98 protein-coding genes, 1 tRNA gene and 1 riboswitch (1 of these 100 cut by a window edge) are annotated in these 115343 nt (G+C 46.4%); of the genes, 55 read left to right on the top strand and 44 right to left on the bottom strand.

All coding sequences use genetic code 11. The features are described from left to right. Window positions 1–18: 18 nt before the first annotated feature. From H8K36_RS09430 to H8K36_RS19320, 3 genes are all read right to left on the bottom strand, one after another. Window positions 19–291: a hypothetical protein gene (locus tag H8K36_RS09430; RefSeq protein WP_186915910.1), complete on the bottom strand. Its 273-nt coding sequence runs from the start codon at window positions 289–291 to the stop codon at window positions 19–21. Between the two features lie 88 nt (window positions 292–379). Continuing rightward, window positions 380–742: a hypothetical protein gene (locus tag H8K36_RS09425; protein WP_186915911.1), complete on the bottom strand. Its 363-nt coding sequence runs from the start codon at window positions 740–742 to the stop codon at window positions 380–382. A gap of 113 nt (window positions 743–855) precedes the next feature. Beyond that, window positions 856–1302, bottom strand: a complete 447-nt coding sequence (locus tag H8K36_RS19320; protein WP_186915912.1) for a DMP19 family protein — start codon at window positions 1300–1302, stop codon at window positions 856–858. Between the two features lie 232 nt (window positions 1303–1534). Here H8K36_RS19320 and H8K36_RS19715 point away from each other — a divergent pair, with 232 nt between their 5' ends. Next, a complete protein-coding gene (locus tag H8K36_RS19715; RefSeq protein WP_408058391.1) occupies window positions 1535–1804 on the top strand; it encodes a phage integrase N-terminal SAM-like domain-containing protein in 270 nt (89 codons plus the stop codon). A 1135-nt stretch (window positions 1805–2939) separates the two neighbouring features. Further along, window positions 2940–3980: a Stealth CR1 domain-containing protein gene (locus tag H8K36_RS09415; RefSeq protein ID WP_230404455.1), complete on the top strand. Its 1041-nt coding sequence runs from the start codon at window positions 2940–2942 to the stop codon at window positions 3978–3980. A 23-nt stretch (window positions 3981–4003) separates the two neighbouring features. Here H8K36_RS09415 and H8K36_RS09410 read toward each other — a convergent pair whose 3' ends face one another. Continuing rightward, entirely contained in the window at window positions 4004–4546 is a 543-nt protein-coding gene (locus H8K36_RS09410) for a sterol desaturase family protein (RefSeq protein ID WP_186915914.1), read from the bottom strand. A 711-nt stretch (window positions 4547–5257) separates the two neighbouring features. Here H8K36_RS09410 and H8K36_RS09405 point away from each other — a divergent pair. Then, a complete protein-coding gene (locus H8K36_RS09405) occupies window positions 5258–6487 on the top strand; it encodes an alkaline phosphatase family protein (protein ID WP_186915915.1) in 1230 nt (409 codons plus the stop codon). A 305-nt stretch (window positions 6488–6792) separates the two neighbouring features. Here H8K36_RS09405 and H8K36_RS09400 read toward each other — a convergent pair whose 3' ends face one another. The 3 genes from H8K36_RS09400 to H8K36_RS09390 all read right to left on the bottom strand — a co-directional run bounded on the left by H8K36_RS09400 (window position 6793) and on the right by H8K36_RS09390 (window position 11130). After that, window positions 6793–7932, bottom strand: coding sequence for a glycerophosphodiester phosphodiesterase (locus H8K36_RS09400; protein ID WP_186915916.1), 1140 nt, complete (start codon window positions 7930–7932; stop codon window positions 6793–6795). Continuing rightward, window positions 7932–10328, bottom strand: coding sequence for a TonB-dependent receptor (locus tag H8K36_RS09395; RefSeq protein ID WP_230404451.1), 2397 nt, complete (start codon window positions 10326–10328; stop codon window positions 7932–7934). Before H8K36_RS09395 ends, H8K36_RS09400 begins: the two co-directional genes overlap by 1 nt. Window positions 10329–10830: 502 nt before the next feature. Next, window positions 10831–11130 (bottom strand): hypothetical protein, encoded by a 300-nt coding sequence (locus H8K36_RS09390; RefSeq protein WP_186915917.1) that lies wholly within the window; start codon window positions 11128–11130, stop codon window positions 10831–10833. A 94-nt stretch (window positions 11131–11224) separates the two neighbouring features. Between H8K36_RS09390 and H8K36_RS09385 the strand changes: the two genes are divergently transcribed. Next, window positions 11225–11470, top strand: coding sequence for a hypothetical protein (locus tag H8K36_RS09385; protein WP_186915918.1), 246 nt, complete (start codon window positions 11225–11227; stop codon window positions 11468–11470). A 429-nt stretch (window positions 11471–11899) separates the two neighbouring features. Here the strand turns inward: H8K36_RS09385 and H8K36_RS09380 are convergent, their stop codons facing one another. Both H8K36_RS09380 and H8K36_RS09375 read right to left on the bottom strand, forming a co-directional pair. Beyond that, a complete protein-coding gene (locus tag H8K36_RS09380; RefSeq protein ID WP_186915919.1) occupies window positions 11900–12193 on the bottom strand; it encodes a hypothetical protein in 294 nt (97 codons plus the stop codon). 29 nt (window positions 12194–12222) lie between these two features. Beyond that, window positions 12223–13242 carry a PRTRC system protein D gene (locus H8K36_RS09375; RefSeq protein ID WP_186915920.1) on the bottom strand — a complete coding sequence of 340 codons (1020 nt, stop codon included), beginning with the start codon at window positions 13240–13242 and terminating at the stop codon, window positions 12223–12225. An 847-nt stretch (window positions 13243–14089) separates the two neighbouring features. Between H8K36_RS09375 and H8K36_RS09370 the strand changes: the two genes are divergently transcribed. Together H8K36_RS09370 and H8K36_RS09365 are read left to right on the top strand one after the other, a co-directional pair. After that, window positions 14090–14233: a hypothetical protein gene (locus H8K36_RS09370; protein WP_186915921.1), complete on the top strand. Its 144-nt coding sequence runs from the start codon at window positions 14090–14092 to the stop codon at window positions 14231–14233. A 24-nt stretch (window positions 14234–14257) separates the two neighbouring features. Next, window positions 14258–15415 carry an integrase domain-containing protein gene (locus H8K36_RS09365; RefSeq protein ID WP_186915922.1) on the top strand — a complete coding sequence of 386 codons (1158 nt, stop codon included), beginning with the start codon at window positions 14258–14260 and terminating at the stop codon, window positions 15413–15415. 223 nt (window positions 15416–15638) lie between these two features. Here H8K36_RS09365 and H8K36_RS09360 read toward each other — a convergent pair whose 3' ends face one another. Both H8K36_RS09360 and H8K36_RS09355 read right to left on the bottom strand, forming a co-directional pair. Beyond that, window positions 15639–16076, bottom strand: coding sequence for a hypothetical protein (locus tag H8K36_RS09360; RefSeq protein WP_186915923.1), 438 nt, complete (start codon window positions 16074–16076; stop codon window positions 15639–15641). A gap of 828 nt (window positions 16077–16904) precedes the next feature. Further along, on the bottom strand, window positions 16905–17228 hold the full coding sequence (locus H8K36_RS09355; protein WP_186915924.1) for a hypothetical protein: 324 nt from the start codon (window positions 17226–17228) through the stop codon (window positions 16905–16907). Window positions 17229–18003: 775 nt separating this feature from the next. Here H8K36_RS09355 and H8K36_RS09350 point away from each other — a divergent pair. Next, a complete protein-coding gene (locus H8K36_RS09350) occupies window positions 18004–19062 on the top strand; it encodes a hypothetical protein (protein ID WP_186915925.1) in 1059 nt (352 codons plus the stop codon). Window positions 19063–19112: 50 nt separating this feature from the next. Here the strand turns inward: H8K36_RS09350 and H8K36_RS09345 are convergent, their stop codons facing one another. Continuing rightward, a complete protein-coding gene (locus tag H8K36_RS09345; RefSeq protein ID WP_186915926.1) occupies window positions 19113–20432 on the bottom strand; it encodes a hypothetical protein in 1320 nt (439 codons plus the stop codon). 594 nt (window positions 20433–21026) lie between these two features. Between H8K36_RS09345 and H8K36_RS09340 the strand changes: the two genes are divergently transcribed. After that, window positions 21027–21365, top strand: a complete 339-nt coding sequence (locus tag H8K36_RS09340; RefSeq protein WP_186915927.1) for a hypothetical protein — start codon at window positions 21027–21029, stop codon at window positions 21363–21365. A 44-nt stretch (window positions 21366–21409) separates the two neighbouring features. Here H8K36_RS09340 and H8K36_RS09335 read toward each other — a convergent pair whose 3' ends face one another. The 6 genes from H8K36_RS09335 to H8K36_RS09310 all read right to left on the bottom strand — a co-directional run bounded on the left by H8K36_RS09335 (window position 21410) and on the right by H8K36_RS09310 (window position 28458). After that, on the bottom strand, window positions 21410–21592 hold the full coding sequence (locus H8K36_RS09335; protein WP_186915928.1) for a hypothetical protein: 183 nt from the start codon (window positions 21590–21592) through the stop codon (window positions 21410–21412). Between the two features lie 393 nt (window positions 21593–21985). Then, on the bottom strand, window positions 21986–25327 hold the full coding sequence (locus tag H8K36_RS09330) for a S8 family serine peptidase (RefSeq protein ID WP_186915929.1): 3342 nt from the start codon (window positions 25325–25327) through the stop codon (window positions 21986–21988). Window positions 25328–25744: 417 nt separating this feature from the next. Next, window positions 25745–26827, bottom strand: a complete 1083-nt coding sequence (locus H8K36_RS09325; RefSeq protein ID WP_186915930.1) for a hypothetical protein — start codon at window positions 26825–26827, stop codon at window positions 25745–25747. A 110-nt stretch (window positions 26828–26937) separates the two neighbouring features. Then, window positions 26938–27369: a hypothetical protein gene (locus H8K36_RS09320; RefSeq protein WP_186915931.1), complete on the bottom strand. Its 432-nt coding sequence runs from the start codon at window positions 27367–27369 to the stop codon at window positions 26938–26940. Window positions 27370–27526: 157 nt separating this feature from the next. Then, entirely contained in the window at window positions 27527–28003 is a 477-nt protein-coding gene (locus H8K36_RS09315; protein ID WP_186915932.1) for a hypothetical protein, read from the bottom strand. A 29-nt stretch (window positions 28004–28032) separates the two neighbouring features. Further along, window positions 28033–28458: a hypothetical protein gene (locus H8K36_RS09310; protein WP_186915933.1), complete on the bottom strand. Its 426-nt coding sequence runs from the start codon at window positions 28456–28458 to the stop codon at window positions 28033–28035. A 392-nt stretch (window positions 28459–28850) separates the two neighbouring features. On the opposite strand from H8K36_RS09310, the gene H8K36_RS09305 reads away from it, so the two are divergent. The 15 genes from H8K36_RS09305 to brxL all read left to right on the top strand — a co-directional run bounded on the left by H8K36_RS09305 (window position 28851) and on the right by brxL (window position 49641). Then, window positions 28851–29849, top strand: a complete 999-nt coding sequence (locus H8K36_RS09305; RefSeq protein WP_186915934.1) for a helix-turn-helix transcriptional regulator — start codon at window positions 28851–28853, stop codon at window positions 29847–29849. Window positions 29850–29954: 105 nt separating this feature from the next. Then, entirely contained in the window at window positions 29955–30677 is a 723-nt protein-coding gene (locus tag H8K36_RS09300; RefSeq protein WP_186915935.1) for a hypothetical protein, read from the top strand. A 170-nt stretch (window positions 30678–30847) separates the two neighbouring features. Continuing rightward, window positions 30848–31288, top strand: a complete 441-nt coding sequence (locus H8K36_RS09295; protein ID WP_186915936.1) for a hypothetical protein — start codon at window positions 30848–30850, stop codon at window positions 31286–31288. A gap of 14 nt (window positions 31289–31302) precedes the next feature. Continuing rightward, window positions 31303–31668 (top strand): helix-turn-helix transcriptional regulator, encoded by a 366-nt coding sequence (locus H8K36_RS09290; RefSeq protein ID WP_186915937.1) that lies wholly within the window; start codon window positions 31303–31305, stop codon window positions 31666–31668. A 130-nt stretch (window positions 31669–31798) separates the two neighbouring features. Next, the gene (locus H8K36_RS09285; RefSeq protein ID WP_186915938.1) at window positions 31799–32557 is read left to right on the top strand and encodes a hypothetical protein; all 759 of its coding nucleotides are present in this window, start codon (window positions 31799–31801) and stop codon (window positions 32555–32557) included. A 388-nt stretch (window positions 32558–32945) separates the two neighbouring features. After that, complete coding sequence (locus H8K36_RS09280) at window positions 32946–33164, top strand: helix-turn-helix domain-containing protein (RefSeq protein ID WP_186915939.1); 219 nt, start codon at window positions 32946–32948, stop codon at window positions 33162–33164. Further along, window positions 33154–33771 carry a DUF1819 family protein gene (locus H8K36_RS09275; protein ID WP_186915940.1) on the top strand — a complete coding sequence of 206 codons (618 nt, stop codon included), beginning with the start codon at window positions 33154–33156 and terminating at the stop codon, window positions 33769–33771. Before H8K36_RS09280 ends, H8K36_RS09275 begins: the two co-directional genes overlap by 11 nt. After that, a complete protein-coding gene (locus H8K36_RS09270; protein ID WP_186915941.1) occupies window positions 33768–34424 on the top strand; it encodes a DUF1788 domain-containing protein in 657 nt (218 codons plus the stop codon). Before H8K36_RS09275 ends, H8K36_RS09270 begins: the two co-directional genes overlap by 4 nt. Before the next feature lie 11 nt (window positions 34425–34435). After that, window positions 34436–37987 (top strand): BREX system P-loop protein BrxC, encoded by a 3552-nt coding sequence (gene brxC / locus H8K36_RS09265; RefSeq protein WP_186915942.1) that lies wholly within the window; start codon window positions 34436–34438, stop codon window positions 37985–37987. Between the two features lie 13 nt (window positions 37988–38000). Next, window positions 38001–39062, top strand: coding sequence for an AAA family ATPase (locus tag H8K36_RS09260; RefSeq protein ID WP_186915943.1), 1062 nt, complete (start codon window positions 38001–38003; stop codon window positions 39060–39062). 131 nt (window positions 39063–39193) lie between these two features. Continuing rightward, window positions 39194–39598 (top strand): hypothetical protein, encoded by a 405-nt coding sequence (locus tag H8K36_RS09255; protein WP_230404447.1) that lies wholly within the window; start codon window positions 39194–39196, stop codon window positions 39596–39598. A gap of 3 nt (window positions 39599–39601) precedes the next feature. Further along, window positions 39602–43132 (top strand): BREX-1 system adenine-specific DNA-methyltransferase PglX, encoded by a 3531-nt coding sequence (gene pglX / locus H8K36_RS09250; protein WP_186915945.1) that lies wholly within the window; start codon window positions 39602–39604, stop codon window positions 43130–43132. Further along, window positions 43125–45002: a GmrSD restriction endonuclease domain-containing protein gene (locus H8K36_RS09245; RefSeq protein WP_222611183.1), complete on the top strand. Its 1878-nt coding sequence runs from the start codon at window positions 43125–43127 to the stop codon at window positions 45000–45002. Before pglX ends, H8K36_RS09245 begins: the two co-directional genes overlap by 8 nt. Beyond that, on the top strand, window positions 44999–47506 hold the full coding sequence (gene pglZ / locus H8K36_RS09240) for a BREX-1 system phosphatase PglZ type A (protein ID WP_186915946.1): 2508 nt from the start codon (window positions 44999–45001) through the stop codon (window positions 47504–47506). The genes H8K36_RS09245 and pglZ overlap by 4 nt, the downstream gene beginning before the upstream one ends. A 20-nt stretch (window positions 47507–47526) precedes the next feature. Further along, entirely contained in the window at window positions 47527–49641 is a 2115-nt protein-coding gene (gene brxL, locus H8K36_RS09235) for a BREX system Lon protease-like protein BrxL (protein ID WP_186915947.1), read from the top strand. Window positions 49642–49684: 43 nt separating this feature from the next. Here brxL and H8K36_RS09230 read toward each other — a convergent pair whose 3' ends face one another. Beyond that, complete coding sequence (locus H8K36_RS09230; protein ID WP_186915948.1) at window positions 49685–50746, bottom strand: metallophosphoesterase; 1062 nt, start codon at window positions 50744–50746, stop codon at window positions 49685–49687. Window positions 50747–50750: 4 nt separating this feature from the next. Continuing rightward, entirely contained in the window at window positions 50751–51020 is a 270-nt protein-coding gene (locus H8K36_RS09225) for a hypothetical protein (RefSeq protein ID WP_186915949.1), read from the bottom strand. 260 nt (window positions 51021–51280) lie between these two features. On the opposite strand from H8K36_RS09225, the gene H8K36_RS09220 reads away from it, so the two are divergent. The 8 genes from H8K36_RS09220 (at window position 51281) to H8K36_RS09185 (ending at window position 59880) form a co-directional block, all read left to right on the top strand. Beyond that, window positions 51281–51916, top strand: coding sequence for a hypothetical protein (locus H8K36_RS09220; RefSeq protein ID WP_186915950.1), 636 nt, complete (start codon window positions 51281–51283; stop codon window positions 51914–51916). 669 nt (window positions 51917–52585) lie between these two features. Continuing rightward, window positions 52586–52912: a hypothetical protein gene (locus H8K36_RS09215; protein WP_186915951.1), complete on the top strand. Its 327-nt coding sequence runs from the start codon at window positions 52586–52588 to the stop codon at window positions 52910–52912. A 210-nt stretch (window positions 52913–53122) separates the two neighbouring features. Next, window positions 53123–53524: a plasmid mobilization relaxosome protein MobC gene (gene mobC, locus H8K36_RS09210; RefSeq protein WP_186915952.1), complete on the top strand. Its 402-nt coding sequence runs from the start codon at window positions 53123–53125 to the stop codon at window positions 53522–53524. Continuing rightward, the gene (locus H8K36_RS09205; protein WP_186915953.1) at window positions 53521–54900 is read left to right on the top strand and encodes a relaxase/mobilization nuclease domain-containing protein; all 1380 of its coding nucleotides are present in this window, start codon (window positions 53521–53523) and stop codon (window positions 54898–54900) included. The genes mobC and H8K36_RS09205 overlap by 4 nt, the downstream gene beginning before the upstream one ends. 410 nt (window positions 54901–55310) lie before the next feature. Continuing rightward, window positions 55311–56108 carry an alpha/beta fold hydrolase gene (locus tag H8K36_RS09200; protein WP_186915954.1) on the top strand — a complete coding sequence of 266 codons (798 nt, stop codon included), beginning with the start codon at window positions 55311–55313 and terminating at the stop codon, window positions 56106–56108. A gap of 20 nt (window positions 56109–56128) precedes the next feature. Next, a complete protein-coding gene (locus H8K36_RS09195; RefSeq protein ID WP_186915955.1) occupies window positions 56129–58567 on the top strand; it encodes a bifunctional diguanylate cyclase/phosphodiesterase in 2439 nt (812 codons plus the stop codon). Then, on the top strand, window positions 58539–58757 hold the full coding sequence (locus H8K36_RS09190; RefSeq protein ID WP_186915956.1) for a hypothetical protein: 219 nt from the start codon (window positions 58539–58541) through the stop codon (window positions 58755–58757). Before H8K36_RS09195 ends, H8K36_RS09190 begins: the two co-directional genes overlap by 29 nt. Window positions 58758–58920: 163 nt before the next feature. Further along, on the top strand, window positions 58921–59880 hold the full coding sequence (locus H8K36_RS09185; protein WP_186915957.1) for a replication initiation protein: 960 nt from the start codon (window positions 58921–58923) through the stop codon (window positions 59878–59880). 274 nt (window positions 59881–60154) lie between these two features. Here H8K36_RS09185 and H8K36_RS09180 read toward each other — a convergent pair whose 3' ends face one another. Further along, entirely contained in the window at window positions 60155–60445 is a 291-nt protein-coding gene (locus tag H8K36_RS09180; RefSeq protein WP_186915958.1) for a hypothetical protein, read from the bottom strand. A 31-nt stretch (window positions 60446–60476) separates the two neighbouring features. Beyond that, complete coding sequence (locus tag H8K36_RS09175; RefSeq protein WP_230404446.1) at window positions 60477–61871, bottom strand: MT-A70 family methyltransferase; 1395 nt, start codon at window positions 61869–61871, stop codon at window positions 60477–60479. 3 nt (window positions 61872–61874) lie between these two features. Here H8K36_RS09175 and H8K36_RS09170 point away from each other — a divergent pair, with 3 nt between their 5' ends. Further along, entirely contained in the window at window positions 61875–62747 is an 873-nt protein-coding gene (locus tag H8K36_RS09170; protein ID WP_186915959.1) for a hypothetical protein, read from the top strand. Here the strand turns inward: H8K36_RS09170 and H8K36_RS09165 are convergent. The 3 genes from H8K36_RS09165 to H8K36_RS09155 form a co-directional block, all read right to left on the bottom strand. Continuing rightward, window positions 62701–63879 (bottom strand): hypothetical protein, encoded by a 1179-nt coding sequence (locus H8K36_RS09165; protein WP_186915960.1) that lies wholly within the window; start codon window positions 63877–63879, stop codon window positions 62701–62703. The two genes, H8K36_RS09170 and H8K36_RS09165, sit on opposite strands and share 47 nt — an antisense overlap. Before the next feature lie 83 nt (window positions 63880–63962). Next, window positions 63963–65576 carry a site-specific integrase gene (locus H8K36_RS09160; protein ID WP_186915961.1) on the bottom strand — a complete coding sequence of 538 codons (1614 nt, stop codon included), beginning with the start codon at window positions 65574–65576 and terminating at the stop codon, window positions 63963–63965. 92 nt (window positions 65577–65668) lie between these two features. Beyond that, window positions 65669–65744, bottom strand: a tRNA-Phe gene (locus H8K36_RS09155). A 217-nt stretch (window positions 65745–65961) separates the two neighbouring features. On the opposite strand from H8K36_RS09155, the gene H8K36_RS09150 reads away from it, so the two are divergent. From H8K36_RS09150 to H8K36_RS09130, 5 genes are all read left to right on the top strand, one after another. Then, entirely contained in the window at window positions 65962–67167 is a 1206-nt protein-coding gene (locus tag H8K36_RS09150) for a UbiH/UbiF family hydroxylase (protein WP_186915962.1), read from the top strand. 61 nt (window positions 67168–67228) lie between these two features. After that, window positions 67229–68140: a DsbC family protein gene (locus tag H8K36_RS09145; RefSeq protein ID WP_329604219.1), complete on the top strand. Its 912-nt coding sequence runs from the start codon at window positions 67229–67231 to the stop codon at window positions 68138–68140. A gap of 29 nt (window positions 68141–68169) precedes the next feature. Then, window positions 68170–68784: a nucleotidyltransferase family protein gene (locus H8K36_RS09140; RefSeq protein ID WP_186915963.1), complete on the top strand. Its 615-nt coding sequence runs from the start codon at window positions 68170–68172 to the stop codon at window positions 68782–68784. A 140-nt stretch (window positions 68785–68924) separates the two neighbouring features. Continuing rightward, entirely contained in the window at window positions 68925–69383 is a 459-nt protein-coding gene (locus H8K36_RS09135; RefSeq protein WP_186915964.1) for a DUF3429 domain-containing protein, read from the top strand. 24 nt (window positions 69384–69407) lie between these two features. Continuing rightward, window positions 69408–71231, top strand: a complete 1824-nt coding sequence (locus H8K36_RS09130) for a M61 family metallopeptidase (protein WP_186915965.1) — start codon at window positions 69408–69410, stop codon at window positions 71229–71231. Between the two features lie 59 nt (window positions 71232–71290). Here H8K36_RS09130 and H8K36_RS09125 read toward each other — a convergent pair whose 3' ends face one another. From H8K36_RS09125 to H8K36_RS09115, 3 genes are all read right to left on the bottom strand, one after another. Next, window positions 71291–72439 (bottom strand): FAD-dependent monooxygenase, encoded by a 1149-nt coding sequence (locus H8K36_RS09125; protein ID WP_186915966.1) that lies wholly within the window; start codon window positions 72437–72439, stop codon window positions 71291–71293. 56 nt (window positions 72440–72495) lie between these two features. Next, window positions 72496–73221, bottom strand: a complete 726-nt coding sequence (gene murU, locus H8K36_RS09120; RefSeq protein WP_186915967.1) for an N-acetylmuramate alpha-1-phosphate uridylyltransferase MurU — start codon at window positions 73219–73221, stop codon at window positions 72496–72498. Between the two features lie 63 nt (window positions 73222–73284). Beyond that, window positions 73285–74316, bottom strand: a complete 1032-nt coding sequence (locus H8K36_RS09115; RefSeq protein WP_186915968.1) for an aminoglycoside phosphotransferase family protein — start codon at window positions 74314–74316, stop codon at window positions 73285–73287. A 324-nt stretch (window positions 74317–74640) separates the two neighbouring features. Here H8K36_RS09115 and H8K36_RS09110 point away from each other — a divergent pair, with 324 nt between their 5' ends. The 5 genes from H8K36_RS09110 (at window position 74641) to pgi (ending at window position 82182) form a co-directional block, all read left to right on the top strand. Beyond that, window positions 74641–76953, top strand: coding sequence for an LPS-assembly protein LptD (locus tag H8K36_RS09110; protein ID WP_230404444.1), 2313 nt, complete (start codon window positions 74641–74643; stop codon window positions 76951–76953). A gap of 201 nt (window positions 76954–77154) precedes the next feature. Further along, a complete protein-coding gene (locus tag H8K36_RS09105) occupies window positions 77155–78561 on the top strand; it encodes a peptidylprolyl isomerase (RefSeq protein WP_186915969.1) in 1407 nt (468 codons plus the stop codon). Then, window positions 78561–79610, top strand: coding sequence for a 4-hydroxythreonine-4-phosphate dehydrogenase PdxA (pdxA, locus tag H8K36_RS09100; RefSeq protein ID WP_186915970.1), 1050 nt, complete (start codon window positions 78561–78563; stop codon window positions 79608–79610). The genes H8K36_RS09105 and pdxA overlap by 1 nt, the downstream gene beginning before the upstream one ends. A gap of 78 nt (window positions 79611–79688) precedes the next feature. After that, window positions 79689–80462 carry a 16S rRNA (adenine(1518)-N(6)/adenine(1519)-N(6))-dimethyltransferase RsmA gene (gene rsmA / locus H8K36_RS09095; protein WP_186915971.1) on the top strand — a complete coding sequence of 258 codons (774 nt, stop codon included), beginning with the start codon at window positions 79689–79691 and terminating at the stop codon, window positions 80460–80462. 73 nt (window positions 80463–80535) lie between these two features. Further along, window positions 80536–82182: a glucose-6-phosphate isomerase gene (gene pgi / locus H8K36_RS09090; RefSeq protein ID WP_186915972.1), complete on the top strand. Its 1647-nt coding sequence runs from the start codon at window positions 80536–80538 to the stop codon at window positions 82180–82182. Between the two features lie 80 nt (window positions 82183–82262). Here the strand turns inward: pgi and H8K36_RS09085 are convergent, their stop codons facing one another. Together H8K36_RS09085 and H8K36_RS09080 are read right to left on the bottom strand one after the other, a co-directional pair. Next, window positions 82263–82736 carry a cupin domain-containing protein gene (locus tag H8K36_RS09085; protein WP_186915973.1) on the bottom strand — a complete coding sequence of 158 codons (474 nt, stop codon included), beginning with the start codon at window positions 82734–82736 and terminating at the stop codon, window positions 82263–82265. Window positions 82737–82762: 26 nt separating this feature from the next. Beyond that, window positions 82763–83692 carry a hypothetical protein gene (locus H8K36_RS09080; RefSeq protein ID WP_186915974.1) on the bottom strand — a complete coding sequence of 310 codons (930 nt, stop codon included), beginning with the start codon at window positions 83690–83692 and terminating at the stop codon, window positions 82763–82765. 137 nt (window positions 83693–83829) lie between these two features. On the opposite strand from H8K36_RS09080, the gene gloA reads away from it, so the two are divergent. Then, window positions 83830–84234, top strand: a complete 405-nt coding sequence (gene gloA, locus H8K36_RS09075; protein ID WP_186915975.1) for a lactoylglutathione lyase — start codon at window positions 83830–83832, stop codon at window positions 84232–84234. A 24-nt stretch (window positions 84235–84258) separates the two neighbouring features. Continuing rightward, entirely contained in the window at window positions 84259–85917 is a 1659-nt protein-coding gene (locus H8K36_RS09070; protein WP_186915976.1) for a glycoside hydrolase family 10-like protein, read from the top strand. 862 nt (window positions 85918–86779) lie between these two features. On the opposite strand, the gene H8K36_RS09065 is transcribed toward H8K36_RS09070, so the two are convergent. From H8K36_RS09065 to H8K36_RS09045, 5 genes are all read right to left on the bottom strand, one after another. Beyond that, a complete protein-coding gene (locus H8K36_RS09065; protein ID WP_222611182.1) occupies window positions 86780–87166 on the bottom strand; it encodes a DUF7668 domain-containing protein in 387 nt (128 codons plus the stop codon). Between the two features lie 53 nt (window positions 87167–87219). Beyond that, window positions 87220–88458 (bottom strand): nucleoside recognition domain-containing protein, encoded by a 1239-nt coding sequence (locus H8K36_RS09060; RefSeq protein ID WP_186915977.1) that lies wholly within the window; start codon window positions 88456–88458, stop codon window positions 87220–87222. 81 nt (window positions 88459–88539) lie between these two features. Then, window positions 88540–89841 carry an MFS transporter gene (locus H8K36_RS09055; RefSeq protein WP_186915978.1) on the bottom strand — a complete coding sequence of 434 codons (1302 nt, stop codon included), beginning with the start codon at window positions 89839–89841 and terminating at the stop codon, window positions 88540–88542. A gap of 16 nt (window positions 89842–89857) precedes the next feature. After that, a complete protein-coding gene (locus tag H8K36_RS09050) occupies window positions 89858–90709 on the bottom strand; it encodes an N-acetylmuramoyl-L-alanine amidase (protein WP_230404440.1) in 852 nt (283 codons plus the stop codon). Further along, window positions 90706–91650, bottom strand: a complete 945-nt coding sequence (locus tag H8K36_RS09045; protein ID WP_230404438.1) for an N-acetylglucosamine kinase — start codon at window positions 91648–91650, stop codon at window positions 90706–90708. The genes H8K36_RS09050 and H8K36_RS09045 overlap by 4 nt, the downstream gene beginning before the upstream one ends. A 194-nt stretch (window positions 91651–91844) precedes the next feature. Between H8K36_RS09045 and H8K36_RS09040 the strand changes: the two genes are divergently transcribed. Further along, the gene (locus H8K36_RS09040) at window positions 91845–92804 is read left to right on the top strand and encodes a succinylglutamate desuccinylase/aspartoacylase family protein (protein ID WP_186915979.1); all 960 of its coding nucleotides are present in this window, start codon (window positions 91845–91847) and stop codon (window positions 92802–92804) included. Window positions 92805–92840: 36 nt separating this feature from the next. After that, window positions 92841–93380, top strand: a complete 540-nt coding sequence (locus tag H8K36_RS09035; protein WP_186915980.1) for a DUF2059 domain-containing protein — start codon at window positions 92841–92843, stop codon at window positions 93378–93380. 87 nt (window positions 93381–93467) lie between these two features. Here H8K36_RS09035 and H8K36_RS09030 read toward each other — a convergent pair whose 3' ends face one another. From H8K36_RS09030 to glyQ, 5 genes are all read right to left on the bottom strand, one after another. Beyond that, on the bottom strand, window positions 93468–94403 hold the full coding sequence (locus H8K36_RS09030) for a M48 family metallopeptidase (protein ID WP_186915981.1): 936 nt from the start codon (window positions 94401–94403) through the stop codon (window positions 93468–93470). A 141-nt stretch (window positions 94404–94544) separates the two neighbouring features. Continuing rightward, window positions 94545–95279, bottom strand: a complete 735-nt coding sequence (locus tag H8K36_RS09025; RefSeq protein WP_186915982.1) for a lysophospholipid acyltransferase family protein — start codon at window positions 95277–95279, stop codon at window positions 94545–94547. A gap of 75 nt (window positions 95280–95354) precedes the next feature. Then, window positions 95355–95918 (bottom strand): D-glycero-beta-D-manno-heptose 1,7-bisphosphate 7-phosphatase, encoded by a 564-nt coding sequence (gmhB, locus tag H8K36_RS09020; protein WP_186915983.1) that lies wholly within the window; start codon window positions 95916–95918, stop codon window positions 95355–95357. A gap of 67 nt (window positions 95919–95985) precedes the next feature. Then, window positions 95986–98073, bottom strand: coding sequence for a glycine--tRNA ligase subunit beta (gene glyS, locus H8K36_RS09015; protein ID WP_186915984.1), 2088 nt, complete (start codon window positions 98071–98073; stop codon window positions 95986–95988). 31 nt (window positions 98074–98104) lie between these two features. Continuing rightward, complete coding sequence (gene glyQ / locus H8K36_RS09010; protein ID WP_186915985.1) at window positions 98105–99064, bottom strand: glycine--tRNA ligase subunit alpha; 960 nt, start codon at window positions 99062–99064, stop codon at window positions 98105–98107. A 282-nt stretch (window positions 99065–99346) separates the two neighbouring features. Here glyQ and H8K36_RS09005 point away from each other — a divergent pair, with 282 nt between their 5' ends. From H8K36_RS09005 to H8K36_RS08965, 9 genes are all read left to right on the top strand, one after another. Further along, window positions 99347–100207 (top strand): c-type cytochrome, encoded by an 861-nt coding sequence (locus H8K36_RS09005; protein ID WP_186915986.1) that lies wholly within the window; start codon window positions 99347–99349, stop codon window positions 100205–100207. 173 nt (window positions 100208–100380) lie between these two features. After that, window positions 100381–100728 (top strand): hypothetical protein, encoded by a 348-nt coding sequence (locus H8K36_RS09000; protein ID WP_186915987.1) that lies wholly within the window; start codon window positions 100381–100383, stop codon window positions 100726–100728. Between the two features lie 81 nt (window positions 100729–100809). Then, a complete protein-coding gene (locus H8K36_RS08995; RefSeq protein ID WP_186915988.1) occupies window positions 100810–101580 on the top strand; it encodes a head GIN domain-containing protein in 771 nt (256 codons plus the stop codon). Between the two features lie 192 nt (window positions 101581–101772). Continuing rightward, window positions 101773–102492, top strand: coding sequence for an ABC transporter permease (locus H8K36_RS08990; protein WP_329604218.1), 720 nt, complete (start codon window positions 101773–101775; stop codon window positions 102490–102492). Then, entirely contained in the window at window positions 102489–103154 is a 666-nt protein-coding gene (locus H8K36_RS08985; protein WP_186915989.1) for an ATP-binding cassette domain-containing protein, read from the top strand. The genes H8K36_RS08990 and H8K36_RS08985 overlap by 4 nt, the downstream gene beginning before the upstream one ends. Before the next feature lie 31 nt (window positions 103155–103185). Then, a complete protein-coding gene (locus H8K36_RS08980) occupies window positions 103186–103983 on the top strand; it encodes an ABC transporter substrate-binding protein (RefSeq protein ID WP_186915990.1) in 798 nt (265 codons plus the stop codon). 69 nt (window positions 103984–104052) lie between these two features. After that, window positions 104053–104658 (top strand): 3'-5' exonuclease, encoded by a 606-nt coding sequence (locus tag H8K36_RS08975; protein ID WP_186915991.1) that lies wholly within the window; start codon window positions 104053–104055, stop codon window positions 104656–104658. Window positions 104659–104735: 77 nt separating this feature from the next. Further along, window positions 104736–105503, top strand: coding sequence for a hypothetical protein (locus H8K36_RS08970; RefSeq protein ID WP_186915992.1), 768 nt, complete (start codon window positions 104736–104738; stop codon window positions 105501–105503). A gap of 51 nt (window positions 105504–105554) precedes the next feature. Beyond that, entirely contained in the window at window positions 105555–108710 is a 3156-nt protein-coding gene (locus tag H8K36_RS08965) for a S9 family peptidase (RefSeq protein ID WP_186915993.1), read from the top strand. Window positions 108711–108791: 81 nt separating this feature from the next. On the opposite strand, the gene H8K36_RS08960 is transcribed toward H8K36_RS08965, so the two are convergent. From H8K36_RS08960 to H8K36_RS08945, 4 genes are all read right to left on the bottom strand, one after another. Continuing rightward, on the bottom strand, window positions 108792–109940 hold the full coding sequence (locus H8K36_RS08960; protein WP_186915994.1) for a site-2 protease family protein: 1149 nt from the start codon (window positions 109938–109940) through the stop codon (window positions 108792–108794). 176 nt (window positions 109941–110116) lie between these two features. After that, window positions 110117–113284: a S53 family peptidase gene (locus H8K36_RS08955; protein ID WP_186915995.1), complete on the bottom strand. Its 3168-nt coding sequence runs from the start codon at window positions 113282–113284 to the stop codon at window positions 110117–110119. Window positions 113285–113361: 77 nt separating this feature from the next. Continuing rightward, window positions 113362–113448, bottom strand: a riboswitch (cyclic di-GMP riboswitch). Between the two features lie 195 nt (window positions 113449–113643). Further along, on the bottom strand, window positions 113644–114054 hold the full coding sequence (locus tag H8K36_RS08950) for a response regulator (RefSeq protein ID WP_186915996.1): 411 nt from the start codon (window positions 114052–114054) through the stop codon (window positions 113644–113646). Window positions 114055–114211: 157 nt separating this feature from the next. Then, window positions 114212–115343, bottom strand: the end of a protein-coding gene (locus H8K36_RS08945; RefSeq protein WP_186915997.1) for a PAS domain S-box protein. It continues 4784 nt past the right edge of the window; only the last 1132 of its 5916 coding nucleotides appear in the window; its start codon lies off the right edge, out of view; the stop codon is at window positions 114212–114214.

Raw genomic sequence — 115343 nt, 5'->3', positions numbered from 1 at the left:
TCCGTGTTGATCGGTAAGTTAAGACGCATCTCCATAATCTCCTCCATCATCAAAACCATCCGTAGAACTTGCGCCCGAGGTATAGTGCCGATCGCCCCAATCACCAGGTACTTCATCCAATGCATCACGCAATTTTCGATCACGAGCTGCATCACAAATGAAATATGCACCAATGGCTAATAGAATACCCGACCCAAAGTACCATTGTAGACCTAGAAGTCGATACCCTATTGTACCGATTGTGGCACCAGCGCCGCAGAAGATCATCCCAATTATGTCTTTTATGTTCATTGAGTCTTAACGCAACGGTGAACGGATGGCCGTCCACAAATTAGAAAAATACTGAGCCGCATGGCGGCCAGTCCGATCGACCACTCTGTTATGCATTACGCTGCCCAATTTCGAATTCCTCTTCGTGACAATAAAACAGAACTGTGCGATTTAAGTTGTGTAGAACAATAGCATCGTCCCTTGCGGCCATAAAAATATCATTCCATTTTTCAATGAAATCCTTAGCTTCGATAACACAAACCTCTTCGTCGCCATAAATAATTTGTACGGTTCCAGATTCTAGCATTCGAGATTTAAGCCACGCTTTCGCAACACTTTGGCTTTCAATGAGATGTCTTTCAATTTCACTCACCGTACTTTCGTTCAAACCATATCGATTTTTATGACCGAATTGAAGCGCAAAGTCATACGCGTGCTTTGCTCTTTCAGCATCAAGCCAACGCGCTTGCACGTTCAATTCCTCATACTCGGTTTTGCGATAATTCATTTGATGCATAACGTTAAGCTACCGGGATCAACGGCTTCATCGTTGATTCCGAGTTGAGCGACAAGTTATACAGAATGTTACGCATGGCTTGCAATCCAACTTTCTACTTTAGGCTGTATTTTGAGAAAGTAGTCTGATGCCTCTTTCATTAAGTCACCTCCTGCGCGGAAATACTCGACAGTCAGCAAATGCAACCTGTCTTTGAGCGCGTTTGGAGAAACGAAGTCACTATTCATAAACTGATCGAAATTCTCTCGGTCGTCCAAACACTCCCTTATCGCCTGCACATAATATTGATGGCTGATCAGCGAGCCGGACGTCAACAACATATCTTCAAACTCTTGCATATACTGACCTTGTGCGTTGAAGATTAGCTGAGCAAAACCTCCATTACTGACGTTGTATCCGAAAAAATGAAGTAACGTGATGTTCCCAACATCGCCCACAGGTCGTTCGTGCTTGGGGTCAGCGATTACAGCCGATCGGATCGCGGCCACATATTGAGCTAAAATTTCTTCAGTCACTTATTAATACCTTTACTCGATCTCAGACCTGTATAACGTTTATTTAATTTGCAAAAGTGAAGCTTAACTCGGAGTGTTCAAAAAGACAACTTGCTTCAAATGCCTTGAGACCCCCATGATTGCTTGCTATATTTGGTTATACTGTACATTTATACAGCATAACGAAATGGACAAAAACATCACTTTGCCGACAGCGCCGAAACCACGTTTATTAGACCAAGTTCGAGAATGATTGCGCTATAAGCACTACAGTCTGTCAACTGAAAAACTGTGTGGGTATTTGATACGTTTCTTCAGCATACGGTCTGGTCGAAGGCATCCTATCGAAATGGGCTTGCGAGAAGTAGAGGAATTCTTGACGATGTTCGCCAATAAACGGCGAGTTTTCCCTTGCTTTGTGTGTTCGGTTTTGTGTGTTCAAAATTGTCTTCAGTGCGACAAAGTCTTTGAAACACCCCGCAAAGCCAATATTCATCAATGTCTTCGTCACCTCAGTGTTTAACTAAGTAAGTCACTGTTTGTAATAAGAATTCCGTTTGCCATTCTTGGGGCGGAATACAGCGACTACGTTTAAGACTAAATGCAATGACTAATTTGGGGCACTACACCCTCTAAACGATGCGAGTTTCCTCACAAAAAAGCAAATTCTTATTACGACTGGCCAAACAATAGCTAGATTACTGCTTCTAGAAAATGTCATATGAGACGAAAATTTGAGTGGCTTTTGCAATCAAAAATCACCGCAGTCCACACACGATTGACGCACCAAAAGTACCCAAAAAAACTGAGCATGAATTTGCAATAGGCTTGTACGAAGTTTATGTAGATAGCAACTTTAAAAATTAATGTTGGCTAAATTTGGCATATTCTTGTGCGAAACTTTATCTAAGGGGTGTAAGTTTCGAGCATATGGCAGGTTAATTGTAATTGAACCGGTGCGCACTGATTGCGGCCTGTTTGTGGAGAAGAGCGTGATCAATACACACGATGATCGTGTTTTTGGAGGGCCTGCCGCCTTTACCATTGCGCGCCTCGGCCGCTACGCGCAAGTCGTTTAATTCAACGTTCTTGGAGCCACACTTTTTTTGCTGAATCAACGCGCTAGGCGATCCTAGAATAATGTATTCCAAGAAAAGCCAAATTTATCCAAGTATTTTTTTCAATCAAAGGCTAAAGCGAAATATTGGGTAGATTCAGGTGGGAAAATTCTTGTGAAACATAACAATCGCTGTTAGCCTTCGTCTACTTGATTTAAATGCTAATTCAAAACTACTTAGTAAATACTAGGTAAGTACTGTGATAGGGGGCAAGGGGTTGCAGCTATTTGCAACCCCTTTCCTTTTGGACTTCATCATCCCGACCACGTTTGTCACGGTCTTCATTGCTAATAAATCTTGATATCGAGATGAATCAGGTTCAAGACGCGTCTTCCGGCACTGGAAATGCGATGTGCCTGTGAACTTCAATCGAATGTTGAACAGAGCTTTGCATGTTTTTAACTGATGAGTTATCGATGGCTTGATCATCTAAGTTTTGGCGAATGATCGATTCGATACAAATAGTCTGAATAGCTCTGTATCAGCCCGTATAGCACATGCACCACACAAAACAATACTGATAGAAGAATGGCTGGCCTAATGAACGACGAACAAAAGGTTGTGGAAAAAATTGATATTGTCTATCTATGGGTAGATGGTACTGATCCGATGTGGCAAATAAAACGTGAGAAAGAATATGCTCAATGGGTAATCGAAAATCCGCATGAGTTGGCTGCGCACGGAAACACAGCTGGCAGATATCGCGACAATGGAGAACTGCTCTTTAACCTAAGAGCACTGGAAAAATTTTTCCCTGACCACGGCCATGTCTATATCGTTAGCGACAATCAGACTCCATCTTGGCTACGCGCGTCGGACGATATCACGATTATTGACCATCGAGATTTGATTCGGAATACACTAGGGCCGGTGTTTGACTCAGGCCATATCGAATCTTACCTGCACCATATCCCCGGCCTGTCGGAAAAATTCATTTATCTCAACGATGATGTTTTTTTCGGTGCAAATGTTGATCCCGATTGGTGGTTTGGTGACTGTCTCAGAATCTTTTCTGAGATTAATTCGATACCAGACTACGAAGCCCTACAGCCCCAGGAGTCTGCATTGGTTAATGCATCGATACTATCGAAGACTTGGCTGTCGCAGCGCTATCCGACCTACCGTCATGATCCACGCGTGTATTCGCATTCCCCCCGTCCTATGCTCAGGAGCGTGATGTTTGAGCTTGAGAAAATTGCACCAGAATTGTTCGCACAGGTGCGTTCCACAACATTCCGTACATGGCGATCGCCAGCGATTGTCCCTGATCTGGTTCCGCGCTGGATGGTAGAGATCGGCGTCGCCCAACAAATAGTGTTAGATCCCTTGCATATTAATACGGGAGGCAACGAGGCCAAACTACAGTTCGATGCGCTGCTTGCGCAATTCGGCGAGCTACCGTTTTTTTGTATCAACGATACCTGTGATGACGCGTCAGAAAACGATTTTCGTTTACTCAGAGTCGCCCAGACGCTAAAAAAATTATTGCCTGAGCCGTCGAAGTTTGAATTGCTATTCCGTCACTCAACGGCTTCATCGTCCATCGGCGTTAGGGAGTCTAAGGCGGTCGGATCACAATAATATATGCTGAACAAAAGGTTCAGTTAGCGACTACGAAAAATCCAGTCCCAAAATTCACTTGTTACACCATAGCGCCTAGGCTCATCTAGATCATGATGCAAGCCATGCCATTCTTGGCGGCGCTTGAGCCAAGTGCTATTCGCATGCCAGTGATGGATTGCATGATGTGTCATTGAGTAGGTGAAGTAACCAGCAAGCAAACCTAAAGTCAAGGCGCAGGCTTGCCACACATTCTCACTAAACAATGATATTGGGAAAAATACTAATAGTAAGATCAAACTCGCACTCAGAATCGTCGGTGTTCGTATCAATGCGGATGGAAACCGATGATGTTCTTGATGCCAGCGTTCGAACGGCAGCACCCCGTGCAAGATAAAACGGTGAATGAGATACTCCAAACCAGTCCATGAAAGCAAACCGCATAAAATCAGAAGAGATAGCCCTAGCGCTTGATTTCGTGGAGCAGCAAATAGTAGAAATACCGAGAGTACCAAAATTGTTATGCCATAAAAGAGAAGATCGGCGATATACATAAGCTTGCTATTTGTCGGAATATAAATTTTCATTTCTTCGGTGCTCTCGATTTTCTTTTTTGTCTCTTCAATGATTAGGTAAGAGCGGTACGCCAATCTGTGCGTTGTCGTACTTTTGATTTTCAAGTTCAATTAAAAATTTTGGTTTCACTCTATTTAGCGTTTTGGGCACTGCATTTTCTCCAGTGTTGTAAATAGCAGTCTCGATTTTGGAACCGATCCAACCGCCTATCGTGGTTCCTACCGCACATTAGGGTAGAGAAACATTTTTTGAACTTGACCGGAACAGGGGGCAGGAAGCCTACTAATCGCAAACTTCAATGCTTTTTCGACCGACGAAGTCTACCCGGGTAGACTTTTGGACGGATCGTGAGCACTTTTTTCATCGCGTCAACCTTTTTAGTTTTGACATGATTAACCGTTCGCTAAATGTGGGGAAGTCCGATGAACCTACTTTTAACGATCAGAAGGGTGTTTTAACGTTCCTAAGACGATTCGTAGTCCACTGAAGCTTAAGATGTCCGTAGCGAAAAGTTACATGAGTACCTTCACTCTCTTTTAATCAGAAAAGTCCACCAGATTTCTCAGGATAAATATCATAAATAAAATAATAAAAGTCATGAAATTTTAATATTCCCATCGGATAATGGTTCAGATCGCCAAGTCGTACTCAAGCAGTATCTGGCACAAGAGTTCGAGGTGTGCGATCACCAATAATCCAACAACATATAAGGAAATGGGAAAATGCTGACGAAATTACATAGACTTCAAGCGCACCTACTGGCCAACCAAACTTTGGGGCTACGAGACTTGCCCACAATGTGCCGCCACTTAGTAAAAACAGTGCTAAGTGCCACGGCCATCGTGGCAACAACATGGGTGACTGCCCAAGCGCAGACCATTCCACGGTATGACCATGTGGTGATCGTCATCATGGAAAATCAAAGTGCCGATCAAGTGATTGGAAATGCGAATGCTCCCTATATCAACTCTTTAGCCAAAGCAGGCGCCTATTTTTCCAATTCGCATGGCATCACTCATCCAAGCCAACCAAACTATATTGGTCTATTTTCTGGTTCGACCCAAGGGGTCACTGATGATAGCTGTCCAAAGAGTTTTTCTAAAGCCAACTTAGCAAGCCAACTCATTGGTGCTGGTTTTACTTTTGCAGGTTACTCAGAAGATATGCCAAGCGTTGGGTATACCGGATGTAGTGTTGCAAAATATGCCCGCAAACATAATCCGTGGGTCAATTTTAGCAATGTACCAGCGGCGAGCAATCAGCCATTCACCGCTTTCCCTAGCGACTTTACGAAGTTACCCACGGTGTCCTTTGTGATTCCTAATCTGTGTAACGACAACCACGATTGCCCAACCAATACGGGTGACACATGGTTAAAGACCAAGCTCGACGCCTATGTGCAGTGGGCAAAAACACATAACAGTCTTCTGATACTGACGTGGGATGAGGATGATTTCCAAGTAGCCAATCACATTTCGACTATTTTCGTTGGCGCGAAAATTAGCCCAGCAGTGTATAGCACCAATATCAACCACTACAGCGTCCTGCGTACCCTAGAAGATATGTATGGTCTCTCACCTATTGGCAACGCTGCTTCTGCTTCTGCGATAGTTGATCCATGGGGGACCGTCAGCCCACCGAGTGCAACACCGTTGACTAACGGTGTGCCAGTGACGGGAGTTGCATTGACAAAAGGCAGCAGCAATCTTTATCAAATTACCGTCCCAGCAGGGCGCAGCAGTTTGACAATCAAAACTACTGGCGGGACAGGTGATGCAGATATCTACGCTCAATTGGGAACGGCGCCGTCGACTACTTCTTATTTGAAAAAGTCGGATGGGTCGACGTCGGTGGAGACCATTTCTATCACTTCGCCAGCGGCAGGCACCTACTATGTTTTAGTGAATGCCTATGCTAGCTTTAGCGGTGTGACCTTGACCGCGAGTTTTTAAGAGTTAATACAGACGAAGTATTCTGTCTATCGATGGACAGTTCCCCCACAAGAGAGCGCTGCTCAGTTGTAGCGAGCGGATGCTCTCTTTCCAATAGACGAGCTTTGTGGCGTCATCAAGATGGGAGAGTTCCGTTGGAACACGCTCCCCAATCAGAGCAGAAGATACCAGTCTGTTTCTATTTAACGTTTGAGAGGTATGAAAACGTCGAAGTTCAGCCCTGTTTCAAGGCTGAACTTTGCTGAGCAGGTGAAAAGGAAAATCGGGTGAGCCGTGAAAGAAGGGGCCACTCGATTCTCATTGGGTTAGGTATCAATGGCAAGGCGTCCTAATGCTGAATCATCGCTGAAAAACCCATCAATACCAGTCTCGATGTAGCGCTTCATCTCTGCAATCGAGCCCGCTTCATTGCGTGCATGCATGCCCGCATCGTTGCGGAAATCTGCTGCAAGAAAAATGTTTTCAGGACGGAAGGTCCATACATGGACAAGTAGTCCCGCTTGATGGGCATCGGTGACTAGCGACGTCGGTGCTGTCAGGCGTTGGTCTTTGCCCAATGGGATCACAGCGCGCGTCGGTGGCGCGATGACGTCGGCATACTGAGCGATCTCGCGCATCCCTGCGGGGGTTATCATGTGGGCAAACGTTGTGCGACCATTGGCTGCAGCAACGTCACTTGGCCTTTCTGGCGTGTTCAACACCAATTGCATTAAGGTCATATTCTTGGGACGACCAAGCTTTTTGCGCAGGTATTTCAAATTCGCCACTTCGAACGATTGGATTTCGATCGGCGCGCGTCGGCTATATTCGTGTGCCAATAGAGTCGATACAAATGCGTCTTCCATCGGCAAACCAACGCTGGCAAAGTAAGTCGAACTTTTTAGTTCTGGAATAATGCCAATGACACGTCCACGTGTAGCGGATTCGGCTGCGACAAAATCAATAATTTCTTCGAGCGAGGGAATCTGAAATTGACCGTTGTAGGCGCAATTGGCGGAGCGAATCGTCGCCAATCGTTCTACAGCGCGCAGCTGTTTGAGTTCGGCGAAGGTGAAGTCGTCGACAAACCACCCATCATGCGTTTCACCATCGATGGTTTTAACGGTGCGCCGATTGGCAAACTCCGGCCGAGTGCCAACGTCGGTGGTTTCAGACAAATAATTCTCATGACGCGCGACTAAAACCCCGTCTTTTGTCATGACTAAGTCTGGTTCGACATAATCGGCACCATCGGCGATGGCCTTGGCATACGCGGCGAGCGTATGTTCTGGACGTACGGCGCTAGCGCCTCGGTGTGCAAGCAAAAGTGGCTTGGTATTGGCGTTTAATCGGTTCACTTTACCTTGCGCAAAACTCGGTGCCGCTGCCATTAAAGCGCCTGCGGCGGTGGCTTTAAGGAAGCGGCGGCGCCCTTGTGAACGCTGCGAGAGCAGAACGGCTGCCATTAGAAGTCTGCCTTCAATGTCAGGAAACCTTGGCGCGGCGGGATTGAATAGCTTGCATAACTACCACTCGCGACATAGCTACCATTGATTTGCAAAATCCCTTTGCGATCTGCCACATTGGTCAGCGCCAAGGTCCAACGTAAATTTTTAACAAAGCTCGCTGGCGCTGGCAATTTTCCAGTCACCGTCAAACCGAGTAAGAAGTAACTCGGAATGGACATGTCGTTCGTGTAAGTTGCATAGCGGCGACCCACATAATCCCCGGACAATTGTACTTCCGTGTCACCAAAATTCGCGGTCGCGACAAACTTGTTCATCCATTCAGGCGAACCTGGAATCGACTTGTCTGCAGTGAGTACCAAGCTCGTACCGGACGTGTAATTGTTTTGATATTTCGAGCTATTGAACGACAAGGCATTGTAGAAAGAAAAATCGCGGCCAAAATGCAGCGTGCTAGCAATATCAATACCATCCGTTTTAACGCTACCAACGTTGGCCAAGAGGGTCGTGCCGCCGACAAAGGATGTAATGATCGGGTTGGAACTAATCGCTAACAAACGATTGCTGAAGTCGACATGATAGAGACTGATTTGGCCTTCAAAACTAGTGAGCGGGCCCATATCTAGTTGGCGATTGTCACGTAATCCCAATTCGTAAATCAGCGAGGTTTCTGGCTTGGCAGTGTCTGCAAAGAGTTTGAACGCTGGCTGGCTGGCCAAACTCCAAGGGGAAAGGCCACCTGCACCATAGGTCACAAATTGGCGCATATTTTTTTGAATGTTCGCGAAAACTTGATCGTTCGAGGAAACATCCCAACGCACACCAATTTGTGGTAAGAACCACTTCTTGGTATCAATTTCGCCTTCTGGCAAACCAGTTGATCCGCTGCCAATCGCTGCGGGCAATTGTTGGATAGGGAAGGTACCTTTCGCAAATTGCAGGCTCGATTTAAAACCGGCTTGGAGGCTTAAGTCTGACCGTAGTTTCCAATCATCTTGCACATGGAATTGGATGACCTCGTTATCAATCTTACTGGCATACTGGGTAATGATAGGCTGAGCCAAATTGCCAGGACGTGTGTACGGTGAACTTGGATTATTCACATCAAACGCATACCAACGACGAAAGGTTCCTGAGCGATTATGCTCATACCACGCGCCCGCTTCGATCGCATGATCGCCTAATTCCAAACGCAGTGTAGAAATGAAACCATCGCGGTTGATGTTGTATTCAGTGGTACGTGTGGCGTAACCGGAATTGCCAAACAACTGTTTCAAATTTTGATTTGGATAATACACAGCGAACAAACCAGGCAATCCTGCTTGATTGATGGGTCCTGCGACGACACCGACACCATCATTGTGATGGTAGTAATATTGATTCGACCATGTCAAATTATCGCCTAGGAACGCTTCGTACTTAATGTAAGCGAGTTTGTCGGTGCGCTGTGCGTCACTATAGTAGTTCTGAAAATTGGGTCCCACGGAGGCTGGTGGCGCGCCAGTCGCACTCAGATATTTTAATGCTGCGGCGAAGTCTGGATACAAAAATGGGCGTGTGTACGGTGACACGAGATCAGCGCGGTGCAAAATACTGTCTTCATTTGGTTCCGTCTTGTCGGACCAATCAGCGAAAGCCGTGAACTTGCCGGATTCGGAATTGTGGATGAACTTGGCGTTCACTTGGTCATTACTTTGACGGCCATCAAAGTCCCAGGCCTTCGCCTTATGATGGAGAACTGAGATATAGGCACTATTTCCATTGCCAAGGTCGCCCGTATCAAAACGCACGAATGTGCGGGAAGCGCTGTGACTCCCCACCGTCTGCTGCACATTGAAGTTGCGTTCTGCCATCGGATCACTTGAATAGGTCTCGATCGCGCCGCCAAGATTGCTGGTGGATGCTGTACCGAGATCACCAGCGCCTGTCGCTAATACTACGCGACGCACGTTTTCACTGGTCACAGCACGATGCGGCGCTAAACCATTGTAGTTGCCATACTGTTGATCGCCGAGCGGTACACCGTCCATGGTGTAGCCTAACTGTTGACCATTAAAGCCGTGTACGAACAACAATAAATTCTGTTCGTTGTTACCCCATGGGTCGGCAGTTTGGAAAGAGACACCAGGCAGGGTTTGCAATGCTTTTAATGGATTGACACCTGGCAGGATTTTTTGAATTTCAGTGGAACCCATGGCGACGATCGAGCGTGTTTTTTTAGAGGAAATTTCCACGGTATTGACCGACGCTTGATCCGCATTAGCGGCGCCCTCTGGCGCGGTGACCGTAGCAGCGACGTCCTGAGCCAATGCGCTATTCGCTTGTATCAAACACAGAGCGGAGGCGGCGAAAACGATCATACTTGATGTTCGTGGTTTGATAAAAAGCTTGCGCATAGAAAATCCCATCAAAGAAAGAGAGTTGGATATCGAAAAGAAGTAATTTCAGTCAACGTCGCGAAGTCTAATTGACGTGTATGACACAACGGTGACGTCACCGATAGGGAAAGGAGGTGTTGTTCTTTGAACCGAGATTGGTGCCACTGAGTTTGTGTTGAGCGGCCTATTTTGATGACGAAATGGTGTCGATGGCGATGATATTGTTTTAGTGAAGAACGTGGTTTCAAATAGTGGACAGTGCGTCAGCCTATTGACGACTATGCTCGATCACTTGAGATGAAAACATCGACTATGGCCTCGATATTATTATGAGGAAGAGAAGCCACCAAGTGTCGAAGTCATGTGATTGAAAGAAAAGGCTCTGGTTAGATCGCGTTTTATCGAGTTAGGTCCATTGAGGCGCGCTCAGGGAGAATCAGAAGATCGAAGGGACAGGGCGGCCTAAAGAAAAGTCAAGTCGGCTAACAGTGATGTGTCAGCCGACCTTGGAGATGTTTCGCTAGCTAGGTAGGAAGATTTTCGATGCACTAATGAGCATCGCGATGAGGATGCTACCAAATCCCCAAACCTTTCTAGCGTGTTGTCCTTTTGCTGTGGTGTTTTTAATCGTACTACCCACCAAAAGGCCGCTAGCGATGACGATGCATTGGAGTGCCCGTAGTTCATGAGATAGACCGGTATCTTGGTCAAACTGGATTGCGTTAAAACAGGCTGCCCCTAGGCATCCGATGGCCACTATGATCGATAGCTTAGCGTCTTGGATGACGATGTCGACTTCTCGAATAAGCATGCTTAGCATTTTTGATCCTTTCATATTTTCATTTACTAGTTAAGTGCCCTAAGAAAGCGAACATGAGTTCGCTTTCTTTTTGTAGTTAGCTTCTATAGAGACCGTGATTGCATTGATTGCAGAAATGAATTCGTCGATTATCGCGGTTATCTGTCACACCAAACTGTCGGATATGTCCGGAGTGACAGTAGTGACACTTAGTGCCCCGGGCAGTTTTGCAAGTGGGATTTTGTTTCCAATACTCTTCAAGCGTTGGATACGACATCCAGCGGCGTTGGGGCGCGCTCATGATCCGATAGAAGACGAAAACGACAAAGAAGATAGAGGAAAAAACGATGATTTGTCTTAGTAGTAGGTCGAGCATTTGATTCTCCAATATAAAGATTAATTCGTGTTGACTATGTAAATGTCGAGGTCGCGTACACATTTTATTTTGCGATCTGACAGGCTTAGTTTTTCACAAATCGATCTCGTGTCAAATGAACGAAAATTTCTTGCTGCTTGAAAGACGAGCACAGAATTGTTGAGAAAAAAATGATCCTCTTGTTTTTTATGTGGGGAGATGTCGGTTCGCTTCTAGTCACTTCAAAGGCATTCAGTACATCGATGCCTTTAGAAGAGAAAAATAACTTACATCGCGCTGCGTACTCTATTTGATCTTCATCGACATAGTAGTTAAGAACCCTGTTTATTTGCGTATATGACGAATGGGTGGAATTTAGACTGAGGCGACACATCGCAATAAGTTTCCTCATCATTCTGTATCGCACATAGCCCTTTACTCATCAAATTGAAATGAATCCGCAAATGACCCTCGCTTCGGTCGATCACTTTCGGTTACCGTCGAAGTCTCTGGTTGTGTCGGATCATGTTGAGGGATGATTGGTATGTTCCTTGTGTTTATTTTTACAGCTATTCCTTCTCCTTGAGGTAGTGTTCGTAACGCATTTTCTGCGAGCGTGTAAAGTTTTCGCGTTCTGCGCATCTGGTTGGTTTCAGAAACTAAAAATTGATAAAGCAAGGGATAGTCTTCTTCAACAATTTTGAGTCGCAAATTGAGCTCTTTAACCATTACTTAAACCTTTTATTTAGAAAATTTGGTTAAGTCATATTTTGTTTTCGCATTTGTGATTCACCGTACTCGAGTAAGCCAGAAGCAACGCAAAAACGAGGGTTTGCTAAGGTTTCGATTTTCACTCCCCCAAACACTTCTTCGATACTTTCGCCGAAATAAAGTGAACCACCACCGACATTTAAAATGCAGTTAAGGTCACTGCCATCTCCTACGGAAGATTTGATTTTATTCGCGCAATCGTCAGCGATATATTTTGAGCTTTTCAAGTAAGCTTTCAGATCGGTCGGTGTGTAGGTATAGCCAAAAATTTTTAGATCTTTTTGGTAGATGATTGCATCATCGATGCGCTCAATCTCATCATATTTCTTACCGATGTCTTGCGATATCAGGTCTGCGATTGACTTAAGAATCGTTGACCCACCAATAGGTGTTCCGCCACTGCGGCTTTCGATGGTCTTCATGCCTCGAGTTGTGACCCAGTCAGTCGTACCGTAGCCAAAATCGTTGACAAGAAAATTGTCCTCCATGGTAATTCGATGGTTGACGGATTCACCGTAGTGGAGGATTGCGCCGATTGGTTGTGGAATTACATGTACGTGGTTGACTTTAACTACTTTGTCAGCCACTTCAAATTCGCCACAGAACTTTGTTGTGACGAATTCCTTGTGCGCGCGAATGGTATGTACCGGAAGCCCCATAACCAGAACACCAATCTCCGTAGCTTCGAGAAGAGCTAGTCCACCGAGAAAAAGCGCCTCGTAATTGACTGTCCTCGGATAATCATCATTGAGCGCGCGGCCGGAACCTGACGCGCCGCCAACGATGTGTTTTACATCAGGGCCAACACTAAACTCGACCCCGTTTACGTTGACGTGATAGATCCGTTCGATAACGCTCGGGTCATGAATTTTTGCATCTGATCTAATTCGACGTGGCGCGAGGGAGGGGAAAGATTCGAACTGCGTGAGGTTGGCATTTTGTGGAGATCGTTTCGCCACTTTTACATACCCAAATCCTACATCGAGTCCAACAGCTGGAATTAACATTTTTTCTCCAATCTTAGAAAGTTTTTTTCAAAGACACCAACAAACGTGCTTTCGATGTTGTGTCGTAATCATAGTAATGACATAAAAGTGATTTGAATTTACGAAAGGGGCGCGAAATTGCTATTCATATGAACTTTTTGGAGCACGAAATTTCGCTAATCTAAAGTTCGTAATCCCAAGAATTCATTTTTTCGCGAGGAAACTTGCATCGTTGAATTGGCTCATAGCCAAAATTAGTCGGTTGTTTTTTTCACGCTTTGTTGTCGTAGGTAGCCAGTGAGAGTAGCTGTGGTGTCTATACCTACTACGTTGATTCTAAAGGCATGAGATTAGCGGGCCGAAAACTTGACAGATATTTGCTTTGAAGTGTTTAAAAGTTTAGTGTGCTCGGGCCAATTTAAGGTATTGAGCGCAAGAACAAAGCAAGACAGAAACGGGACCTTTGATTACCACTAAAAAGTGGTGAGAATGAATGGACAGAGTTTGCAACGAGCACATCTCCTATATTCATTTTAGATGTCCGGCAGATGGCAAGGGAGGCAATCCTTAAGCTGTGTGTGAAATTGAAAAGAAAGGTGTATACGGCCTGTGTTAAAGCGTATAGGGATGTTTCTATTTGCAGAATGGTTGCAGAGACTTCAATCCTAAGTTTCGTAGCAGGGCTGATTCTTTAGTCGCAGTGCATTTCCTAGAGAGGAGATGTGAGTGCAAGAGATCGATTCTCGAACTACCGTGAGACATTTGCAAGGTAGTCTTCTCGAATCGAATTTCAGTGGAGTTAGAGATCAACAGAGTTAGGTGGTTTAGTACTCACTAGATACTCTCTACAGCACGGTAAGGAATTTGGATGAGGTCAAAAGCAGAGCAGGTTGAAACACGGATTTTTCCGTCAATGTTGCTGGTGCCAGCCAAAGATATTGAGCCAACTTTTTTCGCTAAAGACGCTGGCGCGCACGAAGTGCCGTTCGTAAACGATACCTACGCCCTTTAAAAATTACGATTTAAGGAAAATCAAATGAGTCTGATGCTGCAATTTCATACGTATGTTGCGAATGCGGATTTACCAAAAGGCATAAAACAGGAGCTCAATACTCTGTTTTCGGCGAATTTAAGTAAACCGTATAGTCGCACACGGCATTCCGCAGCGCCGTTGGGCATTAAGACCCAATCATCAAGAGTCGTGAATCTACTTGCGATGCTTACAGAATTAATAAAAGCAAAATTTGAGATCACCTCGGTCTACAGCATAAGAGAAAAGCACGTCGAATTTTTGATTAAGAAATGGATTGATGAGGGGCAAGAGAAAGGAACAATCGAAAATAAGATTACGTACTTAGGTACGTTGGCATCGTGGACGAAACGTCCGAATGTCGTAAAGAAGTCGAGTCAATACCCAATTTTGAACACGCTAAAAAAGCGTACTGGAATCACGTTTGACGATAAGTCTTGGACAGCCGCCGGAATTAATGTTGAGGAGGTGATTGAACAAATTGCGAAAGATAACGTAATAATCGGCATGCAATTATCACTAATCGTTATGTTCGGGTTAAGGGTAGAGGAAGCGTTACTACTCAGGCCTTTCAATGCTCTAACCTTGGAAGGTGGATCCTATTACGTGACGATCGAAAATGGAACGAAAGGCGGAAGAAGGCGAAAAGTGGAAATGCACAATGTTGAAAAACAAATTGAGGTACTAGAACTCGCAAAGAAATTTGTAAATGGAAAATCGAATACCATGATTCCCCTTGAATTTTCATTAAAACGGTGGAAGGCTAAGTTTTATAACACCTTAGTAAAGCATGGTCTTCAGAAAGAGGGAAAATATGGAGTCACTGCGCATGGCCTAAGGCACCAATACTTGAATGATCTTTTTAGACATATCGCAAAAACAGATAGCCCTGTCCGCGGTGGCGAAGCACCAGCGCCAGACATGCTGAGATTCGCGCGGCAATCTGTGACTGAAGCCGCAGGCCACTCAAGGGAAAGTAAAGCAAATGCTTACATTGGTTCTTATCGAGCCATGGCAGTCAAAACCGCCCAAGATCTTAAGGACGATGAAATTCTTGCCAAAATAAAAGACTGCGGTGGCAATAAAATGAAAGCTGCCGAAGAATTGGGGTGTTCTCGTAGCTACCTCTATAAACGTTTGCAATTCATTGATCTCTTGCGATAAGCAATCTGCGGGTGGGCAAAGACCAAATGGTGTGATTGAGCTGTTGAACCGAAATCCTGGGCAAAGTTCGTTGAGGTTCTAGTCCCCCCGGGGGGACTGGAACTCTTTTTATTATTTTTTGTGATGACTACATTCTTTTCAGTCTGTGACCTTAGTTGACGCCTACCGAGTTCGGGTAGGTTCATCAGGACCAATTCTACCCGGGTAGACTTCTGAGGTTTCTTCAATTCATGGTTACATCGGAAAATGCCTGAATATCTTGATAGATAACATACGGTTCGGGATCGATACGTTCACCAGTTTCAGAATCTGTAGTCATCGCCAACTCCACATCTTCTGCACTCAAAAATTCGAACTTTTCGTTTCCTGTAGCTATCGCATAGATTGACTTCCGCGGCATCATTCCCTGCTTTCCATTTGGAAATGTCACCAATTCTTCTGAATTCGGGATGAATTGTCGGACGATAATGGCGCCCACTGGTGAGGAAATACCCAAACCAATAGCTCTGCGCAATTCCAAAGCATGTTCTTTGTCATAGCCAATGTCACCGTTTGCGGCAATATCAAAGGTCTGCGCTTCACCAATGGAAATAACCGTGACCTGTTTTTTTCCTGGAATCTTCAGAATAACATCGATCAACATAGCCGATTTAGATTTCATATTAAACCCTCTAAAGTAAGCTCAATTTGCCCAGTAAAACTGCATAGTTAGGCTTGTGGTTCAGGTACGGAGATACAGCATCACTTAGACATCGTTTTGATTGCTTCAACAAATTAACCAATTTCGCTACTTGTTCTTGTGCGAATTCCAATATTTTCTCTACTCGGCTGTTCGTTGAAGAAACACTATCGTCTCACACAAGCTGCTTATGTCAACCTGTGGATCTCCTTCTGAAAAAAGAGTGTGCGCCAACACGTTTACGCCTAATTGACGATAATTATTGTTAATTCACCAATCCAAAAGTCCACCCGGGTGGACTTTTGGATTGTTTTTATGTTAACTTTTTAATTTATCAATTACAAAGTCCATTTTGGTGGACTTTTGAATTGTTATTTTGTCAATTTCAAAATCCATCCCGTGGACTTTTTGTAGAACCAACAGTACCTTTTCTCATGGAGTCTCCTTTTTTGTTTTTGACCCTATTAAATGTCTAGTGAATTGAGGGGAGTCCAATGGAAGAATATCAAAAAATAAAAGATTTTCTTACTGATGACACGCATTCATCTGGTCAATTTTGGATGCGCGTCAACACCAAAACGCTTACGTCTAATTGACGAGAATGAGATAGAAGTTAATAATTTCTCAACTCAAAAGTCTACCCGGGTAGACTTTTGAGTTGTTATTGCGATAATTTTTCAATTTAACAATTGCAAAGTCCATTTTGGTGGACTTTTTGGTTGTCAATCTGTCAATTAGTACCTGCTGAATTAGAGAAAGTCCATTAATTGGCAATTCACTAATAAGAAAAATTCGCGCTATTTTTCCGCATTAAAAATCAAAGCTGAAACCTAGCGAACGCAAATCGATAGACAGTGGTGGAATATTTTTATGATCTTGAAATAGATTCCCTGGCTCTTCTTGCTCTACAGTTTGTGCTAAGTCAGGGCTTACATTCGCATTAGATTTTTCAGAAGTTATCAATATTAATTCGTTGATTGCCATCCCTGACTCCTCAAGCGATACCCCTAAGCTTGCAAATTTTTTCAGCATTCTTGACCGCGTCTGACGGTTGTGAATTGGAAGCAATTTGTTATAGAGGTTAGGGTTTTCAATTTCACAAATAGTCACAAACATGCGGATAGGATCCCTCATTTAAGCCTCTCAAAGTTACTTAATATCTAGTTGTATTTTCCCTCGCCAATAAAAAAATAAATGGCATATGTGAATGGCGAGGCCGTTTTGTTGATCCATGTTACTCATTTATGTGTCGTTCTAGATGCGAAAAGGACGGCGAATTTGGGCTCCTTACAAACTTTTGTAGTTTGTTCTGAGAGTACTTACGGCTGTAATTCCAACAGTCCGAATTGTTTAGAGAAAACTTAGACCGTTTAGAAGCCATGACCTGCACCCTAATTTGGTACCGAATTAATTTCTAGTCCTCAATTAAAAACCTTCTGTAAATAGTTTGATTGATGTTGCATAGGTTCTAAACATTTTCAGCCATGTTGCCGTGTGCGACATAAGGTGTCGCACTTTGCCTAGATGCTTGATCCCACAAAGCTTGCATAACAATTCTTTCACTGAATCACAGCAGCAAATTCGCAAATACGAAAGTTGAAATTTTCTGATTAGCGCGTCCATTTGATTGGGCTTGATCGAACTTTGATCATTCACGTTTTTTAGAGAGAGACTCGATTACTTGATACAGGATCGGTTTTTGGTTGCGATGATTCTATTGCACATCTAGTTGGTACTTCGGATGACGCAATTCAAAAAAAGTGATGAATGAGGCGAAGCTTGCGTTCTTAAATGAAGTGTCTAAGTTGCTTTAGTTGGCTAAAAAGAAGGGCCTTGTTTAACATGCCATAAAGTAGTATCACCAGATTATTTCACATAAAGCTCTAAGAAGGGTAGGCATTCATCCTGCATGAAAATGATGACGACTAAATTCTTGATTAACGCGGAAGAGCGAAATTCTCTCGTGGCAGAAGAGCTCCTTCAACTCAGTCCATATGACGATAATCGTCCGTTTGTCCTAGGTCTGAATGCACGGCCATTGGCTGCGCTATTTGACGCAGCAATTTGTGGTAGCAGAGTATATGAACTAATGAAAATTTCCCGCCCCGCAGATTTATTTCATTACTTGTATCTCGATTTTGTAGACATAGATCCGAGCATATTGAGACATGTTCAAAATTTCTTCGGGCCGCGTGCCAGATTCGATGTTATGCCATTTCTTGGTGGAATGAAGTTCCTAGAATTTGATCGTTGTTTTAGCTCGAATGATGATGGGCCGGCGCTTTTCTGCAGATGTTGGCTCGAACATCGAGAGAGCGATTTTTGGGATCTCAAATTGCTTGCGCTGCTTGATTTAACAAAGAGAGTACAGCACCGTTTGCGCCTGGTAGATGACTTATTGCTCAAGAATGAAATAAGTTTGATTGACGATCACAAACATCGTAGAGATTTTTTAGTGAAAGTCGAGCGCATCAGTGAACGCGAGAATACGATAAGCCTCACGACCAGTCTGCCGTTAGACCTATATCAAACGATTGTCTCGCTAGTAAAAGAGAATAAGGTAAATTCAGTTTCTTGCCCATTGACTGATTATGCACTTTGGCGTTTTTTAGTCGAAGAGCAAATGCGTCGAGCACAATCACTTGGTCAAGAACCTTCTAATGCTCTCTTTTTAAGTGGTTGTGGGGGGGGAACTGATTGGGGCACGGCGGATTGGGGGGGGGATGTGCATGTTCTCGATGAAGGGGTGTTTTCCTCTGAACTCTTTATCAAACCAGATTGGCACAATTTCCGGCGAGAATTTGCAGGGATAGGTGGCAGTCTTCACCAAGCATCATATACAAGTGCCTTGCATTACATGCTTACAAAAGAGGATTTTGGCGAACTTGAATGTGCAATTCGGACTGAAATAGGTGACTGGATCCTCTATGAGAACAAAGTTAGACTAGTATTTTCGTCCTCCCCTTGATGTAAGCAATCTTCGTCAAGATCTGTGTTTTGATAACGGTTAATTATGCATTATTTTTTCCATGTCCCATATAGCGGTATGCCTTGCCTCAAAATGTCGCTTTTCATTTGGGTAGATAAATCAAGTCGGTGAATCGGCGTTTTCTTGAAATTTGATTCGCTCTGTTCATCGGGAGAATTTCTTGTTGCATACTCAAACGTTTCTGTTGAAACCAATTTTCCCTCGTTGAAAATACGCCAATGATCCCCTTCTGGGCGTAGATAGTGTCCTATCGATCGGCACGAAATAGTTGTGATGTAAGGAAGTGTGCTCCACTCTTTCGCCAATTTCGTAAAATATTTGGGTAAGATGTTATCGTAAAATCTTTCCATGCCGCTGCGTTTGGCAGTCATGAAACGTGCACATTGCTGTGCAGCTGTTGTCCAACCGATCGCTGAACAGTTTTGTAACGATGCTATATACAAGGCAAGACGCATGCCAAGCTCATGCCAGCTACGCTGAAATGGCGCAGTTGGAACTTGACCTTCACCTTTTCCGTAGCCAACGATTTTGCCATGGGCGTGCCAATCACTTTGCAGTTCCTCGATGAAAAATATTTTTTCATTATTCTCTCCGCATCGAATACTGGTCCTGAGGTGAAGAAATACATTCTGAACATCGAAATGGGTCACGTAACCAAAGAATTGATCCGGGCGGAACACGAATAGATATTCGCAATATGACTTTGCATCGGGGAGGGTAAACCCAGCCCATTTGTTTCGGCTAACAATAGGCCCGCACCCAGGAAATCGTTCGGAAGCATGCTGACGCGCAAATAGCATGGCAGCTGCTTCGGAGATGAACTCCAAACGTGATGGGCTAGCGCTAACAATCTGATTGCGATCGTCTAACAATAACCAAACTTGGGGGCTAGGAAAAAGGGGGGACACTACTGTGTAAGCCATGAGCTTATAATTAAAACTCGGATTTCGAAAACAGATAATGCCGATTCCATCTCTTGGTTTTAATTTTTTCGGCAAGGCAGCTCCCTTGATTTTAATGTCGCAAGATTCAAACTCGACACTTGGTCTATACCGTATTTTTCCCTCCGTACAAATTGTAGGAATACGGTCGTTCAGGTTAAGTCGTTTTAGGACATCGCTTTTCATTATGATGTTTTCTGCAGAGAATAGCGAAAGCCAGCTATTTATTTCAGAGTCGAATATCTCTTCGTTTGATACCCCTTGGTGTATGAGATTCTTGATAGTGTTCGTCCAATGTGAAGCGGTTGCCCGTTCTTGCTTCATTGATTCGATTGCTTTTACGAGGGGAGAGAAAAATGGTATCGGCGTTTTGGGAAGTATTTTCCGGCTGTTGCGAGCGCTGTGCATGATGCATCATTCCTATATGAAGTCGCCTCTAGTGAATCGATATGAGGACGGTCAAGGAGCCCGATTAGACAGAGGTTTTTTCGATTTCTGATCCAGCTACAATCATAAAATTTCAAAATATTTGGGTTTGCGATGGATCCGCCGTGAGGGCAAGAGCGTGCGGCATTCATTAACTCACATTTCGTTATGTCAGACAAAGGATCAAGATTTCTAGCTCCTCATATCGCAGCAAGACATGTATTCATACATATTACATATCTGGGAGATTCGTTCTATTCATCAATACGTTGTGTTTCAATTTCTACCCCTTTCAATGCTGGATACGCTTTCTAAATTCCCTCTCTTCCTCGAAAGTCGGCCGGACCTAAGTCAACTTCCATTCCAACGTTAGTAGCAATGTTTAGACTGCCGACTTTTTCAAAATAGAAGACATTGGATAGTAGTTAGGATAGTCGTGTTGTGCGACGATTTTTGTCGCATGATGGTTCTAAGGTTGACGCTCAAAGAACTTGGTAAATTCTTTTGGGCTTCTCCTAGCTATCGAACAACAACAATTTGGAAAGTAAAAGTTGTCTCCGAAATTAGGGAAAGTCCATGACGACGTTCTGGCATTATTTTCTTGCTAGCGCTAAGCAGGCGTGGCTAGAGTATTGGCTACCAATAAGGTGGCTATTTTCCACAAGGCAGACGACTGTGAGAGAACTGGTCAGAAAAGAGAAGTTGTCGACCCAGTCGATATCGATATGGTGGATTATTGGGACAACACTCACCTCAGCGATGTTGGCGAGTGGAGCCTTTTATCTCGTTGCTTTGTATATTCAGTCTGAAGGCGACGGCGTTTCAGCTCGTAGCGAAGTGACGATGAGTTTATCTGTTGTTTGGACTATATCAGCGTTGAGAATTGGCTTCTTTCTACATCTGAGAAAAGACTAGTTACAAAGCACGGTGTACGACATTGCCTATTTTTAAGTGAAAACTCAATCCGGCATTTTGAACATAAATTGCTCGAACACGACTGGGCCTTTGATATACTCGTCAGCCTTAGCTTGTATGGCTTTGAGGTCTTCCTCAGAGAGTGGCCCATCATCTGGTTCTAGCTTTAAAAAAATTTCATTATATAGCCGTTGAATCGCAATGTGGACTATCTCTTGTTCGGACATAGTGAGCTCCTTTTTTATGGCTCGGAGCTGATCGCATGCTCTGGGATTCAGTGTGATGTTCATCTATCTACTCCCTAAAATAGTTAATGGAGCTGGGTTTACCTTTGCACTAATTCAACAAAAGGACGTTGTGTGTTGTAGGCGCCAAGAAATCGTCAAACTTGGGCGAGGTATTGAGCCGTTGAATAGTGATTAGTCGTTGATGCACAGGTGCCGCATTGTAAATTAAGGCTATATTCGAGCGTCCGGAATTCTCCCAAGGGAGAATTTTAAGACGCCGAATGCATTCTCCTTCTGATGCGCCATCTTTACAGCCCGTAAGCTCAGTATAGACCTACCCAGCAAAGGAACAAGTGATTTGAACAAGATGGACAAACCTAACAAGGAAAAAATCTAAACTAAGTTGAGATCCAACGGAGATACTCCAATCAATTTTAATGCATTGGTCGTATCAGTTGGGGTGACAGCTGCAGCCAATGCCATCCCATAACTAATAGAATCATTTTGTGAAATATATCCCAATCCCATATCGATCGCGAAAGTTTTAGCCACCGTAATTTTGTTATCTAGAAGGTTGGCGACCCATCCAAAATTGGTATCGCCTTTAAAAGTATGAGCTGCATCGAGGATTGTAGAAACGAGTGACCCACGAGTGGCAGTTCCATCGATGAGCTTTCCAGTCCAATAAGCCAACCCGCCAGCATCTGCGCCATCTGTTCGACCAAGAACGTTCTTGTAGACTATGTTAATGAACTCAGCGTTGCTCATATTCGCTCTATAACCAGTCAAGTTAGAGAACTGCACGCCAATGGTATAGAAGGTGTCGGCAATCTGATTGATCGTTTTCCCTTCAGCCAATTGTCCAATCCAATATGCCATACCATCTGCATCAGGAACACGGTTAAAGAACGCCACATACAATTCCATCAGGCGTTGAACGCCTGCTTTCGGCGCATTCGCTGCGATGGCTTGAATTGTCAGGTTCACTGTCATATCAGAAAATTGGAGAGTCTCAACGTTCGTAATTGTGTCAGTGCCATCTATGCCAGTTTTATCTACCACTGAGTATGTTTTTCCTTGGTGGTTTAGATTGTAGTTCGACAATTTTCCACTAAAAACGGCTATATCGATTCCCGCGTCACCATTGATTGAGTCGTTACCTTTGCCTCCAAAAAGCTTATCATTTCCCGTATTGCCTGCTAGGGTATCGTTCCCATCCATGCCTCGTAAAACGCTTCCAATAGCGTTAGCAATTAATGTGTCATTTCCACTTCCACCGGTCGCGTCTTCGATCGTTGTGGTTGGAGAGATCGTTAGATTGGCGCCATTTAAAATTGATGTTGTGGCTTTACTTAGGTCGATTCGATTATTTAAGCCTAACGCAGCTGCATTTATTGTATCGATACCGCCGTCGGTGTCAGTGAGCATTGCTCTCGCTGGATCCGATGTGACTAAGTATGGATATTCGTTTGTATATATGAAGGTATTATCCTTGTTGGCAGCTTTTCCAATTAGGTCAATCGTCCAACTTTCGAACGTCCCAATATCTCCTTTCGCTGCGTCATACACTGCTAATTGCCAGTTGCCAACAGAGTTTTCGCCCCAGTCAAGTACAGTGTCGAAAGTGAAATGGATATTATCCTGACTTGAGCCAATAGCGCTCAAGGCGCTGACAGAAGGTCTCCATAGCAACAAGCTAGAAGTACCAGATGGGGAAGTCAAAATAATAGAGAGATCGCCAACGAAAGGATGGGTAATATTGACCGTGACATCCACTCGCTCTACTGTCATAGGCTCCGTAATGTTAATAAAACCTTTTACGCCAATTTGTCGATCGTTGTCTGGAATCGTTTGGTTAAGCGTTTGACTCGCAATTACTTCTTTGGTGTTCGTTACGGTTTGCGCGGTATTGGTCCAGCCCTGAGCAAGACGTACAGCTGCAAGTGCATCTACCTGGCCGAAACCAGATGAATGTTCGACCGAGTTGTAATGTAGTCCTCCGCCATTCCAATCATGTGCACCATTGGTGCTCCAGGACCCTTTTCCCGTATCGGTTAGGTGTGCTGTGTAAGCAAGAATCTGTTGGACGTCTCTGTATCCCAGATTGGGATTTACCTCTAACATCAATGCGACGACACCAGACACGACAGGAGATGAAAAAGAGGTTCCGTCGACTAGTGCGAAATTATCTGGCCCTCCACCAAGGGCACCGCTTCTATCTGTCGTTAAGATGCTATTAAAATTTCGATCTCCGCCACCGCCTGGAGCGGAAACCAATATCGATGCTCCACTCGTGCTGAAAGGCGAAGCATGTCCAAAATAGTCGGTACCACCAACGGTAATAATGTATCGGCTATTTTGGAAATTATGAAGGTTGGTGTCATCGCCAACTGAATAGGTATTTCCGGCTGACTGAACCACGATAGTTCCGAGTCCGTGGCGACCATTTGTTACTAAATCTTGTAGCGCTTGAAACGCGGGTTGGAATAGTGGACTCTGGGCATTATCTAAGAATGCCCAGTTTGTTCCGGAGTTTAGCAAGTTCCCGAATCCCCAAGAATTGTTTAGGACATCGAGATTTTTTGCATATAAAAACGCATTTTTGATTTCAGTAACGTACCGTGCAGAAATTGAGGATGAAGTATAGATAGATACCAATTGAGCATCGTATGCAACACCAATTTCGCCTTGATCATCCCTCGCCGCAGCTATCACACCAGCAACCCATGTCCCATGGCTATCCGTAGAAAGGACAGGTGAGCCGCCAGTACTCAAATCAAAGGCGTTTCGCCCTAAGCCGAAATTTACGTTCTTTGAAAGGTCTGGGTTCGTTGAATCGATACCTTGATCAAATACCCCAACTTTGACCCCAGCACCTGTTGCCAATTGCCATGCAAGCTCGGCTCGTATCGTGTGTAGATACCACTCAAATGGAAAGCCGCTATCTTGTGGTAAGGTCACCCCCGGCAACGTATCATCGTCTTTTATGATACCCCAGGCGTTATCTGAAATCGTCGCATTTACGGGATGGCTTAAGATCAAATCGAAAACACGATTCGGCTCGAATGATGTGTTTCCAATAATCGGTACAGAAACGCTCGCTGTGCTAGTTCCTGCCTTAAAGGTAACGGTTTGATGCACTAATTGATAATCAACCCCAGCGACGGCAGTTTCACCACCAGTGTCGACTTGGACAGATACATCGTATGGTGTAATGTGTGACAGAGTTAAATTAAAAACCAAGTTTTTTGTTCCAGCGTCCCCCTCCGATATCGAATTTGATTCAACACTAATTTGGGGAGCTTGATTGCTACTTTGAGTTAGGCTTCCATCGCTAGCGACAAAGATAAATGAGGACATTGTCTGCGCTGAGTCAACAAGAAAACCATCGTCTATGTTGGGGGAAGTCCCGGTGTATTCTGCAACGACCATCGTGACGAAATACATTCCCGCTGGTGGATAGTTAATGTATGGAACAGTAGCCGTTATATTGGAAAAATACTGATTCGGCCCGAGCGTTCCATTTGATGGGCCTGTAATTCGGTCAACGGCAATTTTGTAGCCTGTATTAGAGCCATTTTGGTTCCAAGGGGTAGTCGTCAGCCATAATTCAACTCGAAGAGTACCTGTCGTGTCCAATGAGTTATTGTCGATTTCATCGACGTGCAGCGTTACTGTGTTACTTACACGGTTGATGTTGTAAGAGAAATTGCCTTTGAAAACTACGTTACCCATAAATTTTGTCCTGTGCGTTTTACATCATATTGGAACTAAAAATTTCATTTAGATCTATGTGTGTTTCGTTTTAACGGAAAGTGTAGCGTGTCGCTGCCACCCATGAATTTACTCGCTCAGGGGATGACCTTATTTGATCGTATTCATGTTCGGTCCATATTAGGATCTACTCATCCGCAAGTTTCGTGCCACGCTTCAGCGTCGATTTGTCACGATTCTTCATTTGTTTTGCATGTAAAAATAATTCTTACATGTGATTAGCATTTTTTTTGCGTGTTAAATATCAAATTCCACAAACTGATCCGCCATAACAATATTCACGGTAGCGCTAGCACATATTAAAAATAGGCTTAAGAATGTCTGTAGTCATCAGATAGGTAGATCTTTAGAAAAATTTTCGACCATTGACCTTGCCAGTTAGCCTTTATTACATCGATAAAGAACCCAATCTCCGACTTCTCTCCTGCTCGCGCAACCTAATTCACCATAATCCTTATCGGACAACATGTACCGGCAAGGCTTGCCGAACAAGGCGTTGGATAGACTGCCATCCTCTCCCGCTTGATCTTTACGGAAGTTGTGCCAATCTGGTTTGATAAAGAGGTCTGCTCCCGTTGCTCCTTCATAGGGTACGTGTACTATGCCACCCCAGTCCTCAGGTTCATTTGGGTAGTAACGAGTATCTGCGCCAGTGAGGTTCATTTTGTAACCATCTGGCCCGCTTAAGAAAAAAGCTTCTTTGGCTGGCAGGCCACTTTTCTGTGCGCGTCGAATTTGTTCTTCAACTAGTAGGCGCCATAACGGGTAGTCTGTAAATGGACATGACACTGATCTGATATCGTCTTGCTGAATGAGTTGCGCAATTGTCGTAAATAGTGGCTCCGGTAACGTCGACTTCCTGTAGGCTTTATTCTCTAAGAGTGAAAGGCGATCGATTTTGGGAATGAGATCGCGATGATGTTGTCCATGGTCGATCAACTTAATTTCATGTTGGAGTAAGAAATCATCGATTTGTCGAATGCTTTGTTGCACCTCTTTGGTTAGCGAGAGGAGGGTGAGGAGTTTTTTGCTCCAATAGGTGCTTCGACGATGGGAGAGCCAGATTCTTTCGAAGTCTTCATTGTCGTCTTCCATTAGCGTAAAGCATTGGTCAAAGTCTAAGAAGGCAATCCCATTCTCAAAGTTAACCTCTTTGAAGAACTCCTTTGCTTTGATTCTGTTTCTGACAAAGTTCAGTACTCCTTCATCCACATCAATCATCGTTAAATGTAGATATGACAGGATATCGGCTGGACGAGCGATGGTCATTAGTTCATAAACGCGGCTCCCGAGTGCTGCTGCATCAAAAAGTGCCAACAGCGGTCGCGCATCGCAAGCCACGATAAATCGATGCTCTTCGTCGGGACGCTTGCGACTGCGGAAAATACCAATGTCGATTTGTTCCTGTAGACTCAACTGCTCGCGGTGATCTCTCGATATGATCGTGGTTGTAGTTTGCATAGTCTTGATGAAAGCGATTGAGGCCAAGGTTTAGTTAGAGCGGTACCGTCGTCACTACTAGAAAAGCGAATTAGTTCCATGGTTTACGTGATGAAGTGATCGCTCTGATCTCATTGCAAAGGCAAACCGGGGTTGATGTTAGATATCGTTTCGGATATCTTCACTATCCCGTTTTCGACAAAGATCAATAGATCCTCCTCGTAGGTGCTAAAAAACCCCATGTGCACGTAATCCATACAATCCCCACGCGGAACACGAAGTTTGCCGGTGTACCATTCGGCGAATATACGATCGCAGCAACCAGGAAAGATATCGCTTAGCTGTATATTTAGACCTTCAACGGTCTCTCCTTTAATTCCAATAAGATAGAGAGAGTGATCAACGATCTCCCACTTACCGATATAGCCTCGCCAAAGTGCGGTGCAATTGCATTGAATCTTCGGAGCGTATTCTTGATAATGAGGCGAACTTTCTAAAGGTAATGAGAAAAGTCTCATTTCTATACCGTTGTAATGCAACTCTTCAGCAAATTGTGCAGTCATTGTTTGCCTCCTGCTTAGTAAAAAAATGAGCTAATACTTTATTGTTGAGATGCGGCATTTGATGTCGCAATGGAGCCCCTCGAACATATTCCGTTGCAAGATAGTTTTTGACATACTTGGGTTTTCTTTGATATCTCGTTCGATGTAGGCTCAACACTTACGGAACTCCTACATCATGCTGGTTTGTCCTGGGTACAGATGAGCTTCGCGTAAAAAAACACTCTCCAATTTCGTTTGTGCTAATTCGGACTGAGGCATAGCCCTCGCAATATTCGACACAGCCCCATTCATTTTCAATCTGGGCATCAAACGACCATAATTCATCGTCTACTTCAAGATGAGACTTGAACTCTACCCAACAGGAATTTTCATGGCCAAATGGAAGTCGTGGTACCGCATCCAACGGGTCATAGATAAGCTCTGCTGCTTCGATTGTGTCGATGCTGAGCCTTTCGATGAGCTCACTAATCTTTGGTTTAAACACATGCGGTTGTGCTTTGGGGCGTCTTTTAAATCGAATATCTTCAATCGTCCAATAAATGAGCATGGGCGACATTAATAATAGGACGGGGGACAATAAGATAAATTGCGCTATCTTATTAAGGACTGTCTTAGGTGTATTCGCTTCGGTCATGCTGAGCTCTCAAATAAGGTTCTATATTCTTATGGTCGTTGAACTGGGGAATTGAGAATAGTTTTCTCGCCGACGACGACGCCATTTTCGACAAAGATGTGCCACTCTTTTTCATAACGACTGGCAAAACCCATATGGATGTATTCGATGCATTTGCCAAACATGACCTCGAGGGAACCACTGGACCAATGAGCAAAGACGATATTCGGGTAACCTGGGAAGAAGTAGTAAAGCGATACCTTTTCTCCATTTTTCAATGTGCCATGAATACCTATTAAATAAAGGCGACCATCGATGATGGTCCAGTCACCTAGGTAGCCACGCCATAGCCCCGTGCTGCTGATGAGTAGTTCTCTTGCTTTGATATTGAATGATCGGCACCGATTTAAGGGTAATGAATGCATGAGAAGCCCTTTGCCTTGGTGAATGAGCTTCTCACTCGCTTGTGCAGTCATAGTATGTCCTCAAGCTTAGAAATATTTTCATTTCAGATTTTGTTCGAAATGTTTGTTCACTTCGAAATTCAGCTCAGCATAAAAGTCACATGCGACAAGCTTTGTCGCGATGCATCGTTAACCTAGAAATCAAATCAAGCGAGCTTGTTGTTTGAGACTCCAAACGCCCTGAAAGCAGATCATTTTTACGCGTAATAAAACGGAAAATATAAATTCATTTACATGTAAATTTGTTCGTGATTTTTTAGTGCTTCGATAGATGAAAATAAATTGTCAAAAAGCTGCGACAAGCCCTATTCAAAGTTGTTGTCCATGCCATATGATTAGCAGCTATTTTTATTTCGCGTGGATGAAAAGTGCATTAAGTGATGCGCTTACTTTTGGGAGAACGGATGTCTGATGCATTAAAGCGCCACTTTGATATTTTGAAGATGCTGTCAAAAGATAGAGCGCTCAAGACAATTGATGTTCACCAAAAGTTAGAAGCACTTGGACACAGTATCTCTAAACGCACCGTTGAGCGAGACTTGCAGTGTTTGTCGCTGACATATCCTATCGTCACCGATGAAAAAGATAATGCGTTATGGTGGCGCTACGCCCAAGGAGTCGCAATCAACTTGTTTCCAGGTTTGAGTGAAGCGGAAGCCGTGAGCTTTATTATGCTCAAACAACTTGCCGAGCAATTGCTGCCTGAGAGTTTGGCCCAAGATTTGGAACCTTATTTTCAAGAAGCCAAACGCACGCTATCAAGTGGCATCGCCAAAAGTGCAATTCGCTCGTGGCCTGACAAAATTCGCACCGTGCCAGCCAACCAACCATTGATGAAGCCGCATGTGCCATACGAGGTACAAAAAGAAGTGCACGCCGCGCTGCTGCGTGATCATCAATTGCGAGTCCACTACCAGGCCCAAGGTAAGTCAGAGCCTAAAGAATACGTTATCAATCTATTGGGACTAGTCGAACACGGCGCAGCTCAATATTTAGTTGCCAATTTTGAGGGGCACGACTCGGCGCGTATTCTCGCGCTTCATCGTATTCACTCAGCTCAGATGCATCCAACGAAGACTCAAAAATTGAGAGACTTTGACCTTGATGCGTACATAGCATCTGGTGCGTTTGGATTTAGTGGCGATGCGCCTGAAATCCAAGTCGTGCTGCGCTTCTATAACGGGGCGGGGTTTCATCTGAAGGAAACACCGCTATCAAAAGACCAAAGCATTCGTGATTTGGATATGCAGACGTTAGAAGTGACTACTATGGTTCGCGATAATCGGAGATTCCGTTGGTGGTTGTTGGGCTTTGGAGCAGATGTAGAAGTTCTGTCGCCCGACAGATTTAGAAGAGAAGTTGCTGAGCAACTAGCGTTTGCGATGTCCCACTACGACAAATGAAAATCAGGTTGAAGTAATTCGTACTTTTTGTAAGGAGATAAATAGTTAAAGCTTTGATTCGGTAAGTGTTGGAAACTCTTTTTTAATTTACTTAACTTTGAAAAAATGAAGAAAATTGCTTTAGGTGCAGGAATTGCAGCGTTGGTCTTGGGTGCAGGATTTGTGGGATATTCATTTCGTACGCCGGTAAATAAGGATGTGATTGCAGAAAACAAGGCTTCACAAGCTGCTGTGGAAATCGAGAAAAGTCAGTCGGCTAAACCGGTTGAAGAACACTTCATTGAGATTATTAAAGACAATAAAAAAGTCCCTTTGACTCATTCATGGGTGTGGGGTAAATCCTCATTCGAGTCTCTGGTTTTCAAACCGGATTTAAAGGGCGCAATCGTTCCTGGTGAACTGGAAATTCGATCGGCAGTTCAAACTGGTGAGGTACAAGTGATCGCGAGATTCAGCAAGTTCGCGATTCAGCTACCAGTCGAACTGAGTGTAAACAGCAATTGCTTTGATGAAGACGTTGGGATCGTTAAGGGTTGTTATGTTCAGGCCGCCCAGCATGATTTTGATGGCGACGGCAATCCGGAACTAGTTTTCGTTCTTGGAGGTTCCGAATATGGGATCGACGTAAATGTAATTAAATACCATCCGCCAGGTAGCGTCGCTGATGAGGGAAGGCAAGAAAATTGGACATTGCTTGGCAGGTTCTATGGCCAGTTTAAGGTTCAACTAAGTGACAATAGCGTGATTCTTCCAGTTGGATCGCAAGGCTTGTTTGATGAGATGACATTGGTCAAAGGTAAGTTTATCCAAACTAACCTTCAAAATTAATTGGTCGAGTACATTTCGGCTGACGTTCAGCGATCCCGCTTTAACAGAGTAGCTGATTTTGAACGAATTTTTTCGCTTATCTTCGTTTATAACAGGATTGTCGCGGAGTATCGCTGGGGCGGGGCTTTGGCAGGATGCCTAAATAAGTAATTTGAAATAAGGAATTTAACGTGAGTTTGCTTGCAATGAAGTTTGTAGGAATGGCGTTTGCCGTCATGATTTGTTCAGTGTCACAAGCAGCTGTACCTGGCAAGCAGTGTGGTGAACCACCAGAAAAAGAAACCATGAGTCTGTTCCCCGCACTAGGCTATAACGTGGCGGGTAGTGGGCGACTGTACTTTCATGCAGCCCCCAATTTGAACTGTCGCATCGATAATCTATTTGTTATCCCCGGGGATTTATTGGTTGCCCACGAGCAGTTTGGTGAATGGAGTTATGTCGTTTTTGTCCCTAAAAATCAAAACAAGAAAGAAGTGTCTGGATGGGTTGAAAGTAAGCGCCTTAAGTTTATTGGCACGATGGGGAATACAGATGAAAAAGACTTTCCTTTTTATGAGAACGCACAAAAGGCCGCTGAAAAAGGAAAGTTAGGTTCACCTTTTTCAAAGTAGCTTTGGTTTTGATTGTGGTTCAACGGCGCAAGCAGAGGCTTCCCACCAAAACTAACAAGCCCAAGGATTTCGACCTCGACACTTACATCGCTGGCGGCGCATTTGGATTTAGTGGCGATGCGCCAGAGATTGAGGTGGTGCTGCGCTTCTATAACGGAGTGGGATTTCATTTGAAAGAAACCCCTTTGTCGAACCACCAAGATGTTCGCGAGATCGATGATGCGACTTTGGAAGTGACAGCTAAGGTTCTTGATACCCGGCGGTTTCGTTGGTGGTTGTTGGGGTTTGGGGCAGATGATAATGTCATTTCCCCTCAAAGCATTAAAGATTTTGTGATTCAGCAGAGTACTTTAGTTATGGAGAATTCTCCGTTGACATGAATCGAAGACGGCTGAAATGTTTAAATGAATATTGTTTGAATTCTTGAAGCATAACTTGAATTCAGTAATCAGTATAAATATTGATTTTTTCGAATTGAGAAAATGAATTGACCTATTTGAGGAGTAGTAAATGTTAAAGCGTTCAGTTCTAGATTTGAATTTTGTAGAAGGAAGAATATCGTCACCAACGATTGAAGTGAATGTTGAGAGCATCGAAAAAAGTGGAGTCACGTTCTATGAAATCGTCTCGAAGGCTTTGACAGAGTATGCACTTTCCCACAAAGGCGCGGTGTCTACTGTCTATTTGTGCGGTGGAGCAAGTGTAAATTTTGGGGAGTATTCTAGCTCTGAGTTCTTGATTATTCCGAGCAATCCTGGGGTTTTAGAATTCCTGAAAGTTAGATTTGAGCGAATTGTAGGAATACAGTCTAGATTCAGTGACTATATGTATCCATCGGAAGGATTGAAAGCCTTTCATCTCGAAGAGGGTATGCTTTGGGAGCCTGAGGATATGATGAATTGGTATTCATTGGCTGTTGAAAAGAGTCAGTTTAATGTTGAAAGTGATTTGGAAACATCCGCTGTTGGAGACGAATTTTTTACTGATCCTGACGGCTTATTGGTCGAAAGTAATGAATTCTCCGAAGAGGATGATTTTCGATTTATTGTTTCGGCACCTAATCAATCTAAGAAAACGATCAGTTCTAAAACAACTCAAAACGCTAGATATAGAGCCGCACGAAGCGATGCTCGAATTGGTCATATTAAGCGAGAAATTGAACGAGTTTTTGGATTGCCAGTTGGCTCCGTCTCTTTGATTGGACCAGATGGTAGCTCCCTTCGATCGGATGCATTTATTCGTACGCTCCATAAACGGTGGGAGGACTAAGCTTCAAGGCGATCTGTAGTAATGGTTGAATATCCTCGGCCAAGAAAGTCTTGGGTTGAAATAGGGCTAGAAGCGAGCAGGCTTCATTTGTTAAAAATCGACTTGCTGTGGCTTATCAATTTCCAAATGCTGGACTTGATTTGGTGAGGCTCTTTGGTAAAGATGCTTTGCCGGTATAGAAAAACTCAGACTTTTCGAGCCAAGGTAGCTGATGTTTGGTTTGAGAAAAATGTTAAGGTCCACGGCAAAATTTATCGATCGGTCTGGACGATAAGATTGGCGTGAAAATTATTAGTCGCTTACATTAAGTGCTTAGTGGGCGAGGTTGGTGATTTGAAAAATTTACACTATTATGACGTTTCTTGTCTAATTTTCCCAAGTTGCGGCTATGAGTGTGAATGAAAATGCGATTTTGACCATAAAGCAAGTCGCAGACTACTTAAAAGTTACGGAGCGCACAATTTATCGGTTAGCGGCCGCGAAACAAATACCAGCCTTCAAAGTGGGAGGAAGCTGGCGATTTTCGCTCGTTGACATTGACGCTTGGATAAAGCAACAAATTATTCATGGCGATGACGCGTCCGAGGGCGATGAAAATGGCCAATGATCAACGTTATCGGCTGTCATTTACGACAGGTGGTCTTTTCATCGCTGAGACTCCGAGTATTGTTGAAATTTATCTAGACTTGGGTGATTGGAAAAAAGTCAGGGACATGGTTCGCGAAAAGAATTTACTTCAAGTTAGAACGTCTACAGCTTCACTGCGCATAAGCAAGGAGGTCGTCGCTCGGCTCGAATTTTTGACTCAGGAAGAGCTCGAAGAGCTTGTTTATCTCAACTTTCGCGATCTAGGATACTTACTTTGGGTTGCGGTTTGTAGGCGTTACTCCTTTATCCGTGACTTTGCAACTGAAGTAGTGCGCGAGCATTATTTGGTTTTGAGGCGACACTTGCCACTTAGTGATTTTGACGCGTTTCTGAATTCGAAGTCTCTGTGGCATGAGGAGCTTGATAGCATTGCTCCCTCGACGAGTAAAAAATTGCGACAAAATTTGTTCAGAATGTTGCGGGAGGCAAATTTGGTTGATGACAATCTGCATATTCAAGCAGCGATGGTAAGCCCCAGATTAGCGCAAGTGTTGTCGCGGAATGACATTAGTGATCTTCAAGTATTTCCTGCAACCGACAACGATATTCAGCGATGGTTAGCATGAATAAAAAAATAAGCCAGCAGCAGATCTCGGTTCGTTTTGATCACTTAGTTAAAGTGATAAGCAGCCAAAGGTTTCTTCAGATGCGAGGACTGAACAACGATTTGCCATTTTATATTTGCGAGTTCAAAGCATCAGAAACGTTTGAAATGCAGAGGATAATACAGCAGCTCACTACTACCCTTGCCAGTGGCGCAATTGATTGCTTGGGGGGGCGGGGAGTCAAGGTTTTGGAAATCAACCTCTATGATTTGTGTGTAGACCTCCTAAAGGCTCGAGAAGGTAGTAGTCCAGACACAAATTTGTGGGACGAAATACTGTCCATCGAAACTGAAAATGAGAAAGATAGTCTTCTCGAGTTGCTACAAAATGTTCTGAGCATTGAGGATTATTTAATTCCCGCGATCAGAGAACGCATCGATCAGACTGAATATGACGTGTTTTTTTTATCTGGGATCGGGGAGGTTTTTCCATACATCCGTTCGCATAATGTACTCAATAATTTGCAAAGCACAGCCAAAGAAAAACCTACTGTGATGTTTTTTCCAGGGGAGTATCGCTACTCGCTAGAGCAGGGTGCTTCGCTTGAGCTTTTTGGTATGCTTCACGATGACAAATATTATCGAGCATTTAACATATTTGACACTCAGATCTGAGAGGAAAAAAGTTGGAACTTAATCGTATATTTCTAAATCCTGTGAGCCGCCCGATAGAGGGTGTGATTAAAGCTGACGATGAATCAAGCTTACACAATGAATTGAGTGAATATGTACTAACAAATGAAGTTGCTAAACGGTTAGAGCACTTTCTTGATGCGTACAACGATTACCACAGCGCGAACGGTGTATGGGTATCCGGCTTTTTTGGATCTGGTAAATCACATCTGCTGAAAATGCTTGCGGTGTTACTTGAAAACCGTGAGGTCGGTGGGGAACAAGCATTAGAAATTTTTCTTGCCAAGATCCCAATGGGAGATGAGCTCCTTCGAGCCTCATTAAAAAGGGCGATCGCTATCCCATCTAAGAGCATTTTGTTTAACATTGATCAAAAAGCGGACATTATTAGTAAGACACAAGTCGATGCCCTTCTTTCTGTGTTTGTGAAAGTGTTCAATGAGATGTGCGGATATTTCGGCAAGCAGGGGTACATCGCACAATTTGAGCGAGATCTTGACGGCCGTAACCAGTTTGATGCGTTCAAAGATGCATATCTACGTCATGCAAATAAAGCTTGGGAGCGAGGGCGTGAGCAAGCTTTGCTGGAAGCCGGCAATATTGCTAAGGCATATGCTGAAATAACTGGTGAAGATCCAGCACTAACGAAAGGAATTCTCGACAAGTACCGAAGCCAGTATAGTGTTTCGATAGAGGACTTCGGCAATCAAGTCAAAGCATGGCTGGATAAAAAACCTGCAAACTTCCGGCTCAATTTTTTTGTTGATGAAGTTGGGCAGTACATAGCCGAGAACACCAAGCTTATGACCAATCTGCAAACCGTAGCTGAGAGCTTGGCCACGAAGTGTCAGGGACGCGCGTGGATTATTGTTACTGCGCAGGAGGATATGAATTCTGTGCTGGGCGACTTGAGCAAGCAGCAAAGCAATGACTTCACGAAAATTCAAGCGCGTTTTGCCAATCGTCTTAAGCTCACAAGCGCAGATGTCGCCGAGGTGATCCAGAAACGGCTGCTTACTAAGAACGAAATTGGCTCAAAGCTTTTAAAAGAAACCTACGCCCAACAGGTCAACAACTTCAAAACCCTGTTTGACTTTGCTGACGGTGGCCAAGCTTACCAAAACTTCCGGGATGAAGATCACTTCATTTATGCCTACCCCTTTGTACCGTATCAGTTCCCGCTGTTTCAATCGGCCATTCGTGGCATCTCTGTCCACAACGGATTTGAAGGCAAGGCCAGCTCTGTCGGTGAACGCTCCATGCTTGGCGTTTTCCGCGAAGTAGCCATTGCCATCGATAACGAACCAGTTGGGCAATTAGCCACGTTCGACCGCATGTTCGAAGGCATTCGTGGGGCACTAAAAAGTGGCATACAGAGTGCTATCAACACGGCAGAGCGAAACCTGGGTGATCCCTATGCAATCCGCGTTCTCAAGGCGCTTTTTTTGGTCAAGTACGTTAAAGAATTCAAGGCCACACTGCGCAATCTGAGTGTCCTGATGTTGGAACGCTTTGGCGAAGACGTTCCTGCCCAGCGTAAAAAGCTGGAAGCGGCGCTGAATTTGTTGGAGCAACAGACCTACATTCAGCGTAGTGGTGATCTATACGAATACCTGACCGATGAGGAAAAGGACGTAGAAGAAGAGATTAAGAATACGGATGTCGAAACAGCCGATATAATTAAGGAGCTGGAGACGCTGCTCTTCGACGGTGTGATCAAACAGCGCAAGATCCGGCACAGTAACGGCCAGGACTATGCGTACACCCGAAAAATGGATGAGCGGGCAGTGAGCCGGGAGTACGAACTTGCGATTCATATCATTACACCGCTGTCTGATAACTTTGATAACATTGCTCTGCAGCGCATGCAAAGCATGGGCCGGGACGAGTTGCGTGTGGTGCTTCCTGCCGATGCACGCTTCATGCAAGACCTGACCATGCACAAGCGCACGGAGAAATATATCCGTCAGAACAGCAACACGCAGCAAGAGGCAGTCAAACGAATTCTGGACGCCAAAGGATTCCAGAACACGGAACGTCTAAGCGACCTGCAAGTGCGGGCGAAAGCGCTGCTTGGCAAGGCTGCACTGATCATCAACGCAGCAGATATTGATGTCAATAGCGAGGATGGTCAGACACGGGTGCTCAAAGGTTTCGATCATCTGATCCAGATCACTTACCCGAATCTACGTATGTTGCGCGATCTGCCGTTCAATGAAGCAGATGTGGGCAAGCATCTGCGTATGGCCGAAGACGGTTTGCTGGCCAACGACGCCACCAGTCTGACTGAGGCGGAGCAAGAACTGCTCGCCTTCATTCAGAGCAATGCGCGAAGCGGCGTGCGTACCACGGTCAAGAGCTTGATCGAGCGCTTCGAGCGCAAGAACTACGGTTGGTACTACGCGGCTATATTGTGCAACCTGGCCCTGCTCAGTGCGCGTGGCAAGGTCGAGATCCGTCAAGACAGCAATACCTTGGAGGCAGAGGCTCTGGAGCGTAGCCTTCGCAACACCAACGCTCACGCCACACTGGTCCTGGAGCCACAGGTGGAGTTCACGGCCTCACAAGTACGCACACTCAAAGAATTCTTTGCCGACTTCTTCGACAAGCCTGCCGCTAGTAACGAGGCTCGGGCATTGGCTCGCGAGACGATCGATGCCATCAAGGATCTGGAAATTGAGCTGGTCGAGCTGAACGCTCAACAAGCCCTGTACCCATTCTTGAATGTATTGGATGCCGTTCTGGTCACTTTGAAAGAAGTATCCGAGAAGAACGTCAACTGGTTCCTGACCGATCTTGCCCGAGCAGAAGATGCACTGCTGGACACCAAGGAAAAACTGGTTGACCCGCTGCGCCGCTTCATGAAAAGCCCGCAAAAGGCTATTTTTGATCAAGCTCGCCAACTCGTTGCTGAACAAGAGGATAACTTCGCCTACGTTCCCGCGACTGAAGTTGAAATTGTGCAGGCCCTGTTGGTCGATAAAAGCCCATGGCAAGGCAATCGACTGCAACAAACCAAGCCACAACTGGATGCGTTGCAGCAGAGTATCGCTAATCAACTAGCCAGCGAAAAGGCAACCGCAGCCAACCGACTGGATGAGCTTGGATTGCGTCTTCAAGCCACCGACGAATACGCCACCATAAATCCAGACGACCAAGCCAGACTTTCAAAGCCTTTTATCGAAGCGGGGCAAGTGCTGCAAGGTCAGAAACGGATCGCCATGATCCGCGATCAGTTACGTCACTTTGAAGATGAACGCTATCCACAGTTGTTGTTGCAACTGGAAGGCTTGGCCAAGCCAAAACCCGTTGCGCTGCCCCCGAACATTCCCAACGACACCACTCCGCCAGTGGAAGGCGGTAAGCCACAGGCAACTGCGCCCACGTCTGTCGTTGCTGAGCCTCGCTTGGTGCCAGCGCGCACCATCAAGATCGGGTATCCAAAGCCCTGGTTGGCCAACGAGGCTGAGTTGGACGAGTACCTCAAACAACAGCGTGAAGCCTGGCTGAAAGAGATTCAGGCCGGCAACCGCGTACAGGTATGAGAAGAGATTTCCAATGCTAGAAAAATTAGAACTCACCAATTTTACCGGCTTTGAAAAGCTGGACATCACGTTCTCTGCCAAGATTAACATAATCGTCGGCGAGAACGGCACAGGGAAAACCCATGTACTAAAGGCGGCCTATGCTTTGTGTGCTGGTGCTCCTCTGTTCAAGAATAAGTCGGATCTTAATGACGAAGAGCTTGCAACTGCACTTACTACCAAAGTACTACGTCTTTTCATGCCACTGGATGACAAGCTCGGTAAATTGCATCGTCAAGGGGCGACTGAGCAGGCCAATTTTACTGCTCGTTTTTTCCAAGGGCAGAAATGTTCGACGACATTCTTTAATAACTCTAGGACACTTGCTATCCAGAGTCGGACTCATTATGAGAAATTTCAGAACGAGGCCGTTTTCATTCCGACCAAAGAAGTGCTGTCTTTCATGAAAGGTTTCAATAGCCTTTACGAGAAGTACGGACTTTCGTTCGACCAGTCATACCAAGACGTCTGCCTGTTGCTCGATCTTCCGGAAATCCGCCCGGAAAATTTGCGTGAAAAATCGAAATGGGCGATGGCGGAGATCGAACAAGTCTGTGGTGGACGATTTGTTTTCTACGGCGGCGGCAAGGTTACCTTCAAAACCGAAAATACCGAATATTCCGCCAATTCCATGGCAGAAGGGTTTCGCAAGGCGGGAATGCTCGCTCGGCTACTAGAGACCGGCGCGATTCAGCCCGGAGTCAGTGGTCCGCTGTTTTGGGATGAACCCGAAACCAACTTGAACCCCAAGCTGATGAGGCTATTGGTCGAGATTCTGCTGGAACTATCACGCAACGGTCAGCAAATCATCCTAGCAACGCATGATTATGTGTTGCTCAAGTGGTTTGATCTGCTGATGGATAAAGGCAAAGAAGATCATGTTCGCTTCCACGCGCTCTATCGCAATGACGAAGGATGCGTTCAAGTGGACAGCGTGGATGATTACCGCACAATCACGCCTAATGCCATTGCCGACACATTCAACGAACTCACGAAAGAACAGGTCAATAAGAAAATGGGTGGTTTGGGCAAATGAGCGCATCGCTGAACACCAAACTCAGGGAACGAAGTATCGAGATTGACTTCACCAATGCGGTTGATACATTGGTCTTCGATCAAATGAAGTCTGGCAAACCGAACTATCATGGCATTGGAGAAATGCATCGAGTGGATTTCATCGTCGAGCTTGACGAGGCAATCCTGTTCGTTGAGGTGAAAGATCCGGGTAATCCCAAAGCACAGGAAAAGGGGCTTCAAAAGTTTCGAGACGAATTGAACGATGGAACACTCAGTTCGACTTTTGCCTCAAAATTTATCGATAGCTTTTTCTACCGCTGGGCTGAAGACAGACTGTCAAAAGAAATTCACTACCTCAGCTTGGTCACCCTTGAGGGTGAGGTTTTGCCGAATTTTTCGGATGAAATCGCCAAAAAACTTTCCCCAGCGGATAAAAGCTCACCACGCTGGAAAAGACATCCAGTAAGAAACTGCCAAGTCTTCAATATTGAAACTTGGAATGAAAATTTCCCCAAGTGGCCGGTCACACGCATTGTCGCAGCCGCAGGAGCATAATAAATGGAAACAACAAAACTAAGCCGCTTTGCCCAATACGCCCGTCGCACACTGATGGAGCTGGTTGAGGCGCGCCTGCAACTGGTTTTGCAACCGAGCAGTGCCGCACGGCGTGAAAATGCCGAGGCCATCAAAACACTTGAAGAAGCAATCAAGAGCCAAGGCGAGGCACAGGTTATTGAATGCGTGGCCTATATCTGGTTCAACCGCTTTTGCGCACTGCGCTTTATGGATGTGAACCGCTACACCCGCATCGGTGTAGTGTCACCCGTTGAGGGGCAGTTTCAGCCCGAAATTCTGGCTGAGGCCAAGATGGGGCACATCGACGACGAGACAGTGCCGGAAAAAGTCCGCCAGCAAATCTTTGCGCTGCTCGAGGGCAAATCGCCCAGTCATGATCCACAAGGGGAGGCCTATCGCCTGCTGGTGGTCGCGGCCTGCAACGCCTTTCACCGCGCCATGCCATTCCTGTTCGAACGTATCGACGACTACACCGAACTACTGATGCCCGACGACCTATTATCGGGCAACTCCATCCTCGCCTACACCCGCGAAGCGATGACGCCGGATGCTTGCGAAGATGTCGAGGTGATCGGCTGGCTCTACCAGTTCTATATTTCCGAGAAAAAAGATGCGGTGTTCGAGGGGTTGAAAAAAAACCAGAAGATCACGCCCGAAAACATCCCCGCCGCCACCCAGCTTTTTACTCCGCATTGGATCGTACGTTACCTAGTGGAAAACTCCCTTGGTCGCCTGTGGATGCTCAATCGGCCCGGTTCTAGGCTGGCCGAGAAGATGGATTACTACATCAAGCCAGAGCAACCGGAAACCGATTTTCTAAAGATTAGCAGCCCTGAGGAAATCAAAATCTGTGATCCAGCCTGTGGCTCTGGCCACATGCTGACCTATGCCTTCGATTTGCTCTATGCCATCTATGAAGAAGAAGGCGTAGATGCTGCGGAGATACCGGAAAAAATTCTCACCCATAACCTCTACGGCATCGAGATCGACGAACGCGCCGGAGAATTGGCCGCTTTTGCCTTGACCATGAAGGCACGCGCCAAACAGCGTAGGTTCTTCAACAAAGGCATCAAGCCCAATATCTGCGTATTGGAAAACGTGAAGTTTGATGTGGGTGAACTGACCGAGTACATGGGCTTTATTGGGCGAGACCTGTTCACCGCACCGCTACAAACGACGCTACGCCAGTTTGAAGAGGCCGACAACTTCGGTTCCCTGATCCGGCCCGATGTCACTGATGTAGACGGCATGTTAAGGATTCTGGAGTCAAAGAATGTCTTCGTGCATCTCTTCCTCAGTCAAACCCATCAGAAGGCCCTGCAAGCCCTGCGACAGGCCGATTACCTGAGCCCGAAATACCATGTGGTGATTGCCAATCCCCCTTATATGGGAGGGGGGGGAATGACTGGTGCGATGAAAGCCTGGGCAAATAAAAGCTTCCCCGCAAGCAAGGCTGATTTGTATTCTATGTTCATAGACCGAAATTTAGAGCTCAGTAAGCACCATGGCTTTGTTGCGATGGTAACTATGCAGAGCTGGATGTTTTTATCTTCCTTTGAGGGATTGAGATCGAAAATTCTGCAAAACCACAGCATTTCTGGATTCGTCCAAATTGGATACAACAGCTTCCCTGAATTGAATTCAAAAGTGGCACTAGCCTCCAGTTTTGTTATTGTTAAAGGCTCAGTTGGGCATTATGGCTCTTACCTGAATTTAAATGACGCACCACAATCTGCAGATAAAAATAGTGTCTTTTTGGACAGAAGATCCAACGGCCCTATCTACGTTCGTAACTCCAATGACTTTAAAAGTCTGCCAGGAAACCCGCTAGCTTATTGGCTTAGTGAGGCTTTTTTAAATTGCTTCTCTAGTAATTCAAAAGTAGGAATTTTTGCAAGGGCGGCGAAGGGACTAGTGACAGCCAATAATGATGAATTTGTTCGCGATTGGTCAGAAGTATCTTATAGTCGCGCGGCGTTTCATTGTGTAAGTCGCACAGAATCTATTGAGTCCAGTAAGCCCTGGTTCCCATATGCCAAAGGCGGTGAATTCCGAAGGTGGTCTGGAAATACAGAGTGCTTCGTAAATTGGGAGAACGATGGTTATAAAATTCGCAATGATTTGACAGATGATGGCTCTCGAGTTCGTGCCACCAACTTCAATCTTGACAGAATTTTTCGCCGTGGGATTAGTTGGACCGTTGTTACAACATCTAAGCCGACTTTTAGGGCTGTTCCTAGTGGGTTCTTGTTTGATGCAGCGGCAGGTATATTGCAGACAGATACCAATAGTGAAATGGTATTACTCGGCTACTTGAACTCCAAAGTTGCGGAGGCTGCATTGGCTGCCATTAATCCAACCCTAAACTTACATCCAGGGTATCTTGAGAGCCTTCCGTATGTTCAAGTTTCGCAGAACGATGAAATAGAACAAGTGGTATTTGATTTATTAAAAAAATCGCAAGAGGACTGGGATAGTTTCGAAAAGTCCTGGGGGTTCACCATGCTGCAGCTTCTGCAACCTAGTTATAGACAGCCAAGTTTGAAAGGAGCCTATCGTAAGGTCCGCGAACATTGGCGTGAGATGACGCAGGAAATGCAACATCTGGAAGAGAAAAACAACCGCTTTTTTATTGACGTCTACGGCCTACAGGACGAACTAACGCCCGAGGTGCCGTTGGGCGAGGTCACGCTCACCTGCAACCCGTACTACCGCTACGGGGACGACAAGAGCGAAGACGAGCTGGAGGCGTTACTTCTCACCGACACCATGCGCGAGCTGGTGAGCTACGCGGTGGGCTGCATGTTTGGCCGCTACAGTTTGGATAAGCCGGGGCTGATCCTGGCCAGCCAGGGGGAGACCCTCGCGGACTACTTGCGTCAGGTTCCCGAGCCGAGCTTTCCGGCGGACGACGACAACGTAATTCCTATGCTAGACGGCGACTGGTTCACCGACGACATCACCGAGCGCTTCCGCCAATTTCTGCGCGTGGCTTTTGGCGAGGCGCATTACGAGGAAAACCTGCAGTTTGTCGAAAAGGCGCTGGGTAAGAAAGGCAAGCCGCAACCGATCCGCGACTACTTCCTCAAAGAGTTCTATAGCGATCACGTCAGGCGCTACAAAAAGCGTCCGATCTACTGGCTGTTTTCCAGCCCCAAGGGCACGTTCAACGCGCTGATTTACTTGCATCGCTACCGCCCGGATACGGTGAGTGTGGTGCTCAACGGCTACCTACGCGACTTCCGCAACAAGCTGGCCGCACATCTGAGCTACTTGCAGCAGGTGGGTGTCAGCGCCACGGCCAGCCAAGTCGAGAAGACCCGCGCCAACAAGGAAAACGACACCATCAAGAAGCAGCTGCAGGAGTTGGACGACTACGAACGCGACGTGCTCTACCCGCTGGCTACAAAGCAAGAGCCCCTGAATCTGGACGACGGGGTGAAAGTCAATTACCTCAAGCTGGGCGCAGCCCTGAAGAAAATTGTCGGGCTGGATGCGAAGGAAGATGACTGAGATGGCAGGCGGATTTGAGAAGGCTATTACCATTCGTCAAGCTGTACGCAATATCGATGATCGTACTTTTCTTCTTCCAGCGATCCAGCGTAACTTCGTCTGGACAACGCAGCAGATTTGCACGCTGTTTGACTCGTTGATGCGGGAATACCCAATCAATACCTTTATGATGTGGGACGTCACAAGTCAGGAAATTAAAAATAAATATCGGTTCTATAGTTTCTTGACTGACTATTGCCAGCGCTTCAAGGAGTCGAACGATTATGTTCCAACTCAGGGCGACTTTAAACATTTCAAAGCGGTGATTGATGGGCAGCAGCGCCTGACTTCTATTTATATCGGTTTGAAGGGAACTTACGCATATAAACAGCCACGTATCTGGTGGCCAAATACACGTACCGATGAGGCACTTCCACCACGACGACTGTATCTTAATTTGAGTAAGGGCGTTGATGGTGAAGAGAACGAATCAATGAGTCAGTATGACTTTCGATTTCTGACGGAGAAGCAAATTGCGGCGTATCAATTCGATACTAATTCATTCTGGTTTGAGGTCGGTAAGGTATTGAGCATGCCTGATGTACGTTCTGATGATGAGATATTAATGGAGGTAGTGCTTCCTTACCTGGCAGAACATAAATGGGCAGATAACAAGTTTGCACGTAAGGCATTGACTCGGTTGTACTACTTAGTCCGGCGAGACGAGGTTATTCACTACTACAATGAAGAAAGCCAAGATATCGACCATGTACTTGATGTTTTCATCCGAACGAACAGTGGGGGAACTCCGTTGGAGTTCGGCTCTCTACTCATGTCTATTGCGATCGCGAACTGGGAAGGGGATGCACGCAAGGATATCGATGATCTAATTACCGAAATTAGACAGAGTTCGGAAACGCAGTTTTCGGTCGGACGCGACTGGATTTTGAAAACTTGCTTGATGCTAATTGGTGCAGATGTCAGATTTAAAGTAAAAAATTTCAATGCTGATCAAGTCAGAGTGATTCAATCTCAGTGGCCACAGATTAGAGCTTGTATTGTCGCGACTTTTAAGCTGATGCGGCTATTCGGATTGAATGATCAATCTCTAAGGGCAAAAAATGCGGTGATTCCAGTGGCATATTATTTGTACGAGCAGTCCTACCAGGACAAACCACTGTATGTGAGCATTACGAATATTGACCTGCATCGAGAAGAGCGCATTGTACTTTCAAAGTGGCTGCACATGGTGCTATTACGGGGAATTTTTGGTGGTCAAGCAGACGGCGTTCTGGCAAAGATGCAACGGCTCATTACAGAAAATTTGAGTAGAGGGATTTTTCCGCTCGAAGAAATCATAGAAGCCTTCACTGCCACTAATAAAGATTTACGCTTTGATGAGGCGTTTCTCCGAGGCTTGATCGATATTCAGTATGGAGATGCGCGTTGTCGCTCCGTACTTGGTTTGCTTTTTCCAGAAATAAATGAAAATCTTAAAGTGGATATGGATCACTTACATCCAAAGAGTGCTTTTACCAAAACTGAGCTTTCCAAGCACAAATTTTTGCAAGATGATTCGAGTAAATTATCTGAGTTCCTAAATCCGATCAATTGGAATTCGATCGCAAATTTGCATCTACTAAATGAATCTCAAAATCGCTCGAAGCAAGATAAGTCCTTGTTTGCTTGGTTGTCAGGAACTAACAGCGGCGTTAAACACAGCGACCTTTTGCTGGAAGAAGGAGACAGTCTGCAATTTGAGGATTTTCTCGCTTTTTGTGAAAGGCGACGTGAGGTCTTGATGCAGCGATTACGAAGCAATGTCGTGGTCAGCCAAAATGCACTGATTACTGAGGTTGTTTTAGACGAGGAAGTTGAGGCTGACCAATGAGCAATAAAAAAATAATACAGGCTTTGTCGAATCTATTCGACAAGCAAAGGGTCGTATTTTGGTACGATACAAGGCATGAATTTCGTACAGATTTTGAAAATTTAGAGATATCCGGTGTCGAGAAAATTGAATTGGCCAACAACGAGTTTGGCGTCAAACATCGAGTTTTGCGTGATAAACCAACACAAAAATTTTTGCTTTATCGTGACGGACCTGAACCTGCCCCTTTAGATAATTGGCTACTCGATTTGCAGTTAGCAAGCGGGAATACTTTTCGCACCGACCAGGTAGCTCTGTGGCTGGCAGAACTGGAGTTAGGGCAAGATAGCTACCCACTTCTTGAGGCCCATGTTGGTTTTTTTGAGGCGAGTAAACGACGTGAGGCATTGCGGCAAATGCTGGAAACTAGCGATACTCAAAATGCCCTGCGTCAAAAGATGCTAGCCGTGTGCGTAGGGACGGAGCCGCGGCTTGATGTTATGTTGGAAGTATTACTAGGCGACCTTGCTGAAAGTATCGAAACTCGTATAAAACTGATTGAGCGTAGCGGCTTACTAGAGTTTTTTTGGGAGTGCATGAAACGCGCTTATGGCTATACGTCGCAACAACCCAGCTTACGTGATTTTGTAATCGAGCTTTTTAAGACCTGTTTTTTTGCTGACGTTGAGCCGGAGTGTAAGGCAAGTCTCAATTCTGAGGCACATGTGTTTATTCGGCGTTGGAAAGACAGTAAAGCCCATAATCAGCGCTTTGAGACACTAGCGAATGAAAGTGCGACGGTCTTGCAGATTGATGAAAAATTAGCAGGACTGGATTACCGCACGTTGATGGACCTCGACTATTTTGAAATAATTGATCAGAAGATTCTGAGTGATTTAGTGCGTGATGTGTCGGCTCGAATAGTTACTGCGCAGGAAGTGGAGCAATGGGTGCGGCAACGCCGACAGGGGCATTGGTTTGATCGTTTTGAAGATGTTTACATGGCGATTGAGCATGGTGCGCAGTTCATACAGATCTTGGGTATCACTCAATTGGAGATGAGCTCACTTGAAGATGGAGTACAAAAATATGCCCATACTTGGTTCCGCCTAGACCAGCGCTACCGTAAATTTATCTATCACGCGAAAGAATCAGGCCAAGCAACATTACTGCTAGATTTAAACAATTTGATCGAAAATTTATACACGAACAATTATCTCGTTCGTCTGAATGATCGATGGCAAACACACGTTGATGCGACCTCGCTTTGGGACGCAACGCCGGTCGTATCACAGGCACAGTTCTTCAGCTGTTTTGTGCGTCCTTACTTGGAGCGCAAGAATAAGGTGTGCGTGTTGATATCAGATGCATTTCGGTATGAAATTGGCGAAGAGCTTCAAGGTATGATCCGCCGTGAAGATAAATTTGACGCTGAGTTGGTGCCTGCTCTATCTAGTTTGCCAAGTTACACCCAACTTGGTATGGCAGCACTGTTACCGAATCAAAATTTAGAACTGGTCGATGATGGGAGCGGGCATGCTCTGGTTGATGGTCAGAGTAGTGTTGGATCTGCGAATCGTTCAAAGATTTTGGCTGCTGCGGTGCCTGCGTCGACAGTTGTGTTGGCCAAAGATGTGATGAGTATGGGGCGTGAGGAGTCACGTGCACTGATCCGTGATCATGATGTGGTTTATGTCTATCATAATTTGATTGATAAAACGGGTGACACTAGGGACACTGAAGAGCGTGTGTTCGCGGCGTCTGAAGAGACACTTGATGAACTTTTGCGTGTTGTGAAAAAGTTGACTAATGCCAATGCTAACAATTTGATTATTACAGCGGATCACGGGTTCATCTACCAAAACCGGGCATTGGCAGAAAGTGATTTTCTAAGTACAGAGCCCGAGGGGCGTCAAATTCAATATATTGATCGTCGTTTTGTTTTAGGCAATGGGCTCCGTCCACAACCTAGCTTCAAAACCTTCAGTTCATCGCAGTTGTCACTGGTAGGTAATTTGGAAATTCAATTTCCAAAGTCCATTAATCGTCTACGATTGAAAGGTTCTGGAAGTAGGTTTGTTCATGGGGGAGCTACTTTGCAGGAAGTCGTGATTCCGGTTATAAGCATTAACAAAAAACGTCATAGTGATGTGGGACGTGTCGACGTGGAATGTGTCGGGGGCGGCGGCAAAACAATCACGACCGGACAATTGGCGGTGGTTTTTTATCAGACCAACCCAGTTACTGAGAAGTTGCAGGCTAGACGATTGAGGGCGGGGCTTTTCACTTTGAGTGGCGAATCTATCTCAGATAGTAATGACTTGGTCTTTGATTTTTCTTCAGAAAATCCCCGCGAGCGAGAACTACATGTACGCTTCATGCTAAGCCGTAAGGCAGACGATTCCAATAACCAGCAGGTTGAGCTACGCTTGGAAGAGCAAGTGGAAGGTACATCACATTTTACGAAATACAAGGCCTTGCGTTATACAATTCGCCGATCGTTTACGAGTGAATTTGATTTTTAAGCGTTTGCTAGGGAAACTCTATGAGTCAGTTAGATGACAAGATAAATCAGCATTTTGCTGGTTTGGTGGTTCGCAAAGATCTCGTTAAAACGGTCAAGGGTAACGCGATCGTGCCAACTTATGTTTTGGAATACCTCCTTGGTCAATATTGCGCTACTGATGACCAGGCCACTATCGAAACCGGGATCGACACCGTAAGAGAGATATTGCGTAAACACTACGTACATCGAAATGAAGCCGGTTTGGTTCGCTCGACGATAAAAGAAAAAGGACGACATAAAGTCATTGATCGTATCAGCGTCGCATTGAATGACAAATCAGACGCTTACGAGGCTGAGTTCGCCAATTTAGGGATAAAGAAAGTAATTATTGATTCCGCTACAGTTAAGACTCATCCTAAGTTGCTTGTTGGTGGCGTTTGGTGTATCGCTGATCTCGAGTACATGTTCACGGAAGATAAGAACTCGTCGCCTTGGATACTTTCATCAATTAAGCCGATTCAACTCTCGCACTTTGACTTTGACAGGTATGTCGAGGCACGTAAACAGTTCACGACCGAAGAGTGGATTGACCTACTAATTCAAAGTATTGGATTCAATCCTCAATTGTTTGGTAAGCGAAACAAGCTAAGTCAACTAGTCAGGCTGATTCCATTTTGCGAACGTAATTATAATTTGATTGAACTCGGTCCCAAAGGGACAGGAAAGTCCCACATTTTTTCAGAATTCTCACCACATGGTATCTTGATCTCAGGTGGAGAAGTTACGGTTCCCAAACTTTTTGTGAATAATAGCAGTGGAAAGCTTGGATTGGTTGGCTACTGGGATGTGGTCGCTTTCGACGAATTTGCGGGTAAGCAAAAAAAAGTCGATAAAGCGTTGGTCGATATTTTGAAAAATTACATGGCGAACAAGACGTTCTCGAGAGGTGTAGAAACGCTCGGTGCCGAGGCTAGTATGGCATTTGTTGGCAATACGGACCATACCGTTCCATACATGTTAAAACATTCCGATTTGTTTGATCCGCTGCCAGAGAAATTTCATGACTCTGCTTTTTTAGATCGGATACATAATTACATCCCGGGTTGGGAAGTAGATGTCATACGAGGTGAAATGTTCTCAGATGGCTATGGCTTCGTTGTGGACTACCTCGCAGAAATTCTACGCTCATTGCGCAGTCATGATTTTTCTGACAGATATAAATCAAAGTTCCAACTTTCTGAAGCACTCTCTACTCGAGATCGGGACGGGATCAATAAAACCTTTTCTGGTCTAATGAAGATTTTATATCCGCAAGGTGAGGCAACTGATGCGGAAATTGAAGAAATTCTGCGCACAGCGATTGAAGGTAGAAAACGCGTTAAAGATCAACTTCTAAGAATCGATTCAACTTATCCAGAGGTTAAATTTGCTTATATCACTAAGGATGGAAAAGAAATCGTAATTAGGACTTTGGAAGAGGATGAATATCCAAACGCGTATCACCGTACCGTGAACCTACAAAGTTCCGATGATGGAACTAAAGAGATAGAAATTGAATCTGATATCGCTTCAGAGCCTGACGTCAATGGCCAAAAGAAGATTGATCGTGGATTGGGAAATCGGGCTGAGTCTATTTTGCGTGAGTGCCACATTGCATTCCAGGAAAACCAGAGAGGAGTGAGTTTTGACAAAATTTTTGGACCATATCTTGTTGGTTCGCATGTCATTACGGTCACTGATCCTTATCTTCGTTTGTTTCATCAGCAGCGAAACGTGATGGAGCTATTGGAAACGATCAGTAAGCATTGTTCCTTGGATGAAGAAGTTCGCGTACATATTGTTACTGCGGAGGATGAATTTAACAACGACAGGCAAAGCGAAAACTTTCAGAAAATGAGTGACTCATGTTTATCTATTGGTATTAAATTGACGTGGGAGTACGATACTACTGGGACAAAGCATGATCGTGATATAACCACAGATACAGGATGGAAGATTGTCTTAAGTCGAGGGTTGGATATTTTCCAGCGGTTCGATGTTAATGATGCGTTCAGTTTTTCAAATCGAATGCAGCAGTACCGGCAATCGAAGGAATTTAACGTCACCTATGTTCGAATTCCCGATAGAAAAAATGAACTAAAAATGCAAAACTGATGCCCGTGAATCGCATGAGGCATTGCACTGTATAAAATGTACATTAGGAGCGTTTTGACGATTTTTTCCCGGTTGAGAAGAAAATTTTATCCTCTGGCCACCTCAAAGCCCCCAAGCGAAAATCATGCAAGGTATTAATATCGTATTTCCGCGCAGACCATTTTCCGCCAACTGAAAAGTCCACACAAAACACATTCTGATGCTTGCCATGCCAAGCATCAGGTTCTATGTCGGCAAATAAGTCAGCATCACCTTTGCCAATGACTGAGCGATCGATTTTGTGTGGTTGCCGCCAATAGTGGCCAATTACGACAGGCGTCGCTTCATCGTATTCATTCCACCATTGCACACGCTCCGCGAAGCGCCATTTGCCGCTGGTGTAGAACGGCACCTTTGCTTCGCGTTCTATGCCTGACGTGAGTATGCGCATTGGGTTGTGGTTTTGATTTATGACATCCTTCTGTGCATGTGCATGCAACATCGGCGGTATGTCATGTTTGTGATGAAGGCTATGCGGCCAATCTAACTTTTCCTGTTCGACTAAAGGCTTTATTTCATTGAGTCTATGTTGCGTCGCTAGATGCCATTCTTTGTAGAGATCAAGCAATGGTCTTCCTTCGTTTGCTTTTAGCTTCTTAATTGCTGGCAAATCCCATGCGGCGTGCACAATACGGATGTCTTCACGTTCAAGCGCGATCGGAAGTGTCAATAAGAATGAGCGTATTTGTTCACGTTCTTCCTCATTGGCTCGTTTAAACGGCGCGAACTTTTCTTGGTCGTGTTCGTATTGCGAATCAAAGTACCATCCCGATCCATCTTTGGCGTCATTCCGAAGAAGATTTAATTCATGGTTGCCGAGGATGGCAAACGCGCGCTTAGCCTTTACTAGCTTTTCAACCAACGCAATGACGGCTGGGCTATCTGGGCCGCGGTCGCAATAGTCACCTACAAAGACCAGGTGCCGGTTCTCAGCGTGTTTGCCTTCTTCATCGTAACCGAGTTCTTGAAGTAGCTGACGCAATGAATCAATTTCGCCGTGGATGTCGCCTATGATATCGAGCGTGCCGGGAGGAAGTGTTTGAATCAAGGCATAAGATGAATTCATATTCTTAGTGATTCTCCAAAACGATTTTCTGCAATGCTGCAAGCATACCAGCAACACTCATTTGATTGCCCTCAATGCGAGCTTCTCCGCGCAAATTTAGACTGAATTTACCGTCGAGCGAGAGTGCAACTGTGGCGAGGCCGACTAGCTTTCCAGACTTCGACTCGCTAAGAAGCTCCTCTAAAAAATCGATAGTTTCGTCCGATACCTTGGCGGGAAATTTGCTGACAGGTTGTATTTTGACTTGATTTACTGGCACCCAACCGTTTTCCATATAATTTCCTTTCAGTGAGAAATTGGCATATCTAATATTGTGAGTACGTTTATGATTCTGCACCAAAGTCGCGACAATATTTGTCGCATTACATCTGTATCGTGGGCGGTCTGAGAAAGAATTGAGTGTAGTCTGTACCGTCGACCCGTATTTAATTCTTGTGAAGCATGAGAGCATTTATCTCATTGGAGCGGGTAAGTACGATCTCTATTGTCGTAAAATAATCGCAGTCGCAACCTTTCCTTTATCGAACAGACCAAATGACATTACAAAACCGTGTTACCCCTTTGGGAGAGTTGCAGGCGTTAAACATGCGTGGTGAGTTTTTAGGTAATCGCGGCATACTGCACGACGATGAGAAAAGAATCGTCAAGAAGTGGCGCCATAAAGCATGGGTGACCTGTTCATTGCAGTATCAAGGCATACGACGCGAGATTTTTAGTAAGGGCAATTATTCAGAATTGTTTTTTTTGGATGAGGCGACAGCGTTATCGGCAGGGCATCGGCCATGTGGTGACTGTCGTCGTGAACGCTTTAAAGAATTCAAACTTCGATGGCAAATGGCGAACGCCCCATCGACTGAAGCAGCTGATGCAAATGGTATTGGCATTGGAAAAATAGACCAGCAAATGCACGCGGAGCGCACCCAGCGCGATGGAACAAAAGTCACTTACCAGGCAATATTAGGTGAACTTCCAGATGGTGTTTTCGTCTTAATTGACGGGATCGCTGTACTTAAATGGAAAAGTAAATTTTTCGATTGGTCTGGGACAGGATATGTAGAACGATTTAATATCCTTTCAGATACCTTGGTCGTTGATGTCCTTACCCCAAAGTCTGTCGTTGGCACGATTAGCGCTGGGTACGAGCCGCAAGTTCATCAATCAGCTGGTTAATCGAGACAGTGGAGAATTCTTCACTATCAGTTTAGTAACTCGTTCAAAATCGCTTAAAGTTTGTGTCAAGTGACGTCAGGCCAATTGCACTTGCTTATTTTTTTCGGAAGGTGCTTGATCGGCTCGTAGGGGATATATTGTGAAAAGCGGGAGCATGTTTGCAGCAGAAATTTATCTGAATTAAAGAAACTCAGAGCAAATCAATATCAAATAGCGGCCTACCAACAGCCTACCAAAGCACCAAAAACAAAAAAGGGTTAGTGCCTACTACGGCTCTAACCCTTGATGTTCTTGGTGGCCCGGGGCGGACTGGCTACCAAAACACCTAAGTCATTGATTTATATAGGTGTTTATCACAAAAACGCTACCAACAGGTGTTCCACTTGTTTGGAACACTTAATGCCACATTTTGACGCTGTTTAAGATTTAATGCCAGCACTAATAAAATGAAACAGGCTGCCGCACTAGCGGTAGCCACATCTTCACAAATTCGGGGTTGAATTTTAAGGAAAATTGAACAGCATATACGTATCAAAAAGTTGTGACTTTAGTGTTCCAAATCCTAATTCTACCGTCGGATACCGCATAACGTATTTCATCCCTCTGAAGGCCTTGCAATTTGAATTTAATCCATTAGGTTTGTCTACATATCTACAGGAGGAAATCAATATGCAAGAAAAACTACAGTTCTCAGACGGGACAACTATTTCAATCACCGACGGCCAGCTTCATTGTGAAGATGGGCCAGCCTTGGAAACATCCGATGGCACAAGCTACTATTTTTACGATGGTCAATTACACCGTGAGAACGGACCAGCCATTTGCTCACCCGATCCAGAACAGTGCCATTGGTATATCCACGGAATTCGAGTGCCTTCAAAAGAACGTACTCAAATATTGGTGCGTGAGTTACGTCAGAAATTTCTAGGCGCGGATTCTGGCAGTCATGGCTCAACTGGTTCGGCAACAAATCAACCGCGAAAGCCTAAGAGATAACCAAGACCCATGATGTGTGAAGAGGTACACAGCAAGGTCAATCAATAACCCGTCGCAAAAAATTTGCTTGCCGGTTTATTGAATTATCTGGGGTGTTTCCCCAGCCCCCGTGAGTGAACCTTGCACACTACGGCTGAAATCAAATAGCAGTAAATAAGAGAAAGGAATGAGGTTGAGCCTCAAACACAATAAAAATAACAGGAGGTTATCATGACACAAAAGAAGAAAAAAGCTGGTCAAACTGGCATAGAACAAAACCAAGATTTGCGCACCATGCGCTTCGAGATCCGTTTATCTCCTAGTGAATACAACGGACTCGTATCACAAGCCCTACTTGCTGAAGGCAATTCATTAGCCCAATACGCCAGAAACAAACTCATCTATGGTGGCAATGCTGCTATAGAGCATTATCGCCAACAGCGAGATACAAGCAAGGCAGTCATTGCCGAAATAGCCCGTATCGGCAACAACGTCAATCAGATAGCGAGAGCCTTGAATCGTGACGATGATGTTTCAATGGCCATGTTAGAAGAACTTTGCAAAGTGGAGGTTAGACTCGCTGCCATGGATCAGCAATTCCAGAACACTCTCCGTGCACAGGTGCAATCATGATGGTACGTGTGTTTAATACCGGCACGGGCAATGCCAAATCCGCCATCAATTACCTAATGGGCAAAAATGATCACACTGGCAAGCTCAGAGCGGTAGCTCCAGAGTGGCTCCACGGTTCCCCAAGTCTTTTTCAGCTAGTCTGCAATAGCACGGATAGAAAACAAAAATACGTTAGTGGTGCAATCAGCTTCCGTGACAATGAGCACCCTAGCGAAGGTCAGATAAAAAACATCATGGCTGCTTTCAAGGCTAGCTTCTTACCCGGATTGAAGGAGGACGATAATTATGCAGATGCTTGGATCGCTCACCGAGATAAATCCAATCTCGAATTGCATTTCGTTGTAGCAGGCACCGAAATTCAGTCTGGCAGACAGCTCAATATTCATCCACCAGGAAAACGCAATATTGCACACTTTCAGGCATTCACGCAGGTCATGAATCAGGCTTTGGGCTATGACCAAGTTACACCCGATCCACTTAAAATTGCACTTAATGAATTTGAAGCTAAGACTGATGCTGGTAAGAAATCCAGACGAGTTAAACGCATTTTGTCTAGTGAGCTGCACAGCCATATCGTAAGTGGCAGGATTGCCAACCGTGATGAACTCATCACACATTTGGAAGGCAACTATGGCGAAGTCACTCGCATCGGCAAGGATTATATTTCCATTAAACTGCCTGGCAGCAGCAAAGCCAAAAGACTCAAGGGGCCATTGTTTCAAGCGGATGCTGATTACCAGGAATTGGTCAAACAGCACCAAAAATCTAAACAACCGCAAAAGCTGACCACCGAAGAATACACGCAGGCCAAGACCACCTTAGAAAAGTTGACTTTTGAGAGGGCGGCATATTTTGCCAAGCGATACAAGAAGAAAACAACTTTCAAACGTACCTTGAGCAATCGTGGAAAGGCGCACAAAGCAAGTGGCGGTAATGTGAAACCACCACTCAAGCGAATACAGCCAGAGATACAGCAGGTACAGATTTGCCCAGCGGATACCAAGATTTTAAGCGTTGTAGCTGCTACTTCAGCCGAAACAGGCACGGAAGTTTCCACGCACCAGCTATCTAAATTCAATGTGGAAACGTCAACGCCATCCGTCAATGAAGACTCTCATATTCCAACGGTCAATCCGGTTAGCAACGCCATGGTTTTCGGCATAGAAATGGAAATCGGTAATCTCGCCAATTTGGTGTCCAAATTGATGATAAGAGCCCAAACCACAACCAATGCCGCCTACTACGAAATACTTCATGCGCAGATCGTTAAGTTGCAGCACCAAATGGAGGTTTTGAATTATAGGATGCAGATGGAAAAAGCGAAGGATGCTCAAGATGCACAGCCACGAGATTTTTGTCACAAACCAAAAATTTGATCTGCACTTTTGTGAGTGTCATGGTTTAGCGGAAATGCAATATCGTTAAAAGCTATGTCATTGAAAAGTCAGATGGGATTGGTAATGGTGGAGTGGCAGAAAAAGTGCAAGTGCAAGTGCAATAATTAAAATATTAACAACAATATTTTGTTCAGTTAAGTATTGGCGGATTCAATTTAATGAGTTCTTACATATTAAGTGGTACAAGTGTCTACGAGGAGGGCAGTTTTAAATGCAAATCAACAGGTTGGGGGAGGCAAACGCTACTGATGTTGTTAGAATAATACTGCCAACTACGGATTTCGGTCATAAAAAGACCGAAATTTTGTTGAATTCATGTACGATAAATGGCCGAGCATCAAATTCAACTCAAGCGTCTGACAAAGTTTATTAAATACATAGGAAACGCGATGGATATAATTAAAAAATGTAACGTCAAAATCAGTGGTTCTGGATCACAAGCCATTGTTTTTGCGCACGGCTATGGTTGCGATCAGGAGATGTGGCGTAAAGTTAGTCCGGCCTTTGAGAAAGACTTTAATGTCGTCCTGTTTGACTATGTCGGCGCTGGCATGTCTGATCTTGATGCTTATGATCCAGAGCTTTATTCAAGTTTAGCGGGATATGCCAAAGATGTCGTTGACCTGTGCGAAGCACTTGATCTTCATGACGCGATCTTGGTTGGGCATTCAGTCAGTAGCATGATTTGCTTGCTTGCAGCACGCGATATCCCAGATCGGATCTCGAAGTTAGTCATGATTTGTCCATCTGCGCGATACTTGAACGACGCCCCCGATTACGTCGGTGGCTTTGAGCGTGCGGATATAGAAGGCTTACTCGACATGATTTCGCGCAACCAACCAGGTTGGGCGAGTTATCTCGCTGGTGTCGTCGCAAAAAACCCTGATCAGCCTGCCTTGGCGCAAGAGCTAGAAGCGAGTTTTTGTGCAATGGACCCACCGATCGCAAAGCGTTTTGCAGAAGCCACTTTTTTGGCGGACAATCGACTTGACCTCGTCGATTTTGATAAACCATGTTTGCTCCTTCAATGCCAAGAAGATTCAGTTGCCCCACTTGTCGTTGGGGAGTATTTACATCAACACTTGCAAAATAGTGTTTTGCAACAGATGAAGGCCACAGGGCACTGTCCACACATGAGCCACCCAGAGGAAACAATCGCGCTGATGAAGAATTACCTTTCTAGCTAGTAATCTTGCGAATAAATTAAATGGATATTTCAAGATTTAATTTTCAGAACGCACCGTGCGGTTTATTTATCGTTAATAGCAACTTGGAGCTCGTCGTCGCGAATCAGACTTTGGCGACCATGCTTGATTTTTCCGTGGAAGAGTTAAACGGGAAAAGATTAGATGCGTTGCTGACATCAGCCTATCGTTTAGTGTTTCACATGCAAGTGATGACCTTGTTGCATGTCCATGGTCACGTTGAAGAGATTGCTATTGTTCTCACTGGCGCGAATGGGAAAACGTTACCTGTCATTTTTAATGCTGTGCGACGAGAAATTGAGGGAGGTGCTGTTATTGAATGTGTCGTCATTCGCATGAATGAACGTCAAAGCCTTGAAGACGAATTGTTTAGAGTGAAAAAAGCAACCGAACAAGTGCCGGGTGCGATTTATCAATTTCTGCTATGTGCTGATGGCAGTTCACGCTTCCCCTACGCGAGCGAAGGCGTGCGCGACGTGTACGAATTAAGCCCGTTGCAACTACAAAAAGACGCGAACCTGGCGTTCAAGCGCTTACACCCAGACGATCTGGAATCAATTAATCTAGGAATTACTGAGTCTGCGAAAAACCTCACTGTTTGGCATCAAGAATATCGTGTGATATTGCCAAAAAAGGGACTTCGCTGGCTGGAAGGGAATGCGACACCGGAATCGCGTTCTGATGGAAGTACACTTTGGCATGGCTATATTAAAGATATTACAGAACGAAAAGCCTTGGAACTCACGTTGTCAAATGAATTTGAGCGAACCCGTGTGACGCTCAACTCTATTGGTGATGCGGTCATTACTACGAATGAACGCGAAGAAGTTGAATACCTCAACCCCATTGCAGAACAGTTGACAGGTTGGAAGTTGGTTGACGCGATCGGCCTGCCTGTCACTACGGTTTTTAACATCGTCAATCAACATACACGACTGACCGCTAAGAATCCAATCGCGCATTGTTTAGAGGAGCGTGCAATCGTTGGTTTGGCGCGTGATACCGTGTTGATCAGTAAAGACGGTAATGAATACGCGGTGGAAGATTCTGCTGCGCCGATTTTTTCGACCGGTGATGTAATTACCGGTGTCGTTATGGTTTTTCGAGATGTTACTGGTCAACGAATCCTTCGGCAAGAAGTTGAACGTCGAGCGAGTCACGATCATTTAACTGGGCTTGCGAATCGTGCTGAATTTGATCGTGTGTTGCTTGAGATGTTTGAATCTTCGATTTCGACAGGTGTTTCACATGCACTATGTTGTATCGATCTGGATCAATTTAAAATTGTCAACGACAGTTGCGGCCATTCTGCCGGAGATGCTTTGCTCAAAGAGGTGTCCGCCTTGCTCGTTAAAACAGTACGGTCCAAAGATGTTGTGGCAAGATTAGGCGGAGACGAATTCGCTATTTTGCTTGAAGGCTGTGATTTGAAAGCGGCTCATCGAATCTCTCAACAAGTTTGTGACAAGGTGGCGCAAATTCGGTTTCAACACGGCAGCAATTTTTTTCGTGTTGGCGCCAGCATTGGTGTCGTACCCTTAGACGGGCGATGGGAAAGTGCTCAGGACGCACAGCAGGCCGCCGACGGCGCATGCTTCGCAGCAAAAGATGAGGGCCGAGGTCGTGTGCACATTTATGTGGACTTAGATAAAACAGTGATGGAACAACGTGATCAGATGCAATGGGCAACGCGTTTACCCCAGGCAATTGACGAAAATCGCTTTGAACTTTTTGCACAACCCATCATGCCACTTGGTGAGTTTGTTGAAAATGGGCTGCATTTTGAAGTTTTGCTGCGCATGCGGGAAACGGATGGCACATTGATACCGCCTGGTGTATTTATACCGTCCGCTGAGCGATTTGGATTGGCACCGCAAGTTGATCGGTGGGTGGTGAATAGTGTTTTTGAGTGGCTGAAAATGCACGCAGATGCGCTCGATAATATACATACGATTGCTATCAACCTATCTGGTAAATCCGTTGGTGACCGAAATTTCCATCAATTTTTGGTTGAGGCACTTGATCGCGATCAGATTCCCGCACATAAAATTTCCTTTGAAATTACCGAAACCGCTGCTATTGGGAACATGGGCATTGCAACTGAATTTATTGCAATGTTACATGAGCGTAGTGCACGAATTTCTCTCGATGATTTTGGCAGCGGCATGTCTTCTATGGCTTATCTTAAACACTTAAGGGTTGACTATTTAAAGATTGACGGACAGTTTGTGAAGGATATGGCAAACGACGCAGTTGATTGTGCGATGGTGCGTAGTATCAATGAAATTGCGCATTTGACCGGGAAATTTACCATAGCTGAGTTTGTCGAAAATGAGAATATTTTAAAGCTATTGGAGGATATAGGCGTAGACTTTGCGCAGGGTTATTACATCGGAAAACCGAAGCCAATTAATGAAATATTTTCTTGGCGCCATTTTTGAAGTGAGTGATGTTACTGACAGCACTGATACTGACCGTCTGGCTTTGGTCGGACTAATCCAAATCAAATTTGGAAATATGCGCGGGATTGTGAAAGGGGGGGCGATTTATACGAATTTGATTTTAATGGCACAACGTGGACATGCACAAACGCATCAAGCGTATAAAAAATGCCTACCGCACCAGCGGTAGGCAATACATTTTCCTCATAAAAAATGAGTCGAAAATCGTACAAAAAATAGGCTTAAAAATAGCATTAAATTGATCAGAAATATATTTCTGATTATGTAGAGAATAGACTTGACTTGTCCCTCCGAATTTTGTTTGTTGGTAGTAACAACAACAAAAAGAACGGATGAGCCAACAACTAGAAGATTTTTATTCTCACCTCAATGAAGCAGTCATGACTACCAATGATTTTTCGGAAGGTATCAAATTTCGCAAGCGCGAAAAAGTTGATCAGTTTTCCTATTGCGGACTGAATCAAATGTATAAGCGGTACCTTAGCTTCGACTTGGATATTCCTGGTTCAGCATATCGCTTTGACGACTTGAATTTGCCGACACCAACCATTATTACAATTAATCCGACGAATGCTCATTGCCATTATCTGTACCACTTAAAAACGCCCGTGGCATACCATAACAATAGCCGTACCGGTCCTCAGGATTATTTTGAAGCTATTCAAAAAGAAATGGAAAATTGCCTTCGAGCCGATACCGCCTACAATCATACGATTACCAAGAATCCATTAAGCGATCGCTGGCGTGTGCAAACATTTCCGACTAGCTATGACCTATCCGATTTTTTAGAATATATTGACCTTCCTAAAAGGGGAACAGTTCGCAAACTACCTGATAATTTAATGATCAAAGGTCGTAATGATGAGTTATTCCATACCTTGCGTTTATGGGCATATATTGCAGTACATAAATTTGCAGATGGTGATCGCTGGGATATGGAGGTATTTGCTGAAGCAATGGAAATCAACAGTTTATTTGATAAGCCGTTGCCCATGTCTGAAATTAAAAGCACCGCAAAATCGGTTTCCCGTGGGGTTTGGCGATACCGTCATCAGTTAGGCAACCATACGCCCAAAGTGCTCAAATTTACCGATGAAACAGCCACACAGCGCATGAGTTTGGGAGCTGAATACACAAATGCTATTCGTGTAAAAAAATCGCTAGAAACCTTACAAAAAGCAAAAAATGACTTGCAGATGATGGGGCACTCTAAGATCAGTATTTCAAGGTTGGTAGAGCATACAGGAATGAATATCAAGACTGTCCGCAAATATTTTCCACAACTGTGTTAATTAAAAATTTTCGTTGACCGTTACGCCCTACCATCAGGTAATTAGCACAGATAGCTTGACCCGCCAGAGCGCATCGAACCATAGGAAACATCCGCAACCAGCAAATATAGAGAATAGCCCGTGGGCTACCAAACAATGTAATGCGGTACCGGAATAAAACGGAATAGAAAGATAATAAAAATGAGAAGTGAAATGAAAAATGGCCAACCCAGCGATTGACCATTTTATTTTTGACTCACATTTCATTTAATCAGATGCCACTCTTTTTGAAAAATCACTCGCAATTGATTTCATCAATTAAGTCGTCGATGGCATAAGGTACTCCACCGGAGGAGCCGAAAAATTCTTCCATTTCTTCCTCACTGAAACCAAATGCTGAGATTAGTACTTGCTCTGAAATAAATTGGTTAATATTGTTGGTAAACAATTCCATTAAATCTGAAAAGTTCATCGTATCATCAAACGAATCATAAGCATTTGAAAATGCATCGTCTGCAATTTTGGCTAAAAATTTCGTGGTAATACTTGGAATAATTTGTGCTTCAATAAATTCTGCTGTATTCATTTTTTTCTCCTAAGTTATTTTGAATAATTGTTTATGCTGCTTGTTCTTCTGAAAAATAGACATCGTCATTTTCAGCATTAATCATTTGCATTATTGGGCTTAAAACTTGATCGTCAGTGATGCATTCATTGCCGAAGCCATTCCAGTTTTTTCGTGGAATTCCGCGACAAAATAATTCAATTTTGTTTGATAATTCAGGGTACATACTCTCAATCATCTCGTAGCAATAATCAGGTTTACGACTGTGCTCACGACGACGGAATGTAAATACTGATCCTGGTCGTGCGGTTGGAGGTACTTCTGGCAATTTACCGCGAGTCGCAATTAATAAAATTTCATGCTGCACTCGCACATAACAGCCTTGCCCAGCGGACATTTTGTCCCAAATGGATTGGGTCTTATAGGTAAATCCCCATGCATCAATCACTGCCAATGCTTCACGAATTAGGGATGCAGAGCACCACAAAAACAAAACGGCATCTTCGGCTGCAATGTCATTGACAGGCATCGCACAAATATCTTCCAAAGTCATCGTTGGATATCCAACTGCGACCTCACCCATGTAATCCCATGGTGGATCAGCCAAAATCACGTTATATGGTCCTGCACGTGGATCAAGTGGTTTATTGTTAGCCCGCTTTGCTTCGATTTCTTCCAAAATCTGAGAACGACGAGCTTCAGTTTTTGCTTTGCGAAGTGCTTTTGCTTTTTCCAAAATTTCCTTCTCTGAAAGTTCAAGCACTTTGTTTTGAGCGTGTTCAGGCAATGTCGCAATGACGGCAGCATTACTGACATTCAATTGACCATCATCAACAGCTTTAATTAATTCGGCTGAGCCAAGATTCAATACCGATTTAGCCCGTTGCAATGAATCAACGGATACCTTCAAATCCAATGCAGCCTGTTTTTGAGATACTGTACCTGGTGTGTATTGATTGCCACCGATGTATGAATTTGCCATACGAGCTGCAATCATTGCTCGTTGTCCTTCTTCAAGATGGCGACGGTGAAAGTTAAGACTGTTAAGAAGCCGCTCAATTGGTTCATTTGTTTCAGGTAGCTCACATAAAATTGGCGTGATCCCTAACTCTCGGCATGCACGATAGCGAGCGCGACCATCTAACAAGTAGCCGTTTTGTACGATAATTGGCACTTGCTGACCATTGATGCGGATATCTTCTTTTAATTTCAAAAAAGCATCCGTGGTCATTTCTGGGAATAAATATGCTGCTTCATGGATTTTCATGGCAGGTTGAATTACTGTGGTTTTGATTGTGTTCATAAATTCTCCGTAAGTTAGGTTTAATTTATATCTCGTCAGCGCTGATTCGATGGTGTGATTAAAACATTTACGGAAATTTTTAATAATTGGCTGGATTTTTGCATTTTCCAGCCACCCCTTGACATTTTTAATGTGTGAGACCAAGGAATGGCAGATAAAAAAAGTGATAAAAAAAGCACTAAAGATAGTAAATTGACCGTTTTTAATTCGATGCGAGCCGCCGCTTGGGTAAATGATCTCAAGCGTAGAACTGAGGTTGAGAGTGATAAGGCGTTACTAAAGTCCATTCCAACCATCCAAGATTTGGAAGTTCGGTTTGGACGATACTTATCAGGTATCCATCTTCCTTCTGGAATGATTAGAAATGCTATTCATGCCTATGCGCCTGTAAAGAAATCACGCTTCGTCTTTGAACTCGGTCCTGAAGATAAAGGGGAATTCGTATCGCTTTGGATGCTGTTTCAGGATCGCTATGACGAATTTTGGACAATCATTGAAGATGTCATTCCCCGATTACCAACAGATAGGGAGGAAGGGCATTATGGACGGATTGATCGCATTGCAGCTATTTTCTGTGCAACGGATACTTGGGCGGATATTCGCGTTAAACGAGCCTATTCGTTTGAAAAGAATAATCCAGTTCAAGTCTATATGGATGAATTTCAGGTGTTGCCTGAATTGCGATTTTTGGCAGCAGTGATCGCTATTTGGCGATTGAGCATGTTAGTGCGGGAAGGGGAGGAAGCGACTGAATATTTATTACATTGCTTATTGACTGGGCCTTATGTGCAGGTTTTAGAAAAACATGGAATTTATGAACATGTTTGCTTTCTGGTTCACGCGTTCGCGGTAAGACATTACTTGATGCAGGGGCAGACGAGCCTTGCAGCGAAAATTTTTTCTGACATATATCAACCGACAGAAAAACGCATGGAAATTCAAAAAAGTGAAAAAAGTAGCGATCTACCAGACTCTACAAAGGCTGTTTTTTCGTTTTGGAATTCTTCGGTGCTAAAGTAGTTTTCAATTTTTCTTGAAGTTCATATTTTTCAATGAGATTTTTGAATATGCTTTGACCATGCCCGTGTTTTTCTTCAACGGCATTTGCAATTTGTCGTGCAGTCATTTGATGATTATTTGGCTTGTCAGCACTGAGGCCCAAATCAAGTACGCAAGTGAGTAGACACCCATAGCTGACGGTGCATTGCTCATAAGGACGGATCTGGTAAATTTCGCCTTTGGTATCTGCTAACAGATGAGAACTATTGCCGTGAAATAATTCCTGTCTTTGATCGTCGTAGATATGGCATAGCTGATTTAAATTGACACCGTATTCCTCAGTCAGCTCAAAGGCATAAATCAACGCATTTTCTTTCAATGAGCAGAAGTCATTTTCTACTAACTGCTGCCAAAACCATTGTGTGATATTGAAGCCCTTGCGAATTAGTTCATGCTCTAGTTCATCTGCGATATCTTTGGCTAATTCTTCACTATGCAAAAGTGCCGACCTGAAAAATTGCAACAGCACTTCTGGTATGGCAACGTCTTTCCACTTCTCATAAATTCCTCTTGCTTCAATAATAGAGTCAGCAACTGCAATGCTGAAATCGCCATGTGCAATGAGTGATTCATTGATTGTTGAAATAGTCTCTTTTGTCATGTCGGATGGGTGAAATGACAAGGTAGGAATTTCGACCAATGAATACTGTGAAGGCTCACATTCCTCCTTTACAGACTTGAAAAATCCAACAAATTGATCGTCTACCTTCATGACAGGAATTTGCATTTTCCATATTTCGGCAATGTCACCAAATTGAACATCAGAAATTTGATTCGTAGTGACGGTTGCAGCAAACATAGGCACGATATGGGAAATAATCCATTCGTATAAAGTACCCAGATGATATTTTATGGAAGCAGGGTGAGAGCCTTGTATTCGCCACTGTTCAATAGTTGCCACTGGTTCTCCTAACCAATCTGCCAATGCTGTTTCGTTCGTTAGTCGTGCCGATAGTGAAGTCGATGACTTTGGAGAAGATTTCCGTATCACTACTGGGGACAGCATCTCGAAAGTTGCACCTAGGTGCGCCATACTGAGCTGGGTATCTGGCGACAATTGCTTGAGCTTGAGTAAAAATTCTAGTGGCGTCATAGTAAATTTAAGTGTGCTTACCGCTTTGGCGGTAAGCTGCAATGTAAAGGTATTAGTGTTCTATTTCTGATGGATAGATCATTTTAAGGAACCATATTTTTTACTAGCCATTCATTCCACCAGCCTTTTCGATATCTCAAAGTATCAAAATGAATGAATGGAAAATCTAAAGCCGTGAATGCATCCCTTGCTTGGACATCCGCAGTCGCTTTACTGCGGTAGTGTTTCGCTTTAATGCCGACCGGTGCGTGACCTGTCCATTGGTCAGCACGAACAGCATCAAGATCGCTCGTACCCAATGCGTCAGCAACCGTGTCACGGAAGCTGTGCAAAACTTTAGTGCGTGGAACATGTACACCAATTTTTTCGAGATAATTATTTACGTCTCTAGATAAATTGCGTTCTCGTTTTTCTCTGGAATCCATGGGCAGATTTGGGAAAAGTCGAGTCGCACCCAATATTCGCAAGTCTGCGAGATAATCATCAAGGCCAATTTCCCATAATATTGGATGCAGCGGTATGGTTCTTTTCGACTGTGCATTTTTGAGCCGCTTTGTTTCTATCTTGTGCTCAATTGAGTCAGGCTTCTTTCTGGGGCGATGCTTAATTGAAATACTGCGAATGCCATTTTCAATAATGATGTCGTCCAGATCAAGACAAGCAATTTCGTTGGCACGAGCACCTGTAAATAGGAGCAGTAAAGGACCCCAAAACTGATGTGGTCGTTTTGCCTTCATGAAGTTCGCACTGTCAAAAATCTTAATCAGTTCTTCTTGCTGGAACGCTTCGGCACCACCATCAATTTCGCCATCAGAGTGGCGGACTGAATCTTCAAATGGATTTGGTTCAAAACAACGTCCAGCTTTAATCGCCCATGAAAAAAATCCAGACACATTGGTTAAGTGGTCGTTGCATGTTCTAGCTGAAATAGTGTCAGGAGCAGTGTCGTTGCCATTCGCATCGAGCACGGTTGGTGGATTGAGCAAAATTTCAGATGCCGTGCCGATTTTAATATTTCGTTTTTTGGCATGCAGTGGAATATGCGAAAGTGCCTCATTGAAGTCCATGCATTCCCGCCGAGTGAGTTCATGCACCATGCGATGATTGCCACCCATCAGAATTCCAAATAATTCCAGGCTTTCTGTGTAGGATTTTTTCGTAGCCGCAGCAATGCCTTTTTTGGAAAGCAAATAGGAATCAAAGGCATCTTTCAATGTGCTTGGCTTGGTTGGAAGAGCTGGAGCAAATTGGGTAATTTCTGCTTTTAATTTCTGAGCTTCCACCTTTAAGGCTTCAATTGGTGGCGTAGCGGGTTGCTCCCCACGGCTGGCATGCAGGAATAGGGCGAAGTTTTTCAGTTCCTCTTGAGCGACTTGGGGATTGTCACTGGTTTGAATGCGCGAAGCAGAAAAACTGCCATCTTTACCAATGGTTAGACCTTCAACAATTAATTTTTTGATGTTTGCTGGATCAATGCTGTCTGGGTCAATGGTCATAAGGCGTGCCAGTTTGGATATTAATGGTAGCATTGTGCCAGAAAGTTGGTAGCCCGTAACCCTTGCTGTTTTAGGGCAGCGTGTATGCAGGGAGCGATTGAGTTCTGGCTGTCCTAAAAGGGAAGCGAGAATTTGTGGAAAAACGATGCGGAAATAAAAAACGCCGTGTCGAGAACGGCGTAGGTGTGAAGCTAATTTCATCGGTATCACCTCAATGTGAGGTGGAACACCTGTTTGGAGCACCTGATATTTTGAAGCCTATAAACTTCAATCAGATCAACAACTTAAAATCTTGGTGGCCCGGGGCGGAATCGAACCACCGACACAAGGATTTTCAATCCTCTGCTCTACCGACTGAGCTACCAGGCCAAGACCAAGAAGTATAGAGGATCATCTCCGAAAAAGCAAATGGTTTCTGTTTTGAGCTCAAAATTTTGTCCTTTCTCAATAAAAAAGCGGGTTTTTCTGAGGGGCAGAATGCCTTCTGGTGGGCTCACGTATAATACGAAGCTTGGCTATATGGCTCACTGGCAATGGATTTGCTTAGAGTAGTTGGCAATGATGTTGCGTGTATAAAAGGTAATGTATGAGCACTGGTTCTCAAATTCGTTCTCAGATCTGTATCGTTGGCGATGGTGCCGTGGGTAAGGCGGCTGCTTTGGGCTTTTCTCAGCTCGGCTTGCAAGTGACCTTGCTGAGCGCCGCGCCGCCGCGTGCCGAATCGTCTGCTTCTTTGGGTGATTGGGATGTCCGTGTCTTTGCCTTGAACCACGTGGCACGTAATTTACTCGATGGCTTGAAAGTATGGGGCGCGTTGGATGCGTCGCGGGTGGCGCCAGTGAGTGCAATGCGCGTGTTTGATGGTTCTGAGCGAGCAACTGGAGATTTGTCGTTCGATGCCTACGGAGCTTATATCAATGAGTTGGCATGGATCGTTGAAGATTGCAATCTGACGCGCGCTTTAGATACTGCTTTGCGTTTCGCTCCACATATTACTTCGGTGTTTGGTCAGGCTTCACGTTTAGAAGTCGGCGCGGATGCGGCCACTATACATTTGAGTGATGGTCGTCAGTTACAAGCAGAATTAGTGATTGGTGCTGATGGTGCGCAGTCTTGGGTGCGAGGTCAGGCCGATATTGGTCTCGACTATCGCTCTTATCATCAACAAGGTGTGGTCTGTAATTTCGAATGCGAAAAGCCACATCATGGAGTTGCCCATCAATGGTTTGTGCAAGAGCAGGGCATTATTGCTTTGCTGCCTTTGCCTGGCAATCGTGTTTCTTTGGTATGGTCGGCGCCTGATGATTTGGCACAGCAAATCATGAGCCAATGGATGGATGAGCTGATTGCCCGCTTAGCACCATATAGCACCGAGCCATTAGGCCAACTGCGTCCCGTTTTGCCAGAAGCAATTAAGGCCTTTCCTTTACGTTTAATTCGGCCGCACTCTTTAGTGGCTGAGCGTGTTGCCTTAATTGGTGATGCAGCGCATGCGGTTCACCCTATGGCAGGCCATGGTATGAATTTGGGGTTTGGCGACGTAAATGATTTGATTCGCTGTATTAAAGAGCGCGAGGCGCATCGCGATTGTGGTGATGAACGGGTATTAAGCCGTTATCGCCGTGCTCGCGCTGAGGAAGTCGCGCTGATGCAGATCACCACGGATGGCTTATATCGTCTCTTTGGTAGTGATTTATCTGCCGTTCGTCTGCTGCGCAATACAGGATTGAACTTCTTAAATCGCTTACCTGTCCTAAAACGCAAACTGATCGCCCATGCGATGGGCGTGTGACCAGCGATTGACGAGATGGCGAACGTGGCCAGAACAATTGAAAGAATATAGAGAGTAGATCATGATGATGTCGACAAAAATGTTGAGCAGTTTGGCTGCCAGTTTGATGCTAGCGGTGACATTGCCAGTGTGCGCTCAAGGCGATGCAAAAGTTGAAATGAAAGCATCACCAGCCACGGCTGCAGCAACGGCAGGGGTCAGCACGGCAGATGCAAGTGCTGAGGCAGCGAAAGCCAAAGTTGCAAAGATTGCTGCTGCTAAACACCGTGCAGAGAAACTGGCTAAGTTAGAAGCGCAGCGTAAAGAAAATATTCGTAACATTTTGGTGGGTAATTTAGGTCCTGGTACAAAGATTGATTCAGTGACTAAAACACCTTACGGTGGTTTGTATGAAGTGCGTATGGGCCCTGAAATTATTTATACCGATGCCAAAGCAAACTTCTTATTTGTCGGTAGCGTGCTTGATAACAAAGCGGCGGTGAATTTTACGAAACAACGCGTCGAGCAGATTACTAAGGTCAATTTTAACGAGTTGCCTTTAGACGCCGCTGTGAAATATGTGAAAGGTGACGGCAAGCGCGTAATCGCTATTTTTGAAGACCCAAATTGTGGTTACTGCAAAAAATTCCGCAAGACTTTACAGTCGGTTGATAACGTTACTATCTACACGTTCATGTACAACATTTTGGCAGACGATTCGTCTGTGAAGTCACGCGATATTTGGTGTTCCGCTAATCGTAGCAAGGCTTGGGATGAGTGGATGATTGAAGGCAAGGTCGCTCCGACTGCACCAGCCAATTGCCAAACACCAAATGATAAAGTGTTCGCGCTTGGTCAAAAATTGCGTGTAACGGGTACGCCAACAGTCATCTTCACCGACGGTAGTCGCTTACCTGGTATGGTCGACGTTAAAGCGCTTGAAGATAAATGGGCAAGCCTGAAAACGCCAGCAGCAGCTGTAGCCGCACGATAATAGCTTCTTAATCGAGCACATCGATTTCGATGTCAAACTTCAACCCCCGAAATGATTTCCGTTGCCATGCAATTTTGCTGGCAGCGGGGCGTGGTCGACGATTCGATCCTCAAGGTCAAATCAGTAAACTACACCAAAGCGTTCAAAGCAATGTCAGTGTGGTCGAGCAGAGCGCACGACACCTGACAAGCGCCATACCTCAATGCCATATCGTCGTGCGTGATGCCAGCGATTGGCCGGCAAGCTTCCTTCAGCAGTTTTCTTCATCGATAGTGGTTTGTGGAGATGCCGATCTTGGGATGGCGCATAGCCTCGTTAGCGGTGTCCAAACCTTGCCTCAAGAGTGTGATGCTGTAGTGATCGCCTTGGCTGATATGCCTTTTGTGACCGTCAGTACGATTAAAGCCATCGTACAAGCCTTAAAAGAAGGCGCGAAAATCGCGGTGCCAGTGCACCAAGGGCAGCGTGGTAACCCCGTGGGGTTTAGTAAGGCGTTGTTTGGTGAGCTGCTGCAGTTGCGTGGCGATCAAGGCGCAAGAGCTCTATTGAAGAGCTATCCCGTGTCAGAAGTGTTGGTGAACGATACGGGTATTTTGCGTGATATCGACACCCCAGCAGACTTATCTGGCCCTAGTGCCATCTAATCTTTCGATGTCTTTGTTAGTAAAAGCCTCAATTTGCGTATTTCATCGCAGAAGCGCGCCATTTCGCCTAAAATAGCGACTGTAGAATTAGCCGCACCCATTTGGTCTTTATCGCGCATCGCGCTCTGAGTTTTGGAATTATGAATACTTTAGATAAACAGTTTGCTACACGTCTAGGCATCGCCGCCTTATCTCCTTTTGTTTTGTTGATGCTGCTGTGCTGCGTCGTGCCTTTGGAAGTGGCAGAATTTTTTGTTAGCGCACAATTGGTTTACGGTATCGCGATCTTGGGCTTCTTAGGTGGTTTGCACTGGGGTTTGTCTTTCATCAGTAAAGAGCGTTCAGTGCAAGATTTGAAACGTGACTTGTTGTGGGGCGTGGTGCCGACGATTGTTGCTTGGTTCTCAATGGCATACATTTCGGGCGCAGCGTTTTTGGTGCAAATGATCGCCTTTATTTTTTCCTACCAATACGATAAACGTATGTATCAGCGTTTTGATATTCCACCTTGGTTCTTGGAGCTGCGTTTCCGTTTAACGAGTGTGGTGGTGGCGACGCAAATCTTGATGTTTGTAATTTTCACTGTTCGTTCACATTAATTTTTGCTGAAGTTGGAGCTTGCGATGGCTGTTATGCATGCAGTGTCATACAAAATTAAGGCCAGCGACCTGGCCGCTCACTTGTTTGAAGTGAGTCTTGAAATCACAAAACCTGCCGCAACTGGGCAGGTTTTTTCTTTACCGGTGTGGATTCCTGGTAGCTATATGGTGCGCGAATTTGCGCGCAATATTGTACAAATCAAAGCCCATTGCAAAGGCAAAAAAGTCGCGCTGAAAAAAATCGACAAATCGACATGGCAAGCCGCGCCTTGCGAAGGCGTGCTGACCTTGGAATATCAAGTGTATGCTTGGGATTTGTCGGTACGAGCGGCACACCTTGATCAATCGCATGGATTCTTTAATGGCACCAGTGTGTTCTTGCAAGTGCAAGGGCAAGAGCATTTGCCACACATGGTCAATATCCAACAACCTGACGACGCCGCTGCCAAGAAATGGCGTGTCGCCACGTCCTTGCCTGAGTTGAAAGCGAAACGCTACGGATTCGGCACTTATATCGCCAGTGATTACGATGATTTGATTGATCATCCAGTCGAGATGGGCGCGTTTCAAATGATCAGTTTCAAAGCGCATGGCGTACCGCATGACTTTGTGGTGACGGGTCGCGTTCCCAATCTCGATTTGGCCCGTATTGCCGACGATTTGAAAAAGATTTGCGAAGCGGAAATCGCCTTTTTTGAGCCACGCAGTAAACAGGCGCCTATGCAGCGTTATGTGTTTATGACGATGGCAGTTGGCGATGGATATGGTGGTTTGGAGCATCGTGCCTCGACCGCATTGATTTGTAATCGCAATGATTTACCGACCAAGAATAAACCTGAAATGAGCGAAGGTTATCGCAGCTTCTTGGGTTTATGCAGCCACGAATATTTTCATACTTGGAATGTGAAGCGCATCAAACCAGCCGTCTTCGCACCTTACGATTTAAGCCAAGAGAACTATACGAGTTTGCTGTGGTTGTTTGAAGGATTTACCAGCTATTACGATGATTTGTTTTTGTGCCGTACGGGCTTAATCGATGAAGCGGCGTATCTTAAACTCGTTAGCAAAACCATCAATATGGTACAGCGCGGCAGTGGTCGTAAGAAGCAAAGCGTGGCAGCTTCCAGTTTTGATGCATGGACCAAGTACTATCGCCAAGATGAAAACTCTCCGAATGCTATCGTTAGTTATTACACCAAAGGCTCTTTAGTTGCGCTTGGTTTAGATTTGACGATACGCCAGCAAACACAAGGCAAAAAATCACTCGATGATGTGATGCGTGCATTGTGGAAAAAATATGGACGTGATTTCTATACGGCGTCTGTAAAAAATTCTGGTCAGGGTTTGGGGGAGCAGGAATTCGCTAGTTTAGTAGCAGAGGTCACCGGCGTTCCCGTACAAGCTTTCTTGGCGAAATATGTAGACGGCGTCGACGATGTGCCTTTGTCGAAACTGTATGCCGACTTTGGTGTGGAACTGGATGTCCCAGCACCATCAAAGAAACCATCCCTCAATGTACGCTTGAGCAAGGGGGGCGGCGATTGCAAATTGGCGAGCGTTTATGAAGGTGGTGCCGCGCATCGCGCCGGATTATCGGCAGGTGATGCCATCATCGCCATCAATGGTTTGCGGGTGACAGCATCTGATGTCGACAATGGTTTATCAAATGTTTTGTCGGCGTACAAAGTGGGCGACACGGTTGAGATTCATGCCTTTCGTCGCGATGAATTGGTGGTCGTGCAGGCGAAATTGCAGGCCGATGATGTACCGAATCTGAGTTTGAATGTGAAGACGTCAACGAAAGTTAAGGGCGCTAGTAAGTCGGCTTTGAAGCGCCCATCGCAATAAAATATTGAACAATTCGGCGGTCCAGTGTGAAGCATCCTACCTGGACTATCCACCCCAAATTATCGTCGTCCAAACATCATCTGTTCAGCCAACTCTTGCTTGAGTGGCGATAGCACATCAACGATACCTAATCCTAGTCCTAATGCCGCTTGTAGCGGGCTGCCATCGGCGCTGCTAGCGAACATGCGCGCCATGCTATCCGTGATTTTGATGGTGCGTTGACGGTCACGATCTTGTTCTTGCATGAAAATCTCGATGGCCGTTGGTGCGGGGTGGCGAATTAAAGCTTGTGCTAGCACCATGGCATCTCGCAAACCGAGGTTGAGGCCTTGGCCAGCGACTGGGTGCAAGGTTTGCGCCGCATTGCCAATCTTAACTGTACGACTCGTCGCATCCGCTTGTGCATTGAGCCCAAGCGCGAAAGCGAAACGCGGCGAGACAGAAGTGAAGTTACCAACGCGATCACCGAATGCAGTCTGTAACTCAGACAGAAATGCGGTATCGTTCAATTGCTGTAACTGAGCTGCTTTTTCTGGACGCGCACACCACACCAATGAATAGCCTTCGTCCTGCGGCAGTAATGCGATCGGTCCCTCTTCTGTAAAACGTTCAAATGCACGATGTGCGATACGATGAGATGCGGTCACATGCGCAATGATGGCGGTCTGTTGGTAGTCGTGATGTTGTTGCCTTTGCTGTTGTTCGCTAAAAATTCCACCTTCCGCTTGGATCACGCACAGCGCTAATAGCGGGTCGTGATCATGCAGTTCGACCCATACAGCGTTTTGATCGGCGTCGTCACGAATCGCTGCAACGAGCTGAGGTCGCAATACTTCTATGCCTGCTGTCTGCAAGGAAATTTCCAAAGGCGTCACAATATCAGCGTAGCGCACGACATAACCGAGGGCAGGGATTTGATGGTCGCTCGCTTGAATTAGGGTGCGGCCAAAATGACGGCGACGGCTGACATGGATGTCGTGGATAGCCGTCGCCCGCAATGGCGCAGCGTTCCACCGTTGTAGCAATTGATGGCTGCCATGAGAGAGGGCGATGGTGCGCGCATCTTTACTTGCTTGCTCTACACTCTTTGCATCGACTAGCAAGATATCGCTCGCGGCGACGCCATTTCTATGCAACTCAAGTGCAAGCGCTTGCCCGACAGGGCCAGCACCGCAAATCAGATAAGGAATTGGCTTATTTGCGCTCATCGTTGCGAAGGGTTGAGTAAATGACTTGAAGACGTCATTGTAACCAACTCAGGGAGTTAAGGTTTGATCACTCGCAAAGGGGTATTTAACGCCGCCAATTGCTCTGGTGTACCTAAGTTGTGCCATTCGCCACGATACAGTTCGCCACCGAGTTGGCCGCGATCAGCGAGATCACGTAACAGCGGGCCGAGTTTGGCGTGCGTGCCAGGGACGATATCCTTAAACAACTCAGGACGATAGACGCCGATATTGGCGAAGGTGTACATCTGCTCACCTTCTTTGGCCTCATTGCGTAAGCCCATCAAGCTTAGAGCGAAGTCGCCTTGAGGGTGGAAGTCTGGATTTTTGACCATGTACAACCATGCGACATCGCGTTTGTCGAGCGGATGTGGATTTCCCCACATATCATTGTCTTCGACACTGCCTTCGCATTCGGCAAAATTAAAGTGCGGAATATAGATATCACCCGACACAACCAAGAACGGCTCATCGCCCAACAGTGGCAAAGCCTTGGCAATACCGCCAGCGGTTTCCAGCGCAGTACCTTCAGCAGAATACTGAATCTTGGCGCCGAATTGGCTGCCATCACCCAAAGCCTCTTCAATCATGTGGCCAAGGTGTGCGTGGTTGATGATGATCTCCGTAATCCCTGCTTTCACCAAATTCAAAATATGCCATACGATTAAAGGACGCCCGCGCACTTTGAGCAGCGGTTTAGGGCAGGTGTCGGTTAGCGGACGCATTCGTTCACCGCGTCCAGCGGCAAGGATCATGGCTTTCATCGATATTCTTCTGTGTACGGTGTTGCTGAGTTGTTCGGCGACGTGCTGACTCTGTGCAGCAAATTAGAAAGTATAGCCAAACTGCGGCGCACTATCTTCGATCGTGTCGAGCAAACGCAGCAATGGAATCAAAACGCTGTAGCGGTTCGACGTCTTGCGTACATAGTCCATCACCGTCGACATGTCGTCGAGATAATGTGGTTTGCCATCGCGATGTGCTAAGCGAGCAAAGATACCCAAGATTTTCAGATGACGTTGTAAGCCCATGAATTCGAAATCGCGATAGAAGCTGTCGATATCGGGTGCCACTGGTAAGCCCGCTTTTTTTGCTTTTTCCCAGTAACGGATGGCCCAGTCGAGTACCATTTCTTCATCCCACTGTACATAAGCGTCGCGCAGTAATGAAACCAAGTCGTAGGTCAAAGGGCCATACAATGCACCCTGGAAATCGATGATGCCCGGATTACCTTTATCCATCACCATCAAATTGCGCGAATGGAAATCGCGGTGCACGAATACCTGAGGTTGTGCGGTGACATTGGCCAAAATGGCGTCAAATACTTTATTCAAACTATCCGTTTGCGCCTCAGTCAAGGTCACTCCACGGTGTTTGCTGATGTACCACTCAGGGAAAATCATTAGTTCGCGATGCATGAAAGCGCGATCGTATTCGGGCAAGACTTCAGGCTGACTCTGTGATTGCATCAAGACCAGAGAATCAATCGCATCCATGTACAACTTGTGGGCCGTATCGACATTTAACATGTGTGAATACATGGTGGTGCCGAGATCGGTCAGTAACAGGAAACCTCGCTCTACATCTCTTGCCAGTACTTGCGGTACCGTTAAATGCAGCGAATGAAAAAGTTCTGCCACTTGGATGAAAGGTTTGACATCCTCAGTAGGCTGCGGTGCATCCATCACGATAAAGCTTAGCGGACCATTACCATCGTTACCGTCAATACGGAAGTAGCGACGAAAGCTGGCGTCAGCAGAAGCAGGGCGCAAGCTGTCGAGATTGAGTTGGGGATGTGTAATGCCGCTCAAAAATTGCTTTAAGTCGTGCAAACGTTGCTGGTCGGAAGATGTAGACATAATTAAACGTAATATCTGTAAAAAGTGAGATGAAAAGGACGACAGCGGGGTGTGTTAGAGCCCACCGTCAATACCATTTTTCATGTCAAAATGAAACGAAAAATGCTGCTTTGCTCTTTGGTTTGACTTCGAGTTCGATCACCTTGGCTAAGAAAGACGATGCGAATACCGAATGCAGCTGCTTTGTTACTGATACTTCAGGGGTTTGCGCCTATAATAGAGCGCTTTCGCATCGATGAACTGCTGGCAAGCTTTCTGCTCTAAGTGCTTACTTACAGAAAGAGCTAGGCCCAGTCAGGGTGCTTCCTAAAAAACAATGAACAAATGCCATTCACTGACCACGACATGCGTCTGAATCGAAATCAAGCAAAAACCGTATTATCGCATTCACCGGCCATGTTTCCTATTTTTACGAAAACGATCATTGCTGGTTTGCTATGTTCCGCATTTTCCAGCAGCTTTGCGCAAACGCAGACTGTGATCGAAACGGCCAATAAAAACGCGAGCTCCCTATCTGCAGCAACCAAGCCGCAGGCAACGCAAGCGGCAGATAAGAAAGCCGTAGACCCATCGACCTTGCCGACGGTGATTCAAGCCGAAACCATGAACGGCGAGCCGGATCGTATCGTCCGCATGGAAAACAATGTGATCGTGACACGCGGCGATACCAAGCTCACGGCAGAGCGGGCTAGCTATCTGCAAATTGAAGACCAATTAGATGCTTCTGGGAATATCGAGCTGCAACGGGGTGCTGATTGCTATACTGGCCAATTAATTCGATTTGCGCTTGAATCTGGCGTTGGTTTCGTCCTCAAGCCGAGCTATTTTATTGCACGTAATAATGGCCAGGGTAAGGCAGATCGTATCGATTTTGCCAGCGAAGAACGTTCGACCATTACCAATGGCACTTATAGTACTTGCCAAGGTTTAGATCCAGATTGGTATTTAAAAGCGGAAACTTTAAATCTCGATACCGGTCTTGATACAGGGGTGGCGGGGAAGTCTGTGCTGTACTTTAAGGGCGTCCCGATTATGGCGACACCTGGTTGGATGGATTTCAGTTTTCCTTTGTCTGGTGCACGTCATTCAGGCATATTGCCGCCAACTATGGGCCATTCCAACAAAGGTGGTATCGAGTTCGGTGTGCCTTACTATTTCAATATTGCGCCTAACCGCGACCTAACCCTGCGCCCGAAAATGATCGCAAGGCGTGGTCTGCAGATGGGTATTGAAGGGCGATATCTAGGCGAGTCCTATGCTGGTGAGACAGCGGTCGAAGGCATTAGCGACAAACTGACGAATACAACGCGTTATGCGATTAACTCTATTCATAATCAGAAGTTGACGCCAGAAGCAGTGTTTTCGTGGAACTTGAATCGCGCTTCGGATAACGATTATCCAGCCGACTTCTCCAATTCTACGACCAAAACTGCGCAACGTTTGTTGCTGCGTGAAGTTGGGCTCGATTATTACGGATCTATTTGGAATGCCTCATTGCGTTCAACCAGCTACCAAGTATTGCAAGATCCATCTGCACCGATTACCTTGCCTTATGAACGTTTGCCACAGTTGAGTTTTCATGCTGGACAACATGATGTGGTTGGCCTTGATTGGTCAGTGGACGCCTTGATGACGCGTTTCTGGCACCCGACTTTGATACGTGGTAACCGTGCAGTGATTAATCCGCAGGTTTCTTTCCCGATTATTCAGCCAGCGTTCTTTGCAGTTCCTAAACTGTCATTTCACGCCACCCAATATGAGTTAGATAACCCAGCTCAAGGGCAAGCTTCGCATTACCAGCGCACTATCCCAAGTTTATCGTTGGACACAGGTTTGATCTTTGAGCGCCAAGCAAGTTTATTGGGTGAAGGCATGACTCAGACATTGGAGCCGCGCCTGTTCTATGTAAATACGCCATATCGAGATCAGACTGCATTACCATTATTTGATACTGCTTTAGCCGACTTCAATTTCGCACAGATTTTTAGTGAAAATCGTTTTACCGGACATGACCGTATTGGCGATTCAAATCAGGTGACCGCAGGTTTGGTCTCTCGTTTCATTGAAGGTGATGGTACTGAGCGCTTTAAGTTTGCACTTGGGCAGCGTTTTTACTTCAATACGCAAAAGGTGAGCCTGGATGGTAAGAGTAATCCAAGTCGTTCCGATCTGCTATTAGCCGGCAATGGACAAATTTCGAATACCTTGAATGTGGAAGCGGCACTGCAAGTAAGCCAAAGTGATCGTCAATCGGTGCGTTCTAGCTATGGTATTCATTGGCAGCCTGCCGAGAAAAAAGTCTTGAATTTGCAATACCAATTTCAACGCGATGTCTTGAAACAATTGGAATTGTCAGGCCAATGGCCGATTTCCCATCGTTGGTATGCAGTCGGTAAGAGCAACTATTCTCTATTAAACCGTAAGCTGGTTGAAGGTTTGGCAGGCTTGGAATATCGTGCGGATTGCTGGGCTTTACGTTTCGTTGCACATCGATTCGCGACGACTACGTTGAATAATAATTCGGGCATTGCAATTCAATTGGAATTGACCGGTTTAGCGCGTCTTGGCTTTGGGTCTAACCCAATCGAGACGTTGAAGAAAAGTATTAATGGATATCAGCCGTCGACCACAAATTGATCGCATGGTTGGGTAACAAGAATTGCCGTCAGGCATTCTTGCAGTAGCGGCTTGGTTTGCGCTTGCCCGATATCCGTGTATATTGCAGCTTTCGTCGATTTATGACGAGGCAGAATTAGTGAAATGCAGCAGTAGTTTTGTGTTTCACATTTTATTTTGATAAGACTTTTGTTTTTTGTCTTAGTAGATTTTTGGATGACTATGCGACACATTTTGCAAATGAATCAATCGAAGCGTTCCCTCGCTGTTGGCATTACTTCGACCCTTTTAGGCTTGTTGTTATCGAACGCGGCATTGGCGCAGTCCAATTCGCCAGTGGCGCCCTTGCAAGACTCGACACCGAATAAGGCTGCTCCAAAGAAAGCAAGTAAATCAGCGGTTGTGAACGGTATCGCCGTGGTTGTCGGAGACGAGGTCATCACCAACCTTGAATTGAATGATCGCATCAACGCCATCGAGAAAAGTCTAAAGGCGCAGGGGACTACTCCACCTGAACGTTCTGAAATTCAAAAGCAAATTTTGGAGCGCATGATTATCGATCGTTTGCAGATCCAATTGGCGAAAGAGCAGGGCATGCGCATTGATGACGTCATGCTTGACCGCGCGATGCAACGTATGGCTGAATCCAATAAGATGAGTTTGCAAGAGTTACGTAATCAAGTTGAACGTGAAGGCACATCTTTTGCGCAATTTCGCGAAGACATTCGTGATGACATCATGATTCAACGCGTGCGTGAGCGCGAAGTTGATAGCAAGATTCAAGTCTCTGAATTAGAGATCGACAACTTCCTGGCTGCCCAAGCATTAGCGCCTAGCAAAAATCAAGAAATCAATCTTGGCCATATCATGGTTCGGATTCCAGAAAATGCAACTCCCGAAGTAATTACTCAACGCAGCGCACGCGCACAAGAAGCTTACAAAAAATTGCGTATCGGTGAAGATTTCGCCAAACTGGCTGCGACGTATTCAGACTCCGTCGAGGCACTGAAAGGCGGCGAGGTTGGTTTCCGTGAACAAGAAAAAATTCCGCCCCTCTTTATGGAAGCCGTTAACAAGATCCAGTTTATCGGTGGCATCTCGGAGATTATTCGTAGCCCAAATGGTTTCCATATTTTGAAGCTTTTGGGCAAGCGTGATGTAGCTCCGGTCGAAGCGACAGGCTCTCAGCAATCGAATGTACGCCACATTCTGATGCGACCAACGCAAGCGATGACAGCGGCGCAAGTTAAGAGCACATTGCTCGAACTTAAACAAAAGATCGCAAATAAAACGGCAACTTTCGAAGAGTTAGCGAAAACTAATTCAATCGATACCTCGGCAGCTAAAGGTGGTGATTTGGGCTGGGTGTATCCTGGAGATACATCACCAGACTTCGAAGCGGCGATGAATAAATTGGCGATTAACGAAGTGAGTGATCCAGTTGAAACACAACTGGGCTTCCACTTGATTCAAGTAACAGAACGTAAATTGACTGAAGACTCCGTTGAGAAAAAACGTTCTGAAGCTCGTCAGTCTGTACGTGCACGTAAATCGGATGAAGCTGTTCAGAGCTGGTTGCGCCAATTGCGTGATCGTGCTTATGTGGAGTTTCGTACGGATCAAAAATAATGCCATCTAACTCTCCGGTTATTGCAATCACCGTCGGCGAACCCGCTGGCATTGGGCCGGAGATTTCTCTGTTGGCGGCATGGGCTTTACGCAATGAAGTTAGGCCTGTACTTTTGGGTGATGCCGCCTACTTAGCGATGTTAGCCCACGATCTCAATAAAGAGATTCGTTTGATGGGCCTGTCGCAGCAGGCTTTGCGTTTTAATGGTCTGCCTGGTTGTGGTCGCGATCAGATCACCGTCATCGATTGCCCCTTGAATGCCCATGTTGTGGCGGGTCAGCTTGATCCACGCAATGGCCGCGCCGTGTTGCAAACGCTCGATGTGGCCATCGAATCCGTGCAGAATAAATGGTGCGATGCCATGGTCACCGCGCCGCTGCAAAAAAGCACCATCAATGACGCTGGTGTGCCGTTCACTGGACACACCGAATATCTCGCTGAACAAACCAAGACGGCACAGGTAGTAATGATGTTGGCATGCGAGGTATCGGCGACTTTGCCTCAGCCTTTGCGTGTCGCTTTGGCGACCACGCATTTGCCATTGCGTGAAGTGGCAGATGCGATTCAGTTTGATCCATTGTTGAACACACTGCAGATTATCCATCGCGATTTGCAAGACAAATTTGGCATTGCTAAACCACGTATTTTTGTTACGGGCTTGAATCCGCATGCCGGTGAAAACGGTTATCTTGGACGTGAAGAAATTGAAGTGATTAACCCAGTGATCCAACAAGCGCGTTCTTTAGGTATGGACGTAAGAGGTGCTTTCCCGGCAGATACACTCTTCCAACAGAAGTATTTGAAAGATGCCGATTGCGTACTAGCGATGTATCACGACCAAGGTTTATCGGTATTGAAATACGCGAGCTTTGGCTTGGGTGTGAACATTACTTTGGGTCTGCCTTTAATACGTACCTCTGTCGATCACGGCACAGCTCTTGATCTCGCTAAACTGGGTACGGGTTTGGCAGATGCTGGCAGCATGAAGGTCGCTATTCGTATGGCAGCAGAAATGGTGAAGCGCCAAGCCTTGGCCGCCGTCAACTAAGCCTAATTTGGCACAGAAATACAAGTAAAGAATAAACCGATGTCACTGTAGAGTGCATCATCAAGAAATCAAAACGATATGACGAAACACATTGCCCGCAAACGATTTGGCCAAAACTTTTTGACCGATCAACAAGTCTTGACCGACATCATTAGCTGCATCAATCCTCAGCAAGATGAAAGCATGGTCGAGATCGGACCAGGCTTGGCAGCGATGACACGCTTACTGCTTGACGGCTTGCAGGCTTTGCATGTGGTTGAGCTCGATCGCGACTTGGTAGCTCGCTTAAAGAAAAGTTTTGATCCTACGAAATTGACCATCCATGAAGGTGATGCGCTGAAATTTGATTTTGTGACGATTCCTGTCAACCCTGGCAAGAAATTACGTATCGTTGGTAATTTACCGTACAACATTTCTAGCCCTCTACTGTTTCATTTGGCGGAATACGCAGATCAAGTAGAAGACCAGCACTTTATGCTGCAAAAAGAAGTGGTTGAACGTATGGTGGCGGAACCTGGTGGCAAAGAATATGGACGTTTGTCGGTGATGCTGCAATGGCGTTATCACATGGAGCTCTTGTTTATCGTGCCACCGACGGCGTTCGATCCGCCACCGCGTGTTGATTCCGCGATTGTGCGTATGATTCCTAAGAAAGAGAAGTTGCCGTGCAAGTTGGAAAATCTCGAACTCGTCGTTACCAAGTCTTTCTCTCAACGTCGCAAAACGATACGCAATTGCGTTGCTGGTCTGTTCGATGAACAACAATTGCAAAGTGTGGGAATCGATCCACAATTGCGCGCGGAAGCGATTCCATTAGAGCAGTATGTAGCCTTGGCTAATCTTTTGCCTTAGCATATAGAAATAACGACATGTGTTTGACCATTAGTTCATACCGGTCGATTTTTCCGAAAAGATTTGAGGCACCATGAATTTAACTAACACCCCAGAGTGGCAAGCCCTGCTTGGGCATCGTAGCCGCTTACAGCATCAACATCTACGTGATTTGTTCGCGGAGGATCCGCAGCGTTTTCATCGTTTTTCTTTAGAGTTGGAAGGCCTGTTGGTCGACTACTCTAAACAGCGTGTCGATGAAGCTGCATTGAACGATCTGTTAGCCTTGGCGCGTAGCACTGGCGTGGAACATTGGCGTGATCGCATGTTCGCGGGCGATAAAATTAATGTCAGCGAAAATCGTGCAGTCTTGCATACGGCTTTGCGTCATACTGACTACACACCTTTCCCTAGTGAAGAGAATAACGTCATGCCGCAGGTGCATGCGGTGCGTAAGCAAATGCGTGACATCGTCGAACGTGTGCGCAGTGGCTTGTGGCGCGGCTTCAAAGGCGATGCAATTCAAAACATCGTCAACATCGGTATTGGTGGATCTGACCTTGGACCGAAATTGGCGACGCGTGCACTATCTGCCTTGCAGCATCCGGGTTTGAATTTCTACTATGTATCGAATCTCGATAGCGCCCATCTGGCACCTTTGATTGAACGCCTCGATCCACGCACCACTTTGTTTATCGTCGCTTCAAAAACCTTTACCACGCAAGAAACTAGCATCAATGCGCACACCGCGCGCAATTGGTTATTGGCCGCGGCGACCGAAGAGTGGGCGATTGCGAAGCACTTTATTGCCGTCACATCGAATCCGAGCAAGGCCCATGAATTTGGCATCCCTGATAGCAATATCTTGCAGATTTGGGATTGGGTCGGCGGTCGTTATTCTTTATGGTCCGCAGTGGGTTTGTCGGTAGCTTTGGCAATTGGCATGCGCGGTTTTGAACGCTTGTTAGAGGGCGCGGAAACCATGGATCAGCATTTTCGTACTGCGCCGCTGGAAAAGAATTTGCCGGTCTTGCTGGCCTTGATGTCGATTTGGAATACCAATTTCTTAGGCGCGGAAACGACCGCAGTCTTGCCGTATAACGAATCGATGCGCCATCTGCCGGGTTTCTTGCAGCAGCTTGAGATGGAATCTAACGGTAAAACCGTGAGCCGCGATGGTGAGGCTTTGACCTGCCGCGCGAACCCGATTGTTTGGGGTGAAATCGGCGTCAACGGTCAGCATGCTTTCTTCCAATTGCTGCATCAAGGTGGTTGGTTGATTCCATGCGACTTCGTCGTGGCAGCGAGCAGCGATTATCCATTACCAGGTCACCAAGCACCTTTGCTCGCTAACTGTCTGGCGCAAAGTTCAGCTTTGGCTTTCGGTAAAACCGAACAACAAGCACGCATTGAACTCGCCGCGCAAGGCTTGAAAGAAGCTGAAATCACCAAGCTGTTGCCGCATAAGGTCTTCGCTGGTAATCAGCCTTCGAATACGATTTTGATGACGAGTTTGGATCCCTTCCAATTGGGGATGTTACTGGCACTGTATGAGCACAAAGTCTTTGTGCAAGGCGTGGTCTGGGGTATCAATTCCTTCGATCAATGGGGCGTGGAGTTGGGCAAACAATTAGCGAATAGTTTGCTCCCAGCCCTGCAAGGGAACCCTGAATTTGATGGGCAGCTCGATGTGTCTACTCAAGGTTTGATCGCCTATTTTAGACGTTATGGGAATAACTGAGCACGTGCTGCCAGACGTAATTCCAAGATGAGAGTCGCTGGATCCCTGCCTGCGCAGGGATGACGACCTCATTAGTCTCATCAATATGCTGAACCATCCTTGTGTAAAAATACCCAAGCGCCGTTTTGAAATACGGCCTTGAGATCTTCATCAGGGTAATTCACTTCATCACCCGCACTACGATCCCCCACTTCCAAATACAAAACGGGCTCATCGGTTTCATTGACGAAACAGTGGGCGTCGTCCGTTCCCGCCTTAAAGCCCGCGCACATGCCAGGTGCTAATACCGTTTTCCCTGCATTGTTCAACAAAGTCGGATGGCCTTTCACGATATAGATAAACTCATCTTGCTTCGTGTGGCCGTGGCGCAAAGCGGATACGGCTTTCGGTGCCAACGTCGTCAGATTCACACCAAAATTCGTCAACCCAAACAAGTCACCCAAAATACGTTTTTCACGACCTTCCATGCGCGAGGCGAAGGGTTCTGGGTAAATGGATTTCTTGGCGCGTGGCGCGACGTCGGTAGAGACGAGTGCTATGGCTGGATTCGACATGGTTTCTCCTGTAAGTCAGAGTAAGTTTAGTTTAAATTGCCATTGGAGACTTCATCTCCCTTTAGCTTAAAGTGAAGAGGGGTAGGCGTTTTGCCGTCACTTTGATTTGAAGCACAACATGCTTTTATCAGTTCGTCGACTATTTTATGCGCTCCCTCTATTTGCGATGCGCTCAGTTCTTTTTCTTCAAGCGCTAGCTTGTTCTTCGCGAGCGCGGATGGTGTTTTTCCAACAGATTTATACATTGCTAAATGATATATGTATGCTCTGAAAGTATCTTTGTCTACGAAGCTATCTCTCACTTTGTTTATACCATCATCGTAAAACTGATATAGCGGCAAAAAAGTGTCTCTGTCACCACTTTCCGCCGCCGCTTCTAATTGCTCAACAGCTTGTTTTTTCCAAGCGATAACCGCTGGGTCTGATGGGCGGCTTTCTAAGATATTAGGGTCACCAAATGGACCTTCATATAAGAAAGCGTTTGCCGCACCATTCACCTTTGCTTTGACTGCGATGTTTAATAGATCGAGTCGATGGGCCATTGCAGCATAGCCAACGCCAATGCAATATCGCTTTGATTCTTCTAGCTCCGGCTTTCTTTCAGAAATATGCAATTGGTTATCTTCATTGATCTTCCAAGAGTCGAAGGACTTCAATTCCTTCGCATCATGAAAACAACGAGCCAATATTTGATAGCGCTTAAATGTATCTTCAGGTGTCGTTGAATGAGCGAGTTCCTTCAGTTCTTCCAATGCTGTTTTCGCATTTGTTGGGCCTTTTTTCACAGGCACTGCCACCTCTAATGCTGGGGGCGACGGGCGCGTGATGGATTTTATAGCCGCTGTTGCTGGCTCTTGCGCAATTTCCGTAGATGAATCTTTCGCATTCCAAGCCAGATACAGGCCTGCAGCAAGGCTGCCGCTGAGGATAAGGTAAAGGGGCGGGCGAAGGTTCATGTAGCGGGGCAATTCGGGCAAATAGTAAAGATGCTAAGGAAAAGACAATATGAGCAATTTTACCCTCGAATGCCAGCCGAAAGCAGACAAGGTACAATGCAGGCTTACTTGTTTAAACCGCTTTTTCAGAGGACTTTATGCGCATTCTTCATACGATGCTCCGCGTCGGCAATTTGCAGCGTTCGATTGATTTTTACACGCAGGTCTTGGGGATGAAGTTGTTGCGCACCTCGGATAATCCTGAATATCAGTACACTTTGGCGTTCCTCGGCTATGGCAATAACCCTGAACATGCAGAGTTAGAGCTAACCTATAACTATGGTGTGGAATCCTACGAGATGGGCACAGCTTATGGTCATATTGCTTTGGCGGTGCCAGATGCGGCGGCAGCCTGCGAAGCGGTGAAAGCCAAAGGTGGGAATGTGACGCGCGAAGCTGGCCCAGTGAAGGGCGGCAAAACGGTGATCGCTTTTGTGCAAGATCCTGATGGTTACAAAATTGAATTGATCGAGCGTGAGTTTGATCAGGTCGTTACCTTGTAAACCTTCGTTGGATCAATCGATTTCATGACTTCTTTTGTAAAGCAGCGGCATTGGTCGCGCTTGGCGCAGCATGTCACCGCTGTCGGCCTGCTCGCTGCGTTATTTGCGTGTGCAAGTCCACCTGTTACTGAGCCCAATCCAGCAGAGCCAGTAAAACCCGTGGCACCTCAAGTGGATGGTGGCAGTGGTATTGTACTGAAGCCGGTTACGAATCCGATTGCGGTCGGTGGAGCGGTAGTTACAGCGAACGAAGAAATGCCGCCCGCCGCCCCGCGTGAATTTCGGGCGGCCTGGGTGTCGACAGTCGCCAATATTGATTGGCCTAGTCGTCGTGATCTGAGCACAGAAAAGCAACAAGCAGAGATTATTCAAATTCTGGACACCGCCGCGCAGCTCAAACTCAATGCTTTGATTTTGCAAGTACGCCCCAGCGGTGATGCGATTTATCCGTCTACTTTAGAGCCTTGGTCTGAATTTCTCACAGGTGAACAAGGACGTGCTCCCAATCCCTTTTATGACCCCTTGCAGTTTTGGATAGAGCAAGCGCACAAACGCGGCATCCAATTGCATGCGTGGTTCAACCCTTACCGTGCGCGTACACCGTCCATGCGCACACCGTATGCGGCGACGCATATCGCCAAACGTGCACCGCAGGTGGTGCGCACTTATGGCGATCTGCAATGGATGGATCCTGCAGAGCCACTCGCCGCACAAAACACCTTGGCAGTGATTCGTGATGTGGTGCAGCGCTATGATATCGATGGCGTGCATATTGACGACTACTTTTATCCTTACCCAATTAAGAATAGCGCAGGCGCCGAGGTAGACTTTCCCGACGCGAACGCATGGCGTGCTTACCAGCAAAGTGGTGGTGCTTTGTCACGCGCTGATTGGCGGCGTCAGCAAGTCAACCATCTCGTCGAAACGATCTACGTTAATGTTCATCAGATTAAGCCTTGGGTGAAATTTGGGATTAGCCCCTTTGGTATAGGACGTCCAGACCGCCTGCCGAATGGCATCACTGGTTTTAGTCAATTCGACAAACTGTATGCCGATGTTGAACTGTGGTTGCAAAATGGCTGGCTCGACTATTTAGTGCCGCAATTGTACTGGCCTATTACGCAAACAGCGCAGGCCTTTCCGGTGTTGAACAATTACTGGCACGCGCAAAACCCATTGCAACGCCCCATTTGGCCAGGTCTGTACACTAGCAAAATTGATAATAGTGAAGCGAGTTGGAGTAGCGACGAAATCTTGAAACAAGTCGATATCAGCCGCAATAATCCGAATGCGGGTCATAGCCATTTTAGCTTCATCCCCTTGGCACAAGATCGCAAACAAGTCCGTTCGCGCTTGGCTGCTGAGAAGTATATTACGACCGCATTAGTGCCATCGTTTCCTTGGCTGAATCCGCAAGGCTTAGTCACACCGCGCCCGACACTTAATTATGTGAGGGATCAAAAGCAGATTCGTTTAAGTTGGGAAAACAACGCGACTAGCGTAGTGCAAGTGGCGGTCTGGAAGCGTAGTGATCTGGGTTGGCAGTTTAGCGTGCAAGACGCAACACAGACAGTGATCGTCGTCGACGCGGACAGCAAAGGTAATCGCATCAAGCAAGTCGTTGTATCTAGCGTGAATCGTTATGGTGAGGAGAGTGCGAGGAGTTCGGTTACGATTGAGTGATGTTTGAGCTCGATTAGCCTGTCATTCCTGTGAAGACAGGAATCCAGTGTCGATTGCTCTAGGTTCTAATTGAGAGTTTGTACGCTCAATCTTCGCTGGTCGGGGGTAGCCCGACGGCTACTCACTTTCTTTGCTTCGCCAAAGAAAGTAAGCAAAGAAAGGCGACCGCAACCGTCACTGCCCTTCGGGTTCCCATTTGTGCGGGACAAAAAATGGGAAAGCTTTGAAACTCGCTACGCTCAGACAACAAAGCTTTCTTTATCCATTTTCTGCCCCACACAAATGGCAGTGCCAGACGCGGAAACTCAAAACCTAGATGCTCGATGGTCAGCGGAAAAAGTATCAATCACAGCAAGATGATATTTGTAGGGATATTTCATCTAGATACGGGGTTTGTACCATTGGCGATTCAAAAGCGGAACGGCGAAAAGTCAAAGGCAACACCAAAACAAGCAATCTCGAACACCGCTTATTTTTCTAGCGACCGTCGTAGGTCGTTGGTTTTGATTTTCATCCACTTCTGACACTGCCAATTGTGCTGGGCAAAAATGGGGAATAAGAGAGTCAGATGTTTGAGCGAAGCGAGTTGCTGACTCTCCCCCATTTTTGACTTGCACAATTGGGCACCCGAAGGGCAGTGGCAGCGTGGTCGCCTTTTTTGGGTTACCTTTTTTGGCGAAGCAAAAAAGGTAACTGGCTGTCGGGCCACACCCGACTAGTGAACTATAAGTAGGCGCGCATGTGAATATCAAGGATGAAAACTGGTACTCCGTCCACTCCTAATGGCATTGCGATGCTATAAATTTAGAAGATGCGTGGTGGGTTACGCTGACGCTAAATCACCCTAAGAACTAGAAGTAATCTAAGGAACATAGACCAGCTCAATTTTGATCGAATAACCGTTTTCTACCTCAAACACATGCGCACTTAAAACCAAGTCACTCGGCCCTTCTTCTTTGGTCCACAAGTCGATCATAACGCTCCAGTAGGATTTCATAAAGATACAAACGGAGGTGTCCCAGCTCTCCGGAGGAAGTTCAATGAGAGTGCAGCCGTAGTCAGCAATATACCCTTTAATCTGAGCTGCTGTTTCATTCGAGACTTCTAAGACACCTTCAATTTGATTTAAAGATTTGTAGTTGGCTTTTGTGAGGGCAGCGACAACGCGTACGAAAATCGGGCGCCACGAGTTTGGTATTGGACGCTCATGCTCGCAATCTTTGACTGCTGTAATCTCTGTATCAGTCATATGTTATCTTTTTGCAGTTGACTAGGAGTAAAATACCGCAGCCCGCACCCACCTCAATGGAAGAACAAATAAGCCACAAAAATCGCGGCGATAACACCCGCCAAATCCGCCAATAATCCCAAAGAAATCGCATAACGCGTTTTGCGAATCCCGACGGAACCGAAATACAAAGCGACGATGTAGAAAGTCGTATCTGCAGAACCTTGGAAGATACAAGCCAAGCGTCCAACGAAAGAATCTGGTCCATAGGTTTTCATCGCATCGACCATCATGGCGCGTGAGCCGCTGCCGCTCAATGGTTTCATCAATGCAGTCGGCAAGGCCGCTGTGAAGTCCGTATTGATACCAAATTGGGTGAAGAGCCAATTGAATCCTGAGACGATCATGCCTAGCACACCCGAATTCCGTAGAACACCAATCGCCACCAACATACCTACCAGATAAGGAATGATGGTGATCGAGGTTGTAATGCCGCCTTTCGCTCCTTCAATAAAAGCTTCGTAGACGTTCACTTTCTTACGCATGCCGCCAACCAAGAAGGCGATGATGATCGAGAATAAGAGTAGATTGGCCGTGAGCTTGGAGAAGACTTCAAGCTCGTTGCGCGTTAAGCATTGGCTCAGATACCACACTAGAAAAATGATGAAACCGCTGATGCCGCCTAGCCAGCCAAGTACAACTCGGTTGAGCAAATTGATGCGCTGACGAATTGCCACTGCAACTAAACCAACCATCGTTGCGACATAGGTCGCGATCATGCAGGGGATGAAAATATCGGAAGGGTCGGCTGCTCCGAGGACCGCGCGCTGCGCCATGATGGCCAGTGGGATCAGGGTGAGCCCTGAGGTGTGCAAGACCAGAAACATGATCTGGGCATCGCTGGCTTCGTCTTTATTCGGATTGAGCGTTTGCAGGCTTTCCATGGCCTTCAGGCCAAATGGCGTGGCAGCGTTATCGAGCCCAAGCAAGTTAGCCGAGAAATTCATCACCATATGGCCGTTAGCTGGATGGTCTTTTGGTACGCCCGGAAAAATACGGGCGAAGAACGGTGCGATTAGCTTCGCTAGCCAATTGATGGCTCCCGCCTTCTCACCGATATTCATAATACCCAGCCACAAGGTCATGACACCAGCGAGCGGCAGTGCAATCTCCATTACGCCAATACGGGCAGAATCGAAAGTGCCGTCCATGATGCGTTTGAATACTTCGGTATCGCCGAAGAAGATCCATTGGATAAGTGCGGCGATAAAGCCCACGATGAAAAAGCCTATCCAGATATAGTTAAGTGTCATGTTCTTGTATTAAAAATGGGTTCTTCGTCAGAGTAGGGGAATCAAGCTCGGGCGGCAAGCATCGCCCGCTGTTTTCGCTCTCTACGCTGTGGTTTTCTTTCCATAGCTAGGGTCAACTTTGATCCATGTGGTCATGATGAAGCCTGGGATGGTGCAAAGACAGACCCAGGCAAAAAAGTGTGGATAGCCAAAGAACTTCGACAGCGCGCCGCTAAACATACCGGGAATCATCATGCCGGCAGCCATTAAACCTGTGCACAGCGCGTAGTGCGATGTTTTATGCGGGCCGTCAGCGATCATCATCAACACCATCAAGAAGGCGGTAAAGCCAAAGCCATAACCAAATTGTTCGATGGCGAGGGCGCCAGAGATAATCCACAAATTATCAGGCTGGAGGTAGGCCAAGAATAGGAAAGCGAGATTTGGCAAATGGACCGCAGCCATCATCAGCCATAACATCTTCTTCAAACCATGGCGCGAGATGAGCCAGCCACCAAGTAAGCCACCGAGAGTTAGAAAACTAATGCCGATAATGCTATAAGCTAGGCCGAAGTCGTGGTTTGATAAACCAAGTCCACCTTTCTCGCGCGGGTCGAGCATAAATAGGCTGACGACTTTGAGCGCTTGCGATTCACCGAGGCGGAACAGCAAAATGAAGGCGATCGCAAAACCAATTTCTTTTTTCAAAAAGAAGGCGCGGAAGGTCGCAAAAAATTCCTTGATGACTTCACTCGCCGTCGCGGTTTTGTTTTGCAATTGCAGGATGCTTTGATCTTCCATTGGTTTTGGTAAAGCCCACAAGTGGTACAAGGCGAGTGCAATTAACACGGTGGCTAGTGCCAAGAAGACGATGGACCAAGAATTAGCCCAATTGCCGCTGATGTGGAACAAACTATCCGATACCAACACAGGAATGCCACCGCCAATCACATTGGCGATACGGTAAAACATACTGCGCACACCGATGAACTTGGCGCGATCTGGCGGGCTTAAACCTAGCATGTAGAAGCCATCTGCCGCGACATCGTGCGTTGACGAGGCAAAGGCGATTAGCCACATGACGGCGAGGCTGACGGCAAAGAAATAGGGTGTTTGTAGGCTAAACGACAAAGCCACCAAACTCGCACCAATTAACATCTGCGTGACGATGATCCAAAATCGTTTGGTTTTGAAGATATCAACCAGCGGCGACCATAGCGGTTTAATTACCCACGGCAGATATAACAAGCTGGTGTAGAAGGTGATCTCGTCATTGGAAATACCGAGATTCTTGTACAGCACACTGGACAACTGTTGCGCTACGATAAAAGGAATCGCGCCAAGGAATGCCAAGGTGGGCACCCACCATAGGCCGCTTTTATTCTGTTGAGTCGTATCGTTCATGGCCAGCTTATTATTGTTATGGTTTGGGTGCGGCGGGAGTCACTGGTTTGCGGGTGATTACTTCAAGCATCGCCGCCGTTTCAGCATCTGCTGTGCCATCAAATAAGCTCGGACGATAACGCGTTTGAAACGCTGCTATTACATTGCGCGTTTCTTGGTCGTAGTTGCCGTGCTGTGGCGTGGCGTAACCAAATTCGGCTAATTTCTTTTGGAACCATTTGATGTCTGGGAGGTTGGCATCGTAAATAAGTTTTTGCTCAGCGACCGCGTTTTCATTTGGCCATAAAATTAAACCAGCCTCAGCGAAACGCTTCCATGGAAAGAGCGGGCCAGGGTCGCTTTTGCGTTGTGGCGCGATATCGGAATGGCCTAAGACAAATTCAGGTTTAATTTGATGACGTGCGATAATGTCTTTCGCCAAGGCGATAACGGCATCAATTTGCTGTTGTGGGAAAGAGAAATAGCGGCGGCCCTCAGGTGTCTCTTCAAAACCTTTATTGACGATCTCGATCCCAATCGAACTGGCATTGAGCTGCGTGTAGTTCTTCCAACTGCTTAGACCCGCGTGATAGGCCATCTTATCTTCTTCCACCAAGCGATTCACCGTGGTCGGGTTATTGTCGGCAACGAGGTAATGGGCACTCACCGCTTGCTCGCTCAATACCTGTAAAGACTTTGGTTGATCGAGCGCGGTGTAATGCAAAATTAGAAAACGCACACGGCTCTCTTGTGCCTTCGCAGCGACGCGTGTATCAATCTGATTGACGGTGAACGGGCGTGTGGCACAGCCGCTCAAGATGCTGAGCATACATCCCAGCCCGATGAGGAGAGCAGGGCGTGTCGTGAAGTTCAATCGAAAAACGCTCATATTCTTTGCATATCTTTCAGTGCTAATTGTGCCGCAGCATGCTGGGCGGTATTGGCGGTGATGTGTAAGCGAGCCTCGGCTGGCAAATGCTGGCGGAAGCTATCGCTAATCATGGGATGTAATTCTCTCACTCTTCCGGCGAGTGCTAAAGGTTTTGTTCCAAAGCGTTGACATAAGAGTTGTGCGAGCCGAGCCAGTTCTTTGCCCGCGCTGTGCAAGATGGCCAATGCTTGCGCATCACGATCAGCGCTTGCAGCGACAGCGATAGCCAAGCGGCCGACATCGCCACGGCTGCCTTGATACAAGAATTGGCGTGAACTTTGCCAATCATGTCCGCCTATATGTGCAAACACCGCTTGCGCCAGCGCTGAGGTTTGCCAGTTACCCGGTTGCTCATCTTCTTGGCGCCAAATGTGTTTTAAGGCTTCACGGGCGATCCAGTAGCCACCGCCCGCATCGTCAAGGATATAGCCATGGCCACCGACTCGATGCAACTGCCCCTGCGCATCGATGTAAGCACCGATAGAACCCGTGCCTGCATAAATCAAGTACCCTTCACCCGCCTCGAAGGCGCTGTAATAAGCGATTTCGATATCGTTGTGGACCTTCACTTGTTTCACGTCGGTCTTGAAAATTGTCGCGATCAGATCCCGTGCCAAACTTTGATGTTCGCTCCCGACTAAACCTGTTAAACCTGCACACACCCATAGGCTTGGCGTGCTGATCGAAGGTGGCAGCGTTTGCGCGATTTCGGTAAAGATGTGGCGGAGTGAGGTTTGGCTATCCGATTCATGCAAACGCAGTGCAGTGGCGCCTTGAGTATGCCCCTCTGCTTGTAGCTGCGCGGTCGAGTCGAGTAAGGTCCAGCGTGTTTGGCTGCCGCCCATATCAATACCGAGCGCGAAGCGAGATGCTGGGAGGATAGGCGGCGAGATGTTCAAGCAGGTATTCCTAATGATAAGTAGTTAAGTCGTGTCGTAGGCAAAATTTGAGGCTAATTCAGCGTGGTATTATCATCCAAAACGGCTGTGTTTCCTTTGCCAATCTGATAAATTCACAGAGATCGATGCAAGTTGCTGTGTTTTTCTTGGTAAAGCAACGCATTTTCCTCATTTTCAGTACTGACTAGTGATTTATGTCCCAGTTCCCTTATCAATTTCAAAGCTACCAATTTGCCTCACCGCAAGCCGGCCCTCGACTCTTGATCAGCGGTGCGGTGCACGGCGACGAGACTTGCGGTACGCAGGCCATTCGCCGCATCATTCAAGAGTTCGACAGTGGACAGCTATTGTTAAAGCGTGGCTTAGTGACGTTTGTCCCCGTTGCTAATGCGAAGGCCTACGCCCAGCAATCTCGTTTTGGTGATCGTAATCTGAATCGTTGTTTGCAACCGACCACCGAAGTACAGGAGTTTGAGGATGCGGTAGCGAATTGGCTGTGCCCACTGATGGCGCAGCATGAAATTCTGCTTGATTTGCACTCCTTCCGTGATGCGGGTCAAGCCTTTGCGATGATGGGCCCTGAAGATAATCAAGGGACGATCGAACCCTTCACTCAAGCCCGCGAAGAAGAAGACTTTGCACTGTGCCTTGGCGTGCAACGTTATGTCGATGGTTGGCTAGGAACCTATAGCCGATGGCTCAGCACCCATGGCAAAAGCGACCAATGGAAATTTGGTGTTGGTACGACGGAATACATGCGCTCCGTCGGTGGCCGTGCGTTGACTTTGGAGTGTGGCTCCCATCTCGACCCACATGCGCCAGAAGTCGCCTATCGCGCGATTCGCAATGCGCTACACCATTATGACCTACTCGATTTTGCACAAGCCACAGATCTCGCCGCCGCGCGCGCACAAGCGGAAATGCTAAGCCTCTATCACGTGGTCGATCGCCTACACGAGAACGATGAATTCAGTCGCGATTGGCGTAGTTTTGACGCCTTGAAAGCAGGCGACCAAATCGGCACGCGCGCTGATGGTAGTGCGGTGCTGGCGGAGATTGATGGCTACATCGTGTTCCCTGATACACATGCGCAAGTGGGAACGGAATGGTTTTATTTGGCGCGGCGGACGGAACGATTGCAGCGAAAAGCTTGATTATGTTGTGTAATTGAATTGCGTAGAATGCCAGTTATGAATAACGCTCTCCGGTCTTTTGTAGTCCTTCTTGGTTTCGCCCCTTGTTTTGTTGCAAGCGCCGACACCACTACAGGCGAACTTGCAAAGCAATTCGTAGCGCTTATGCGTTATTCTGAGCAGCATATTGATTATCAAAGTCAATGTATCGCTGCCGCGAAAGCAGTTACACCTGAATCGCTAATGCGCCAAAATCCAGATCGGTTTTATGGTATCCGCCCTGGAAGCAAGCTATGGCCTGAGGTTGTCAAAGCTTACGAGCTCTATTACCAACAAGCTTGCGAAAGGCCAACACAAAGTGAGTTCTTGGACGCGATGGCTCGTGCATATGAAGCGGAACTTTCTTCGCAGGAATTACGTGAAGCTATCCGTTTCTATTCAACAGCGTCGGGGCAGCGTCTTATTTCTGCACACAAGATCGCTTCTCGGAATTTCTATCAAGAATTGGGACGATTGAATGCAAAGCAAATCCCGATCGCCGACGCAAACTTTAACCGGCGCCTCAATGAGCTTGCAAAGAAGGCTACTGAAAAATGATACGCACAACCCAGCGTTAACTGAGCCGAGCAAACAGTCCTGCAGTTCGCTGAGCTCAACGTTAAACCCTCACACCAGCACACTAACCTAAACCATCGGCAACCCACTCACAGCCACTTCTTTCAAACGCTTTCGTGCCTGATCATAGTGCGGGTAAATCCGTCCCACCGTAGCCCAGAAAGCAGGGCTGTGATTCATTTCTATGCGGTGCGCAAGTTCGTGGGCGATAACGTAATCGATGAGATCGGGGTCTAGGTGCACTAAGCGCCAGTTTAAGCGGATCACGCCATTGGAGGTGCATGAGCCCCAGCGCGTGCCTGCCGAGCTCAGTTGCATATGTTTGTAATCAACGCCGAGTTCTTGCGCGAGCTCTGGCATGCGCTGACTAAAGATGAGTTTCGCTTGTTGTTGCAGCCACGCTTTTAATCGCGTTCGGCACATGGATTCGTGCAGTGGATCTTCTGGCTCGACGGGCAGTTGTATCAGCAATTCGGTATTCGCCTGATCAAGCGTGATCTTGCTGCGACCGAGTTCAAAGCGCAGACGAAAAGCATCGCCCAGCAATTGTATGGTCGCGCCCTCTTCGAAGCGTAGTTGTGCGGCTTGTTTTTGACTTTGCTGTTCGCGTTTCGCGCGCAAGTGCTTCAAAATCCATTCTTGTTTTTCGATGATTGCTTGTTCGATGTCGTGTAGCGTTACCCATTTTGGTGCGGTGATGCGAAGGCCATCATCGCCGATCAAGAATCCTATGCTGCGGCGTTTGGAACGACGTAGTGTGTATTCCAAGGCGACGTCACCAAGTAAGATCTGACGCAAGCGTCCTTCTGTTTCGGGAGCGGCGTTCGGTGATTGCGCGTATGGGGCAGGGCGCCCTGCATTATGCTTGGGCTGCTGTGGTGAACGTTGCGGAGACTTTGGGAGTGGTGGTGCAGACTTTCGCTCAACCGCAAACAAATCGCCAAATAAGTCGAGTTGAAGCGCGCGTTGTAAGCTATTGAGGAAAGAAGGTTTATGTGCTGCCATAGTGCCCAAAATCAAATCGATTGCTGCGTGATTGTGACTTCATCATAGCAAATTTTCTGAATGAAGGTTGCCACTCACGGAAAAACAAAAGCGCCGTGTAGTGACGGCGCTTTAGGTAGAAAAATGGGTAGTGAATCTGCTTTACTTATATACATTAGGTGAAATGACGCGCATTTCAGCTTCTATCCACTCTTCCACTTTTGCCATCATTTCGGTCGCATTCATATTGCCCGGTTCAATAGGTTTGCCTACCGATACGGTAATCGTGCCTGGGCGTTTGATGAAAGAATTTTTAGGCCAGCATTCGCCGGAATTAAGTGCGATAGGAATTACCGGTGTTTTCGTTTCAATTGCCAAACGTGTTCCGCCGCCCTTGTAATTACCTTTTTCGCCAACAGGAATACGTGTACCTTCTGGGAACATAATTACCCATTGTCCATCAGCCAAGCGTTGGCCGCCAATTTTAACGACTTGGGCAAATGCATCTTTACCTTTGTTGCGATCAATGGGAATCATCTTCATCAAGGCGATTGCCCAACCGAAGAAGGGAATGTACAGAATCGATTTCTTGAAGACAAACACCAATGGGCGTGGCGTTGCCATTAGCAGGAAGATGGTTTCCCAAGCAGATTGGTGCTTGGACAAAACAATCACCGGGCCATCAGGAAAGTTTTCAAAACCGCGTGTTTCGTAACGAATGCCGCAAATAACTTTTGCCGCCCAGATGATGAAAACGTTCCAGCGCGCGGTAGCCCAATAGCGCTGGTTGTAAGGGAGCGGCGCAAACAGAAAGCAAATCGGCGCCCAAATGACGGTCGCGAGGGCGATGACAAGAGAGAATATCAACGAGCGGATAAAGCAAAATGCTGAAAACATGGTATTCCTGAATTTCTAAAAATAATTTTTGTTAATACTTATTAGCCAACAAGTTCAAGTGAAAAGCTAAGCCCTTTATTCGTTCGCTGAAGCCTCAGCGCTGAGTAGGGCATCTACCATTGCCGCTAAATCAGAATGAATTTGCGAGCCTGGTGGCAAGCCACCCTTATCCATCGTGCCTTGGCCTTTACCGGTGAGTACCAAGTTCGGCAAACAACCGACAACAAAACCCGATTGCAGGTCACGCAAAGAATCGCCTACGCAGTGCACACCTTTGAGCGACACATTGTAGCGACGCGCGATCTCATTGAGCATGCCAGGCTTAGGTTTGCGGCAATCGCAATTATCGTCTGCGCTATGCGGGCAGAAAAATACAGCATCGATATTGCCACCAACTTGCTCGACTGTCGCGTGCATCTTTTGATGTATCGCATTTAAAGTCGACATACTGAACAATTTACGCGATACGCCCGATTGATTCGTCGCCACCACCACCGTATAACCGGCTTGATTCAAGCGTGCAATCGCTTGCGCTGAACCAGGAATCACATGCCATTCATCAGGTGATTTGATGAAAGCGTCTGAGTCATGATTAATGACGCCATCGCGGTCGAGGATGATGAGTTTGGGTGGTGTCATTTTGGTTTCCCAGAATTTCAGTTTAAAGCTCTCTCTCCCGCCCATGGGAGAGGAAATATGCTTAGATCTACGCAGCCAACTTAGAAATATCCGCGACTTGGTTCAACATGCCATGCAGCGAAGCCAATAAAGCCAAACGATTATTACGCAAGGCTAAATCTTCAGCGTTGACCATTACATCGTTGAAGAAAGCATCAACACCTTCACGCAATGCTGCCAAAGTTTTCAAGGCGCCGGTAAAGTCACCCGCTGCGTAAGCGGAGTCGACACTTGGTTTCACATCAACCATTGCTTTGTAGAGTGCTTGTTCAGCCGCTTCTTGCAAGAGACTAGGATTGATCTCGCCTGGTTTGCCTTCGGCTTTCTTCAGGATGTTGGTAATACGTTTGTTCGCTGCCGCTAAAGAGGCTGATTCTGGCAATGCTGCGAAACTTTGTACCGCTTGTAGACGCTCAACGATGTTATTCAAAGTATCTGGGTTTTGCGCGACCACTGCTTCTACTTCACTTTGTGAGAAGCCGCGATCACGCAATTGGCCGCGCAAGCGGTCATACAAGAACGCCAATACGTCAGCGCTTGGGTCTTTGAAATTGGCGTTGCCTGCAAACAGTGTTGTTGCTGCCGAGATTAAGGCTTCCAAAGAAATCGCTAAGCGTTTTTCGACCAACATGCGCAAGATGCCGAGCGCGTGACGACGTAAGGCGAATGGATCTTTATCGCCCGTTGGTTGCAAACCGATGCCCCAGATACCCACCAGAGTTTCGAGTTTGTCGGCCAGTGCAACGGCAGTACCTGTCGCGGTCGCTGGTAAAGCATCGCCCGCGAAACGAGGTTGATAGTGCTCGGATGCGGCAGCAGCCACGTCAGCGTGTTCGCCATCGTGCGTCGCATAGTAAGTGCCCATGATGCCTTGCAGTTCGGGGAACTCACCGACCATGTCGGTCAACAAGTCAGCTTTCGCCAATAAGGCACCGCGTTCCGCTAAGGCGACATCTGCACCTAACAATTGCGCGATATTGCCCGCCAAAGTTTTAACGCGTTGTGTACGTTCTGCTTGGCTACCGAGTTTGTTGTGGTAGACCACGTTTGCTAACAAGGGCAGACGATCGGCCAAGGATTTCTTCTTATCTTGTTCGAAGAAGAACTTCGCATCGGACAAACGTGGGCGCACGACGCGCTCATTACCTTGAATGATGTGCTCAGGTGTGTCTGTCGCTAAGTTGGAGACGATCAAAAAGCGTGAACGTAATTTGCCCGCAGCATCAGTCACGGCGAAATACTTTTGATTGGTTTGCATGGTCAGAATCAAGCATTCTTGCGGGACGGCCAAGAACTCTTGTTCGAAATGGCATTCGTAGACCACTGGCCATTCGACTAAAGCCGCTACTTCATCCAGTAAAGATTCTGGCATCAAGACTTGATCGCCATTGGCTTTCGCTAGCAAAGCTTGGCGAATTTGTTCTTTACGTTCCGTGACGTTGGCCGTCACTTTGCCTTCTTCTTTCAATGCACGGTTGTAGTCATCAGCATGATTGATCGTGACTTGACCCGCGGACAAGAAACGGTGACCGTGGGTGATGCGGCCCGGGATGAGCCCGAGGTGCCCTCCGGTTTTAACAACGTCGGCCCCATGAAGGGCAACGATGCTGTGCACTGGCCGAACAAATTTTACTGAATCACCGTTAGGGCGTTGGTATGTCATCAATTTTGGAATTGGCAATTTTTCGATTGCTTCTTCTATTGAATTATGAAGAGCTCCGACCAACGCTGTTCCTTTTGCCGTGTAGCTATAGAAAAAGCTTTCTGCTTTGCCGTCAACAGCACGTTCTAAGTCAGAAACTTGCAAGTTAGGGAAGCCTAATGCGGCGAGTTTCTTGGCGAGTGGTGCTGTTGCATTGCCGTTAGCATCGATCGCGACCGAAACCGGCAAGACCTTCTCACGCATTTGTTTGTCTGGTGATGTACCGCGCACATTGCTAATACTGACTGCCAAACGGCGCGGTGATGCAAAGCTCGTAGCAACGGAATCGGCTTCCAAAAAATCACGTGATTTCAAGCCATTGACGATGCCAGCAGCAAAGGCTTCACCCAATTTGGCCAAGGCTTTTGGTGGTAATTCTTCTGTAAATAATTCAACTAATAATGTTTGATTCATGTTGATCTCAATTCGGTTCGTCTATTCTTGCTTAAGCTGTTTCGGAAGCGACAGCTGCAGCTACAGGTGCAGGCTTGTGCTTGTCATCTGCTGCGCACATCGGGAAGCCGAGCGCTTCGCGTGAGGCGTAGTAGGCTGCAGCAACAGCGCGTGACAAATTACGAATGCGGCCAATATAAGCTGCACGCTCAGTGACGGAGATTGCACCGCGAGCATCCAACAAGTTGAAGGTATGCGCTGCTTTCAAGATCATTTCGTAAGCAGGCAAAGCCAGAGATTTTTCTGTGACTTCGAGTAAGCGCTTTGCTTCGGCTTCGTAGTTGGTGAATAAAGAAAACAAGAAGTCAGTATTGGAATATTCGAAGTTAAAGGTCGATTGTTCGACCTCGTTTTGATGGAAAACGTCGCCGTAAGACAGGCGCACCGTTTTGCCGTTCTCTTCGCGTTCTGTCCAAACTAGGTCGTAGACGTTTTCTACACCTTGCAGATACATGGCCAAACGTTCAATACCGTAAGTGATTTCACCTAGAATCGGTTTGCAGTCGATACCGCCCACTTGTTGGAAGTAAGTGAATTGCGTCACTTCCATGCCGTTCAACCAGACTTCCCAGCCCAAGCCCCAAGCGCCCAGCGTTGGATTTTCCCAGTCATCTTCAACGAAGCGAATATCGTTTTGTTGCAAGTCGAGACCCAAGGCTTTCAAAGAACCCAAGTACAAGTCCAGAATATTTTCTGGGGCTGGTTTCAATACGACTTGGTATTGGTAGTAATGTTGCAGACGATTTGGGTTTTCACCATAACGGCCATCTTTAGGGCGGCGGGATGGTTGCACGTAGGCAGCGCGCCAAGGCTCAGGACCAATCGCACGTAAGAAAGTGCCCGTATGCGAAGTGCCGGCGCCGACTTCCATATCGATAGGTTGCAACAATGCGCAGCCTTGTTTGTCCCAATAATCTTGTAAGGTCAAAATAATTTGTTGAAATGTGAGCATAGCTCTTCTGCCTTTGTGCTGTGATGGTTGTGCTTCAAGAAACGAGGCATTTGTGCCTGAGAAACACGTGATTTTTCAAACCTTCCATTTTAAAGCCTTTTGGGCTGAAGCGGGGTCTGCAGCTTAGCTTTTCGCCACGTTTTCGAGCCGAATGACTAGAATTCTCGACAATTACTTTTTCTTAAATGAATCAGCATAGCTTTTTTGTAAGTTTTGCAGCACTAGCTGCTATGATGGGTGGTCAATATTCGCCCTAATTTCCTCCATCGATGTGAGCAAAATATGAATTTGAGCCCCTACCTTAGAATTTTCCGTGGAACGGCCGTGTTGCTGGCCAGTGTCTTGAGCGTGGGCGCACTACTGCCGAATTCGTACGCCTTTGCGCAGAATGGCGAACCAAGTCTTGAGATCAAACAAGGCGACAAATCCCAAACTTGGAGTCGTGCGGCTTTATTAGCACAGGCACAGACCATCGCGATTGCGCAGGATTCCGCTTATAAGCGGCCGATGCGCTATCAGGCCGTTGCCATGTCGAAACTGATGCCCAATGCAGCTCAATATGAAACGATACAGTTTGTTGCCAGTGATGGTTTCGTCGCTAACATTGCGGGAAAAGATGTCGCAGGGAAGGGGCAGGCTTATATTGCGATCGAGTCTGAGCAACAGCCTTGGCCGCCAATTGATGCGAATAATCCGCAGAAAACTGCGAGCGCGGGGCCCTTTTATTTGGTCTGGTTTAGCCCGGAAGCTGGAAAAATCAGCAGCGAGCAATGGCCTTACCAGGTCGTGAAAATCAGCGTCGAACAGCCACTGACGCAGCGTTTCCCTCAGATGGTTCCGAAACCGTCGCCATCCGCGACTTATGCTCAGGCCTTGAAAGGCCTGCAGGTTTACGTCAAGAATTGTGCGGTTTGCCATACCTTGAACGGTGGAGGGGATGCGTCGATTGGTCCAGACCTGAATCAACCCTATAGCCCGACCGCATACTTTCAAAAGAAGTTTCTGCGCAAGTTGATACGTCAGCCTTCGTCCGTCAGAGCTTGGAAAACCTCACTGATGCCAGGCTTCGATGAAAAGACGATTAGCCCAGGTCAGCTCGACGATTTGTTAGTGTATTTGAAGCATATGGCAGCAGCCAAGTAGCAATATTCCCTCGGTTTTCTAAGTAATTGACGCTTTACACCGCGTTTTTTGCAGTTTGTCGCAAGTCGCTGGAAGGCGGCTTAGGCTTTCTCTACACTGCAGTCATCGGGAAAGCGCAAACAATTGAACAGCGATCCCATTACTGAGTGCTTCATTAAAACGAGGGGAATATCATGAATGCCAATAAACGTAATTTGATGATCGGTTTTGCTGTCTTATTTACATTGTTAGTGTTAGGACTGTTTGCTTCAGGCGGTTCACACATTGTGATTGATGGTGAAGAAATTGGCGATGTCGGCGGTATTGCGGGCATCTTGATTGCTGCTGTGGTTGCGTTTGTTGCCATCGTCTTGGCGTTGAGTGTGACGGGTTTAGTGTTAGTCGGCGTTGCTCTGATGTTGGTCGTCGTCTTGGCAATGGTACTAGGTTCTTTTGCTTTAGCAGCTTTACCCCTGTTGTTCCCATTCTTGATTATCTATGCGATCTACTGCTTGTTCAGAACTAAGCCTAGAGCTGCATAAACGAATAAAACGACTCACTGCCACATTGTGATGGGCGGTGAGTCAGTCTTCTGAATTCACACTACACTGTTGGGGAAAAACATGAAAACTTTATTCACGCGCCGTCATATGCTGCTCGCGAGTGTTGCAGGCCTTACTACTCTTGCTTTTTGCAGTGCTCCGGCCAGTGCTGAATGGCTTGGAAGTTGGGGTAAGTCAGTTGAAGGCTCAGGCAAAATCATCAAGCAGGAATTTGTCGTGAAAGATTTCCGCGCTGTGGCGATCGCTGTTCCCGCTAAAGTGGAGTTGAAGCAAGGCGATACAGAGAGTGTACAAGTCGAAACCGATGACAATATTCAAGCGATGTTGGATGTGGTGGTTGAAGGCAATACCTTGAAGATTCGCACTAAAGAAAAAAATGTTTATCCTAAAACACGGACTTTTAATGTCATCGTCAATGTGAAAAAAATCGATGATCTTGCGCTGGAAAATTCGGGCAAAGTGAGTAGCACGAAAATTGTTGCTGGCGATTTGAAAATTCGTGTCGGTGGCTCAGGCGATATTTTGATTCAAGACTTGAAAGCAGATACTCTGCGCGCGACGATTGGTGGCAGTGGGAGTTTTACGGCGAATGGTAATGTGTCGCAGATTTCGGGTTCCATTGGCGGATCGGGCGAGCTTAATCTGGGTAAATTGGCAGCAAAAGATGTCCGTATCAGTATCGGTGGCAGTGGTAGCGTAGAAACTTGGGCAACCGACAACTTGAACGTTAGTATCGGTGGCTCTGGTAGCGTGAATTACTACGGTGACCCACGTGTGACAAAGAATATCGGTGGCAGTGGTAACGTCACCCGTAAAGGCTCTGCACCATAACGAATACCAACTGGAATAATAAAAAAGCGACCGCGTGTGCTGAGCACCGGTCGTTTTTTTATTGGCGGTTGAACTGATATCTGTTTGCTAGGAGATTGCGCTTTCAGGCTGCCTTCTCTATGATGACAGTATGTTATTTCCTTTATTTTCTTTCGTTACTCACTTGTACCAATCCCCTTCAAGGGAGAGGCCGTGAGTAGTGATTCCGGATTGTTTCAGGCATTTCTGAGCGCCTTGCAGTTATTGTTGCAAGGTGATGCTGATTTATGGGGCATCGTTGCTTTATCAATGCGCACTTCTGTGCTTGCGCTTTTAATTGCTTCACCGTTCGCTATTGTCTGTGGATATGCGATGGCGGTGAGCTCTTTTCGCGGTCGCCGTTTCTTAGTTTGGCTGTTGCAAACGAGTTTAGCCTTTCCTACAGTGCTCATCGGTTTGCTGTTGTACATGCTGCTATCGCGCCATGGTGCATTAGGTCAGTGGCATTGGTTATTCACCAGCAAAGCCCTAGTTCTCGGCCAAGCCTTAATGGCGTTTCCGATCATTGTGGCATTCGTGATGAGTGCGGTACAAAGTAGTGACCCTAGGCTGGCAGAAACAGCCGTTTCTCTGGGAGCTACGCCAACTCAAGTCATGTGGCGTTTGCTAATTGAATGCCGCTTCGCTGTCGTAGCAGCACTCATTCATGCTTTTGGGCGCGTCATTTCAGAAGTCGGCTGCGCCATGATGGTCGGCGGCAATATCGCTGGCGCGACTAGAACAATGACCACAGCGATTGCTTTAGAAACCAGCAAAGGTGAATTTGCGCAAGGCATCGCACTGGGTCTCGTGTTGTTGTGTTTCGCACTGTTGATGAATGCAGCACTGCTGTTCGTACAAGGCGATCTTGGAAAATCGGGGGGCGTGCGATGAGTGTGCTCCTAAGCATAAAAAAACTACGTAAATCTTTTGGTGATCAAGCCTTGCTTGAGATGGATAATTTTCAATTAGAGCAGGCAAGTGCTTATGTCCTGACCGGCGTGAATGGCGTTGGAAAAACAGTGTTGATGCGTATTTTGGCAGGCCTTGAATTAGCCGACATTGAGCACGCAGAGTGGTGCGGCCAAGCACTGACATGGAATCGCTACCCAGCTCATTTGCGCGCCGAGATTGTGTACGTGCATCAGCATCCAATCATGTTTCAGATGAGTGTGGCAGATAATATTTCGTATGGTTTGCGCTTGCGATCCTTACCCCGCGCAGAAGTGCAGAAAAAAACGGAAGAAGCCTTAGCTTGGACAGGATTGCAAGCGATTCGTGATCGTTTCCCGCAAGGTCTATCGGGCGGTGAAAAACAAAAAATTGCGCTAGCGCGAGCTAAGGTTTTGGAGCCACGCTTATTGCTACTTGATGAGCCAACTTCGAATCTCGATGGAATCGCGCGCGAGCAAGTGATAGCCTTGATTCCCGATTTAATTAACGAAGGGAAGACGGTGCTGATGGCCTGCCACGATAGAGATTTGATTCATCTCCCACAAACACAGCATTTAAAGTTACGAGCAGGGAAAATAGAAGTACGCGACAATAGCGATTGAGAAATGAATACCGCCACCGTCAGGAGTCACCGTGAAATCTAAATACATAGTGTTATGTTTGTTGGCTGCGTTGAGTTTGCCGACATGGGCGCAAGAGATATTAAAGTTGTCGACCACCACCAGCACTGAAAACTCGGGTTTGTTGAAAGCGATCTTGCCTGCATTCGAAGCCGAATCCAAATTTAAGGTACAGGTGATCGCCGTCGGAACAGGGAAAGCACTCGAGCTCGCCAAAAATGGTGATGTGGATGTCGCTCTAGTGCATGCACGTGAAGCCGAAGATCAATTTGTCGCCGCCGGCCATGGCGTGAATCGACGTGACGTCATGTTTAACGACTTCGTCATCGTTGGGCCTGAAAATGACCCTGCTGGCGTGAAGAAAGAGAAAGACTTAATGCAGGCGCTGAAGAAAATCGTTGATGCTAAACAGGGATTTGTCTCTCGTGGCGACAACTCTGGCACCGAAGTCATGGAGCAAAAGTATTGGAAACTTTTGGGCGATAAACCGAAAGGTGCAGCCTATGTTTCTGCAGGCTTAGGCATGGGTGAAGTGCTGAATATGAGTGCGGAAATGCAAGCATATACACTGAGTGATCGTGCAACTTACTACGCCTACAAAGCGAAAACAGGTTTAAAGATTCTGTTTGAGGGCGATGAAAAAATGCGTAACCCCTATGGTGTGATTGCCGTTAATCCAGCCAAATACAAAGATATTAATTACAAAGGTGCGATGAGTTTGATCCAATGGCTGACTTCAGAGGCAGGGCGCAAACAGATCGCGGCATTTAAAATCAACGGTGAGCAGGTTTTCTTTGTTAGTCCTCAATGAGTACAGCGATACAAATAAGGTCGAGGCAGATCGAAATGCATAACCACGACATTGTTCTCAAGGTGGCGCATGAGTGAAACCCCTGAACTGCAATTGCCGAGCTATGCTGGCATTCCAGAGCAAAAGATCATACTAGTAAGTGATGATCAGAGCTTACAGCGAGCACGCCTGTATTTGACAGCCGAAGCAGTGCTCGGATTCGATACAGAGTCTAAGCCGGTGTTTATGCGTGGACAAGATTCAGATGGTCCACACCTGGTGCAATTAGCGACACCAGAATGGGCATTCCTCTTTCCTATCGTAACGCAAGCTCAAGTCGAGTTAGCGCGTGCGTTGTTGAAAGAGGTACTGGAATCGCCAGACATTCTCAAAGTGGGCTTTGGGCTAGGCGATGATAATCAACGGTTACTCAATAAATTAGGGGTCAAAGTACAAAAAGTGCTTGATTTGTCTCGTTCCTTGAGCACCGACCGCAAACGTCAGATGGGGGCGAAAGCCGCTGTAGAAAAGTACTTTGGACAAGTCTTACAAAAATCCAAACGGATTTCTACTTCTAACTGGTCTGCATTGACCTTAAATCAAAAGCAATTGAAATACGCTGCCGATGATGCACAATCGGCGTTATTAGTATATCTTGCGTCCTTACAGGTAGATGGGAACTCTCGCAAGTCTTGATGGTCGAAGATGTCTACACGACGTTGACGGCATCACGCGAGAGTTTAGGCGAACGAACATCGAATTGAAGGATAGGTATGCAAACAAATATTCGCACAGCGCTGGTCTCCAGCCTGTTTTTATCTCTACTGAGTAGCATGGCCCACGCTGATGGCTTGTCTGACTTGAAGTCAGCTTTGGCGCGCCTGCAAGGTCAAACTCCTTTAAAAGCTGTGGTCGAGGCTCGGACCTGGAATCGTCAAGGGGACGGCAAGGACGCTGAGGAAAATGCTGGTCATGCCGTAGTGAGCTTGGAAGAAGGCGCGCGTGGCTTACAAGTCTTGTACAGCAAAGATATGCTGAGCAAACTCGAGGCAGAAGAGCGCCTGAAAGAAAAAGACAGTAAAGCCAAGACTCCTACACTAAGCGCCTTGAGCGAGGTCAACTCGTCCGCCTTACGTCCTATGCTATTTGCAGCTTCGTCTTTAAGCCGCATTATGGATAAAGCAAACTTCAAGGGCGAACGCAATGATACCTACGGCGGTAAGCCTGCGCGTGTACTGAACTTCGAATTATCGATGGACAAGTTGCCGGAGCGCGATCGCAAGTACATGAAAAAATTTGAAGGCTCACTTGACGTGTGGATAGCCGCTGATGGCACGCCTTTAGCGAGTCGCAGTGCTCAAAATGTTCACGGCCGTGCATTCTTGGTGGTCAGTTTTGATCTCAAGAATGAAGAGGAGTGGGTATATGGCGTGGTCGGCGATCGCTTAGTCGCGGTAAAGAAAGAGAATAAAAACAGCGGTTCCGGTATGGGCGAAAAAGGTGAAGGCAAGGTTGTCAAAACTTTGCAAATTCAAGGTTAAGGAAAACAGCACATGCCTATTACGCAGTGCTGACTTAAGATGGAGAAATTGATGCAAACAAACGTTTTCAGCACTGCGAAGCAGTTGCATTGGACTGGCAGTAAGATCGGCGTAACAGCGATTGCCTTAGTGCTTGGCCTGTCGCTGAGCTCGGCAGGCTTGGCACAAGATACGGTAGGGAGTAAGCCAAAGGCCGAAACCGCCATTCAAAATGGCGTAAAAAAAATGATCACGCATGATGTCTATGCCACTTGGCGTAGCATACAAACGCCTGTCCTTAGCCGAGATGGTATCTGGGCGGCATACGCTCTGCATGGACAAGAGTCTGACGGTGAAGTGGTGGTTAAGAATTTGCAGGATGGCCGTGAATGGCGTTCCCCGCGTGGCATCACACCAGTTTTTACGTCCGATGGAAATTACCTAGTATTCGCCATTGCGCCGACCCGAGCTGATCTCGATAAGGCGAAGAAGGAAAAGAAAAAGCCGGAGGATGCGCCTAAGCCTGGCGTGGGTTTCATGGATTTGGCCACGGGTAAAGTCGAAAGCCTTGAACGCGTGAAGAAATTCAGTGTGCCTGAAGAAGGTGGAAATTTCCTTGCTGTTTTGTTGGAAGCAGTGAAAGACAGTAAGAAAGATGCTGCGCCAATAGCGAAAGATGCGGACGATGCTGAGCAAGACCAAGCTACTGGGGCTGCTGGTGCCACAGGCGCTGCAAAAAAGAAAGAGGCAGGAACAGAGTTGCTCGTGTGGGACTTGGTTGCTAACAAAAAGCATAGCTTGAAAGATGTGGCTGATTTTGTCTGGAATAAGTCTGGTTCAGTTTTGGCTTATTCAGTGTCTGTGAAAGAGCCTGCGAGGGAGGTAGGTAAAGAGGCGCCAAAAGATGTAGTTAAATCCGCGGAGACCGAGGTAAAAGACGTTGCAATTGTAAGTAATCCTGAATCTGAAGGTGTGTATGTTTTCCAAACGTCTGAAGCGAGTTCGCGTGCCTTATTAAGTGGTGCAGGCAGTTATAAGCATCTGCGTTTCGACGACGAAGGTAAGCAACTCGCTTTCTTGACCAATCGCGATGATCAAGCGAAGAAGAAGGCGCAAGAATCGAAAGCTAAGGCTGGCGATAAAGGCGCCGACATTGCGGCGAGTAAACCCGCTGCTAAAGCGGAAGATAAAGCAGACACTACTCCGGCGCAATTTGCCTTGTATCTGTGGACTGATGCAACTGGTTCTGCGCAATTGGTGGTCGATGCGACTAGTCCTGGCATGCCTTTGAATTGGGCACCCAGTGAACATGCAGATCTCGTCTTTAGTAAAGACGGACAACGTTTGTTCTTGAGTACTGCGGAGGTCGCGAAACCAGATCCTAAGAATGCACCCGAGCCAATGAAAGTCGACCTTTGGCATTGGAAGGATCCAGAGTTGCAGTCAGTGCAAAAGGTCAATGCTGAGCGTGATAAACAACGCAATTATCGTGCAGTGGTACATCTGAGTGATCGCCGTTTCATCCAACTGGCGAATAAAAATATGCCGCAATTGATGGTCAATGAAAACGCGCAATTTGCGCTCGGTATTAGCAGTTTACCTTACCGTCATTTGATGTCTTGGGATAAATTATATTACGACGCCTATGCAGTCGATTTGCGTAATGGCCAGTCCAAGATGCTGATCGAAAAAGCAGCGTTCATGCCGCAACTTTCACCCGCAGGTAAGTTCCTGTTGAGCTTTGATGGTGTGAAGAGTCAATGGTGGACTTACGATACAAGTACCGGTAAAAAGCAAGAGATTAGCAGTCAAATCAAAACTCGCTTTGAAGACCAAGAGCGTGATACGCCGGATCTCAAACCACCATACGGCGTCGCTGGTTGGACAGAAAATGATGCGACCGTGGTCTTGTATGATCAATTCGATCTGTGGTCAGTGAATCTCGCTGATAAAGCCAGCAAGAACTTGACTTCGGGTTGGGGAAAGAAAAATCAAACAGCATTGCGCTACGTATATTTGGGCGATAACAAACGTTCACCAGAAAGTAAGGCTTTACCTTCTGATCAACCGTGGTTGCTGTCGGCAGAGCATGATGTCACCCATGCGACCGGATACTATCAGCTCGATCCAAAACAGCCTGGCGCACCGAGCCGTTTAATCTATGCTGATAAATTGATTTCTAACGTACTGAAGGCGAAAGATAGTGACCGCATTCTCTTTACCCAGCAGAGTTTTACCGAGTTCCCAGATTTGTGGAGTAGTCGTTTAAATTTTGCTAAAGTGGATAAAATTAGCCAGGCTAATCCACAGCAAGAACAATTCAATTGGGGTACGCAAGAGCAGATCGAATACGTCAGCGCCGATGGTAAGAAATTGAAGGCACTGATTGCGAAGCCGGAGAATTTCGACCCGAAAAAGAAATATCCGATGATGGTCTATATCTATGAAAAGATGACCGATAACTTACATCGTTATGTACCACCATCACCAGCACAAAATATCAACGTCACGCGTTACGTCAGTAATGGCTATATCGTGCTACGTCCAGATATCGTCTACACCACAGGTTACCCTGGAAAGAGCGCACTGAACACCGTTCTACCTGCGGTCAAAACTGTTTTGGCGCAAGGCTACGTAGACCCGAAACGTGTCGGTATTCAGGGACATAGCTGGGGCGCATATCAAATCAACTATCTGTTGACGCGTACCGATATGTTCCGCGCGGCTGAGGCCGGCGCATCGATGGCAAATATGGTCAGCGGTTATGGTGGCATTCGTTGGGGCGCTGGTGTGAGTCGTGCGTTCCAATACGAACGTGGCCAGAGTCGTATTGGTGGCACTCCTTGGGATAGTACGTCGAAGTACGTGGAAAATTCACCGATATTCCAAATTGATAAAGTGAAGACACCTTACTTAACAGTACACAATGACGATGATGATGCTGTGCCTTGGTATCAAGCGATTGAGTTTTTCTCCGCCCTGCGCCGTTTGAATAAAGAGGCTTATTGGTTCAACTACAATGGCGAGAAACATGGACTTCGTGATCGCGACAATATCAAGCATTTCACGGTACACATGGGAGAGTTTTTTGACCATTATTTACTCGGCAAAGCGCGCCCTGAGTGGATGGACAAGCCTGTACCTTATCTCGAACGCGGTAAGCGGGATGTAATGGGAATGTTTAAAACCCCTGAAGCAAAGCCGGCAGTGAAAGCAGACAGTAAGTAGATTGTTGTAATAAAAAATTAAAAGGCTCAGAAAATATTCTGAGCCTTTTTTATTTGAGCTGAGTTTGCTGAATTCTTGCGATTAATTCTTGAGAATAGCAAAGGGTGAGGAGAGTAAGGGGTCGCCTGTTTGTGCAAAGTGCCAAATAATGCCAACCAAAATAGCCATGGTAGCGACATACCAAACCACCGATACGATCTGCCCGTAGCGGTTCATTGGCAAGAGCAAACTATGATGGCGCTGACGCCATTCAACCACGATATCCAAGGTGCCTATGAACAATACAAAGGCAAGAAAGAATAGACCTAGTTGATAGCTTATGAAAATTCCTAGTACGGTACCGAGAGATAGCAAAATTGTCGCGATACGGGTACTGGCGGAGAAGGAAACGCTCTTGACGACATGTCCACCATCGAGCGGCAATACTGGAATCAGATTGATCAGGTTGAGGAAAGCATTGAAGTTGGCGAGATTGGCGATGAAGATGTTGTCGGTGACAAGATAAACTCCCCACAAGATCAAGGATAGGATAAGGCCAAAGGTTGGTCCCATGATCGAGATCACCACATCTTGCCAGCGCGTGTTGATTTTCTCATCGGTCAGCGCCATGCCACCGAAAAATGGGATCAAATAAAAGCCCTTGGTCTTGATGCCGAAATGTTTCATGGCGTGAACGTGCCCATATTCATGTACAACGAGACACGCGATCAATGCAAGTGCAAACTGAAACGAGAAGATCGCACTATAGGTTGCTAAAGTGAGACCAGCCAATGCTACCTTGACGAATTTGGCGCTTTGGAGAAGCTTGAGCAGCATTGCAAATAAGCCAAAGCTATTGCCGCGTGTTTTGAGTTTAATACTGTCTGGCGCGGGTTGCGGCGCACTTTGCTGCATGTCTGTCGCGTTACGAGTACCGCTCGATACCAGTTCATCGTTCACAAATAACTGATAGTTACATTTGAAGTCTTGCCATTGTAGATCGACTTCCAAACGAACTCGCGCGAGTTGCGGTAGTGCCGGCGTTGCATCGTTCGGGATTGCGTTGTCGTTCGGTGTGTTACTCGGCGCCGCGATTTGAATCTCAAATGCGTGACTAAAATGACCTTCGCTGTAGCCAGTTGCCGGTTGTTCAGCAACGATGTGGGTGTCCCAGCTTAGTTGCTGCCAACCAGCCATCGAGGCGCGCAAGCGCAATGGCTTACCGAGACAATCAATATGCAAGAGTTCCAAAATGTATTCCTAAATGTAGTTCACAACAGCACAGATGTGCATGAATGCCGAGATTTTAGGGTAAAACCGGACTTCTCGTCATTTTTCTGAAAACAAAAAAACGGCGTACACGCTTGGAACGTGTACGCCGCATAGTCACTTTTGCTTGCTTACATCAACTACCTTGGGGGGAGAAACTATTTTGCTGCAATTGTAATTGGTACATCTGCGGTCGCAGTGCGCCCGGCCGAATCTGTCACGGTTACCTTCATGGTGTAGGAGCCTGTCACTGGAGACGCCCAATTCGTGGTAATGCTCATGCCATTCATCGCCATCGACATGCCGAGAGGAACGCCGCTGATTGATACAGAAATATAGCTCACACCAGGATCTGTAATGGTGATGCTGCCACTCAATGGCTTACCAGCGACACCATTCTGTGCAGGTGCTGTAATGACTGGACCAGCAACACTAATGACGAAAGTGATTGTTGCTTGGCCGCTCAGACCAGTCTTAATGTCTTTCGCGATGATCGTCACGTTATAGGTTCCTGCAACAGGCGAAGCCCAAGCAATAGCCCCAGCGCTTGCGATGTTCATGCCCGATGGTGCGCCCGTCATGCTATAGCTGACTGGATTTGAAGCGGTAACTTGCGGTGTGAAACTTAATGCCGTGCCTACGGTGCCATTGATCGTTTGGGCTGTGACTACGGGCGCTGGTGGGTTGGTGATTGTCACCGTAATATTTGCTTGCCCACTGAGTCCGGTTGCATTGTCTTTGGCGGTAACACTGACATTGTAAGTGCCGAGTATTGGCGTCGCCCAGCTCACCACCCCAGTGCTGCTGATACTCATACCGGAAGGTGCCCCAGTTAAGGTAAAGCTTACTGGGTTAGAAGCAACGACACTCGGTGTAAAGCTGAGTGCAGTTCCTACTTTGCCGTTAATAGTTTGTGCGCTTACGATTGGTGCTGGTGGATTAACAATCGTGACAGTATAAACACCAGAACCAGATAGGCCGGAAAGCGTGTCTTTTGCAGTGATGGTCAATGTGTATTTGCCCAAGACTGGTGTCGGCCAGCTAACAGCGCCTGCAGTGCTGATCGTCATACCACTTGGCGCACCAGTCATGCTATAGGTCACAGGGTTTGAAGCGACTGCGCAGACATTGAATGTGAGTGCTTTGCCGACTGCGCCACTAATCGCCCCAGCTGCAATACTAGGAGCCGGTGGATTGACGACAGTGACCGTATAAATCGCCTGAGCGGTTAAACCAGACTTACTGTCCTTCACCACTGCCGTGACGGAATATTTACCGAGCACTGGCGCTGCCCAGCTGAGGACACCACTTGTGTTGACTGTCATGCCCGTTGGTGCGCCGGTTAAACTGTAGGTCAGTGGATTGCTGCCGGTTGCGCTGATATTAAAGCTAAGTGCTTGGCCGACTGTGCCGTTGACGCTGGCAGCTGTGATGCTCGGTGGTACAGGTGCGGTAATCTTGATCGTGATGACAGCCTGAGAGGTGAGATTAGCGACACTGTCTTTGGCGATGACCGTAACAGAATAAGTGCCAACGACTGGCGTTGCCCACGTCAAGATCCCAGCCGAGCTAATGCTCATTCCAGTGGGTGCGCCAGATAAGCTAAAGCTCAATGGGTTGCTACCACTGGCAGCGACGGTATAGGTTAATGCTGTACCAGTCTCGCCACTGATCGTAGCTGAAGAAATACTTGGCGGTGCCGCAGCGACACTGGTATTACTCAATTGCGAAAGTAAGTTGGTAACGTTGGGTGTACCAAGACCTGTGGCCTGATCATAGCCAGTTTTCGCAGAACATGTGGCGCAAGTGCCATGACTGCCGCTGGTGATATCGAGGAAGGCACTCGCGTAGTTGCCAGAGACGCTGGCGACATTGCCATATAACATTGTATGTGGGGCACCTAGTAGTGCTTTGCCTGCAGCGAGGCGTTGTGCATTAACGATAGCAATCAAACCTGCCCATTGCGGTGTAGAAAGACTCGTACCGCCGGCACTAATCCAATTTGCCGTGCTTGAGCCCGGATTAATAGAGGCGACGTACTGACCAGTCGATGGATTCGCATTGAAAGAGACATCGGCTACTGTGCGACGCACAGCCGTACCCATACCAGGCACAGTGTTCGCTTGATATTTAGGTGTGGCGATATACGCACTGATGCCACCGCCCGTTTGACTCCAGGCCACTTCGCTGCGGTTGCCTGTTCCGCTGTAAGTGAGGGAAGTACCACCAACAGCTAGCACATTACTTGAAGCAGAGGGCCATTCAACTTCCATTCCTGCGTCTCCGGTTGCGGCTAAGTAGCTCATTCCGGTGGTGGTGAAAGTGGAATCGAAACTGCTGCCCCAGCTACCTTCTGGCGCACCAAAGCTCATCGACACTACACCAGGCCCCATGGCATTGGCTAATTTAACGGCATTGGTTAAGCTGTTGACGCTGGCATCAGGCGCTTCGATCACGACGATGCGCGCCAATGGGGCGATCGCGTGAGCCCATTGAACGTCAAGAGCAATTTCTGTAGCCCAGCCGGAATCATAGGCTGGCGCTGTGCTGGTCATCGCGCCAGCGGTGTTGGCAAACACGATCGACAAATCACATGAAGTCGCGCTCGGCGCAGCGAGAGGCAAAGTTGCGTTGCTGGCGACTGCTTTAGTGGTACATGTGGGTAAGGCAAATCGTTGATTAAAGGCCGCTAGTTCCGCAGCAATATTCGGGTTATGCATCGCGTCAACGATGTAGATTGTTTGTTTAGCGCCTAACGCCGCCGCTTGAGCTGCGGTATAGCTTGTGCCAGCAGGAATCGCTGGCAAACCGTAAGCAGCGCGAATTTGCGCTGGTGTGTATGTCGCGACCATTGCTGTCGCTGTCGGTGGCGGTGATACACCTGCTTGCACCATCGCTGCATATGTATCTCGTTGGCGTTGTAGGCCTTTTTGAATGTCTGCAATTGGAGTGCCACGGGTTGACAGGCTTAAACTATCTGCACTGATTGCCTGTTGATGTGCAGGCCGATGTTCAGAGCGGATGATCGTTTCACTCGTTGGTGCTTCCAACACAACTGGTGCTAAATGGAACGAAGGTCTGGCTTGTTGTTGAACGAGTTCAGATTTAGCCACTTCTTGATGAAACTCGAGCTTCGCGGTTGCTACCGGAGCTGGCGCAGGCGCTAAGCTTGAATTGTTTTGTGTCGTCGTGTCGCCCGAGCTACAAGCACTCAGATTAGCGAGGAGAAATGCACTGGCGAGTAACACACCAGAGTAGCTTAACGCCGCCAACATGGTAGGGAAGGCAATGCGCTTGGCTTGACTGACAGGTGGCTTGGATTTCATAGTGCGTCTCTCAAATAAAGGAGAGAGCAACGCTTGAACAAAAAGAGAAATTTTCGCTGGCTGGCACGATTTCTCTATTTGGCAACCCCGCTACCATTGCACTCGCGTGCTTTAGGCCGGTGGCTTTGCGTCCTCGTCTTTCAACGAGTTTGCCCTCTTGGAACTGAAAATAGATAATGAAGCTAGTCTACTGAAATACGGTAATCACTCAAGTGAAATATGCGTGAAATTGTCCAGAAAATGCAAACGAATGTGAATTGCGTTGCCTAATTTTTCATCAATTAGCTGTTTGCTATTTTTAATTAATGCGCTTCAAATATGAAATGATTTTGGGTTTCTCAATCACACAAATTGTTCATCTAATGACTGACAGGAGCCGCAATAATTTGTGATAAATGATCGAGCTTGATCGGTTTGAGGAAGGCGCCGATAATATTGAGACCGTCATCGCGCACGACTTTCTCAGCGATACTCAGGATATCTCCATCGATGCCGCTTACCAGTGCCACTTTACCTTTGTAATTTGTTTTTGCGAGCTCAGTTAAAAAACTCATGCCGTCCATATCTGGCATCAAGATGTCGCAAATTAAGATGTCAGGCTCAACGGCCATTTCTTCCAATACGCGCAGACCATCATTGCCATCAATGGCGGTGCTGACCTTAGTAATGCCAAGCTCCTCAAGCATACTAATCAAGATATCTTGAGCAAATTCGTCATCATCAAGAATGAGAACGGACTGTTCGGTTGGAGTCATCGTACTGGTATTCATCTTTTCCTCCTGCTCAAAGTGGCCTGATGTGGACCTGCAAGATGCAAGTATGCCGTCAAGTTAGCCAATTATCTGTAATTGTGATGCCTCTTTTATTGCCTCTTATCAACGGTTTTCTGTCTGGCATCCACCAAAACCGCTTATTTGACACTGTTTCTCATGCTTCTGTTGCTAAGTATTCGCTAATGCGTAATTTCGCACCTTGATACGCGTCAATTAAACTTGGAAGAATAAGAACACAGTCTGCGAGACGTTCTTCGCGTCCAGCGGCCTCCATTTCTTGACAAGCTTCCCCGAGTGCCAATGCACCCACGGAGCGTGAGGCAGATTTCATCGTATGTGCCAACATTTTTACCTTCCCAGGATCTTTCGCCTCAATCGCAGTTTTGATGGCGGCGACTTCATCATCGCCTTTCGCAATGAACTTGGTGAGTAAGCGTTTTTGTAAATTGATATTGTTGCCAATGAGCTCCGCTAGTGCTCCCTGTGACCAGACTGGGAAGTCGCTGATTGAAGGACTCTCACTGATACTCGACATCTTCGTTGGCAGATCGGGGCCTTGATCCACAGTTGCTTCTTCGCTGGTGGAAGTTTCGCCTTTGAGATTTGCAACCGGCAACCATTTTTGCATCATGGTTCTTAATTCATTTAAGCGCAATGGTTTAGATAAATAGTCATCCATGCCGCGTTCACGGCAACGTTGTGCTTCACCCTGCATGGCATTGGCTGTGATGGCGATGATAGGTGATCGTTTCTCTTCACCTTCGATCTCTCTCACAGCTGCCGTGAGCTCGAAGCCATCCATGTTCGGCATATGACAATCAGTCAGTAATAACGCATAACGGCCGCTACGCCACATCCTCAAGGCGACTTCGCCATCCTCAGCTGACTCGGCAGCGTAGCCTAGCAGCCTCAATTGTTCCATAAGTACTTCGCGATTCGTCTCGTTATCTTCTGCCAGTAAAATTAATTGACCACGTGCTAAGGCCTGCTCTGTTGTGATTGCATCGACCGCTTCGATGCGAGCTTGATCCTGTCTTTGTAAGAGTTTGCTCGCGGACAGTCTACCGCTGGCGACGGCAACCATGCTAATTAGATCGTAATAGAACAAAGGCCAGTCATTAAGTTTAAGTCCTTGATCAGAACGATTGTCGATGTTCTCACCGATTTCAATGACCTGGATTCCGGTCGGTAGCTCTGAGGCCGAATACGCCTTGTCAAAACTTAGTTGGTCATAGATGAGTACAGGCATAGAAGAGAGGTCGTGCAAGTAATTTTTCGCTTCGTCG

The organism is Affinundibacterium nitidum (genome assembly GCF_014284155.1).
Taxonomy (GTDB): Bacteria; Pseudomonadota; Gammaproteobacteria; order Burkholderiales; family Burkholderiaceae_D; genus Undibacterium; species Undibacterium nitidum.
This window is presented reverse-complemented; position numbering and strand designations above follow the sequence as displayed.

Bases quoted from the DNA above. Each gene is read 5' to 3' on its own strand.
- H8K36_RS09430 (WP_186915910.1), bottom strand. From the start codon at position 291: ATGAACATAAAAGACATAATTGGGATGATCTTCTGCGGCGCTGGTGCC.
- H8K36_RS09415 (WP_230404455.1), top strand. From the start codon at position 2,940: ATGAACGACGAACAAAAGGTTGTGGAAAAAATTGATATTGTCTATCTA.
- H8K36_RS09410 (WP_186915914.1), bottom strand. From the start codon at position 4,546: ATGAAAATTTATATTCCGACAAATAGCAAGCTTATGTATATCGCCGAT.
- H8K36_RS09405 (WP_186915915.1), top strand. From the start codon at position 5,258: ATGCTGACGAAATTACATAGACTTCAAGCGCACCTACTGGCCAACCAA.
- H8K36_RS09400 (WP_186915916.1), bottom strand. From the start codon at position 7,932: ATGGCAGCCGTTCTGCTCTCGCAGCGTTCACAAGGGCGCCGCCGCTTC.
- H8K36_RS09395 (WP_230404451.1), bottom strand. From the start codon at position 10,328: ATGCGCAAGCTTTTTATCAAACCACGAACATCAAGTATGATCGTTTTC.
- H8K36_RS09390 (WP_186915917.1), bottom strand. From the start codon at position 11,130: ATGCTAAGCATGCTTATTCGAGAAGTCGACATCGTCATCCAAGACGCT.
- H8K36_RS09380 (WP_186915919.1), bottom strand. From the start codon at position 12,193: ATGGTTAAAGAGCTCAATTTGCGACTCAAAATTGTTGAAGAAGACTAT.
- H8K36_RS09375 (WP_186915920.1), bottom strand. From the start codon at position 13,242: ATGTTAATTCCAGCTGTTGGACTCGATGTAGGATTTGGGTATGTAAAA.
- H8K36_RS09370 (WP_186915921.1), top strand. From the start codon at position 14,090: ATGAGGTCAAAAGCAGAGCAGGTTGAAACACGGATTTTTCCGTCAATG.
- H8K36_RS09365 (WP_186915922.1), top strand. From the start codon at position 14,258: ATGAGTCTGATGCTGCAATTTCATACGTATGTTGCGAATGCGGATTTA.
- H8K36_RS09360 (WP_186915923.1), bottom strand. From the start codon at position 16,076: ATGAAATCTAAATCGGCTATGTTGATCGATGTTATTCTGAAGATTCCA.
- H8K36_RS09355 (WP_186915924.1), bottom strand. From the start codon at position 17,228: ATGAGGGATCCTATCCGCATGTTTGTGACTATTTGTGAAATTGAAAAC.
- H8K36_RS09350 (WP_186915925.1), top strand. From the start codon at position 18,004: ATGAAAATGATGACGACTAAATTCTTGATTAACGCGGAAGAGCGAAAT.
- H8K36_RS09345 (WP_186915926.1), bottom strand. From the start codon at position 20,432: ATGCACAGCGCTCGCAACAGCCGGAAAATACTTCCCAAAACGCCGATA.
- H8K36_RS09340 (WP_186915927.1), top strand. From the start codon at position 21,027: ATGACGACGTTCTGGCATTATTTTCTTGCTAGCGCTAAGCAGGCGTGG.
- H8K36_RS09335 (WP_186915928.1), bottom strand. From the start codon at position 21,592: ATGTCCGAACAAGAGATAGTCCACATTGCGATTCAACGGCTATATAAT.
- H8K36_RS09330 (WP_186915929.1), bottom strand. From the start codon at position 25,327: ATGGGTAACGTAGTTTTCAAAGGCAATTTCTCTTACAACATCAACCGT.
- H8K36_RS09325 (WP_186915930.1), bottom strand. From the start codon at position 26,827: ATGCAAACTACAACCACGATCATATCGAGAGATCACCGCGAGCAGTTG.
- H8K36_RS09320 (WP_186915931.1), bottom strand. From the start codon at position 27,369: ATGACTGCACAATTTGCTGAAGAGTTGCATTACAACGGTATAGAAATG.
- H8K36_RS09315 (WP_186915932.1), bottom strand. From the start codon at position 28,003: ATGACCGAAGCGAATACACCTAAGACAGTCCTTAATAAGATAGCGCAA.
- H8K36_RS09310 (WP_186915933.1), bottom strand. From the start codon at position 28,458: ATGACTGCACAAGCGAGTGAGAAGCTCATTCACCAAGGCAAAGGGCTT.
- H8K36_RS09305 (WP_186915934.1), top strand. From the start codon at position 28,851: ATGTCTGATGCATTAAAGCGCCACTTTGATATTTTGAAGATGCTGTCA.
- H8K36_RS09300 (WP_186915935.1), top strand. From the start codon at position 29,955: ATGAAGAAAATTGCTTTAGGTGCAGGAATTGCAGCGTTGGTCTTGGGT.
- H8K36_RS09285 (WP_186915938.1), top strand. From the start codon at position 31,799: ATGTTAAAGCGTTCAGTTCTAGATTTGAATTTTGTAGAAGGAAGAATA.
- H8K36_RS09280 (WP_186915939.1), top strand. From the start codon at position 32,946: ATGAGTGTGAATGAAAATGCGATTTTGACCATAAAGCAAGTCGCAGAC.
- H8K36_RS09275 (WP_186915940.1), top strand. From the start codon at position 33,154: ATGGCCAATGATCAACGTTATCGGCTGTCATTTACGACAGGTGGTCTT.
- H8K36_RS09270 (WP_186915941.1), top strand. From the start codon at position 33,768: ATGAATAAAAAAATAAGCCAGCAGCAGATCTCGGTTCGTTTTGATCAC.
- H8K36_RS09260 (WP_186915943.1), top strand. From the start codon at position 38,001: ATGCTAGAAAAATTAGAACTCACCAATTTTACCGGCTTTGAAAAGCTG.
- pglX (WP_186915945.1), top strand. From the start codon at position 39,602: ATGGAAACAACAAAACTAAGCCGCTTTGCCCAATACGCCCGTCGCACA.
- H8K36_RS09245 (WP_222611183.1), top strand. From the start codon at position 43,125: ATGACTGAGATGGCAGGCGGATTTGAGAAGGCTATTACCATTCGTCAA.
- pglZ (WP_186915946.1), top strand. From the start codon at position 44,999: ATGAGCAATAAAAAAATAATACAGGCTTTGTCGAATCTATTCGACAAG.
- brxL (WP_186915947.1), top strand. From the start codon at position 47,527: ATGAGTCAGTTAGATGACAAGATAAATCAGCATTTTGCTGGTTTGGTG.
- H8K36_RS09230 (WP_186915948.1), bottom strand. From the start codon at position 50,746: ATGAATTCATCTTATGCCTTGATTCAAACACTTCCTCCCGGCACGCTC.
- H8K36_RS09225 (WP_186915949.1), bottom strand. From the start codon at position 51,020: ATGGAAAACGGTTGGGTGCCAGTAAATCAAGTCAAAATACAACCTGTC.
- H8K36_RS09220 (WP_186915950.1), top strand. From the start codon at position 51,281: ATGACATTACAAAACCGTGTTACCCCTTTGGGAGAGTTGCAGGCGTTA.
- H8K36_RS09215 (WP_186915951.1), top strand. From the start codon at position 52,586: ATGCAAGAAAAACTACAGTTCTCAGACGGGACAACTATTTCAATCACC.
- mobC (WP_186915952.1), top strand. From the start codon at position 53,123: ATGACACAAAAGAAGAAAAAAGCTGGTCAAACTGGCATAGAACAAAAC.
- H8K36_RS09205 (WP_186915953.1), top strand. From the start codon at position 53,521: ATGATGGTACGTGTGTTTAATACCGGCACGGGCAATGCCAAATCCGCC.
- H8K36_RS09200 (WP_186915954.1), top strand. From the start codon at position 55,311: ATGGATATAATTAAAAAATGTAACGTCAAAATCAGTGGTTCTGGATCA.
- H8K36_RS09195 (WP_186915955.1), top strand. From the start codon at position 56,129: ATGGATATTTCAAGATTTAATTTTCAGAACGCACCGTGCGGTTTATTT.
- H8K36_RS09190 (WP_186915956.1), top strand. From the start codon at position 58,539: ATGAAATATTTTCTTGGCGCCATTTTTGAAGTGAGTGATGTTACTGAC.
- H8K36_RS09185 (WP_186915957.1), top strand. From the start codon at position 58,921: ATGAGCCAACAACTAGAAGATTTTTATTCTCACCTCAATGAAGCAGTC.
- H8K36_RS09180 (WP_186915958.1), bottom strand. From the start codon at position 60,445: ATGAATACAGCAGAATTTATTGAAGCACAAATTATTCCAAGTATTACC.
- H8K36_RS09170 (WP_186915959.1), top strand. From the start codon at position 61,875: ATGGCAGATAAAAAAAGTGATAAAAAAAGCACTAAAGATAGTAAATTG.
- H8K36_RS09165 (WP_186915960.1), bottom strand. From the start codon at position 63,879: ATGACGCCACTAGAATTTTTACTCAAGCTCAAGCAATTGTCGCCAGAT.
- H8K36_RS09160 (WP_186915961.1), bottom strand. From the start codon at position 65,576: ATGAAATTAGCTTCACACCTACGCCGTTCTCGACACGGCGTTTTTTAT.
- H8K36_RS09150 (WP_186915962.1), top strand. From the start codon at position 65,962: ATGAGCACTGGTTCTCAAATTCGTTCTCAGATCTGTATCGTTGGCGAT.
- H8K36_RS09145 (WP_329604219.1), top strand. From the start codon at position 67,229: ATGATGATGTCGACAAAAATGTTGAGCAGTTTGGCTGCCAGTTTGATG.
- H8K36_RS09140 (WP_186915963.1), top strand. From the start codon at position 68,170: ATGTCAAACTTCAACCCCCGAAATGATTTCCGTTGCCATGCAATTTTG.
- H8K36_RS09135 (WP_186915964.1), top strand. From the start codon at position 68,925: ATGAATACTTTAGATAAACAGTTTGCTACACGTCTAGGCATCGCCGCC.
- H8K36_RS09130 (WP_186915965.1), top strand. From the start codon at position 69,408: ATGGCTGTTATGCATGCAGTGTCATACAAAATTAAGGCCAGCGACCTG.
- H8K36_RS09125 (WP_186915966.1), bottom strand. From the start codon at position 72,439: ATGAGCGCAAATAAGCCAATTCCTTATCTGATTTGCGGTGCTGGCCCT.
- murU (WP_186915967.1), bottom strand. From the start codon at position 73,221: ATGAAAGCCATGATCCTTGCCGCTGGACGCGGTGAACGAATGCGTCCG.
- H8K36_RS09115 (WP_186915968.1), bottom strand. From the start codon at position 74,316: ATGTCTACATCTTCCGACCAGCAACGTTTGCACGACTTAAAGCAATTT.
- H8K36_RS09110 (WP_230404444.1), top strand. From the start codon at position 74,641: ATGCCATTCACTGACCACGACATGCGTCTGAATCGAAATCAAGCAAAA.
- H8K36_RS09105 (WP_186915969.1), top strand. From the start codon at position 77,155: ATGCGACACATTTTGCAAATGAATCAATCGAAGCGTTCCCTCGCTGTT.
- pdxA (WP_186915970.1), top strand. From the start codon at position 78,561: ATGCCATCTAACTCTCCGGTTATTGCAATCACCGTCGGCGAACCCGCT.
- rsmA (WP_186915971.1), top strand. From the start codon at position 79,689: ATGACGAAACACATTGCCCGCAAACGATTTGGCCAAAACTTTTTGACC.
- pgi (WP_186915972.1), top strand. From the start codon at position 80,536: ATGAATTTAACTAACACCCCAGAGTGGCAAGCCCTGCTTGGGCATCGT.
- H8K36_RS09085 (WP_186915973.1), bottom strand. From the start codon at position 82,736: ATGTCGAATCCAGCCATAGCACTCGTCTCTACCGACGTCGCGCCACGC.
- H8K36_RS09080 (WP_186915974.1), bottom strand. From the start codon at position 83,692: ATGAACCTTCGCCCGCCCCTTTACCTTATCCTCAGCGGCAGCCTTGCT.
- gloA (WP_186915975.1), top strand. From the start codon at position 83,830: ATGCGCATTCTTCATACGATGCTCCGCGTCGGCAATTTGCAGCGTTCG.
- H8K36_RS09070 (WP_186915976.1), top strand. From the start codon at position 84,259: ATGACTTCTTTTGTAAAGCAGCGGCATTGGTCGCGCTTGGCGCAGCAT.
- H8K36_RS09065 (WP_222611182.1), bottom strand. From the start codon at position 87,166: ATGACTGATACAGAGATTACAGCAGTCAAAGATTGCGAGCATGAGCGT.
- H8K36_RS09060 (WP_186915977.1), bottom strand. From the start codon at position 88,458: ATGACACTTAACTATATCTGGATAGGCTTTTTCATCGTGGGCTTTATC.
- H8K36_RS09055 (WP_186915978.1), bottom strand. From the start codon at position 89,841: ATGAACGATACGACTCAACAGAATAAAAGCGGCCTATGGTGGGTGCCC.
- H8K36_RS09050 (WP_230404440.1), bottom strand. From the start codon at position 90,709: ATGAGCGTTTTTCGATTGAACTTCACGACACGCCCTGCTCTCCTCATC.
- H8K36_RS09040 (WP_186915979.1), top strand. From the start codon at position 91,845: ATGTCCCAGTTCCCTTATCAATTTCAAAGCTACCAATTTGCCTCACCG.
- H8K36_RS09035 (WP_186915980.1), top strand. From the start codon at position 92,841: ATGAATAACGCTCTCCGGTCTTTTGTAGTCCTTCTTGGTTTCGCCCCT.
- H8K36_RS09030 (WP_186915981.1), bottom strand. From the start codon at position 94,403: ATGGCAGCACATAAACCTTCTTTCCTCAATAGCTTACAACGCGCGCTT.
- H8K36_RS09025 (WP_186915982.1), bottom strand. From the start codon at position 95,279: ATGTTTTCAGCATTTTGCTTTATCCGCTCGTTGATATTCTCTCTTGTC.
- gmhB (WP_186915983.1), bottom strand. From the start codon at position 95,918: ATGACACCACCCAAACTCATCATCCTCGACCGCGATGGCGTCATTAAT.
- glyS (WP_186915984.1), bottom strand. From the start codon at position 98,073: ATGAATCAAACATTATTAGTTGAATTATTTACAGAAGAATTACCACCA.
- glyQ (WP_186915985.1), bottom strand. From the start codon at position 99,064: ATGCTCACATTTCAACAAATTATTTTGACCTTACAAGATTATTGGGAC.
- H8K36_RS09005 (WP_186915986.1), top strand. From the start codon at position 99,347: ATGAATTTGAGCCCCTACCTTAGAATTTTCCGTGGAACGGCCGTGTTG.
- H8K36_RS09000 (WP_186915987.1), top strand. From the start codon at position 100,381: ATGAATGCCAATAAACGTAATTTGATGATCGGTTTTGCTGTCTTATTT.
- H8K36_RS08995 (WP_186915988.1), top strand. From the start codon at position 100,810: ATGAAAACTTTATTCACGCGCCGTCATATGCTGCTCGCGAGTGTTGCA.
- H8K36_RS08985 (WP_186915989.1), top strand. From the start codon at position 102,489: ATGAGTGTGCTCCTAAGCATAAAAAAACTACGTAAATCTTTTGGTGAT.
- H8K36_RS08975 (WP_186915991.1), top strand. From the start codon at position 104,053: ATGAGTGAAACCCCTGAACTGCAATTGCCGAGCTATGCTGGCATTCCA.
- H8K36_RS08970 (WP_186915992.1), top strand. From the start codon at position 104,736: ATGCAAACAAATATTCGCACAGCGCTGGTCTCCAGCCTGTTTTTATCT.
- H8K36_RS08965 (WP_186915993.1), top strand. From the start codon at position 105,555: ATGCAAACAAACGTTTTCAGCACTGCGAAGCAGTTGCATTGGACTGGC.
- H8K36_RS08955 (WP_186915995.1), bottom strand. From the start codon at position 113,284: ATGAAATCCAAGCCACCTGTCAGTCAAGCCAAGCGCATTGCCTTCCCT.
- H8K36_RS08950 (WP_186915996.1), bottom strand. From the start codon at position 114,054: ATGAATACCAGTACGATGACTCCAACCGAACAGTCCGTTCTCATTCTT.